General features: G+C 70.0%; 97 protein-coding genes and 1 pseudogene (2 of these 98 running past the window's edge). 50 read left to right on the top strand and 48 right to left on the bottom strand.

Annotation, left to right across the window (positions count from 1 at the left end):
• The 3 genes from AB8M46_RS26885 to AB8M46_RS26875 form a co-directional block, all read left to right on the top strand.
• Positions 1-83 carry the end of a hypothetical protein gene (locus tag AB8M46_RS26885; RefSeq protein WP_394362042.1) on the top strand. Its footprint begins 457 nt before the window's first position, so 83 of the gene's 540 nt are visible here — the last part of the coding sequence; the start codon falls outside the window, past its left edge; its stop codon occupies positions 81-83.
• A gap of 142 nt (positions 84-225) precedes the next feature.
• On the top strand, positions 226-849 hold the full coding sequence (locus AB8M46_RS26880) for a hypothetical protein (protein ID WP_037336916.1): 624 nt from the start codon (positions 226-228) through the stop codon (positions 847-849).
• 109 nt (positions 850-958) lie between these two features.
• Positions 959-1,390: an SRPBCC family protein gene (locus AB8M46_RS26875; protein WP_073842588.1), complete on the top strand. Its 432-nt coding sequence runs from the start codon at positions 959-961 to the stop codon at positions 1,388-1,390.
• A 155-nt stretch (positions 1,391-1,545) separates the two neighbouring features.
• On the opposite strand, the gene AB8M46_RS26870 is transcribed toward AB8M46_RS26875, so the two are convergent.
• The 16 genes from AB8M46_RS26870 to AB8M46_RS26795 form a co-directional block, all read right to left on the bottom strand.
• The gene (locus AB8M46_RS26870) at positions 1,546-2,583 is read right to left on the bottom strand and encodes a 3-deoxy-7-phosphoheptulonate synthase (protein ID WP_394362041.1); all 1,038 of its coding nucleotides are present in this window, start codon (positions 2,581-2,583) and stop codon (positions 1,546-1,548) included.
• Positions 2,570-3,976: a DHA2 family efflux MFS transporter permease subunit gene (locus AB8M46_RS26865; protein ID WP_394362040.1), complete on the bottom strand. Its 1,407-nt coding sequence runs from the start codon at positions 3,974-3,976 to the stop codon at positions 2,570-2,572. The genes AB8M46_RS26870 and AB8M46_RS26865 overlap by 14 nt, the downstream gene beginning before the upstream one ends.
• Entirely contained in the window at positions 3,973-13,878 is a 9,906-nt protein-coding gene (locus AB8M46_RS26860; protein WP_394362039.1) for an amino acid adenylation domain-containing protein, read from the bottom strand. The genes AB8M46_RS26865 and AB8M46_RS26860 overlap by 4 nt, the downstream gene beginning before the upstream one ends.
• Positions 13,872-14,648 (bottom strand): ABC transporter ATP-binding protein, encoded by a 777-nt coding sequence (locus tag AB8M46_RS26855; protein WP_037336902.1) that lies wholly within the window; start codon positions 14,646-14,648, stop codon positions 13,872-13,874. The genes AB8M46_RS26860 and AB8M46_RS26855 overlap by 7 nt, the downstream gene beginning before the upstream one ends.
• On the bottom strand, positions 14,645-15,625 hold the full coding sequence (locus AB8M46_RS26850) for a FecCD family ABC transporter permease (protein WP_394362152.1): 981 nt from the start codon (positions 15,623-15,625) through the stop codon (positions 14,645-14,647). Before AB8M46_RS26850 ends, AB8M46_RS26855 begins: the two co-directional genes overlap by 4 nt.
• Before the next feature lie 38 nt (positions 15,626-15,663).
• The gene (locus AB8M46_RS26845; protein ID WP_378424871.1) at positions 15,664-16,647 is read right to left on the bottom strand and encodes a FecCD family ABC transporter permease; all 984 of its coding nucleotides are present in this window, start codon (positions 16,645-16,647) and stop codon (positions 15,664-15,666) included.
• Positions 16,644-17,648, bottom strand: a complete 1,005-nt coding sequence (locus AB8M46_RS26840; RefSeq protein WP_037336897.1) for an ABC transporter substrate-binding protein — start codon at positions 17,646-17,648, stop codon at positions 16,644-16,646. Before AB8M46_RS26840 ends, AB8M46_RS26845 begins: the two co-directional genes overlap by 4 nt.
• Before the next feature lie 27 nt (positions 17,649-17,675).
• Complete coding sequence (locus AB8M46_RS26835; RefSeq protein WP_394362038.1) at positions 17,676-18,530, bottom strand: siderophore-interacting protein; 855 nt, start codon at positions 18,528-18,530, stop codon at positions 17,676-17,678.
• A complete protein-coding gene (locus tag AB8M46_RS26830) occupies positions 18,527-18,760 on the bottom strand; it encodes a phosphopantetheine-binding protein (RefSeq protein ID WP_394362037.1) in 234 nt (77 codons plus the stop codon). Before AB8M46_RS26830 ends, AB8M46_RS26835 begins: the two co-directional genes overlap by 4 nt.
• Positions 18,757-19,428 carry an isochorismatase family protein gene (locus AB8M46_RS26825; protein WP_394362036.1) on the bottom strand — a complete coding sequence of 224 codons (672 nt, stop codon included), beginning with the start codon at positions 19,426-19,428 and terminating at the stop codon, positions 18,757-18,759. The genes AB8M46_RS26830 and AB8M46_RS26825 overlap by 4 nt, the downstream gene beginning before the upstream one ends.
• The gene (locus tag AB8M46_RS26820) at positions 19,425-21,047 is read right to left on the bottom strand and encodes a (2,3-dihydroxybenzoyl)adenylate synthase (protein WP_394362035.1); all 1,623 of its coding nucleotides are present in this window, start codon (positions 21,045-21,047) and stop codon (positions 19,425-19,427) included. The genes AB8M46_RS26825 and AB8M46_RS26820 overlap by 4 nt, the downstream gene beginning before the upstream one ends.
• The gene (locus AB8M46_RS26815; RefSeq protein ID WP_394362034.1) at positions 21,044-22,237 is read right to left on the bottom strand and encodes an isochorismate synthase; all 1,194 of its coding nucleotides are present in this window, start codon (positions 22,235-22,237) and stop codon (positions 21,044-21,046) included. Before AB8M46_RS26815 ends, AB8M46_RS26820 begins: the two co-directional genes overlap by 4 nt.
• Before the next feature lie 129 nt (positions 22,238-22,366).
• On the bottom strand, positions 22,367-23,116 hold the full coding sequence (gene dhbA, locus AB8M46_RS26810; RefSeq protein ID WP_394362033.1) for a 2,3-dihydro-2,3-dihydroxybenzoate dehydrogenase: 750 nt from the start codon (positions 23,114-23,116) through the stop codon (positions 22,367-22,369).
• Positions 23,117-23,542: 426 nt separating this feature from the next.
• A complete protein-coding gene (locus AB8M46_RS26805; RefSeq protein ID WP_378424859.1) occupies positions 23,543-24,004 on the bottom strand; it encodes a GerMN domain-containing protein in 462 nt (153 codons plus the stop codon).
• Positions 24,001-25,407: an ATP-binding protein gene (locus AB8M46_RS26800; RefSeq protein WP_037336882.1), complete on the bottom strand. Its 1,407-nt coding sequence runs from the start codon at positions 25,405-25,407 to the stop codon at positions 24,001-24,003. The genes AB8M46_RS26805 and AB8M46_RS26800 overlap by 4 nt, the downstream gene beginning before the upstream one ends.
• A complete protein-coding gene (locus AB8M46_RS26795) occupies positions 25,404-26,138 on the bottom strand; it encodes a response regulator (protein ID WP_394362032.1) in 735 nt (244 codons plus the stop codon). The genes AB8M46_RS26800 and AB8M46_RS26795 overlap by 4 nt, the downstream gene beginning before the upstream one ends.
• A 154-nt stretch (positions 26,139-26,292) precedes the next feature.
• Between AB8M46_RS26795 and AB8M46_RS26790 the strand changes: the two genes are divergently transcribed.
• Positions 26,293-26,793, top strand: a complete 501-nt coding sequence (locus AB8M46_RS26790) for a D-alanyl-D-alanine carboxypeptidase (RefSeq protein ID WP_037339819.1) — start codon at positions 26,293-26,295, stop codon at positions 26,791-26,793.
• Here the strand turns inward: AB8M46_RS26790 and AB8M46_RS26785 are convergent.
• The gene (locus tag AB8M46_RS26785; protein ID WP_394362031.1) at positions 26,783-27,784 is read right to left on the bottom strand and encodes a saccharopine dehydrogenase family protein; all 1,002 of its coding nucleotides are present in this window, start codon (positions 27,782-27,784) and stop codon (positions 26,783-26,785) included. The two genes, AB8M46_RS26790 and AB8M46_RS26785, sit on opposite strands and share 11 nt — an antisense overlap.
• 99 nt (positions 27,785-27,883) lie before the next feature.
• Between AB8M46_RS26785 and AB8M46_RS26780 the strand changes: the two genes are divergently transcribed.
• Positions 27,884-28,816, top strand: coding sequence for a helix-turn-helix domain-containing protein (locus AB8M46_RS26780; protein WP_052120686.1), 933 nt, complete (start codon positions 27,884-27,886; stop codon positions 28,814-28,816).
• On the opposite strand, the gene AB8M46_RS26775 is transcribed toward AB8M46_RS26780, so the two are convergent.
• Genes AB8M46_RS26775 through AB8M46_RS26760 form a run of 4 tightly spaced genes read right to left on the bottom strand, consistent with a single transcriptional unit; the run spans position 28,797 to position 33,582 of the window.
• Positions 28,797-29,618, bottom strand: a complete 822-nt coding sequence (locus AB8M46_RS26775) for an SGNH/GDSL hydrolase family protein (RefSeq protein ID WP_394362030.1) — start codon at positions 29,616-29,618, stop codon at positions 28,797-28,799. The two genes, AB8M46_RS26780 and AB8M46_RS26775, sit on opposite strands and share 20 nt — an antisense overlap.
• A 10-nt stretch (positions 29,619-29,628) precedes the next feature.
• On the bottom strand, positions 29,629-30,885 hold the full coding sequence (locus tag AB8M46_RS26770) for a carboxyl transferase domain-containing protein (protein WP_394362029.1): 1,257 nt from the start codon (positions 30,883-30,885) through the stop codon (positions 29,629-29,631).
• On the bottom strand, positions 30,878-32,293 hold the full coding sequence (locus AB8M46_RS26765) for an acyl-CoA synthetase (protein WP_394362028.1): 1,416 nt from the start codon (positions 32,291-32,293) through the stop codon (positions 30,878-30,880). Before AB8M46_RS26765 ends, AB8M46_RS26770 begins: the two co-directional genes overlap by 8 nt.
• Positions 32,294-32,304: 11 nt before the next feature.
• Positions 32,305-33,582, bottom strand: coding sequence for an SLC13 family permease (locus tag AB8M46_RS26760; protein ID WP_394362027.1), 1,278 nt, complete (start codon positions 33,580-33,582; stop codon positions 32,305-32,307).
• A 145-nt stretch (positions 33,583-33,727) separates the two neighbouring features.
• Between AB8M46_RS26760 and AB8M46_RS26755 the strand changes: the two genes are divergently transcribed.
• Positions 33,728-34,432, top strand: a complete 705-nt coding sequence (locus AB8M46_RS26755) for a FadR/GntR family transcriptional regulator (protein WP_378424843.1) — start codon at positions 33,728-33,730, stop codon at positions 34,430-34,432.
• 300 nt (positions 34,433-34,732) lie between these two features.
• Here the strand turns inward: AB8M46_RS26755 and AB8M46_RS26750 are convergent, their stop codons facing one another.
• Positions 34,733-35,911 carry a PLP-dependent aminotransferase family protein gene (locus AB8M46_RS26750; RefSeq protein WP_394362026.1) on the bottom strand — a complete coding sequence of 393 codons (1,179 nt, stop codon included), beginning with the start codon at positions 35,909-35,911 and terminating at the stop codon, positions 34,733-34,735.
• Between the two features lie 111 nt (positions 35,912-36,022).
• On the opposite strand from AB8M46_RS26750, the gene AB8M46_RS26745 reads away from it, so the two are divergent.
• Positions 36,023-36,373, top strand: coding sequence for a hypothetical protein (locus AB8M46_RS26745; protein ID WP_073844509.1), 351 nt, complete (start codon positions 36,023-36,025; stop codon positions 36,371-36,373).
• Here the strand turns inward: AB8M46_RS26745 and AB8M46_RS26740 are convergent.
• Positions 36,370-37,593, bottom strand: coding sequence for an FAD-binding protein (locus AB8M46_RS26740; RefSeq protein WP_394362025.1), 1,224 nt, complete (start codon positions 37,591-37,593; stop codon positions 36,370-36,372). The two genes, AB8M46_RS26745 and AB8M46_RS26740, sit on opposite strands and share 4 nt — an antisense overlap.
• Before the next feature lie 71 nt (positions 37,594-37,664).
• On the opposite strand from AB8M46_RS26740, the gene AB8M46_RS26735 reads away from it, so the two are divergent.
• From AB8M46_RS26735 to AB8M46_RS26720, 4 genes are all read left to right on the top strand, one after another.
• Positions 37,665-38,903: an ArsB/NhaD family transporter gene (locus AB8M46_RS26735; protein WP_081975769.1), complete on the top strand. Its 1,239-nt coding sequence runs from the start codon at positions 37,665-37,667 to the stop codon at positions 38,901-38,903.
• Positions 38,904-38,915: 12 nt separating this feature from the next.
• The gene (locus AB8M46_RS26730; RefSeq protein WP_394362024.1) at positions 38,916-39,686 is read left to right on the top strand and encodes an IclR family transcriptional regulator; all 771 of its coding nucleotides are present in this window, start codon (positions 38,916-38,918) and stop codon (positions 39,684-39,686) included.
• 32 nt (positions 39,687-39,718) lie between these two features.
• Positions 39,719-40,894 (top strand): 4-hydroxybenzoate 3-monooxygenase, encoded by a 1,176-nt coding sequence (locus AB8M46_RS26725; RefSeq protein WP_394362023.1) that lies wholly within the window; start codon positions 39,719-39,721, stop codon positions 40,892-40,894.
• Between the two features lie 84 nt (positions 40,895-40,978).
• Positions 40,979-41,440, top strand: coding sequence for a hypothetical protein (locus tag AB8M46_RS26720; RefSeq protein WP_394362022.1), 462 nt, complete (start codon positions 40,979-40,981; stop codon positions 41,438-41,440).
• A 38-nt stretch (positions 41,441-41,478) separates the two neighbouring features.
• Here the strand turns inward: AB8M46_RS26720 and AB8M46_RS26715 are convergent, their stop codons facing one another.
• The gene (locus AB8M46_RS26715; protein ID WP_378424830.1) at positions 41,479-42,054 is read right to left on the bottom strand and encodes a TetR/AcrR family transcriptional regulator; all 576 of its coding nucleotides are present in this window, start codon (positions 42,052-42,054) and stop codon (positions 41,479-41,481) included.
• 105 nt (positions 42,055-42,159) lie between these two features.
• On the opposite strand from AB8M46_RS26715, the gene AB8M46_RS26710 reads away from it, so the two are divergent.
• Positions 42,160-42,669, top strand: coding sequence for a hypothetical protein (locus tag AB8M46_RS26710; RefSeq protein WP_378424828.1), 510 nt, complete (start codon positions 42,160-42,162; stop codon positions 42,667-42,669).
• Here the strand turns inward: AB8M46_RS26710 and AB8M46_RS26705 are convergent.
• The 3 genes from AB8M46_RS26705 to AB8M46_RS26695 form a co-directional block, all read right to left on the bottom strand.
• Complete coding sequence (locus AB8M46_RS26705; RefSeq protein ID WP_394362021.1) at positions 42,592-43,740, bottom strand: cytochrome P450; 1,149 nt, start codon at positions 43,738-43,740, stop codon at positions 42,592-42,594. The genes AB8M46_RS26710 and AB8M46_RS26705 overlap by 78 nt on opposite strands.
• Before the next feature lie 13 nt (positions 43,741-43,753).
• Complete coding sequence (locus AB8M46_RS26700; protein WP_394362020.1) at positions 43,754-44,404, bottom strand: helix-turn-helix domain-containing protein; 651 nt, start codon at positions 44,402-44,404, stop codon at positions 43,754-43,756.
• Between the two features lie 67 nt (positions 44,405-44,471).
• Positions 44,472-45,047 (bottom strand): TetR/AcrR family transcriptional regulator, encoded by a 576-nt coding sequence (locus AB8M46_RS26695; protein WP_394362019.1) that lies wholly within the window; start codon positions 45,045-45,047, stop codon positions 44,472-44,474.
• 79 nt (positions 45,048-45,126) lie between these two features.
• Here AB8M46_RS26695 and AB8M46_RS26690 point away from each other — a divergent pair, with 79 nt between their 5' ends.
• Entirely contained in the window at positions 45,127-46,023 is an 897-nt protein-coding gene (locus AB8M46_RS26690) for an SDR family NAD(P)-dependent oxidoreductase (protein WP_394362018.1), read from the top strand.
• Here the strand turns inward: AB8M46_RS26690 and AB8M46_RS26685 are convergent.
• Positions 46,013-47,401, bottom strand: coding sequence for a PepSY-associated TM helix domain-containing protein (locus AB8M46_RS26685; protein ID WP_394362017.1), 1,389 nt, complete (start codon positions 47,399-47,401; stop codon positions 46,013-46,015). The two genes, AB8M46_RS26690 and AB8M46_RS26685, sit on opposite strands and share 11 nt — an antisense overlap.
• A gap of 114 nt (positions 47,402-47,515) precedes the next feature.
• On the bottom strand, positions 47,516-48,061 hold the full coding sequence (locus AB8M46_RS26680; RefSeq protein ID WP_394362016.1) for a hypothetical protein: 546 nt from the start codon (positions 48,059-48,061) through the stop codon (positions 47,516-47,518).
• A 57-nt stretch (positions 48,062-48,118) separates the two neighbouring features.
• On the opposite strand from AB8M46_RS26680, the gene AB8M46_RS26675 reads away from it, so the two are divergent.
• The 6 genes from AB8M46_RS26675 to AB8M46_RS26650 all read left to right on the top strand — a co-directional run bounded on the left by AB8M46_RS26675 (position 48,119) and on the right by AB8M46_RS26650 (position 55,406).
• Positions 48,119-49,315, top strand: coding sequence for an MFS transporter (locus AB8M46_RS26675; RefSeq protein ID WP_394362015.1), 1,197 nt, complete (start codon positions 48,119-48,121; stop codon positions 49,313-49,315).
• Between the two features lie 32 nt (positions 49,316-49,347).
• On the top strand, positions 49,348-50,352 hold the full coding sequence (locus AB8M46_RS26670) for a LacI family DNA-binding transcriptional regulator (RefSeq protein ID WP_125737048.1): 1,005 nt from the start codon (positions 49,348-49,350) through the stop codon (positions 50,350-50,352).
• Between the two features lie 217 nt (positions 50,353-50,569).
• Positions 50,570-51,943 carry an ABC transporter substrate-binding protein gene (locus AB8M46_RS26665; protein ID WP_394362014.1) on the top strand — a complete coding sequence of 458 codons (1,374 nt, stop codon included), beginning with the start codon at positions 50,570-50,572 and terminating at the stop codon, positions 51,941-51,943.
• A complete protein-coding gene (locus tag AB8M46_RS26660; protein WP_394362013.1) occupies positions 51,921-52,895 on the top strand; it encodes a carbohydrate ABC transporter permease in 975 nt (324 codons plus the stop codon). The genes AB8M46_RS26665 and AB8M46_RS26660 overlap by 23 nt, the downstream gene beginning before the upstream one ends.
• Positions 52,892-53,761 carry a carbohydrate ABC transporter permease gene (locus AB8M46_RS26655; protein ID WP_037336837.1) on the top strand — a complete coding sequence of 290 codons (870 nt, stop codon included), beginning with the start codon at positions 52,892-52,894 and terminating at the stop codon, positions 53,759-53,761. Before AB8M46_RS26660 ends, AB8M46_RS26655 begins: the two co-directional genes overlap by 4 nt.
• Before the next feature lie 46 nt (positions 53,762-53,807).
• Positions 53,808-55,406, top strand: coding sequence for a glycoside hydrolase family 13 protein (locus AB8M46_RS26650; RefSeq protein ID WP_394362012.1), 1,599 nt, complete (start codon positions 53,808-53,810; stop codon positions 55,404-55,406).
• Here AB8M46_RS26650 and AB8M46_RS26645 read toward each other — a convergent pair whose 3' ends face one another.
• Entirely contained in the window at positions 55,407-56,957 is a 1,551-nt protein-coding gene (locus AB8M46_RS26645) for a BTAD domain-containing putative transcriptional regulator (protein ID WP_394362011.1), read from the bottom strand.
• Positions 56,958-57,096: 139 nt separating this feature from the next.
• Between AB8M46_RS26645 and AB8M46_RS26640 the strand changes: the two genes are divergently transcribed.
• On the top strand, positions 57,097-57,528 hold the full coding sequence (locus AB8M46_RS26640; RefSeq protein ID WP_037336829.1) for an organic hydroperoxide resistance protein: 432 nt from the start codon (positions 57,097-57,099) through the stop codon (positions 57,526-57,528).
• 62 nt (positions 57,529-57,590) lie between these two features.
• Here the strand turns inward: AB8M46_RS26640 and AB8M46_RS26635 are convergent, their stop codons facing one another.
• Positions 57,591-60,281, bottom strand: a complete 2,691-nt coding sequence (locus AB8M46_RS26635) for an AAA family ATPase (RefSeq protein ID WP_394362010.1) — start codon at positions 60,279-60,281, stop codon at positions 57,591-57,593.
• Between the two features lie 131 nt (positions 60,282-60,412).
• On the opposite strand from AB8M46_RS26635, the gene AB8M46_RS26630 reads away from it, so the two are divergent.
• The 4 genes from AB8M46_RS26630 to AB8M46_RS26615 all read left to right on the top strand — a co-directional run bounded on the left by AB8M46_RS26630 (position 60,413) and on the right by AB8M46_RS26615 (position 65,286).
• Positions 60,413-61,984: a tannase/feruloyl esterase family alpha/beta hydrolase gene (locus AB8M46_RS26630; RefSeq protein WP_394362009.1), complete on the top strand. Its 1,572-nt coding sequence runs from the start codon at positions 60,413-60,415 to the stop codon at positions 61,982-61,984.
• Between the two features lie 340 nt (positions 61,985-62,324).
• Positions 62,325-63,662 carry an alpha-lytic protease prodomain-containing protein gene (locus AB8M46_RS26625; protein ID WP_394362008.1) on the top strand — a complete coding sequence of 446 codons (1,338 nt, stop codon included), beginning with the start codon at positions 62,325-62,327 and terminating at the stop codon, positions 63,660-63,662.
• Positions 63,647-64,288, top strand: a complete 642-nt coding sequence (locus tag AB8M46_RS26620; protein ID WP_233629920.1) for a sigma-70 family RNA polymerase sigma factor — start codon at positions 63,647-63,649, stop codon at positions 64,286-64,288. The genes AB8M46_RS26625 and AB8M46_RS26620 overlap by 16 nt, the downstream gene beginning before the upstream one ends.
• Positions 64,285-65,286, top strand: coding sequence for a LysR family transcriptional regulator (locus AB8M46_RS26615; protein ID WP_037336820.1), 1,002 nt, complete (start codon positions 64,285-64,287; stop codon positions 65,284-65,286). The genes AB8M46_RS26620 and AB8M46_RS26615 overlap by 4 nt, the downstream gene beginning before the upstream one ends.
• Here AB8M46_RS26615 and AB8M46_RS26610 read toward each other — a convergent pair.
• Positions 65,283-65,519 (bottom strand): hypothetical protein, encoded by a 237-nt coding sequence (locus tag AB8M46_RS26610; RefSeq protein WP_037336818.1) that lies wholly within the window; start codon positions 65,517-65,519, stop codon positions 65,283-65,285. The genes AB8M46_RS26615 and AB8M46_RS26610 overlap by 4 nt on opposite strands.
• A gap of 158 nt (positions 65,520-65,677) precedes the next feature.
• On the opposite strand from AB8M46_RS26610, the gene AB8M46_RS26605 reads away from it, so the two are divergent.
• Together AB8M46_RS26605 and AB8M46_RS26600 are read left to right on the top strand one after the other, a co-directional pair.
• The gene (locus tag AB8M46_RS26605) at positions 65,678-66,142 is read left to right on the top strand and encodes a DUF6130 family protein (RefSeq protein ID WP_394362007.1); all 465 of its coding nucleotides are present in this window, start codon (positions 65,678-65,680) and stop codon (positions 66,140-66,142) included.
• Between the two features lie 39 nt (positions 66,143-66,181).
• Positions 66,182-67,273: an aldo/keto reductase gene (locus tag AB8M46_RS26600; protein WP_394362006.1), complete on the top strand. Its 1,092-nt coding sequence runs from the start codon at positions 66,182-66,184 to the stop codon at positions 67,271-67,273.
• A 516-nt stretch (positions 67,274-67,789) separates the two neighbouring features.
• Here AB8M46_RS26600 and AB8M46_RS26595 read toward each other — a convergent pair.
• Entirely contained in the window at positions 67,790-68,353 is a 564-nt protein-coding gene (locus AB8M46_RS26595) for an ABATE domain-containing protein (RefSeq protein WP_125737059.1), read from the bottom strand.
• Positions 68,354-68,430: 77 nt separating this feature from the next.
• Here AB8M46_RS26595 and AB8M46_RS26590 point away from each other — a divergent pair, with 77 nt between their 5' ends.
• A complete protein-coding gene (locus AB8M46_RS26590; protein WP_394362005.1) occupies positions 68,431-69,570 on the top strand; it encodes an epoxide hydrolase family protein in 1,140 nt (379 codons plus the stop codon).
• A 22-nt stretch (positions 69,571-69,592) separates the two neighbouring features.
• On the opposite strand, the gene AB8M46_RS26585 is transcribed toward AB8M46_RS26590, so the two are convergent.
• Positions 69,593-70,237: an alpha/beta fold hydrolase gene (locus tag AB8M46_RS26585; protein WP_394362004.1), complete on the bottom strand. Its 645-nt coding sequence runs from the start codon at positions 70,235-70,237 to the stop codon at positions 69,593-69,595.
• The gene (locus tag AB8M46_RS26580) at positions 70,237-71,244 is read right to left on the bottom strand and encodes a hydroxyacid dehydrogenase (protein WP_394362003.1); all 1,008 of its coding nucleotides are present in this window, start codon (positions 71,242-71,244) and stop codon (positions 70,237-70,239) included. The genes AB8M46_RS26585 and AB8M46_RS26580 overlap by 1 nt, the downstream gene beginning before the upstream one ends.
• Positions 71,245-71,426: 182 nt before the next feature.
• On the opposite strand from AB8M46_RS26580, the gene AB8M46_RS26575 reads away from it, so the two are divergent.
• The 9 genes and pseudogenes from AB8M46_RS26575 to AB8M46_RS26535 all read left to right on the top strand — a co-directional run bounded on the left by AB8M46_RS26575 (position 71,427) and on the right by AB8M46_RS26535 (position 81,192).
• Positions 71,427-72,755 carry a sugar ABC transporter substrate-binding protein gene (locus AB8M46_RS26575; RefSeq protein ID WP_350593207.1) on the top strand — a complete coding sequence of 443 codons (1,329 nt, stop codon included), beginning with the start codon at positions 71,427-71,429 and terminating at the stop codon, positions 72,753-72,755.
• Positions 72,752-73,708, top strand: coding sequence for a carbohydrate ABC transporter permease (locus AB8M46_RS26570; protein ID WP_394362002.1), 957 nt, complete (start codon positions 72,752-72,754; stop codon positions 73,706-73,708). Before AB8M46_RS26575 ends, AB8M46_RS26570 begins: the two co-directional genes overlap by 4 nt.
• Positions 73,705-74,571: a carbohydrate ABC transporter permease gene (locus AB8M46_RS26565; RefSeq protein WP_016333836.1), complete on the top strand. Its 867-nt coding sequence runs from the start codon at positions 73,705-73,707 to the stop codon at positions 74,569-74,571. Before AB8M46_RS26570 ends, AB8M46_RS26565 begins: the two co-directional genes overlap by 4 nt.
• Before the next feature lie 25 nt (positions 74,572-74,596).
• Positions 74,597-75,901, top strand: a pseudogene (locus AB8M46_RS26560) (alpha-L-fucosidase); the annotation flags it as partial.
• Between the two features lie 13 nt (positions 75,902-75,914).
• Positions 75,915-77,357: a chondroitinase-B domain-containing protein gene (locus tag AB8M46_RS26555; protein WP_394362001.1), complete on the top strand. Its 1,443-nt coding sequence runs from the start codon at positions 75,915-75,917 to the stop codon at positions 77,355-77,357.
• Positions 77,358-77,448: 91 nt separating this feature from the next.
• Complete coding sequence (locus AB8M46_RS26550) at positions 77,449-78,486, top strand: LacI family DNA-binding transcriptional regulator (RefSeq protein WP_037336796.1); 1,038 nt, start codon at positions 77,449-77,451, stop codon at positions 78,484-78,486.
• Positions 78,483-79,244, top strand: coding sequence for a sugar phosphate isomerase/epimerase family protein (locus AB8M46_RS26545; protein WP_394362000.1), 762 nt, complete (start codon positions 78,483-78,485; stop codon positions 79,242-79,244). The genes AB8M46_RS26550 and AB8M46_RS26545 overlap by 4 nt, the downstream gene beginning before the upstream one ends.
• Positions 79,241-79,873, top strand: coding sequence for a GDSL-type esterase/lipase family protein (locus AB8M46_RS26540; protein ID WP_037336794.1), 633 nt, complete (start codon positions 79,241-79,243; stop codon positions 79,871-79,873). Before AB8M46_RS26545 ends, AB8M46_RS26540 begins: the two co-directional genes overlap by 4 nt.
• 17 nt (positions 79,874-79,890) lie before the next feature.
• Positions 79,891-81,192 carry a protein kinase gene (locus AB8M46_RS26535; RefSeq protein WP_394361999.1) on the top strand — a complete coding sequence of 434 codons (1,302 nt, stop codon included), beginning with the start codon at positions 79,891-79,893 and terminating at the stop codon, positions 81,190-81,192.
• A gap of 69 nt (positions 81,193-81,261) precedes the next feature.
• Here the strand turns inward: AB8M46_RS26535 and AB8M46_RS26530 are convergent, their stop codons facing one another.
• The 3 genes from AB8M46_RS26530 to AB8M46_RS26520 form a co-directional block, all read right to left on the bottom strand.
• Positions 81,262-82,281 (bottom strand): LacI family DNA-binding transcriptional regulator, encoded by a 1,020-nt coding sequence (locus AB8M46_RS26530; RefSeq protein ID WP_394361998.1) that lies wholly within the window; start codon positions 82,279-82,281, stop codon positions 81,262-81,264.
• A complete protein-coding gene (locus tag AB8M46_RS26525; RefSeq protein ID WP_394361997.1) occupies positions 82,282-82,926 on the bottom strand; it encodes a flavodoxin family protein in 645 nt (214 codons plus the stop codon).
• A 76-nt stretch (positions 82,927-83,002) separates the two neighbouring features.
• Positions 83,003-83,707 carry an alpha/beta fold hydrolase gene (locus tag AB8M46_RS26520; protein ID WP_037336786.1) on the bottom strand — a complete coding sequence of 235 codons (705 nt, stop codon included), beginning with the start codon at positions 83,705-83,707 and terminating at the stop codon, positions 83,003-83,005.
• Positions 83,708-83,833: 126 nt separating this feature from the next.
• On the opposite strand from AB8M46_RS26520, the gene AB8M46_RS26515 reads away from it, so the two are divergent.
• The 5 genes from AB8M46_RS26515 to AB8M46_RS26495 all read left to right on the top strand — a co-directional run bounded on the left by AB8M46_RS26515 (position 83,834) and on the right by AB8M46_RS26495 (position 88,577).
• Positions 83,834-84,394: a TetR/AcrR family transcriptional regulator gene (locus AB8M46_RS26515; RefSeq protein WP_037336784.1), complete on the top strand. Its 561-nt coding sequence runs from the start codon at positions 83,834-83,836 to the stop codon at positions 84,392-84,394.
• An 80-nt stretch (positions 84,395-84,474) separates the two neighbouring features.
• Entirely contained in the window at positions 84,475-86,058 is a 1,584-nt protein-coding gene (locus AB8M46_RS26510; protein ID WP_394361996.1) for an AMP-binding protein, read from the top strand.
• 32 nt (positions 86,059-86,090) lie between these two features.
• Positions 86,091-86,855 carry a tyrosine-protein phosphatase gene (locus tag AB8M46_RS26505; RefSeq protein ID WP_394361995.1) on the top strand — a complete coding sequence of 255 codons (765 nt, stop codon included), beginning with the start codon at positions 86,091-86,093 and terminating at the stop codon, positions 86,853-86,855.
• 172 nt (positions 86,856-87,027) lie between these two features.
• Complete coding sequence (locus tag AB8M46_RS26500; protein ID WP_394361994.1) at positions 87,028-87,189, top strand: hypothetical protein; 162 nt, start codon at positions 87,028-87,030, stop codon at positions 87,187-87,189.
• 143 nt (positions 87,190-87,332) lie between these two features.
• Positions 87,333-88,577 (top strand): DUF222 domain-containing protein, encoded by a 1,245-nt coding sequence (locus tag AB8M46_RS26495; RefSeq protein ID WP_394361993.1) that lies wholly within the window; start codon positions 87,333-87,335, stop codon positions 88,575-88,577.
• 107 nt (positions 88,578-88,684) lie between these two features.
• On the opposite strand, the gene AB8M46_RS26490 is transcribed toward AB8M46_RS26495, so the two are convergent.
• Both AB8M46_RS26490 and AB8M46_RS26485 read right to left on the bottom strand, forming a co-directional pair.
• Positions 88,685-89,962: an MFS transporter gene (locus AB8M46_RS26490; RefSeq protein ID WP_394361992.1), complete on the bottom strand. Its 1,278-nt coding sequence runs from the start codon at positions 89,960-89,962 to the stop codon at positions 88,685-88,687.
• Positions 89,959-91,320 (bottom strand): M20 family metallopeptidase, encoded by a 1,362-nt coding sequence (locus AB8M46_RS26485; protein WP_394361991.1) that lies wholly within the window; start codon positions 91,318-91,320, stop codon positions 89,959-89,961. Before AB8M46_RS26485 ends, AB8M46_RS26490 begins: the two co-directional genes overlap by 4 nt.
• Positions 91,321-91,462: 142 nt before the next feature.
• Between AB8M46_RS26485 and AB8M46_RS26480 the strand changes: the two genes are divergently transcribed.
• Positions 91,463-92,386 (top strand): LysR family transcriptional regulator, encoded by a 924-nt coding sequence (locus AB8M46_RS26480; protein WP_394361990.1) that lies wholly within the window; start codon positions 91,463-91,465, stop codon positions 92,384-92,386.
• On the opposite strand, the gene AB8M46_RS26475 is transcribed toward AB8M46_RS26480, so the two are convergent.
• On the bottom strand, positions 92,361-93,944 hold the full coding sequence (locus AB8M46_RS26475; RefSeq protein ID WP_394361989.1) for an FAD-binding oxidoreductase: 1,584 nt from the start codon (positions 93,942-93,944) through the stop codon (positions 92,361-92,363). The two genes, AB8M46_RS26480 and AB8M46_RS26475, sit on opposite strands and share 26 nt — an antisense overlap.
• Before the next feature lie 471 nt (positions 93,945-94,415).
• Between AB8M46_RS26475 and AB8M46_RS26470 the strand changes: the two genes are divergently transcribed.
• The gene (locus AB8M46_RS26470; protein ID WP_394361988.1) at positions 94,416-94,937 is read left to right on the top strand and encodes a hypothetical protein; all 522 of its coding nucleotides are present in this window, start codon (positions 94,416-94,418) and stop codon (positions 94,935-94,937) included.
• A gap of 275 nt (positions 94,938-95,212) precedes the next feature.
• Positions 95,213-97,666, top strand: coding sequence for a LamG-like jellyroll fold domain-containing protein (locus AB8M46_RS26465; protein ID WP_394362151.1), 2,454 nt, complete (start codon positions 95,213-95,215; stop codon positions 97,664-97,666).
• A 22-nt stretch (positions 97,667-97,688) separates the two neighbouring features.
• Here the strand turns inward: AB8M46_RS26465 and AB8M46_RS26460 are convergent, their stop codons facing one another.
• On the bottom strand, positions 97,689-99,344 hold the full coding sequence (locus AB8M46_RS26460) for a DUF885 domain-containing protein (RefSeq protein ID WP_394361987.1): 1,656 nt from the start codon (positions 99,342-99,344) through the stop codon (positions 97,689-97,691).
• A gap of 152 nt (positions 99,345-99,496) precedes the next feature.
• On the opposite strand from AB8M46_RS26460, the gene AB8M46_RS26455 reads away from it, so the two are divergent.
• Positions 99,497-102,853, top strand: coding sequence for a DUF3376 domain-containing protein (locus AB8M46_RS26455; RefSeq protein ID WP_394361986.1), 3,357 nt, complete (start codon positions 99,497-99,499; stop codon positions 102,851-102,853).
• Between the two features lie 28 nt (positions 102,854-102,881).
• Positions 102,882-103,880 (top strand): enoyl-CoA hydratase/isomerase family protein, encoded by a 999-nt coding sequence (locus AB8M46_RS26450; RefSeq protein ID WP_394361985.1) that lies wholly within the window; start codon positions 102,882-102,884, stop codon positions 103,878-103,880.
• Here AB8M46_RS26450 and AB8M46_RS26445 read toward each other — a convergent pair.
• Together AB8M46_RS26445 and AB8M46_RS26440 are read right to left on the bottom strand one after the other, a co-directional pair.
• Positions 103,868-104,572 (bottom strand): hypothetical protein, encoded by a 705-nt coding sequence (locus tag AB8M46_RS26445; RefSeq protein WP_394361984.1) that lies wholly within the window; start codon positions 104,570-104,572, stop codon positions 103,868-103,870. The genes AB8M46_RS26450 and AB8M46_RS26445 overlap by 13 nt on opposite strands.
• Positions 104,565-107,561, bottom strand: a complete 2,997-nt coding sequence (locus tag AB8M46_RS26440) for a DEAD/DEAH box helicase (RefSeq protein WP_394361983.1) — start codon at positions 107,559-107,561, stop codon at positions 104,565-104,567. Before AB8M46_RS26440 ends, AB8M46_RS26445 begins: the two co-directional genes overlap by 8 nt.
• A gap of 86 nt (positions 107,562-107,647) precedes the next feature.
• Between AB8M46_RS26440 and AB8M46_RS26435 the strand changes: the two genes are divergently transcribed.
• Complete coding sequence (locus AB8M46_RS26435; protein ID WP_394361982.1) at positions 107,648-108,265, top strand: hypothetical protein; 618 nt, start codon at positions 107,648-107,650, stop codon at positions 108,263-108,265.
• Position 108,266: 1 nt separating this feature from the next.
• Here AB8M46_RS26435 and AB8M46_RS26430 read toward each other — a convergent pair whose 3' ends face one another.
• The gene (locus tag AB8M46_RS26430) at positions 108,267-108,695 is read right to left on the bottom strand and encodes a MarR family winged helix-turn-helix transcriptional regulator (protein WP_394361981.1); all 429 of its coding nucleotides are present in this window, start codon (positions 108,693-108,695) and stop codon (positions 108,267-108,269) included.
• Positions 108,696-108,765: 70 nt separating this feature from the next.
• Here AB8M46_RS26430 and AB8M46_RS26425 point away from each other — a divergent pair, with 70 nt between their 5' ends.
• Complete coding sequence (locus AB8M46_RS26425; protein WP_394361980.1) at positions 108,766-109,374, top strand: TIGR03086 family metal-binding protein; 609 nt, start codon at positions 108,766-108,768, stop codon at positions 109,372-109,374.
• Here AB8M46_RS26425 and AB8M46_RS26420 read toward each other — a convergent pair.
• Positions 109,356-110,228 (bottom strand): alpha/beta fold hydrolase, encoded by an 873-nt coding sequence (locus AB8M46_RS26420; RefSeq protein WP_394361979.1) that lies wholly within the window; start codon positions 110,226-110,228, stop codon positions 109,356-109,358. The two genes, AB8M46_RS26425 and AB8M46_RS26420, sit on opposite strands and share 19 nt — an antisense overlap.
• A gap of 89 nt (positions 110,229-110,317) precedes the next feature.
• On the opposite strand from AB8M46_RS26420, the gene AB8M46_RS26415 reads away from it, so the two are divergent.
• On the top strand, positions 110,318-110,923 hold the full coding sequence (locus AB8M46_RS26415) for a TetR/AcrR family transcriptional regulator (RefSeq protein ID WP_394361978.1): 606 nt from the start codon (positions 110,318-110,320) through the stop codon (positions 110,921-110,923).
• Here AB8M46_RS26415 and AB8M46_RS26410 read toward each other — a convergent pair.
• Positions 110,907-111,626, bottom strand: a complete 720-nt coding sequence (locus AB8M46_RS26410; RefSeq protein WP_350593242.1) for a TetR/AcrR family transcriptional regulator — start codon at positions 111,624-111,626, stop codon at positions 110,907-110,909. The two genes, AB8M46_RS26415 and AB8M46_RS26410, sit on opposite strands and share 17 nt — an antisense overlap.
• 82 nt (positions 111,627-111,708) lie before the next feature.
• Between AB8M46_RS26410 and AB8M46_RS26405 the strand changes: the two genes are divergently transcribed.
• Complete coding sequence (locus tag AB8M46_RS26405) at positions 111,709-113,175, top strand: carotenoid oxygenase family protein (protein WP_394361977.1); 1,467 nt, start codon at positions 111,709-111,711, stop codon at positions 113,173-113,175.
• A 43-nt stretch (positions 113,176-113,218) separates the two neighbouring features.
• On the opposite strand, the gene AB8M46_RS26400 is transcribed toward AB8M46_RS26405, so the two are convergent.
• On the bottom strand, positions 113,219-115,343 hold the 3' portion of the coding sequence (locus tag AB8M46_RS26400; RefSeq protein ID WP_394361976.1) for a hypothetical protein. 647 nt of this gene lie beyond the right edge of the window; only the last 2,125 of its 2,772 coding nucleotides appear in the window; its start codon lies beyond the right edge, outside the window — the gene reads right to left on this strand; it ends in the stop codon at positions 113,219-113,221.

The following is a 115,343-nucleotide window of genomic DNA, read 5'->3' as shown; positions in this document are numbered from 1 at the left end:
GCGTCAAGGACGGCGGCGAGGTCGGCGGCGTGATCTTCCGGGAAGGCGACTACCAGGACGACCCCATCACCTGGAAGAAGTGAAAGCACACCCATTAGGCCGATAAGCGTAACCGATTCGTGACCTGCTCTGGTGCGAATGGACCACACCGATGTACTCCCTCATCAACTACGGTGCGTGGCGAGAACGCCGGAGCAGGGTTCGGCGGGGAGTCCGAGGAGATCCATGAAGTTCGACCGTATCGCTCTGTCCGCCGCCGGCTGCGCCGCCGCGCTGCTGCTTTCCGCCTGTGGCGGTGAGGAAAAGGGCGCCAGCCCGGCCCCCGCCCCGTCGCCCGCGCCGACGTCGGCACCCGCGTCCTCGCCCGCGACCAGCGGCACCGTCCCGGTGTCGAACGCGGACGCCACCGCCCCCGGCACCGCGCTCAAGGTCGGCGAACGCGCCGTCGTCCCGTTCAAGTACGGCAACGACAAGAGCGGCACGATCGCGATCACCGTCAAGGCGATCGAACTCGGCCCGAAGGAAGACCTCGCCTCCTACGGCGAGAAGGCCAAGGGCATGACGCCGGTGTACATCCGGATGACGGTGGAGAACGTCGGCGGTACGGACCTCACCTACAGCACGGTGCGGATGCGCGCGGTCGGTCCGGACAACAAGAGCACCGGCGTGATCATCACCGGCGAGACCACCGCCTGCCAGTCCGAGTCGGCGAAGAAGGACTTCAAGACCGTCGGCGCGACCTACGAGACCTGTGAGCTCCAGGCCATCAGGGACGGCGGCGAGGTCGGCGGTGCCGAATTCAACGACGGCGACGGGTACAAGGACGACCCGATCATCTGGAAGAAGTAGCCCCGAACGCGCGTGAAGGCCCCCTTCCCTCGACTGAGCCGAGGGAAGGGGGCCTTCACGCGTTTCGCTGAGGCTGCGAGAGCCGGTTCTCCTGCGTAGCGTTGGCGTGATGGTCCACGTGCACCGGACGATCACCGTCCGCACCCCCGCCCAGACCGTCGTCGGCTATCTGCGGGACTTCGCGCACGCCGAGTCGTGGGATCCCGGCACCGTGTCCTGCACCCGCGCCGACACCGGCCCGATCGCCGTCGGCTCGCAATGGCACAACGTGTCCGAGTTCCGCGGCAAGAAGACGGAGCTGACCTATCGGCTCGACCGGCTGGAGCCGGACCGGATCGTCTTCGTCGGCAGCAACAAGACCGCGACGTCCACCGACGATCTGACGATCTCCGAAGCGGACGGCACGACGACCGTCAGCTACCACGCCACCATCGAGTTCCACGGCCTGGCGAAACTCGCGGACCCCTTCCTCAAACGGCAGTTCGAGAAGATGGGCGACGACCTGGTTCCGGCGATGAAGGCGACCCTCGAGGCGCTTTGACCCGTCACCCTTGCCGTAACTCGCGTGCTTGAAGCCGGAACACGCGTGTTTGGAGCCGGATCGCCTTCAATCACGCGAGTTCCGCCTTCAATCACGCGAGTTCCGCCTTCAATCACGCGTGATCGCCGTCCAAGCACGCGTGATCGCCGGAACGGCTAGGCGCGGGGCGAGCCGACGGGGCCGCTCAGGCGTCGTACGGCGTTCGCGCAGGCGAGGGACTCCAGAAGCGGAACCGTGCGTTCCCAGCCCAGGCAGGCGTCCGTGATGCTCAGGTCGGGCCGGGGCCGGGCGGAGCCGACGTCCTGCCTGCCGTCGGAGAGGTACGACTCGATCATCACGCCGGCCAGGGCGTCGTTGCCCGCCGAGATCTGGTCCGCCAGATCGGCGACGACGACGGGCTGCCGGTTGTGGTCCTTGCCGCTGTTGCCGTGCGAGGCGTCGACGACGAGCCGGTGCGGCAGGCCGGCGGCGGTCAGCGCGTCGAGGGCGTCCGCGACCGCGTGCGCGTGGTGATTGGGTTTCGGACCGCCGCGCAGGACGAGGTGCGCGTCGGGGTTTCCGGCGCTGCGCTGGATCCGCGGCCGTCCGTCGGCGGCGGCGCCCGGGAAGACGTGGGGCAGCGCGGCCGACCGGACGGCGGCCACGGCGGTGTCCAGCCGCCCGGACACGCAGTTCTTCATGCCCACCGGCATCGGCAGCCACGACGCCAGCTGCCGGTGCGGCTGGCTGGCGACGGTCCGCGCGCCGATCGCGCCCCAGCTGATGGTGTCCGCGAAGTACGGCGCCAGGAACGGATCGACGAACTCGTACGCCAGCGGCAGCCCGGTCGCGGCGGCATCGTCCAGGAACCGCCGTCCGATCCGGACCCCGGACGCGAGATCGCCTTTGCCGTCGAGGGTGGGATCGGGCACCAGGCCGGTCCAGCCCGCGATCGTCCGCGGTTTCTCCAGGTAGGCGCGCAGGACCACGACGAGGTCGTCGACGAACCGGCGCGACGCCTCCGCGAGCCGGTGTGCGTACTCGAGCGCCCCGTCGGTGTCATGCACCGAACACGGGCCCACGACGACGAGCAGCCGCGAATCGCGCCGCGCGAGGACGTCGGCGACGGTTTCACGGTGCCGGATGATCTCGTCCGGCACGACGCCGCTCGTGGCCACCTCGGCCGGGCTGGGCAGCTGGTCAAGCATCCGCATGACCTTTCTCCTTGTCGGGGGCGGCTTCCCCGGCCCGGGGCAGCCGCGTCGCACCGGCCACCGCCACGACGGCGAGGCCGAGAACACACCAGAACGCGTCGGCGAAGGCGGCGGCGACATCCGGGCCGCGCGCGGCGAGCCGGGCCTGCAGCACCACGGCCAGCACCGCGGTGCCGATCGAGCCACCGAGCGTGTTGAGCAGATTCAGCGCCCCGGCCGCCCGGGGCAGCCGGGCGGGTTCGACCCGGCGGTAGACGATCGTCATCACCGGCGCGCCGATCAGCGCCGCGCCGAAACCACGCAGCAGCAGGGAAACCACGATCACCCAGTCCGGGAGACCCAGGCCGAGCTGGGTGAACGGGGCGGTGCCGAGGGCGACCAGCCCGATCCCGCTGAGCACCAGGGTGCGCGGCGCGATCCGGTCGACGAGCCGGTTCACCAGTAGCGAACCGGCCGCCGCGCCGATGCCCTGGGGCACCAGCAGCAGGCCGGTGTCCCAAGTGGACAGTCCGGGACCGCGCTGGAGATAGAGCGGGAGCAGGAACATCGTGCCGAACACCGACGCGCCGAGCAGCACCAGCGCCAGCGCGGCCACCCCGAACGGCGGCTTCGTGAACAACCGCGGATCCAGCAGAGGCGCTTCGGCCCGCAGACCGTGCCTCACGAACGCCGCCAGCATCACGACGCCGAGCACGACGGCGATCCCGGCGACCACCGGTGTCCCCTGGTCGAACCAGGTGAGCCCGAAGACCAGGACGGCCAGCCCCGGCGAGAGCAGCAGCGCGCCCCGGAAGTCGAAACGCTCGCCCTTGCCCCCGGGTTCGCTCTCGGGAACCCAGCGCCGGGCCAGGAACACGGCGACCACGCCGATCGGGAGGTTGACGTAGAACAGCCACGGCCAGTCGGCGACCGCGAGGATCGCGCCGCTCGCCAGCGGGCCGAGCACCGGCGACAAGAGCGGCACGAGGCCGACGACGGCGATCACACGGCCGATGCGGTCCCGTCCGGCGGCCCGCGCCAGCAGCGCCTGGCCGGTCGGCGGGAGCAGACCGCCCGCGAGTCCTTGCAGGACACGGAACGCGACGAGCGCGGGCAGTGTCGTCGCCAGCGCGCACAGCAGGGACGCCAGCAGGAACACGACGACGGCGGTGAGCCAGACGCGACGGCCGCCGAACCGGTCGGCGAGCCAGCCGGACGCCGGCACGGCGGTGACCACGGCCAGCAGATACGCCGTCGTCACCCAGTGGACACCGGTGACCGGCGCACCGAACTCGTCGGCGAGGGTGTCGACGCCGACCGAGACGATCGTACTGTCCAAAGTGGCCATGAAGGTGCCGAGCACCAGCACGGCCGCCGTGCGCCACAGTGCGGCGTCGATCGGGCGCGCGGTCACCGCTCCCCCACGTAGCCGGCGGCGTCGCCGTCGAGCCAGGACGGCAGCTTCCGGAGATACCCGACCAGGTCGTCGGCGAGCGACCGGGCGTCGGCCTCCTTCGCGTACAGAACGCCCTCCCAGCCCTGCTCACCGGGAACGACCGTGACGCTCACCGGGTGATGCGTGCGTTCGCGGAACCTCGTCCCGGTGACGGTCAGGCCGGGCGCGGGTTCGCGCAGCTTCGTCGGATCCACCGGATAGTTCTCGAAGACGAGCAGGCTGTCGAACAGCCGCTCGCGCCCGGCCAGCGACGCGAGTTCCGGCAGTCCCATCCGGTGGTGCGCGGCCATCGCCTGCTGCCGCGCCTGCAGATCGGCCAACGCCTCGGCGACGGTTCCGGTGAACCGGGCCCGGACCGGGACACTGTTCGCCAGCAGGCCGATGATGTCCTCGACACCGTCCACATCGGACGTCCGGTTCGAGGTCATCACCCCGAAGCTGACGTCGGGACGTCCGGCGTGGGTCGCGAGCACGGCCGCCCACGCACCCTGCAGCAGAGTGTTGACGGTGAGCCCTCGTTCCGCGCCCAGCTTGGTCAGTTCCGCGACCAGCCGACCGTCCACAGTGAACAGAGCGGGATCGGCGGAGCCTCCGGTACGCGGTAGATGGTCGCCTTCGGGAAGGCCGTCGAGTTCCTTACGCCAGACCCGGACGTCGGCCGAGTGATCGGCCGCGGCGAGCAGGCGCGTGTACCGCGACGGTGGCACCGGCTCCGGCAACGGCTTCCCCGCGTACAGCGCGAACAGTTCGCCGAGGATGCGCGGCGCGGACCAGCCATCGGACAGCAGATGGTGACTGGTCAGCACGAGCGTCTGCATGCCGTGCCTCAGGACGGTGACCCGCCACAACGGGCCGCGCGCCAGGTCGAACGGCTCCGCCAGCTCCTCGTCCAACGCCGCGTCCACTTCGGACACTTCACGCACGCGGAAACCGGCCCGCGGCTCGGCGGGGATCACCTGGACCTCGTGCGACGGCGGGAACACCGCGCCCAGGTTCGGCTGCCGTCGCACCAGTGCGTCCGCCGCCGCCCGCAGCGCCTCGACGTCCAGGTCGCCGGACAGCGTGAACGCCGCCTGCACCCGATACGGGTCCTCTTCCGCCGCCCGGGATTCGCGCAGGATCACCTCCTGCAACGGGGTCAGCGGCATGATCTCGCCGGGCCCTGGGACGTCGGCGGCGAGAGCGTCCAGCTCACGCCGGAAATGCTCGCCCAGCACGACGATCTCGTCTTCGGTGAACAGCGCGGACGGCCACGTGAAGCGGACCCCGAGCGTGCCACCGTCGGGGACCATCGCGTTGACCGTCAGCGCGTACGGCAGCGGCATCTCCGCGCCGCCACCCGAACCGAGCGGATCCGCGTCCGGCGGGCGCTGCCACAGGGTCTCCTCGCTCGGCGGCGCGGGGAAGCGGCCGAGGTAGTTCCAGGCCACCTCCGGCCGCGGGCCGTCGACCTCGAGAATCCCGTGGCCGAGCCCGTCCCCCGCCGCGCGCAGGTGATCACGCACCGCGCGCAGCGCGTCCGGCACCGGTCCGGACGGCGGTGCGATCCGCGCCGGATGCACGGCGGTGAACCAGCCGGCGGTCTGCGCCAGGTCGACCGCGCCCGCGAAATCCGGGGTGTGTCCCGGACGTCCGTGGCTTTCGACGGCGACGAGCAGATCGGCGCCGGTCCCCCGCCAGGCGGCGACGGCTCGGGCGAGCGCGGTCAGCAGCACGGTGTCCGGTCCGGTGCGGTAGGCCGTCGGCAGCACGGTGAGCACGGCGTGGGTCGTGCCCGCGCCGACGTCGATCCGGTGGTGCCGCGCGGTCGCCGCGGTGTCGCGCACCGGTTCGAGCCTGGTCCGGCCGAGTGTGCTCACCGGCGCGGCGGCGACCCCCTGCCAATACCGCATTTCGTCCTCTCGATGCGGGGCGGCCGCGCGCAGCGACCGCGCCCAGCCCAGGAACGACTGGCCGCGCCGGTGCAGGGTGTTGCCGTGGAAGGCCTGTTCGACGTCGTCGAGCAGGACACGCCAGGTCACCGCGTCGGCGACCAGGTGATGCGCCACCAGCAGCAAGCGCCCGGGCCGGTCCCCGGCGTCCGCCAGCACCGCGCGCACCAGAGGTCCGGTGCGCGGGTCCATCCGCGCGACGATCTGCTCGACCTGGGCGTCCAGCGCAGCGCGAGGATCACCGGAGACGCGAACGGCGGTGAGCACGTCGGCACCGGTCACGGCACCGACGTCCGGGACGCGCAGCGCGTCCTCGACCAGATGCGCGCGCAGGACGTCGTGGCGGGCGAGAACGGCGTCGAGCACCGCGGTCCAGCGAGGGACGTCGTCCGCCGACGGCACGCAGATCTCGACCCACTGGCAGAACCCGTCGGCCGCCTTTCCCGCGCGCCGCAGCAGATCCCGCATGATCGGCGTGAGCGGGGCGTCACCGACCGCGGGGGCTTCCTCGGCCCGTTCGGGTTCTCCGCAGCGTGCGGCGATCCCGGCGACCGTGCCGCCTTCGAGGACGTCGCGCGCGGTCAGGTGCAGCCCTTCACGGCGGGCGCGGGAGACCACCCGCAGCGAGGCGATGCTGTCGCCGCCCGCGTCGAGGAACCCATCATCGAGGCCGACGTCGGAGCCGAGAAGTTCGCGGACCACCCGCAGCAGCACGGCTTCCGCCGGGGTCGCGGGTTCCCGGCCGCCGTCGGAGCGGGCTTCCGGCGCGGGCAGCGCGGCCCGGTCCAGTTTGCCGCTCGGGCCGAGCGGGAGCCGGTCCAGCGGCACGAACGCGGTCGGCACCATGTACGCGGGCAGCTCAGCGGCCAGGTATTCGCGCAGTGCGGCGGGATCGGGTTCGGCTCCGTCCACGGGGACGACGTAGGCGACCAGCCGGTCCTCTCGGACGATCACCGCGGCGGCGCGCACGTCGTCGTGCGCGGTCAGCGCGGTCTCGATCTCGCCGAGTTCGATCCGGAACCCGCGCAGTTTGACCTGGTGGTCGGCGCGGCCGAGGAAGACGATCTGCCCGTCCGGGCGCCAACGGACCAGGTCGCCCGTGCGGTACATCCGCTCCCCCGGCGGCCCGAACGGGTCGGCGACGAACCGTTCGGCGGTCAGCGCGGCCCGGCCGACGTAACCCTGCGCGAGCTTCGGCCCCGCCAGGTACAACTCGCCGGTGACGTTCGTACCGACCGGGAGCAGACCACCGTCCAGCACGTACGCGCGGACCTCCGGGTCCGGACGGCCGATCGGCAGCGGGCCGGGGTCGGCCGGGTCGTAGTGCCAGGTGACCGAGTTGATGGTGACCTCGGTCGGCCCGTAGGCGTTGAACAGCGCCCGCCGGTTTCCCCAGCGCCGCGCCAGTTCCGGGTCGAGCCGTTCGGCACCGACGACGAAGAACACGTCCGGGTCGACGGTCGCATCGTCGGGCATCGCGGATAGGAACGACGGCAGCAGGTTGAGCCCGGTGACGCGATGTTCTGCGGCGTAGGCGAGGAGATCGTCGCCGGAGACCCGCACCTCCTCCGGTGCGATCACCGACGTGCCGCCGGACAGCAACGGCAGCATGAACTGCCAGAACGCGACGTCGAAACTCGTCGAGGCGAAATGCAGATACCGCTCGGCGGTCCCGATCCCGACGATGTCCTCCTGCAACGCGATCAGGCTCGGCACGCCGCGATGCGGCACCGCCACGCCCTTGGGTTTGCCGGTGGTGCCCGAGGTGTAGATGACGTAGGCGATCGCGTCCGCGCACGAAGGCACCGCCGGATCCGAGTCCTCAATGGACAGTTCGGCCGGGTGGATCACCGGAAGACCTTCGACGTCCGAAGTGGACACGACGGCGGCGGGCCGGATGTCGCCCAGCATGTAGGCCAGCCGGTCGGCCGGGTAGTCCGGGTCCATCGGCACGTGCACCGCGCCGGCCTTGATCACGCCGAACAGCGCGACCACGAGGTCGACGTCGCGGCGCAACAGGACCGCGACCGGGTCCTGCGGTTTCACCCCGGCGTCGATCAAGGTGTTCGCGAGCCGGTTGGCGCGGCGGTCCAGTTCGGCGTAGGTCAGGCTCCGGTCGCGGCACACGACGGCCTCGGCGTCCGGCGTCTCCCGGACCCAGCGGCCGAACTCCTCCAGCATGCCGCCGCGTTCACGCTTCGGTTCCGGCCCTTCGCCGAGCCGCAGCATCGCGCGTTCTTCCTCGGCGTCGAGCGCGCGCAGCCGGGAGACCGGCCGCATCGGGTCGGCGACGATTTCGTGCAGCATCGCCCGCAGCCAGCGGCCGTAGGACTCGGCCTCCTCGCGGGTGAACGCCTGCGGCTGGTACCCGAGGCCGATCGTGAACTCGTCGCCGGGCAGCACGATCACCGTGAGCGGGTAATGCGTCGCGTCGGTGATATCGACGCCGACGAGGTCGAGGCCGGGTGCCAGCGTGGTGCGGGCGCGGCTGGAGAGCGGGAAGTTCTCCATCACCAGCATCGTGTCGAACAGGTCGCCGACGCCGGCCGCGCGCTGGATGTCCGGCAGCCCGGCGTGATGGTGATCGGTGAGCCGGACGCTTTCGGTGTGCACGCGTTCCAGCACGGCGGCCGCGGTGTCGGCGGCGTCGAACCGCACACGCACCGGGATCGTGCTGCCCAACTGACCGATCATGCGCTCGACGCCCGGGACGTCGGCCGGGCGGCCGGAGACCGGGCAGCCGAAGACCACGTCGCGACGGCCGGTCAGCCTGGCGAGCAGCACTCCCCAGGCGGTCTGGAACACCGTCGTCGGGGTGATGCCGCGTTCACGGGCGAAGGCGCGCAGCCGCTCGCTGAACTCGCCGCCCAGCTCCACGGTGACGCGTTCCGGACGCTCCACAGTGGACTCGACGCTCGCCGGGGCGAGCCGCGTTCCTTCGTCCAATCCGGACAGTGCCTCGCGCCACGCTTCCAGCGCGGCGTCCGGGTCGCGTTCGCCGAGCACCCGGTGGTACTCCGAACGCGGGGGCGCGACCGGGGCCGCCGGGCCGCCGTCGAGTTCGGCATAGGTGGCCAGGAGGGTACGGCCGACCAGCGGCATCGACCAGCCGTCGAGCAGCGCGTGGTGATTGGTGAGCACCAGGCGGTGCTCGTCCGGGCCGAGCGTCAGCAGCAGGAACCGGATCAACGGCGGGGCCGCCGGATCGAAGGGACGGTCGAGTTCGGTGCGGCATTCGACGTCGACCCGGTCCGGCGAGACATGCGCGAATCGCCAATCCAGCGTGACGTCGGCGGGTACCACCTGGACGACCTCGCCCGCGTCGGTGGTGTGCAGGTGGACGCGCAGCGCGGGATGCCGCCGCAGCACTTCCGCTGCGGCCTCGCGCATGCGGTCCGCGTCGAGCGCGCCGCTGAGCAGGGTGACGGCCTGGACCACGTAGACGTCGGTGTCTTCGGTGCCGCGCGCCAGGGTGTGGAACGAGAGCCCGGTCTGCAGCGGGGTCGCGGGCAGGACGTCCTCGACCCGGCCGAGGCGTTCGAGCGCGTCGATGTCTGCCTGGTCGAGGCCGACCAGCGGGAGATCCGACGGGGTGAGCCCACCGCCGTACGGACCGATCCGGGCGGCGTGCTCGGCCATCGCGTCCAGGGCGAGTGACCACGATTCTTGAAGCGCGGCAACACTTTCCTGGGACAGGACGGCACCGGCCGCGGTCCATTCGACGGCGAGTTGCGGACGGCCGTCCTCACGGACGAAACAGTTCAGCGCCAGCACCTGTTCCAGCGACTTGGCGTCCGGTTCGGTGACCGCGAACGGATCTTCCTCCGGCAGGCGCCAGCCGGTACCGGGCAGGGCCGCGAACCGGCCGAGGTAGTTCAGGACGACGTCCGGCGGCGGGACGGCGGCGAGTTCGTCCCGGGTGAGCGGGTCGAGGTACCGCAGGACCCCGAAGCCGACACCGTTGTCGGGAACCGCGCGTTTGGCCTCTTTGGCGGCCCGCAGCAGCTCTCCGGCCGCCGTCACGCCGGCGGGAACGCGCACGGGGTACTCGGCGGTGAACCAGCCGACGGTGCACGAAAGATCCAGGCCGTCATGATCGCGGCCGTGTCCTTCGAGCGACACGGTTTCGGCCTCGACCGGGGCACCGCGCCACGACCTCAGGGCGAGGACGAGCGCGGCGAGCAGGACGTCGTCCGGCCCGGCGCGATAGGCCGCGGGCAGCGCGGTGAGCACCGCTTCGGTCTGCTCCGGGGTGGCGAGGGTGACCGACCGCCGCGCGGTCGCGACCGTGTCGACACCGCGGTCGAGCGGACGGTGGCCGAGACGCGGACCGTCGAGCGCGCCACGCCAATGGTCGAGTTCGCCCCGCCGGGCACCGGAAGTGCCTTGCTCGGCAAGGAGAAGCGCGTGCCGCCGCCATGACGTCCCGACCGGGTCGAGTGGTTCACCGGCACAGGCCGCACGCAGATCCGGCAGCAGAATCCGCCATGAGACCCCGTCGACCGCCAGGTGGTGCAGCACGATGACGAGGTGATCCGGCAGCAACGCGGCCTTGAGCACCCCGGCCCGGAGGTCCAAGGACTCCGCGAGTCGCGCCGCGACCTCGGCCGGTTCGCCGGTCGTCTCGATGACCACGTCCGACGCCTTCACCGCCCCGCGTTCCCGGACCCGCATTTCGTCCTCTAAATGCAGGCGGAGGACGTCGTGGTGGTCCAGGAGCGTTTGCACGCCTTCGGTCAGCAGGCCGGGCGGAAGGTCCTCGTCGAGCCGGACGGCGGTCCACTGGGTGTAGCCGGCGATGGTCGTGACGTCCGGATGCGGATCGAGCAGCGCGCGGACGATCGGCGGCGCGGGCACCACGCCGACCGGCTCGTCCGGCGGGGCGGCCGGGGCGCCGATCTCCGCGCTCGCCGCCGCCAGCGCCTCGAAGCTGCGGCGGGCCAGCAGATCACGTGGACGCAGATCGAGACCGTGGGCGCGCAGCCTGCTGCTGACACTGATCGCGGTGATGCTGTCACCGCCCAGCGCGAAGAAGTCGTCGTCGACGGCGACCTCGTCGACACCGATCACCTCGGCGATGGTGGCGCACAACAGCCGTTCGCGGTCGGTGGCCGCGACGCGTCCGGCCGCCGCGCGCGGGGCGGGCAGCGCCGGACGATCGATCTTCCCGTTGGGGGTCAACGGAAGCGAGTCGAGAACGACGACCGCGGCGGGCACGAGGGGCTCCGGCACCCGCCCGGCGAGTTCCGCACGGACCTCGTCCGGCACGACCTCGCCGACGACGTAACCGACGAGCCTGGGCCCGCGCACCGCGGCGGCGGCCGCGCGCACGCCCGGAACGGCGGCCAGCGCGGCCTCGACCTCACCGAGTTCGACACGGTGACCGCGCACCTTCACCTGGCCGTCACGGCGACCCAGATACTCCAGCCCCCGGCCGGGCACCCAGCGGACGAGGTCGCCGGTGCGGTACATCCGGTCGCCGGGCGCGCCGAACGGATCGGCGACGAATCGTTCGGCGGTCGCGCCGGGACGCCCGAGATAGCCACGCGCCAGATGCGGTCCCGCCAGGTACAGCTCTCCCGGCGTTCCGGCGGGCGCGGGCCGCAACGCGGCGTCGAGCACCCGGACCGCCGTGCCCGGAACCGCGGTGCCGATGGTCGGTTCCCCGTCGTCCAGCCAGGATCCGGCACCGTCCACAGTGGCCTCGGTCGGGCCGTACATGTTGCGGGCGCGGACACCGGACTCGGCGACGCGCCGCCACAGCGCGGGCGGAGTCGCCTCGCCGCCGAGGACGAGCAGCGCGGGCGCGTCGGGGCCGTCGAGCAGTCCGGCGTCGACCAGCGGCGCCGCCATCGAGGGCGTGGTGTCGACGACGTCGATCCGGTCGCGGGCGAACGCGGCCAGCAGTTCGTCGGCGTCCCGCGCGACGTCGGTGCCGTAGACGTGGAGTTCGTGCCCGAACAGCAGCCACATCAGCTGGTCGAGCGCGGAGTCGAAGGCGAACGAGTAGGTGTGCGCGACGCGCAGCCGCCTGCCCGTGGCGCGTTCGGTCTCGGCGACCGTGGTCGCGCGGTGGTGGCGCAGTAACGTCGCGAGCCCGCCGACCCGGCCGAGGACGCCCTTGGGCCGTCCGGTCGAGCCGGACGTGAAGATGACGTACGCGAGATGCTCCGGATGGCGAGGAATCGCGAGCGGCGAAGAGTCTAGAGTGGACAGATCGGTTTCGCCGAGCAGGAGATGCGGCCCCGGCACGATTCCCGGGTCGTGGGCCACCGTGAGCACCGCCCCGGCTTCGGCGGCGAGTTCCCGCAGGCGTTCGACGGGATGCGCCAGGTCCAGCGGCAGGAAGGCGGCCCCTGCGTCGAGCACCGCCAGCAGGGCGACGACGAGATCCGCCGACCGCGGCAGGGCCAGCGCGACGACGTCGTCCGCCCCGACGCCACGAGCCCGCAACGCCCGGGCGAGGCGGTGGACCCGCGTGACGAGTTCGCCCGCGGTCAGCCGTTCGTCACCGAAGACCAGTGCGATGTGTCCGGGATCCAGCCGGTCGAGAAGTTCAGGTACGTCAAGGAGTTCGCTCTCCGGTGCGGGTGTCGACCACGCCGCCAGCACCGTGTCCCGCTCCCCCGCCGGGATCAGGTCCGCGCCCGCGACCGCCGGGCCGTCCGGCTCGGTCAGCGCGGTGATCAGGCAGCGCAACGCGGTCAGCTTGGCATCGACGGCGGCCTGGTCGTGTGTCCGCGCGTCGACCTCGAACCCGAGCAGCAGCCCGCCGTCCGAGGTCGGCAGCACCGACAGCCCCATGTCCTCCGGCGGCCCGCCCGCGACGTTGCGCATCGTGCCGTGCGAGCCCGCGAAGTCGAGCTTCAGGTCGAACGCCTTGAGGTTGATGCCGCGGCCGTGCAGCAGCGCTCCGGCGCCGGGCACGGCGAGATCCTGCGGCAGGTCTTCCCCGCGATAACGCTGGTGCGTGCGCATTTCCTTCAGCGCGCCCGCGACCCGCGCGGTCAGCTCGGCCGCCGAGTCCCCCGGGAGCACCGTGACCCGCAGCGGCAGCACGTTGACCGCCATCGCCGGAGTCCGCAGCGCCGCGCCCTCGCGGCACATCAACGGCATCGCGAACACGACGTCGGTCCAGCCGAGCACGCGGTGCAGGAACGCGGCGTAGCAGGCGATCAGCGCGTCACCCCACGTCGTCCCGGCGCGTTTGCCCAGTTCACGAAGCCGAGCGACGTCCGAAGCCGGCAGGACCGACCGGGCGGTGACAGTGTGCTCGGGCGGGCCGGACGCGCTGCCGACGTCGTCGAGATCCGGCAACGGCGTGAACCGCTCGCGCCAGTACTCACGGTCCTGGGCGAACCGTTCGCTCTCGCGGTAGGCGCGATCGGCCTCGACGAGGTCGGTGAACCGGGCGAACGTCGAAGCCGGGATGTCCTTGCCCTGCACCGAAGCGGTGTAGCGGGCCGCCGTCCGGCGGGCGAGCATCGCCGCGGTGTAGCCGTCGAACACCAGGTGGTGCCCGAGCTGGGTGAACCACACGTGCGAGCCGGACAGCCGCAGCACGAGATGGGCGAACAGGGGCCGGTCCACCATCCCGCGGCAGGCTTCGGCGACGCGGCGGCGTTCGTCGTCCACGCGCTCGTGCGCGGCGGCGACCGGATCGGCCTCACCGCGCAGATCGACGACCTCCGGCAGCGGCAGCGCGTCTTCCGACACGACCTGGCGCGGACCGTCCGGCGTCTCGAAGACCCGCAGCCGCAGGCTGTCCGCCTCTTCGGCGGTCGCCCGGATCGCTTCGGTCAGCGCGACGACGTCGACCGCCTTGTCGCCGACGATCTCGATGACGTCACCGACGACGTAGTAGGGCGAGTCGGGTTCGAGGCGCTGCGCGGTCCAGATCCCCAGCTGGGCGCCGGTCAGGTTCAGCATGAAGGCACCACCATCGGGGTTCCGGTCACCGGGTCGGGCACGACGACGCTGGGGAGATCGAAGACCTCCTTCATCAGCTCCGCGTCGACGATGTCGGACGGCGCGCCCTCGGCGACGATCCGGCCGTCCCGCAGGGCGACGAGGTGATCGGCGTACCGGCAGGCCTGGTTGATGTCGTGCAGGACGGCGATCACCGTGCGGCCCTCGTCGCGCAGGCGCGCCAGCAGGCTCAGCAACTGGTACTGGTGTGCGATGTCCAAAAAGGACGTCGGTTCGTCGAGCAGCAGATACGGCGTCTTCTGCGCCAGCACCAGCGCCACCCACACGCGCTGACGCTGCCCGCCCGAGAGCTCCTGCACCGGCCGGTCGGCCAGTCCCGCCACCCCGGCGGCGGTCATCGCGTCGAGCACCGCGCGTTCGTCCTCTTCGGACCAGGTGGCGAACAACGACTGGTGCGGGAACCGGCCGCGCGCGATCAACTGCCGGACACGGACGTCCTCCGGCGCGACCGGATCCTGCGGCAGGAACCCGAGCTCCCGCGCCAAACCCTTCCCGGGAAAGGAACCCACGTCCTTGCCGTCGAGCAGGACCTCGCCGTCCGACGGGCGCAGCAGCCGGACGAACGCGCGCAGCAGGGTGGACTTGCCGCACGCGTTCGGTCCGACGACGGCGGTGAACGCGCGGTCGGGCACGTCGAGGCTCAGCCGGGTCGACACGACCCGGTCGCCGTAGCGCAGGGTCAGGTCCCGAGCGGTCAAGCGGGCACTCATGTGCGCCGCACCTCCTTGGTGAGCAGCCAGATCAGGTAGCCGCCGCCGATCACGGTGCTGACCACACCGACCGGCAGCGATTCCGGCGCGAGCAACATCTGGGCGGCCAGGTCGGCACTGGTGAGCAGCACGGCGCCGGTGAGGGCGGCGGGCAGCAGGGCGATACCGGGCGTGCGGGCCAGCCGCCGTCCGATCTGCGGTGCGGCCAGCGCGATGAACGCGATCGGGCCCGCCACGGCGGTGACCGTGGCCGTGCAGCCGACCCCGATCAGCACCAGGACCAGCCGCAGCCGGTCCCAGCGGACCCCGGTGGTGACCGCCAGCGCACCGCCGAGCGCGGCCTGGTGCAGCGCCGGCGCCCTGGTGAACAGCACGACGAACAGCACCGCGAGGACCCCGAACGGGATGGCGACGTCGTCCCAGCCGACCCCGTTGAGGGAACCGGCGTTCCAGCCGACGGCCGCGATCGCGATCTCGAGTTCCGCGCGCAGCACGATCCACGAGTTGAACGCGGTCAGCATCGCGTTGATCGCGATGCCGATGACGATCAGCCGCAGCCCGGACAACCCGCCACCGAGCGACAACGCGTAGACGATGGCCGCCGTGATCACGCCGCCGAGCACCGAACCGATGGTCAGCTGCGTCGACGTCCCCGAGAGGACGGTGATCGCGAACAGCGCGCCGGTGTACGCACCGGCGTCGAGACCGATCACGTCCGGGCTGCCGAGCGGGTTGCGGGTGACGTTCTGGAAGATCGCGCCAGCCAGGCCGAGCCCGGCACCGAACACCAGCCCGGCCAGTACCCGGGGCAGCCGCCATTCGCGGATGACCACGCCCGGCCCGCCACCGGATCCGGTGAGCGCGGCGAACACGCGGGCGGGGCTCGCCCACGCGGCGCCGTAGCAGAGCCCGAGCAGCGTCAGGCCGGCGATGACCACCAGCATCGCCACGAGGAAGACGAGGGTGCGGCGTTCCATCCGGGCGGAGAACCGCCCGCGCCGCAGGACGAATGTGGTCACAGCGGCGCCGCCCCGTATTTGCGGACGGCCCAGATCAGCACCGGGCCGCCGAGGAACGCGGTCACGATCGCCACCGGCACCTCACCGGTCGGCAGCAGGACCCGGGAGCCGACGTCCGCGGCCAGCATCAGGACCGGGCCGAGCAGTGCGGCGAACGCGATCAGCCACGGAATCGACGCGCCGGCCACCCGCCGCGCCAGATGCGGCACGATCAGCCCGACGAACAGGATCGGCCCGGCCAGCGCGGTCGCCGCGCCCGCCATCAGCGTGATCAGCAGCAGGGTGACCGTCCGGACGCGCGCGACGTTCGCGCCGAGCGTATGCGCGACCGTCTCGCCGAGCGCGATGGCGTTCAGCTGGCGGCTCACCGCGAACGCGCCCAGCAGGGACAGGCCGATGACGATCAGCGGGATCGTGGTCGGCGCCTGTTCGCGACCGGCCAGTGAACCCACCGACCAGAACCGGTAGACGTCGAAGGTGTCCGGGAACAGCAGCCGCAGGCCGAGGGTGAGTCCCAGCAGCACGGCGCTCAGCGCTGTCCCGGCGAGCACGAGCCGCAGCGGCGACTTGCTGCCGACGGCGTACACCAGCGCCGAAGCGCCGACCGCGCCCAAGACCGCGAGCCCCAGTTCGGCGGGTGCCGACGCGGCGAGGCCGAACGAAGACCCGACCGCGATGGCGAACCCGGCCCCGGCGGTCACGCCGAGCACGCCGGGTTCGGCCAAAGCGTTGCGCGACAAGGCTTGCACGAGCACGCCGCCGACGGCGAGCGCCGCGCCGACCCCGATCGCCAGCACCGCCCTCGGCATCCGGATGTCCAGGACCACCGCCCGGTCACTCGGATTCCCCTCGCCCAGCAGGGCGCGCACGACCTCGCCGGGGGCGATGGCGTGCGCGCCGATGCCGACGCTCAGCACGGCGACCACGACGAGCCCGAGCAGTGCGGCGCCGAGCAGCGCGGACCGCCCGGTGGTGGTCACTTCTTCAGCAGCGGCGCGAACGCCTGGTCGACGGCGTCCAAAGTGGACGTCGCGGCCCGGTAGGTGGCGGCCTCGGTGAAGCGGAACGGGTAGACCTTGCCCGCCTTCACCGCGGGGAGTTCCTTCCACAGCGGCGAGTCGAGGACGTACTTGACCGGCGCGGGCACGGAGCCGTCGGCGGCGACCGAGTAGGTGATCGCGTCGGCCTGGGCGAACGCGGTCGGCAGTTCCTCGATCGACGGGTACTCGCTGACGTCCTTCGAGCCACCGCCCTTGACCTTGACCTGGCCGTAGTACGTGGCACCGATGTCCTGCGCGATGTTGGTGCCCCAGGAACCGTTGAACTCACGCTGGAAGTTGCCCTTGGCGACCTCGCCGTAGGCACCGACGTGGCCCAGCTTCAGCTGCGGCACCACGGCCTTGTACTTCTCGGCCAGCGCCTTGGCCTTGGTGTCGTACGCGGTCTTCAGCGCGTCGAACCCGGCGGCCGCACCGGCGGCGTCGGCCTGCTTGCGCGACAGCTCACGCCACATCGACGGAACCGACGGACCGATCGCCACGACCGGCGCGATCGCTTCGAGCCGCTTGATGTCGATGTCGGCGAGCACCGGCTTCGGCACGCCGATCACGATGAGATCCGGATCGGCCTGCGCGATCGCCTCGTAGTTCGTCTCCGACGCCGACTCGCCAGCGACCTTCGCCAGCTCGTCGTACTTCTTGCGCTCCTGCTCGTTGAACAGCGGGATCCCGCGCTTCCAGCTGGACACCCCGACCAGCGGCGCGCCCGCTTCGAGCAGGGCGGGCACGGCGTAGCCGGTGGCGATGACCCGCTTCGGCGAGACCGGGATGGTGATCTGGCCGTTGTCGGCGGCGAACACCCGGGTCTGACCGCCGTCGGCGGCCTTGCCGTCTTCGCCCGCGCCGCAGGCGGTGGCCGCGGTCACGACCGTCAAAGCGAGCGCGAGCGCTCCGGCGAGGCGTCGGGTTCTAGTGGTGCGCATGGATTTCCTCGGTTTTCTTGGTGGGGATCAGTGGTCGTGCTCGTCGTCGAAGTCCGCGACGCCGCGTTTCCAGTAGCCGGTCACGTCGTGGTCGTCCTTGCCGAGCCCGAGGTCGTTCTTGAGCCAGCGGCGCAGCGGTTTGATCTGCCCCGCTTCACCGGCGACCCAGGCGTAGAGCCGTTCCCCGGCCGGGACCTCGATCGTCTGGACCGCACGGGCGAGGACGTCGGACGCGCCGGGCGCCACGTCGCCTCGATGCAGCCAGTGCACCTCGACGTCTTCGGGCGCGGAGAGCTCGATCTCCTCGCTCGCGTCGGTGACCTCGATGAACGCCCAGCCCGCGGCGGTACGCGGCAGTTCTTCGAGCCAGCGCGCGATCGCGGGCAACGCGGTGACGTCACCGGCGAGCAGGTAGCGGTCGTAGGTGTGCGGCACGATCAGCCCGCCGGGCGGGCCGGCGACGTGCACCGGCGTGCCGGGCGTGACCTTCTCGGCCCAACCGGAGCCGAGCCCGCCTTCGTGCAGCGCCACGTCGAGGTCGAGTTCCCCGGAAGCCGGGTCGTACCGGCGGACCGTGTACTCGCGCGACGTCGGCGACGGCTTCGGCCAGCGCAGCATGTCGCCGTCCTGCACCGGGAGCCGCGGCTCGGGGTCCAGTTCGGGGAAGAGGATCTTCACGTGTTCGTCGGGCGAATGCGCCTCGAAACCCGCCGTTCCCGGACCGCCGAGCGTGACCCGGAGCAACCCGGAACCGATCATCTCGGTACGCACGACCTCCGCCCGCCGGATCCGGATCGGATACGGCACCTTCTCCGCGTGCTGTCCCGCACGGACCTCGGCGATGCGCTCCAGGTGCCGGTGGCGATGGTCGGCGCGGCTCACGTCGCGCTCCCGGTGAGGACCCGCGTCCAGTGTCCGAGGGTCGGCTGCTCGGCGAGGTCGGCGAATTCGAGCGTGTCGGCGCCCTCGGCGCGCCACTGCTCGACCAGGCCCATGATCCGCATCGAGTCGAGGCCGAGGTCGGTGAGGTCGGTCTCCGGCTTCAGCTCGGCCGGGTCGCAGCCGAGCAGTTCGGCGACGTCGGCGTGGATCTTCCGGACGGTCAAGCTCATCGCTGTGCTCCCGCGTGGATGGGGGCCAGCGCGGCGAGCGCGGCGGCCGTGGTGGTCAGTGCGCCGCAGCGCTGGGCGACGTACTCGCAGGCCTGGTCGTGGCGTTCGCGGGAGAAGTCCGCGACCGCGTCGCCGACCAGAAACGGCTGGATGTCGCGCATGAACGCCTCGACGGCGGTGGCCTGGCAGCCGATATGCGCGTAGACACCGGTGATCAGCAACTGGTCCCGGCCCGCTTCGGCGAGCTGTTCGGTGAACGTGCTGCGCTGGAACGCGCTGTAGCGCCACTTCGTCAGGACCTTGTCCCCCGGCTGCGGGGCGAGCTCGGCCACCACGTCGGCCGCGGCGGGATCGTCGTCGATGACCGCGCCGATCCCGTCGCCCCAGAACTCGGTGAGCAGGCCGCGGTCCTCGGCGGCCTGGTGACCGGGCTGCGCGGTATAGAACACCGGGACCCCCGCGGCGCGGGCGGCGTCGGCCAGCGCGGCGATGTTCGCGATCATCTCCGGGACCGGGGATCCCGTGTACGGCGCGAGGAAGTACCGCTGCGCGTCGTGGACCAGCAGCGCGGCACGGGCGGCGTCGGGTTTCCAGCCGACCCGTCCGGCGGGCAGCTCGGCCTCCGTCGGGAGGGCGTAGGGCTCGATCTTGGGCAGCGACACGTTCACTTCTCCTTCGCCAGGGCGGCCAGTGCCGCCCGCAGCTCGCGTTTGCTGGTCTTGCCGACGCCGGTCACCGGGAATTCCGGCACCACCTGGACCAGATCGGGCACCTTGAACGCCGCGACCCCGCGCTCGCGGACGAACCGGCGCAGCTCCGCCGCGGCGGGCTCGGCGCCGGCAGCCGGGACGACGTAGGCGCAGGTGCGCTCGCCCAGGTACGGGTCCGGCACCGCGACGACGGCGGCGTCGAGCACGCCGGGGTGGGCCATCAGGTGGTTCTCGACCTCTTCCGCGGCCACCTTCTCGCCACCGCGGTTGATCTGTTCCTTGGCCCGTCCGACCACTTCCAGATGCCCGGACGGATGCCGCCGCACGAGGTCACCGGTGCGGTAGAAACCGTCCTCGGTGAACGCGGTCTTGTTGTGCTCCTCGGCGCGGTAATAGCCGCGGATCGTGTACGGGCCGCGGGTCAGCAGCGCGCCGACCTCCCCCGGCGCGACGACGTCGTCCGAAGTGGACAGTGGATCGTCCGGGTTCACCACGCGGATCTCGTCGTCCGGCGAGATCGGCCTTCCCTGGGTCGCCAGGACGTACTCGTCGGGGTCGTCGAGCCGGGTGTAGCAGACCAGTCCCTCGGCCATGCCGAACACCTGCTGCAGACGGCACCCCAGCGCGGGCCCGATCTTCTCGGCCAGTTCACGGGCGCATTTCGCGCCACCGACCAGCAGGACGTCCAAAGAGGACAGATCGCGGGTGGTCCGCGCGGCCGCCTGCGCCCACGCGGCGGCGAGCGGCGGCACGAGCCCGGTGATCGTCACACCTTCGGCCTCGATGAGCCGGAACGCGGTGTCGGCGTCGGGACGCGGCGCGAACACCGTCGCCGCGCCCGCGTGCAGCGCGCCGAGCAGGCCGGGCGAGCTGAGCGGGAAGTTGTGCGCGACCGGCAACGCGGCCAGGTACACGCTTTCCGGGCGCAGGCCGCAGATCCGGGCGCTTTCCCGGACGCTGTAGAGGTAGTCGTCGTGCGTGCGCGGGATCAGCTTGGGCAATCCGGTGCTTCCACCGGACAACTGGAGGAACGCGACCCCGGCGGGATCGGGATCCGGCAGAGCGCGCGGAGTCGCCGCTTCGAGCACGGCGAATTCCTCCGTGCCGACGACGAAGACGTTACGCACCGAGGGGATCTCGGCGGCGACCGCACGGGCCATGTCCGCGTGGTCGAACCGTTCGTGTTCGCCCACGGTCAGGATCGCCGCGGCCTCGCTCTGCTCGGCGAAATGCCGCAGTTCGCTCGCGCGGTGCGCGGGCAGCGCGAACACCGGCAGCGCGCCGGCCCGCCACAGTCCGAACACGACGGACGCGAACTCCGGCACGTTCGGCAGTTGCACGACGACCCGGTCACCGGCCTGGATCCCGGCGCCGGCGAATCCGGCGGCGAGCCGGTGCGCGCGCTCGTCGAGTTCGGCGAACGTCCAGCGGGCGTTCTCGCCGATCACGGCGAGACGTTCGGCGTAGGCCTCGGCGAGGCTGGTCAGCAGCTTGCCGAAGGTCTGGCCGCGCCAGTATCCCGAAGCCCGGTAGCGCGCCGCGGTTTTCGGCGGCCAGGGCACGTGGTCGGCGGTCATTCCACTCCCTCCAGACCGAGGGCCCGCAGCATGGTGCCGAATTTCGCGCCGGTCTCGGCGAGTTCGGCCGCCGGATCGGAACCCGCCACCACTCCCGCACCGGCGAACAGCCGGACGGTCCGGTCCCGGACTTCGGCGCAGCGGATGGTGACGACCCATTCGCCGTCACCGTCCTGGTCGGTCCAGCCGACGAGACCCGCGTAATAGCCGCGATCCTCGGGTTCGAGCGCGGCGATGGTGTCGCGGGCGAGCGCGGTCGGGACGCCGCAGACCGCCGGTGTCGGATGCAGTGCCTCGGCCAGTCCGAGCGCGGACGAACCGGCGTCGCTCGCGTCGGCGAGCCGTCCGCTGATCTTGGTCGAGAGGTGCCACATCGTGGGCGTGCCGATCACTTCGGGTTCGGCCGGGACGTCGAGGTCGACACAGAACCGGCCCAGCACTTCAGCCACCTGGGCGGCGACGTGTGCGTGTTCGTCACGGTCCTTTTCGGACGTCAGCAGATCCTTGACGCGCCGGGAGTTCTCGGCGTCGTCGGCCACCCGCGGCCGTGATCCCGCCAGCGGGTTGGCCGTGACGACGCGACCGCGGCGGGAGACCAGGAGCTCCGGGCTCGCGCCGATCAGGGTGCGCGGCGCGGGATCCCCCGGCGCGCTGACGTCGACGGCGAAGGCGTGCGCGGCCGGGTCCGCGTGGACGAGGCGCGCCAGCAGCCGCGGCACGGCGACGGGGTCGCCACCGGTGACGTCGAGGCAGCGGGCCAGCACGATCTTGCGGAGGTCGCCGTCGCGGATCTCGTCCAGCGCCCTCGCCACGGCGGTGGTGTAGACCTCCGGCGCGGGCCGCGGCGACACCGTCCAGCTCCCACCGAGCGGGGCGACCGGACCACTCGCCTTCGGTGGTCCTGCCTTGCGTACCAGGGCGGGCACCACCAGACTGCTCGGCGCGTCGGGCCGGAATCCGATCGCGCCGGCGACGACGGGTTCGGTCACTCCCGCCACGAGAGCGGCGTCGAGGACTTCGGCGGCCGCGCGGGCACGCTTGCCGGGCGCCGCGTGGACCGGCGCGTACACGCCGTCGGCGAGCAGCGATCCTCGAGCGGACGAGTAGTAGAACGATCCGGGCAGGTACGCCGCCAGCAGATCGGCCGCCTGGTGGACCGGCCTTGGTCGGGCCGGTGCAGGTGAGGACACGACTGGATTCCCTTTCGCGAATACTACTGACCGAACAGGCGCCCGTGACACCCCAGTACGAAAGCGCCGACTTTCGGTTAGCCTAACCTAATCGTACGGACCCGAAAAGTCTTCGTTGCGTCATCGAGATCACGCGCGGAGCGTCGCGCCGCCGTCGACGTAGAGGTTCTGCATCGTGATGTGCCGCGCGCGATCGGAGGCCAAAAACAGGACGGCGTCGGCGATATCGGCGGGTTCCGCCATCCGGCCCAGTGGTATGCCGACCCGGTATTGCTCCGGATTTCCCGCGATGACACGGTCCGCGCCGTTCTCGTCCGTCCACAGTAGACGTTGCATGTCGGTGTCGGTCGAGCCGGGCGAGACGATGTTGCAGCGGATACCGGAACCGGCGAGTTCGAGCCCGAGGCAGCGGGTCAGCATGGTCGCCGCGGCCTTCGAAGCGGCGTACGCGGCCATCCCGCTGCGTGGGACTCCCGCCGCGTTCGACCCGACCGTCACCAGCACACCACTCCGGCGGGGCAGCATCCGGCGGGAAATCTCGCGGAGCACGGTGAAGACTCCGGTGGAGTTCACCGCGAAGGTCGCCGCCCAGTCCTCGTCGCTCGTGTCGCAGACGGACCCGGGCTTCAGCACACCCGCGACGGACGCCCCGATCCCGATCGGCCCGAGTTCGTTTTCGACCTCGCCGACCACCCGCGCGACGGCGGCGGGATCCCCGACGTCCGCGACGAACGAGGTCACCCCGTCCCGGGAAGCGCTTTCGACCAGGTCCACCGCCGCCACGATCGCGCCGGCCTCGGCGAGCCCGTCCACGACGGCGGCCCCGATCCCGCGCGCGCCTCCGGTGACGAGCGCGACCTTGCCCTCGATCCCCTCCACGCCACAACCACCCCACGTCCCGTTTGCTTAGCCTTGCCTAAGCTAGCGGCCGGAACCGGACAAAGCGAGGGACCGACACCGGTGATTCGGGCCACTCCTTCTTGGGGACTGGACGGCAAAAATGCCGTCGCACATGCGGTCCGTGTGTGCTTGGCCGCGTTCCGTGAAGTGCTGACGCAGCACCGGCACCGAGTTGGTCGGGGTGGTCGTGAGTGGCGATTCGTGTTCTAACCCGAATCGCCACTCACGACCACCTGTACCGAGACGGCGGCTTCGCGTGATTGGGCGGACGGCACGTGTGATCAGATGGACGACACGCTCGCGGCGAAGCTTTCGCCGTGAGTCGTCCGTCCAGACACGCGTGTCGTCCGTCTGATCACGTGTGCCGTCCATCCAGTCACACAAGACCGCCGCCACTCACGATTCCTAGCCAGGCAAGGGACAAGACAGCGGACCACGTACGGATCCCCCACCCTGCAACGTGATCTGCGCGCTTCCACCGAAAGAATCCCTGGCGGTGCACACGATCTGATCGACCGCCTTCGACGACAACCCGGCGACGCCGACCGACAAGGTCACCGTGACCCCGTTCGGCGCGGGTGTCTGGTCCAGCACCGCCGTGCCGGCCGGGACTTCCGTGGTGTACTGCCGTTCCCGCTCGCTCTCGTCCGGTCCGGCGGCGAGCAGGTCGACGGGACTCGCCGGGGGCAACTCCTCGGCGAGCGGGCGCAGCACCCGGATCGGTTGCCCACCGGACAAGAAGTAGAGCACCGCGGCGTTGGCCGGCCCCACCGGTGCGGGCGCTCCGGCGATCACGGCACTGGGCCGGACGCCGCAACCCGAGACCGTCGAGACGAGCAGAAGCGCCGCGAGCCAGGTCTTCCTCATGCCGTCCCTCCCCGCCGGGGCAAGCGCAGGGTGAACACCGCGCCGCCGTCGGTACCGTTGGCCGCGCTCAACATCCCGCCGTGCAGACGGGCGTTCTCCCAGGCGATCGCCAGCCCGAGTCCGCTGCCGCCGGACCTCGCCCTCGCCGAATCCGCCTTGTAGAACCGGTCGAACACGTGGGGCAGCACCTCGGGCGCCAGCCCGGGACCGCGATCCGAGACCTCCAGCGTGATCTGTTCCCCCGCTTCGGAAAGCCGGAGCGAGACGGGCTTTTCCCCGTGCCGCAACGCGTTCCCGACCAGATTCGCCACGATGACGTCCACCCGCCGGGGATCCCACTCGGCGAAGATCCCGGAGGGCAGCTCTCCCTCCACCTCGCCCGTCCAGCCCCGGATGCGCAGGCTCGCCGTGATCACCTCGGCGACGTCGACCTCCTCCGGGGCCAGTGCGGCGGCCCCCGCGTCGAAGCGGGAGACCTCGATGAGGTCGTTCACCAGCCGGGTCAGGTTGTGCGTCTCCTCGATGCTCATCTTCGCCGCGCGCCCGGCGTCCCCCGGCAGGCTCGACGCCTCCTGCTCCAGCACGTCCGCGACCGCGGTCATCGCGGCCAGCGGGGTGCGCAGTTCGTGCGAGACGTCGGCGACGAACCGCCGCGCGTCGGCTTCCATCCGTTCCAGCTCACCGACGTGGCGTTCCAGCGATTCGGCCGTCTCGTTGAACGTCCGCGCCACCCCGGCCAGTTCGTCCGAGCCGCGGACGCCGACCCGGGCCCGCAGGTCGCCCTCGCCCAGCCGCTTCGCCGCGTCACCCAGTTCCCGCACCGGCCGCAGGACCCCGCGGGCGGCCAGCAGCGCCAGCCCGACGGCGAAAACGAGCGCCAGCCCGCCGATCAGCCAGGCCCGGGTGGCGAGTTCGTCGATACTCGTCGCCTCCGGCACCATGCTGCGCGCGATGTAGGCCTCGATACCCGAATCCCGTTGCTGCCCACCGGGAAGCAGCACCGTGAACCTCGTGCCCACCACCAGCATCGGCGTGCCGCCGGCGTCGACCCGTTGCCAGGCGACGTTTCCGGCCCGGACCCGCTCGCGAAGCTCCGGCGAGATCAGCGACCGCATCTGCTGGTTCCCGCTCGCCCTGTCCTCGAACAGGACCAGGGAGCTCAGCTGACGATCGGACAGTTCGCCGCTGATCCGGCTCAGCGTCCCGTCACCCGGCGGCAGCGGGCCGAGCGGGAACAGCGCGGTGGCCTTGTCGACCAGCACGCGGGCGGTGGCGTCCTGAGCCTGCTGGAGGATCAAGGTCCGGGACTGGACGTAGCCGCCTCCGGCGACCGTCGCCGCGGTGATCACGACCAGCAGGCTGAACGCCAGGAGCAGCCGGGTACGCAGACCCCCAAGTTTCACAGCGGCCCGAACCGGTAGCCGAACCCGCGGACCGTCTGCACGTACACCGGCGCGGACGAGTCGTCCTCGATCTTCGCGCGCAGCCGCTGCACACAGGCGTCGACGACCCGGGAATCACCGAAATAGCCGTGCTCCCACACGCTTTCCAGCAGGTACTGGCGGCTGAGCACCCGGCCGGGGACCTGGGTGAGTTCGAGCAGCAGCCGCAGTTCGGTCGGGGCGAGGGCGAGCGGCTTGCCCGCCTTGGTCACCGTCAGCCCGGCACGGTCGATGCCGAGATCGCCGTGACGCTCGATCTCGACGGGCGCGGGCGCGGCGGCCGCCGGTTGCCCGGTGCGGCGCAGCACCGCGCGGATCCTGGCCTCCAGCACCTGGGCCCTGGCGGGTTTGACCACGTAGTCGTCCGCGCCGGCGGCGAGCCCGGCCACCACGTCGATGTCCTCGTTGCGCGCGGTGAGCATGATGATCGGCAGATCCCCCGCCGCGCGGATGCGGCGGCAGACCTCGAAGCCGTCGAGTCCGGGCAGCATGAGGTCCAGCACGACGATGTCCGGCGGCCGTGACGCGAGCCGGGCGAGGCCCTCCTCGCCGGTGGCCACCGCGTCGACCGCGTGGCCGCGTCCGCCCAGCGCCATGCTGAGCCCGTCACGCACGGCTTGGTCGTCCTCGATGAGCAGCACCCTGGGCATGCCGACGACTATCGCAGCGCCGGACGGAATCCGCTCGTCCATGACACGCCATGATGCCCGTCCCGTTTCCGCGGAACGTCCACGGAATGTCATCGTCACGTCACGACGTGATCCGTGCGGAACGGTGACATTTTCGTCGGCGTCCGCGCACTTCGCCGCGATCGGGTTCGGACAGGCGGCGGCGACCGTTGACGGCATGAAAGAACTCGTGCTCGCGGCGATCACCCGCGTCCTCGCGGTACTGCTGCTGATCCCCGCGTGGCTGGCCTCCCCCGGCCAGGCCCGCCGTCTCGCCTGCGGATGGGCGCTGTCGCTGCGCTTCCCCGCCGAGAACCTCGCCGGGCTCACCCCCGGAACGCTCGCCGCGTTCACCGACGCCAGAACCGAGGCGTTCTGGCGGCATCGCACACTCCTCGGCGTCACCTCGGGCCATCGCGACGCCGCCGAGCAGCATCGGCTGTTCCTCGCCGAGGCCGGGCGAAAGCGCGTCCTGCCACCGAAGGATTCCGCGCACGTCCGAGGCACCGCGCTGGACGTCCGGCCGCGCGAGGGCGCGCAGTGGTTGGAAGACCACGGCGCCCGCTTCGCCCTCTACCGGATCTACGACAACGAATGGTGGCATTTCGAGTACCGGCCCGGCGAGGCTCCGCCCGCGCGGTTGCCGCATCCGGGCTGGCAGGCCGGTGTCAGCCGGTGACGGTGATCCGTGGCGCCAGCGCCGCCAGGAACTCTGGCGCGTCGAAGATCTCGCCCGCCGACACGACCCCGGTCGCCTTGACCCGCCCGTCGAGCACCCGCTGCGCGGCCTCCACCACCAGCGGTGCCGTGATCGCGTAGATGTCCTGGCCCCGCGCGACGACCCGCCGTTCCTCGCCGCCGGATCGCACGACGACGTCGACCACGAACTCCTCGGCGGACGGGCCGTCCGCGGCGCGTGTCGGCGTCTGGGGCGCCACCACCTCGCGGGCCGCGTTCACGGTCATGTACGTGGTCACCTCGGGGATGTCGAGGTGACTCGGGACGGTGACGACGTCGGCCATCGTGAATTCGCCGAGCACGGCACGGGTCCCGAACGGCTCGGGGAAGTCCCAGTCCAGCTCCGGCAGCGCGTCCTCGCGGCGTTCGATGCGGCCGCCGGAGAACCGGATCCGCTTGCCGTCACGCCGTTCCCGCGAGACCTTGCCCGCCGCGCGGGTCCCCTCCGTCGGATGCCAGCTGCTCAGCGCGTACGCGATATGCGCTTCGTCCGCGGAAGTCCACTCACCCATCGCGGCGGTGACCATCAGATCGCCGAGCCCGCCGAAGAACGCCATCGCGGGGATCACCGTCGCTCCCCCGGCACGCTCACCGAAGTCCGCGAAGGTGTCCATGTTCGCTTCGAGTTCCGCGGCCACGTCCAGGTACGGGACGCCGGCCCGCAGCGCCGCTTCGATCACCGGTGCGGCGGTGTCGGCGAACGGCCCGGCCGCGTTGATCACCGTGTCCGCGCCCGCGAACGCGCGGTCGAGCGAAGCCGGGTCGTCGACCGAAGCCTGGCGGGTCTCGACGTCGGACCAGGGCAGGCCGCGCAGTTTGGCCTCGTCGCGCCCCACCGCGAGCACACCGAAGCCGCGCTCGCGCAATTCCGCCACCACGAACCGCCCGGTGTGCCCGTAGGCCCCGAACACCGCGACGTCGTACGTACCCATGATTTCTCCTGCCCTCGGTCGATCCACTGTGGACCATCCTGTCGGCGGAGCCCGCTGATCGACAGTGTCCGGAACGACATCATGCGTACACTTTCGGACATGAGTACGGTCGCCCTCGCCGCCACGGACGGCATGCTGCAGTTCGAGCTGTCCATCGCCCACGAGGTCTTCGACACGGGTCTGTACGAATTCGGGGTCTACGGCTCGGAGCCGGTGAAGGTCGGGCGTTTCCTGCTCGAACCGGATCACGGGCTCGATCGGCTCGCGCGCGCCGGCACCGTCATCGTCCCCGGCTGGGCCGACATCGACGTCGATCCGCCCGCGGACCTGGTCGAGGCCGTCCGTGCCGCCCACGAAGCGGGCGCGCGGGTCGCCTCCCTCTGCACGGGCGCGTTCGTCCTGGCGGCCGCCGGCCTGCTCGACGGCCGCCGCGCGACCACGCATTGGGCGCACACCGACGTCCTCGCCGCCCGGTATCCCTCGGTCGAGGTCGATCCGGACGTCCTGTACGTCGACAACGGCAGCGTGCTGACCTCGGCGGGCAAGGCCGCCGCGATGGACCTGTGCCTGCACCTGGTCCGTCGCGACCACGGCTCCGCGGTCGCGAACACCGTCGCCCGCCGCCTGGTCGTCCCGCCGCACCGCGCGGGCGGGCAGGCCCAGTTCGTCACCACCCCGGTGCCCGACCAGGACGACCATCCGCTCGGCGGGCTGCTCCCCTGGATCACCGAACGGCTGGACCTTCCGTTGACCGTCGAGGACCTCGCCCGGCAGGCCAACATGAGTTCCCGCAACCTGGCCCGGCATTTCCGGTCGGCGACCGGGACGACGCCGCTGCGCTGGCTGCTGACCCAGCGCATCCGCCGCGCGCAGGAACTCCTGGAGCGGACCGACGACAGCGTCGACCTGATCGCGGAAGCCACCGGGATGGGCACCGCCGCGACGTTGCGGCGGCACTTCAACCGGACGGTCGGTGTGCCGCCGGACAGCTACCGCCGCACCTTCCGCGCGGCTAGCGCAGCCGTGCCGTGATCAGGTCCGCGACGGCCGCCATCCCGGCCTCATTCGGGTGGTACGGCACACGGCCCGGCGCGGTCGTGTAGCGCTCCATCCACGGAACGGCGGCGCAGGCGTCGTGGTCGGCGCTGGCCGCGGCCGCCGGGACCAGGGTGGCCCGCTCGTCGCGCGCCGCCCGCCGGGTCGCCGCCGCCAGCCGGTCCGCGACCTCGCGTTCGAAGGCGAGCTGCTCCGGCGTGAGCGGAACGCCGTCGCACGCGGGCCTTTCGCCCGGGACGATCGTCAGGTAGTCGACGACCAGCACCCGTGCCCGCGGCGCGCGCCGATGGACCGCCGCGACGACGGCGCCGATCTTCTCGTGCACCGTGGTGAGCGCCGTGCGGACGGCGTTCCGGTCGACCTGGCCGCAGTTCGCACCGCCGGTGTTCTGGCAGCCGTAGGTGAACAGGCTCCCGACGTAGCCGACGTCGTTGCCGCCGATGGTGATCGTCACGAGCCGGGTGTCCCGGGTGACGGCCTCGATCTGCGGCGGCTGCCCGGACTGTCCGGCGGTGAGGATGTTCGCCGTCGTCGCGCCGCTGCAGGTGACATCGGTGAGGGCAAGACCGCGTCGCCCGGCGACGAGACTCGCGTAGTTCTTCGTCGAACGTCCGCACGCCGCCGGGGTTCCTGGCTGCTGCGGCGGGATTCCCGGCCCCGCCGCGAAGGAACTGCCCATCGCGACATAGCGGGCAGGCGCGTCCGCCTGCGCGGGCGGGGTGGCCAGAAGGGCGACCGAGGCCGCGGCGAGCACCGCGGCGGATATCCGCTTGAACATGTCGAACCCCTTATCTCGTAAAGGTGACCGGTTCCGATCCCGCGATGCCGTCGATGGCACCGAGGGCGAGCAGATCTTCGGGACGTGGCTTCAGCGCGTCGGCGAGGGCGGGGACGTCTTCTTGGCCCCGCTTGAGGATCCCGGCCGCCAGTTCCGGGGCGATGACGGAGAAACAGGCGTCCGGGGTGAGCCAGATCCGGTCCGCCGAACAGAAGGCGAGCGCGCCGCCCGATCCTCCCTCACCGATCACCAGGGTGGTGATCGGCACCTCGGCCGCCGCGATCGTGCCGAACAGCTCCGCGATCGCGTTCCCGGCGCCGCTGGCCTCCGCGGCCGGATCGGCGGCGGCGCCCGGGGTGTCGACGAGCGTCAGCACCGGCAGCCCCAGCCGGTCGGCGAGGCGGATCAGCCGGATCGCCGAGCGGAAACCGCCGGGGGTGGTCGCCGTCCCGGTCTGCGCCGCGAACGCGATCGCCCGTCCGTCCCGACTGCCGATCCCGCACACGGCGCCGTCGTCGATGCCGCCCCGGAGGGTGACGCGGGTGTCGAAGTAATCGTCGAGGTAAGCGGCCGCGCGTGGCCGGTCCGCCGACCGGGCGCGCTGGACGGCCTGCCAGCCGTCCGGCGCGGGGTCCAAGGCGCCGAGCGCGCGGGGCAGATCAGCCGGACGGTTGCGGGCACCACCGGTCAGTAGACCGAGCCAGACTTCCAGCCGCTCGGCGATCGCGTCCTCGGCCACCAGTTCGTCGACATATCCGGCCGCGTACTGGCTTTCCGCCGTATAAGCGGGATCGTCGGCGTACCGCGGCGGCCGGACCCGGCGTCCGGCGAAGCCCACCTGGGCGCCGGGCACGGCGAGCACGACATCGGCGTCGGCGCCGAGGGACGCCCACACGCCGCCGGTGGTGGGGTGTCGCGCGACGGTGATGTGCGGCAGTCCTTCTTGCCGCAACCGCGCGAGACCGCGGACGATCCGTTGCAGTTGCCGCAGTGCGGGAACGCCTTCCTGCATCCGCGTGCCGCCCGTGGACAGCAGCGAAACGACGGGCAGCCGGTATGCGCAGGCCTGATCGAGCGCCTCTTCGAGAAGCGTCCCGGTGCCGGTGCCGACCGAGCCGCCGAGGAAGCCGAACTCGAAGCGGATCGTCACGACCTCGTGTCCGCCGAATTTCGCGCGCGCCCAGACGACCGACTCGTCCGTGCCCGTGCGTTCCCTGGCACGGGCCAGGGAATCGGCGTAACCGTCCCAGCCCAGCGGGTCAGTCATGGAGCGCCCGCTTGAGGACCTTGCCCATCTCGTTGCGGGGCAACGCTTCCAGGTAACGCACCACCCGCGGCCGCTTGTGCGGTGACAGCAGTCCGGCGACGTGGTCGGCGAGTTCGGCAGCCGTCGGTTTGTCCGCGGCGGGGACGATCCAGGCCACGATGCGCTCGCCGAGGTCGTCGTCCGGCTCCCCGGTGACGGCCGCTTCGGCGACTCCCGGATGTTCCAGGAGCGCGTTCTCGATCTCGCCCGCGCCGATCTTGTAGCCGCCGCTCTTGATCAGGTCGGTCGCCCGCCGGCCGACGATGCGCACGTATCCGTCCGGATCGCGGATCGCCATGTCGCCGGTCTTGAACCAGCCGTCGTGCAGCGCGGCTTCCGTGGCGTCCGGCCGGTTCAGGTAGCCGAGGAACAGGTTCGGGCCGCGGACCTCGATCTCACCGACCGTCTCACCGTCGAGCGGTTCACCGGCGTCGTCGACCAGCCTCAGTTCGACACCGGGCACCGGCGGGCCGACCGCACCGGGCCGCCGGTCCCCCGTGGCGCGGACACCGCAGTTCATCAGTGTCTCGGTCATGCCATACCGTTCGACGACTCGCTGCCCGGTCGCGGCGGTGATCCGCTCGTGGTCGGTCGCGGGCAGGGCCGCCGAACCCGACACGAGCAGCCGCGCCGAGCCCACCCCGGCGGCCAGCGCGGGGTCGGCCTCGCAGTCGGCCGCCAGCCGGTGATACATCGTCGGGACACCGAAGAGCATCGTGCCTTGCCCGGCGAGTTCCTTCGCGGCGGCTTCGCTCGAGAACCGCCCGAGGTGGTGCAGCGAGCCGCCCCGCCGCAACGGGCCGACGACACCCAGGATCAGGCCGTGCACGTGGAAGAGCGGGAGGGCGTGCACGAGGACGTCGGCTTCGGTCCAGTCCCAGATCTCGGCGAGCGCGTCGAGATTCGACGCCACCGCGCGACGCGGGAGCAGGACGCCCTTCGGTGGGCCGGTGGTGCCCGACGTGTAGATGACGAACGCCGGAGCCTCCGGATCCGGTTCGACGCCCCGCCACGGCATGCCCGAGACGTCCAGCTCGACCGGAACCCGTTGCAGCGCCCCGAGTTCCGGCGGCAGCGCAACATCCGGCTCGGCGAGCACGAGATCCGGCGCGCTGTCGGCGATGATGTGCGCCAGTTCGCGTGATCCGGCCTTCGGGTTGATCGGCACCACCGGGACTTCGGCGGTCAGCGCGGCGACGATCGCGACACAGGTCCGCAGCGTCGGTGTCGCCCACACCGCGACCCGCGTGCGACCGGCGAGCCCGGCGGCGATCGGGCCCGCGACGGACGCGAGTTCGCCGTAGGTCAGGGATTCGTCACCGAAGCGCAGGGCGACGCGGTCGTTCCCGGCGGTCAGTCCGGACAGCATGGATCTCCTCCTCAGCCCCAGATGGGCACGACGAACACGAGCCAGGCGATCAGGGGCACGACGGCCACCACGAGCGCCCCGTAGACCAGAAGTTGTTTGAAGAACTTGTCGCGGTCGATGTCCTTCGCGTTGGCGAGGACGAGCGCGCCGTTGGTGGAGAAGGGACTGACGTCCACCATCGTCGCCGAGACCGCGAGGGCGGCGATCATGCCGACCGGCCCGATCGTGCCCTGCGCCAGGAACGGGACGGCGAGCGGGATCAGCGCGCCCATCAGCCCGACCGAAGACGCGAAGGCCGAGACGACACCGCCGATGTAGCACAGCAGGAGCGCCGCGAGCAGCGGGATCCCCACGGTGGTGACCGCGTTGCCGACGTAGTCGATGGTGCCGATCTCCTTCAGCACCGCCACGTAGGTCAGCACTCCGCAGATCAGCAGCACGGTCGGCCAGGTGATCTCGGAGACCGCGGAACGGCTTGTCTTGGGCCACGCGACGCTGAGCAGGACGGCGACGGTGATCGCGGTCAGCCCGGGGTCGAGATCGAACACCAGGGTGCCGACGACGAGCGCGATCAGCCCGGTCAGCGTCACGATCTTGGGGCCGTCCAAGGGAATGCGCTGTTCGTGCGGCAGCGGCTCCTCGTCGGTCCCGGCTCCGCCAGCGCCCGCCGTGACGAGCTGGCGGCGCCGCAGTTTGGTTCCGCCGAGGACGACGAAGAGGACGCCGGCGATGGCGAGGTTCATGCCCAAGCTGGCGAAGAACAGCACGACGGGGCTGCCGGCGATGTGGTTGCGTTCGACGATCCCGTTGACGATCGAGCCGTAGACGCTGATCGGCGAGAATCCGCCGCCCTGCGCGCCATGCACCACCATCGCGCCCATGAGCAGGGGGCTGATCTTGTAGCGGGCGGCGAAACCGAGCGCGATCGGTGCGACGATCGCGCAGGCCGCCGGGCTCACCGCGCCGATCGCGGTCAGCGCGCCGGTGACCACGAACATCACCCACGGGATGAGCGCGATCCGGCCGCCGACCAGCCGGACGGCCGCGGCCACCAGCCAATCGGTGGTGCCGTTGGCCCTCGCGATGGCGAACAGGTAGGTGACTCCCACCAGCACCACGAAGATGTCGCCGGGGAAACCGGCGAAGATGCCGTCGGTGTCCAGTCCACCGGCGAGGGTGCCGACGAGGAACGCGCCGGCGAAGGCCAGCGCTCCCATGTTGATCGAGCGGGTCGTGGCGAGCGCGAAGATCACCACGAGGACGAGGATCGAGATCAGCTGGGCGGACATGACCGTCCTCCTTGACGGCGGGAGCCCCCTGGCGAGTGGCCGAGTGGACTAGTGGCTGAGCCACTTTCCCTGCGAGTGGCTCACCCTGTCAAGGGATGAGTGGTAAATTGGCTGAGCCACTTGTCCAGTCAAGGGAGGGGACCGAGTGCCGGAGGCGTTGAGCCGGTTGAACCGGGCCAAGCTCTACGAGCAGGTCGTCGAGCGGATCAAGGCGCACGTCGAAGAGTCCGGCTTGCACGCGGGAGACAAGCTCCCCAGCGAACGCGATCTCGCCGAGCGGCTCGGGGTCAGCCGCGCGTCGATCAAGCAGGCGATCGTCGTGCTGGAAGTGCAAGGGCTGCTGGAGTCACGCCACGGCGGGGGCACCTACCTGCGCAACGATCACCTCGACGTCGAACCGGTCGACGAACTCGTCGCCCGTCGCAGCCGGCTTCCGGAAGTGCTCGAAGCCCGGGAGGCGATGGAGACCAAGCTGGCGGAACTGGCCGCGCTGCGGCGATCCGACGAGGATCTCGCCGCCATCGACGCGGCACTGGAGTTCATGAAGTCCGAGATCGAGGACGGCGGACACGGCGCCGAAGGCGACCGCCGGTTCCACGAAGCGATCACCGCGGCCGCGAACAACGCCCTCCTCGCCGAGTTCATGCGTTCGATCGACACGCAGATCGCGGAAAGCCGGAACGAGTCGCTGCGGCAGCCCGGCAGGCCGTGGCGTTCGCTGAGCCAGCACCAGAAGATCGCCGAGGCCATCCGGGCAGGCGCTCCGAAGGCGGCCGCGAACGCGATGCGGCAGCACGTCCAAACCGTCAGCAAGGTCCGCCTGCTGACCTGGGATCCGCAAGCCGACTAGGCGCGAGCAGCCCTTTCGCGGCGATCTCCCACCGTTCCACGCCGCCCGCAGCACGGTGACGGCCGAGCGGGTCGTGAGTGGCGTTTCGGGTTAGAACCCGAAACGCCACTCACGACACCCCTGTGCAGGGTTGGCCGTTTCGCGTGACTGGACGGACGACACGTGTGAGCCGATGGACGACTCACGTGACTGGTTGGACGACACGGCGAGTCGTCCCTCTGGACACGCGTGTCGTCCCGCTGATCACGCGTGTCGTCCATCCGCGCACTGCGGAAGGTACCGACCACCGGGACCCGGCGATCAAGGCGACAGGACCTTGCCCAACCGCCGCAACCCTTCGGCGATCGTCTCCGGCCCGTGTGAGGCGAACGACAGCCGCAACGCCGACCGGTCCGGCTCCCCCACCTGAAACGCCGAGCCCGGCACGTAAGCGACATCGTGACGCAACGCCTCGGGCAGCAGCCGGTCCGTGTCCGCACCACGGGGAAGGGTGACCCAGACGAACATCCCGCCGTCCGGGTCGGTCCAGGTCGTTCCGGGCGGGGTGATCGCGGGCAGTTCCGCCATCATCGCGTCCCGGCGCACGCGGTAGGTCGCGCACAGCCGCCGCACGTGCGCGTCGAGGTCCGCGGCGGCCAGATACTCGGCCGCGGCCGCCTGATCGATGGTCGAAGTGTGCAGATCGGTCGCCTGCTTGAGGATCGTGACGCGCCGCAGGAGGTCGCTCGGCGCACGGAACCAGCCCAGACGCATTCCCGGCGAAATTACCTTCGAGAAGGTGCCGAGGTAGATCGTGCGCCCGGCGAGTTCCGGGCGGGCCGACAGCGGTTCCTCGCGTTCGCCGCGATACCGGAGTTCGTGATACGGGTCGTCCTCGACGAGCCAGAACCCGTGGCGCGCGATCACTTCCGCGAGCGCACGCCGTCGCTCCGGGCTGACCGTGCGCCCGGACGGATTCGAGAACGTCGGGACGAGATACAGCAGCGAAGGCCGTTCCCTGGCGGCGATCTCGTCCAGCGCGACCGGGTCGATCCCTTCCTCGTCACCGGGAACGGGCACGATCCGCGCCTCGGCGAGCTGGAAGCATTGCAGCGCCGAGAGGTACACCGGCTCTTCCACCAGCACGGTGGCGCCGGGGTCGAGCAACGCGGTGCTCAGCAGTTGCAGCCCCTGCTGCGAACCCGTGGTGATCAGGAGATCGTCCACAGTGGTCGGAACTCCGCGACCGGACAGCCGCTCCGCGAGCAGCTCACGCAGCCGCGGATTCCCTTCGGTGGGCGAATACTGCAGGGCGCGCTGGGCGGGCCCGTCCGCGAGCGCCCGGTCGAAGGCGGCACGCAGGCCGTCCACATCGAACAGTTCCGGCGCGGGCACGCCGCCGGCGAACGAGATCACGCCCGGACGGGCGGTGAGCGCGAGCAGGTCGCGCACGGGAGAACTGGTGACGCCGTCCATACGACGGGCGAGGGGAAGAGACATGGAAGCTCCTCGGGAGAAACGTGCGACCCCAGTGCAGCAGCCGGGGATCTTCCCGTGCGAGCAGGCAACTACCGCCACGATAGCAGTTTCGCCTGCCCTAGGCTGTTGTTCGTGCCACTCGTGGAAATCACCTACGCGCCCCACCTTCCCGAAGCCAAACTGCGCGAACTCGGCTCGGTCCTGCCGCATCTCGTGTCCGTCGCGGTGGAATGCCCAGAGGAGCCCTACGACGGAGACCTTCAGCCAGGCGACGTGGAACTGCGCTTCCGCACCCCGGGACCGTTCGACCGCTTCGGACTCGACCTCCTCGTCGAGGTCCGGTCGAAGTGGTTCCCGAGCCGGGCGGACAACCGCCAGGAGCGGGTGGACCTGCTGCGCACCAGCATCGAGTCCGCGACCGGCATCGACGACGTCGGTGTGTATCTCGCGCTGCCCGTCGCGGCCTGGTCGCAGTCGGACTAGCCCTCCCCGAACACGTGCCGCCGGACGAACGGGCTCCGGAACTTGCCCTCCGGGTCCAGTTCGGTGGCCAGCGCCCGGAAATCGCCCAGCTTCGGGTAATCGGCCGCCCGGTGGAACAGCTTCCCCCAATGCGGCCGGACGTCGAACGGCGTCAGCCGGTCCTCCATGACGGGCAACAGCGCCCGGACCGCGTCCTCGTGCGGCAGCCAGGTGAAATGCAGCGCCACCCGGTCGCCGCCGTGGAACGGGCTGAGCCACAGCTCGTCTCCCGCGACCGTGCGGATCTCCGACGTGAGCAGCACGGGTGCCAGGCGGTCGCCGAGGGCGCGCATCGCCTCCATGGCCGCGACGGCGTGCCGGACGGGCACGAAGTACTCGGTCTGGAGTTCGTTCCCGATGCTGGGCGTGAAATCCAGGCGGAAATGCGGGATCCGTTCGTGCCACGGACCCGGTACCCCGAGCTGCCGCGTGCAGTTGTCCGCCGGGATGCCCGCCGCGTGCGCCGGATGCCGCGGCCCGTCCGCCGCCTTCGCCCCGAAGAAGTCCGCCCCCGGCCGCCCGGGTCCCTTGACCCAGACCTGGTCGACCTCGTCGCGGGCCCAATTCGTGAACAGGCTGACGCTGTAACCCGCGTCCTGGATCTCGTCGAAGTGCTCGTACACCGACTCCCAGGGCATGCCGTCGAAGACGTCCTGGCGGAGATCGAAGGACGGCACCAGATCGAGGGTCAGCCGCGTCACGACACCCAGCGCGCCGAGCGCGACCACGACCCCGTCGTGCCGGGAGTAAGTCTTCACCTCGCCGTCGGCGGTGACGAGCTCCAACCCGGACACGGCGGACGCCAGGCTCTGGTTACGCCGCCCGGAACCGTGGGTCGCCGTCGCGACAGTGCCCGCCACGGTGCAATGCGGCAGCGAAGCGAGGTTCGCCAGCGCGAAACCGGCCGCGTGCAACTGGACGGCGACGTCGCCGTAGCGGGCCGCCGCGGGCACCGTCACCGTCGCCGCTTCCGGGTCGAGGACAACCTCCGTGCCGAGCGCGGACAAGTCGAGCAAGACACCGCCAGGACAATCCGCGATGTCGTTGAAACAGTGCCGACTGCCGAGAGCCTTGACCGCGACCGCCAGGGCGACCGTTTCCCGAACCTCGTCGAGATCGCGCGGGCGAACGATCCGCTCCGCGGTGAAGGTCTGATTGCCCGCCCAGTTCGTCTCGCCCACCAGTCCCAGCCTAGATTGCCGAGGTCGGCTCGACACCGAGGAGGTTCACGCTGACCGGCATTCCCGGCGAGGTGTTGTCCATCGCGCTCCTGCTGATCGTCCTGGCCTTCGCGGTGATCCGGCCACGCGGCCTCCCGGAGGCGGTCGCCGCCGTCCCCGCAGCCGGGATCGTGCTGGTGGCGGGTGCGATTTCGTTCCCCGACGCGCTCGACGAGGTCACCAGGCTCGCGCCGGTCGTCGGCTTCCTCGCCGCGGTGCTCGTCCTGGCCAAACTGTGCGACGACGAAGGGCTGTTCCAAGCGGCGGGCACGCTCATGGCGCGGTTCAGCCGGGGGAAGCCGCGACGGCTGCTGCCCGCGGTGTTCGCGGTCGCGGCGGCGGTCACCGTGGTGCTCAGCCTGGACGCCACCGTCGTCCTGCTGACGCCCGTCGTGTTCGCCACCGCCGCGCGGATGGGCGCACGGGCCAAACCGCACGCCTACGCCTGCACGCATCTGGCGAACTCGGCCTCGTTGCTGCTGCCGGTGTCCAACCTGACCAACCTGCTCGCCGTCGCCGCGACCGGGATCTCGTTCCTGCGGTTCACCGCGCTGATGACCTTGCCCTGGCTCGCGGCGGTCCTCACCGAATACCTGGTGTTCCGCCGGTTCTTCGCCGCCGACCTGGCGGCCCGGCCCCGCGGCGGGAAGGTGGTCGCGGCCGGGAAGGTTCCCGCCTTCGTCCTGGTCGTGCTCGGGCTGACGCTGGCAGGTTTCGTGGTCACCTCCCTGATGGACGTCAGCCCCGCGTGGGCCGCGTTCGCCGGAGCCGCCGTCCTGGCCTGCCGCGCGCTCGCGCAGCGGCGGACCTCCCCCGCCGCGATCGTCCGCTCGGCGAGCATCCCCTTCGTCGCTTTCGTGCTGGCGCTGGCGATCGTGGTCCGTGCCGTGGTCGACAACGGACTGGACGAGGCACTCGGCCACCTGGTGCCGACATCGACCTCCTTCCTCGCCCTGCTCGGCGCCGCCGCGGTGGCGGCCGTCCTCGCCAACCTGATCAACAACCTGCCCGCGGTGCTCGTGCTGCTGCCACTGGCCACCGCGGGCGGGACACCGGTGGTGCTGGCCGTGCTGATCGGCGTCAACCTCGGCCCGAACCTCACCTACGTCGGCTCGCTGGCGACGTTGTTGTGGCGGAGGATCCTGCACCGGCACGACACCCGGCCCGATCTGGGCGAGTTCACGCGCCTCGGGCTGCTGACCGTTCCGGCGTCCATCGTGCTCGCCGTCGCCGGTCTGTGGCTCGGCCTCGCCTTGACTTCCACTCAGTGAGAAAATGAGCGCATGCCCGGCAATCTGTCCACGCCCGGCGCCGGTGTCGTCTCGCGGGCGTTCGCGCTGCTCGGCGCCTTCGACGTCGACCATCGCGAGCTGTCGCTCACCGAGCTCGCGAACCGCGCCGGCCTGCCGCTTCCCACCGCGCACCGGCTCGCGCGTGATCTCGTGGGCCTGGGCGCACTGGAGCGGCGCGAAGATCGGTACGCCGTCGGCAGGCGGCTGTGGAACCTCGGGCTGCTCGCGCCCGTGCAGTTCGAACTGCGGCAGGTCGCCGCTCCGTTCCTCCAGGATCTCTACGGCGCGACCGGGGCCACCGTGCACCTCGGCGAGCGGGACGGTGACCAGGTGCTCTACCTCGACCGGCTGTCCGGGAACGCGTCCGTACCGGTCGTCAGCCGAATCGGCGGACGGCTCCCTTTGCACGCCACCGGGGTCGGGAAGGTCCTGCTGGCCTGGGCGCCGGAGGACGTCCAGCGTCAGGTGCTCGCCTCGCTGACCCGCGTCACGCCGTACACCGTCACTCAACCCGGCCGACTGCGCGAACAGTTGCGACGCGTCCGCCGGGAGGGTTACGCGCAGACCGTCGAGGAGATGAGCCGGGGCGCCTGCTCGGTCGCCGTCCCGATCCGGCCCTCCGGTGGCGAGGTCGTCGCCGCGCTCGGCCTGGTCGTCCCGGATCTGAGCCGCGGCCGGGCAAGGTTGATCTCCGCGCTCCAGGTCGCGGCCGCCGGGATCGGCCGGAGCCTGCGGGTTTCACTGAGTGGAAGCGAACGCTAGGACTTCGGCCGCCACGCGACCAGACTCCGGTCATGCGTACCCCAGTCGCCATCGTCGGCGCCGGCCCGGCCGGACTCCTCCTGTCGCATCTGCTCGATCTGGCGGGGGTCGAATCGGTACTCGTGGAGACCCGCTCGCGCGAGTACGTCGAGGCGCGGATCCGGGCCGGCATCCTCGAACAGTCCACTGTGGACCTCCTTCGCGAGACCGGTCTCGGCGACCGGCTGGACCGGGAGGGCGACGAGCACCGCGGGATCTACCTGCAGTGGCCGGAGGAACGGCACCATCTCGATTTCGTGGACCTGGTCGGGCGAAGCGTCACCGTGTACGGCCAGACCGAAGTGACGAAGGACCTCGGCAAGGCGCGTGAGGCGGCCGGGCAACAGATCCACTACGAGGTCACCGACACCGCCGTGCACGACATCGAAACTGACCGGCCATACGTCACCTTCACCGACGCGGACGGCGTGCAGCGGCGGCTCGACGCCGACGTCGTCGTCGGCTGCGACGGCTCGTTCGGGCCTTGCCGCACCGCGATCCCCGACGCCGCGAAGCAGACTTGGGAGCGCACCTATCCCTACTCGTGGCTCGGTGTCCTCGCCGACGTGGCCCCGTCGACCGACGAGCTCATCTACGCGTGGCATCCCGACGGTTTCGCCATGCACTCGATGCGCTCGGCCACCGTCAGCAGGCTGTACCTGCAGGTGCCCAACGGCACCGACATCGGCGACTGGTCCGACGAGCGGATCTGGGCGGCGCTCGCCACCCGGCTCGGCCACGGCCAGCACGGCTGGAGCCTCACGCCCGGACCGATCACCGACAAAAGTGTGCTGCCCATGCGGAGTTTCGTGCAGCAGCCCATGCGGCACGGCCGTCTCTTCCTCGCCGGCGACGCCGCCCACATCGTGCCGCCCACCGGCGCCAAGGGCCTCAACCTCGCCGTCGCCGACGTCGCCCTCCTCGCCCCCGCGCTCGCCGCTTTGGTGCGGGACAAGGACTTCACGCTCGCCGACGCCTACTCCGACACCGCGCTGCGCCGCGTCTGGCGGTGTACGCATTTCTCGTGGTGGATGACGACGATGCTGCACCGTTCGGACGACCCGTTCGACGGGCAGTTGCAGCTTTCGCAGTTGCAGTGGCTGGCACGGAGCGAAGCGGGCCGCGCCGGGCTCGCGGAGAACTACGCGGGACTGCCCATCGGATTCTGACCACACGAGGCGTTGCCACCGCATAGGATCTCCCCGGCGTGGCCGGACGTCCCGATCTCCGGCGGAGAGCTGTGGAAGGCAGGCATGTCACCCTTAACGTTCGCGAGTATCGAGACCATCCCCCTGGTACTGCAACTCGCGGTCGGCCTACTCGGCCTGATCGTCTCGGTCAAAGGACGCGCCCGGGGAGTCTCCGGTCTGATGGTGGCCGCTTTCGCGGTCATGCTCGTCACGACGGTGTTGGCCATCGTGTGGCAGTTCCTGTCGTTGAGCGTGTCGGACTGGGTCGAGTCCGGCGGTCTGTCCGTCGACGGCATCCGCACGATCTACCTGGCGGTCGCCATCGTGTTCGACACCGCCTCGCTGCTCTCCTGGCTGCTGGTCGCGATCGCGGTCGTCAAGAGCGGCCGCCCTTCCCGGCAGCAGCAGGGCTTCGCGCCGCCGGCCAACTACCCGATGGCGCCCCAGCCGGGCTACCCGGTGGCGCAGCCGGGTCATGCCCCGCAGCCGCAGCCCAACCCTCAGGCACAGCAGCCGCCGAGCTGACGTTCACCCCGGTCACTCACCCGCGCCGTCGATGCCGCTCACGAGGTGACGTGAAGCCGCAGCAGGTCTTCGACTCCCTCGAGGAAGGTTTCGCAGACCGGCGCGGGGTCGGTCAGGCAGCCGGTGGCCATCGCGCCGTCCCGCAGCAGGACGAAGCGCCGGGCCGCGACCTCGGCCCGCGCGCTTCCCAAATGGGCCAGCACGCCGGTGATCACCCCCGCGAACCAGTGCCGGTGGGCGAGGACGGCCTTGTGCACGGGATGGGCCGGGTCCGGATACTCCGACGCGGCGTTGAGGAAGGCGCAGCCGCGGAAGCCGGGTGACCGGATGCCCTCCGTGATGTCGGCGGCGATCGCCCGCAGCGTGTCCGGCGCCGCAGCCCCCTGGGCGACGATGGCCTCGATCTGCCCACGGATCGCCTGATCGGCTTCCCGCAGGTAGTAGACGATCAGATCGTCCTTGCCCGGGAAATGCCGGTACAGGGTCGCGCGGGTCACCTTCGCTTCGGCCACGATCCGGTCGATGCCCACGGAGTGGATGCCCTCCGTGTAGAAGAGCCTCGTCGCCGTGGTGAGCAGCCTTGTGCGCGCTTCGGACGCTTGACCTTTAACCATTACGGCCATCTTACGGGATAGAACGTTCGGTCTTGACCGCACCGCACACCACTGACACAGTCCAGGTAGACCGAACGTTCTCCTCACCTATTCCAAGGAGCTCTCGTGAGCAGCCAAACCGCCACCCTCCGGCGCTTGTACTTCGTTCGTTTCGGCTTCGCCGTCGTGTGGGCGGGCCTGCTGTTCACGAGCGCGTCGAAGCTCGGCCCGCTCAGTGTCGCGCTGCTCGTGCTGTACCCGCTCTTCGACGTCGCCGCCGCCGTCATCGACCTTCGCTCGTCGAAGGACGCGCCAGGGCTGTACGTGAACATCGCGATCAGCGCGCTCGCCGGGATCGGCCTCGCGTTCGCCGCCGCGTCCGGCATCCCGGCGGTGCTGCGCGTCTGGGGTGCCTGGGCGATCGTGTCGGGCCTCGTCCAGCTCGCCGTCGGCCTCGGCCGCCGCGAACTGGGCGGCCAGTGGGCGATGATCGCCAGCGGCGCCATCTCCACCCTCGCCGGTACCGCCTTCGTCCTGCAAGCCGCGCAGCCGGACGCCTCATTGGTCAACCTGGCCGGGTACGCCGTGCTCGGCGGGATCTTCTTCCTCGTCTCGGCGATCCGCCTCGGCCGCTGACGCCAGAGAGACCTCCAGGACGTCGATGCCGACCGGGGTGCGGCGGGTGTCCAGGTCCGTGATCGACCAGGGACGGTCCAGCAGGGCCGCGAGGGCGATCCGGACCTGCATCCTGGCGAGATGGGCGCCCAGGCAGAAGTGGACACCGTGGCCGAAGGACAAGTGGGGGTTGGGCGTCCGGCCCGGGTCGAACGTGTGCGGGTCCGCGAAGACCGCGGGATCGCGGTTCGCCGCCGAGATCATCGCGACGACCCTCTGGCCCGGACGGAGTTCCCGGCCGCCGAGGACGGTCGGCCGGGTGACGAACCGGTCCGTCCCACCCGTGGGCGGTAGGTAGCGAAGGACCTCCTCGACGGCAGGCCGCAGGTCGGCGGGCTTCGGCCGGGACGCGAGGCAAAGAACGGCGTTCACGAGCAGGGTCTTGGTCGTTTCGTGGCCGTTGATCAGCAGCAACGCACAGAAATCGATCAGCTCGTCCTCGGTGAGATCCGACGCCAGCAGGGTCGCGATGACGCCGGTCGGACGCGCGAACTCTTCGCGGAAGTAGTCGCCCAGTTCGGAGATCGCCCCGTGGAAGGCGGCCTGACGCGACTCGTCCGCGGTGAACGTGCCGAAGAACGACGTGATCGCCTCGGTCCAGCGGACGAAATCCGGCCACCGCGACGGTCGCACGCCGAGCAGGCCCGCGATCGTGTGCACCGACAACGGGTAGGCCAGCTCCCCGATCAGGTCGAAATCCGCCCCGGCGGAGGCGAGCAGCGCGTCGACCCGCGCCGTGATCCCCGGTTCCAGTGACGCCACGGCCCGGGGTGTGAAGACCTGGCTGACGATCCGGCGCAGCGCGTGATGGCGGGGCGGATCCATCGCCTGGAGACCGCGCACCAACGGATTCGAGCCGTGCGGGACCGGCCCGGTGCTGTGGCGCAGCTCGTCGGACGAGAACACCGTGTGGTCGGTGAGCACCCTGTCCACTTCGGAATACCGGGTCACCACCCAGGCGCCGAACGACTCGGCGTACCGCACCGGGCCCACCTCTTGGGCGTGGAAAGCGAAGATCTCCTCGACGGACATACCCCGGAGGGTGCTATCCGTCCGCCGGCGCCGCTTGGAAGAAACGGACACACGACGCCCCGACCGCTCGCCGGAACTCCGCGAGCATGTGCGGCTGGTCGTAGAACCCGCTGCGGACGGCGATATCCGCCCAGTCCGGCGCCGGTGACGACCGCGCCAGCGCCATCGCCCGGTGCAACCGCACCACCCGTGCGTACGTCTTGGGGCTCAGCCCCACCGCCACCGAAAACCGGCGCCGCAGCTGTCGTTCGGACAGCCCGGCCGCGGCCGCGTGGTCGGACACCGGCGCCCCGGGCGTCTCGTGTACGGCTCGCAGCACCTGAGCGACCGCCCGGTCGGCCGGGCGGGCCGGTGCCCGCAAGGCCCGGAACGCGGCCTCGAGACCGGAACCGGGGAGCGGCATCCCGGCCAAGGGCACCTCGTCCGCGGCGATCCCCAGCACCGAGGCACATGTGCCCGGCCGTAACCGCACGCCCGTCAACGGCTCGGCCAGGCTCCCGGTCCTGGCCTCCGTTTCCGGGCCGGTCAACCACAGGGAACCGTCCGCGAACACCAGCAGGTCCACGTACGGCTGCGGCAACGCGGGCGGCAATTCCCCGCTGCGCCGCCAGATCCGGCCGACGCGGGGGCCCAGCTCGGCGGGCGGAGCGAAATCGCTGGTCACCACCTCATTCAACACCGGCCAGGACCGCGATCGGCACGGGGAAGGACGACCGGCTCGGCGTGGACGGTCAGAACCCCGGCCACCCCCGCCGCAAGAACACGAACGCGGCGTCCAGCGCGGCGGCGGGATCCGCCTCGACCCCGGCCAGGTCCGGGACCTCCAGGACATACCGCGCCAGCAGCCGCACGGAGAAATCGTCCTGCCCCGACGCTTCGGCGATGACCTTCGCGAGCGCGTCCTCACAGCCCGTCCACAGCGCCCTGGCGTAGGCGCGCAACGCCGGCGTGGCCACCACCAGATCCGCCACCCGCCGGGCCAGCGGATCGGGATCCGGGTCGAACGGGCCACGCGTCGCGAGGAAGTCCTGTAGCGCCTCAAGGATCGACGTGCCCTCGGCCCGGTCACGCACCGCGGCGGCCAAGGCCGCTTCGCGTTCGTGGCCGTGGCCGAGGACGAGCGCCTCCTTGCCGCCCGGGAAATGCGCGAACAGCGTGGAAACCGCCGTGTCCGCGGCATCGGCGATCTCCGCGACGGTGACGTTGTCGAAGCCCCGTTCCAGGAACAGGTCTCGCGCCGCCCGCGACAAGGCCTGGCGTGTCGCCGCCTTCTTGCGTTCACGCCTGCCCGGCTCGGTCGCTCCCATGCCTTCACCATACATCGAAGTCACTCCGAATTCGGAACGAGTGTATGTTCTGAACGACTTCGACTTTGAGGAGAGCGCCGTGAGCCACTGGGACGTCCACCACCTGCCACGTGCCGACGGCAAGACCTTCCTGGTCACCGGCGGCAACGCGGGGATCGGCTATTTCGTCGCCGAACAGCTCGCCGGCACCGGCGCCACTGTGCTCCTCGGCAGCCGCGACACCGCCAAGGCGGAAGCGGCGATGACGTCGATCCGTTCCCTGGTGCCGGACGCGAGTCTGGGGCACCTGCGGCTGGATCTCTCCGACCTCTCGTCCCTCAAGTCCTCAGTGGACACTCTGGGGATCGACCGGCTCGACGCCGTCGTCTGCAACGCGGGCGTGCTCCTGGAGAACCAGCCGAGGCGGGAGACGTCCGACGGCCTCGAACTGACCTTCGCCACCAACCATCTCGGGCATTTCGTGCTGGTACACCGGTTGATGCCCCTGCTCGAAGCGGCTGAGGCCGGCCGCGTCGTCACCACGGGCAGCTTCGTGGGCAAGTCCGCGGAACTCGACCTGGACGACCTCCAGAGCAAGCGGGATTACCAGCCGAAGCGCACGTATGCGCGCTCGAAGCTGGCGCAGATGCTGTTCGCCTTCGAGCTCGACCGGCGGCTGCGCGCGGCCGGGAGCACGGTCCTGAGCGTCGTCGACCATCCCGGCGGCGCGCTCGATTCCCTCACGCCGCCGAGACCGGTGCACCCCGAGGCCGACGGGCGGAAGTTCCCGGCCGGGCTTCTGTTGCAGGGCAAGGAAGCCGGTGCCTGGCCCGCGGTACGGGCGGTACTCGATCCTTCCGTGCGTGGCGGCGAGATGTTCGGCCCCCGCGTGTTCGGTCTCCGCGGTGAGCCGAGGCGGGAGCCGGTCCGCGGGAAGCTCGCCGACACCGCGCTCGCCGCCCGGTTGTGGGCGGCGAGCGCGGAACTCACACCGTGACGTCGGTCGAGTCCGGTGTGGACTTGCCGCGGGATCGCAAGCCCAGCAGCAGGTCTATCACGAGGAACGCGAGCAGGCTGATGCCGAGCAGCGGCACGAACCAGCCGATCGCGGCGGCCAGGACGAGGAGACCCACCGGCAACCAGGGCGGGGCCTTGCGCCATTGACCACGCGGGATGGGCCGTCCGAAGGTCAGTCCGGTGGCCCGGGTCGGCCTGCGCTGCCACCACATCCGGTAGCCGAGCACGACCAGCGTGACGAGGCCGGCGCCGAGCAGGAGCAGCACGATCTGGTTGGGCCAGCCGAACAGGACGCCCATATGCGCGTCGATCCCCCAGCGGGCGAGTTTCGCCATCAGCGGGTAGTCGGCGAAGCGCACCTCGCCCAGGATCTGCCCGGTGGTCCCGTCGACCGCGACGGCGTCGACCTGCGTCGGCCAGCCGCGCTCGATTTCTGCCACCTGCCAAGGAGCGCCGGGTTTCGCAGGCAGCCCGATCTCCACCGAGGCGGCGTCGATCCCGGCGGCGCGGGCGGAGGCCAGCATCGCGTCCACGCTCTCGGGCTTCGCGGGTGCCGGTGCGGCGGGGGCTTCGCCGTGCCCGGCGTGTCCGGCGTGTTCGTCACCTCCGGTCACCTTCAACGCCGGGGTCTCCCAGCCGAGGGATTCGCGCAACGCGGAGACGTTCTCCCCCGCGTACGCCGACCATGTCAGCCCTGTCGCGGAGAGGAACAACGCGCCGAGCAGCACCCACAGGCCGACGGATCCGTGACGGCGCACCGCCTTCCCGCGCGCGGACTCGGCCTTCTCGGCCTTGCGGGCACGGCGGCGGCTCATCCACAGCACGAGGCCGCCGAGCGCGACCGCCCACAGCCAGGACGCGGCGAGTTCGCTGTAGAGCCGTCCCGGCTCGCCGAGCAGCAGGTTGCGGTGCAACTGGTCGAGCGTGGTCCGGAACGGCAAGGCACCGCTCGAGCCGTACGCGACGAGGTCCCCGCGCACCTGCGCGGTGGCCGGGTCGACGAACACCGCGCGCCGTTCGGATTCGCCGAGTCCTTCCTCGGCGAACAGGACGCGAGTCGTGTCGCCCGGCTCGGGAGCGGGCCGGACGGCGACCAGGTCGCCGCCGGGGTGGGCCGCCTGCGCCGCCTTGACCTGTTCCGCGAGTGAAGCCTGGTTCAGCCCGACGGGAGCGCGGAGCTGATCGGAATAGATCCAGGACTCCATCTGCGGCGTCGCCGCGTAGAGAACGCCGCTGAGCGCGGCGATGAGGATGAACGGTCCGACGAGAACGCCGGCGTAGAAGTGGAAGCGGAGGAACAGCCCGCGCCAGCCGGTCGCGCGCGGCGGGCTCGTGGTCGATTCGATTCGCGTTGCCATGGGGGAACTCCTGAGGCGTCGATGGGGAGGCGTGCGCCTGCGCCGCGCGCCGGGATGGTCACGGCGCGCGTGCTGAGCCCTGCCGCGACACGGGTCTCGGCAGGATTTCGGGGATCAGGCGGACGTCACCGGCGGGCCGCGCCGCGAGAGCACGTCTCGCAGGAGCGCCTCGGTCGCGGGGAACTCCACCGCGAGCGGGACGTGGATCCGCAGCGGCGCGGTCGCCGGCCGCGGGGTCAACCGCCGGGGAAGGACCGAGGCGATGAGCGTCGTGAGCGCGTACACGACGTGCTCGGCGCCCGCGAGCACCATCGCGACCAGGAGGGTCGCGGCGGCGTGCCCGGCCGCCATGGACAGGCCGTTGCCCGGGGCTTCGGCGTGGTGGGCGTGCGATTGCCAAGTCAGGAAGGTCAGGCAGGCGTGCATCGCCAGCTGCCCGCCCGCCACCAGGCCGAGGATCGCGAGCGGACCGCGGCGGCGTCCCGCGAACGCGTACGCCACCCAGCTCAGCAGGGCGACGAGCAGCACGACGACACCGAGATCCGGAACGCGGCCGCTGGTCCCGACGTGGGCGCCGGTCGCCAAAGTGCCGGTCAGGACCCCCACGGCCCCGCCGCGGAGGCGCCTGGCCGGGCCTCGGGTCGGGGTCGGCGTGCGCACGGGAGGCAGAGTAGAGCGCGAACAGGCCCGTTGTCTCTCCTTGATATCGTCGGCCCGGTGCTCCGCAGCCTGTCGTTCCTCCGGCTCTGGACCGGGAACACCGCCTCCGGGCTGGCGACCTGGGCCCTGCCGTTCATCCTCGGACTGGCGGTACTGGAACGGTCGCTTTCGGCTGTCGACCTCGGCATCGTGCTCGCCGCGCGGACGGCGGGATTCCTCGTGGCGGTCCCGGTGGCGGGCGTTTTGGCCGACCGGCACTCCCGTCGCGGGGTCGTGCTCTGGGCGGGGCTGATCGCCGGTCTCGCCACTCCGCTGATCGCCACCGGGATGGGCCGGTCGGTCCTGCTGATGGCCACCGCGGCGGCCGTCGTCGGCGTCGGGCAGGGCGCGTGCCGCCCGGCGTTCCAGGCGCTGACGGCCGAGGTGATCGCCGAAGACCGGCGTCAGCAGGCCAACGCCGCGATGACCCTCGCCGTCCGGGTCACGACCTTGGTCGCGCCGGGGCTCACCGCTCTGCTCTCCCAGTTCGCCTCGACGTCGGCCCTGGTGATCGGGACCGGAGTGCTGTGGCTGGGCGCGGCACTGATCCCGCCGCGAGGCACGTTCACGCCCGCTCCGGCCGCCGCCCGGACCCGCTTCTTCGGCGAGTTCGCCGACGGTCTCCGTGAAGCCCGCCGCCATCCGTGGTTCCTGGCCGGGCTCGGCGCGCTGACCGCCGTCGTCGCGACCGGCTATTCCGCCACGGGTGTGGTGCTGCCGCTGGTCAGCCGTGACCGCTACGACAGCGAAACGGTGCTGGCCGCCGGGCTCACCGCGTACACGCTCGGCGCGCTCGCGGGCGCCGTCGTCATCGCGCGCTGGCGTCCGAAGCGGCAAGGCTGGACGGCGCTGGCGGGGCTCGGCTGCTACGGCTTCGCGCCGCTGAGCCTGCTGTTCCCGGTGCACCCCACCTTCGTCATCGCCGCCTACGCCGTCGCGGGTCTGGGCATCGAACTGTTCAACGTCCCCTGGTTCACCGCGACCCAGCGGGAGGTCGAACCGGCGAAGCTCGCCCGGGTGTCCTCTTTGGACTTCCTGTTCTCCTACGGCCTCGCGCCCGCCGGGCTCGCGCTCATCGCGCCCGCGATCGACCGGTTCGGGGCGGCGCAGGTACTGGCGGCGTGCGCGGTCGTCTGCTTCGCCGCTCCGGCGGCCGCCGCCCTCGTTCCCTCCTCGCGTGACTTCCGGGCAACCGCACCGATCAAGAGTGTCTAGTTCTTGCGCTCGCTTGCGGTAATGTTTCAGCCATGACGCGTCGTCTTGCCGAAGTCGCCCGCAAGGTCGGGGTCAGTGAAGCCACGGTCAGCCGGGTGCTCAACGGCCGGTCCGGGGTCTCCGCGAGTACCCGGGCCGCCGTCCTCACCGCGCTGGACGTGATGGGCTACGAGCGGCCGACCCAGCTGCGCGGGGATCGCGCCCGCCTGGTCGGACTGGTCCTTCCCGAACTGCAGAACCCCATCTTCCCCGCGCTCGCCGAGATCATGGGCAACGCGCTGGCCCAGCAGGGTTTCACCCCGGTGCTGTGCACCCGCACCGCGGGGGGCGTCTCCGAAGCGGAGTACGTCGAACTGCTGTTGCAGCAGCAGGTCTCCGGGGTCGTGTTCGCCGGCGGGCTCTACGCCCAGGCCGACGCGGTGCATTCCCACTACCACCATCTCGCCGAGCGCCGCCTGCCGACGGTGCTGATCAACGCCGCCGTCGACCACCTCGGGCTGCCGCAGATCTCGTGCGACGACGCGGTCGCCGTCGAACAGGTCGTCGGGCATCTGAGCTCGCTCGGGCACGAGAAGATCGGCCTCGTCCTCGGTCCGAACGACCACGTCCCGTCCCAGCGCAAACTCGAGGCCTTCCGCGCCTACGCGGCGAAACTCGGCCTCCCAGTCCTGGACGAACTCGTCGAACACGGCATGTTCTCCATCGAAGGCGGGCACGCGGCCGCGGCCCGGCTGTACCCGCGCGGCGCGACCGCCGTCCTGTGCGCGAGCGACCTCCTGGCACTGGGCGCGATCCGCGCGGCCCGGCGGCAGGGGCTGTCCGTGCCCGAGGACGTCTCGGTGGTCGGTTACGACGATTCCGCGCTGATGAACTGCACCGATCCGCCGCTCACCACCACCCGGCAGCCGATCGAGGCGATGGGCCGCGCCGTGGTGGAACTGCTGGTCAAACGCATAAACGGCGGCGAGGTGGCGGCCGAAGAACTGCTGTTCGCGCCCGAACTCGTCGTCCGGGGCTCGACCGCGCGCCGCGTTTAGCCGACTAATTGCGAGGCCGCGGAGCCTCAACTACGTGAAGGCCCCCTTCCCTCGGCTCAGTCGAGGGAAGGGGGCCTTCACGTACTTGGGGCACCCCCCGACCGCGACTGTCGCAAAGTTGCAAGTTCTCATCCAGTTATTGCGTTGATCCAGGGCTTCACTTTAGAGTGACCGCAATCACGTGACAGCCGTCGCGATCCCGAGATGAGGCTTGAAGATGAGCAGCACTTGGTCCCCTGCCGTGCGCCGCCGGATGTTCTGCCTGCTCCTTGCGGGCGGACTCACCTTCGGGGCGGCCGCCTGCGGTTCCGGCTCCGGGGAAAGCACCGGGGGCAAGGTCAAGATCACCGTGACCGGGCAACCTCCGACCAGCCAGCCGTTCGAACGCGGCGTGTTCGACGCCGACGTCAAGGAGTTCGAGGAGAGCCACCCGGACATCGACATCGAGCCGCACGAAGGGTTCATGGACCCGAAGACGTTCTCCGCCAAACTCGCCGGCGGGCAGCTCGAAGACGTCTACTACGTCTACTTCACCGACCCGGCGCAGATCATCGCGCGCCGCCAGGCGGCCGACATCACCGAAGCGGCCAAGGGCCTGAAGAACTTCGGCGACATCAAACCGGAATTACTGGACAACTTCCGGGATGCCGACGGCAAGCTCTACGGCCTCCCGACGATGAACTACAGCATGGGCCTGCTCTACAGCCGCCCGCTGTTCCAGAAGGCCGGGCTCGACCCGAACAAACCACCGCAGACCTGGGACGAGGTCCGCGCGGCCGCGAAGAAGATCGCCGCACTGGGCAACGGCACCGTCGGATACGCCGACTACAGCAAGAACAACCAGGGCGGCTGGCATCTGACCGGCTGGCTCTACTCCATGGGCAGCGAGGTCGCCCGCAAGGACGGCGACAAATGGGTCGCCGCCTTCAACAACGAGAAGGCCAAGGCCGCCCTGAACCAGTTGCGCGCCATGCGCTGGGAAGACGACACCATGGGCAGCAAGCAGTTGCTCGAAGCCCAGGACGTCCAGCGCATGATGGGCGCCGGCCAGCTCGGCATGTACATGGCCGCCCCGGACAACGTCCCGGTGCTGGTCAAGCAGTTCAACGGCAAGTACGAGGACTACGGCGTCGCGGGGATGCCGGGTGGGCAGGGCACGCTGCTCGGCGGCGAGGGCTACATGATCAACCCCAAGGCCTCGCCCGAGAAGATCAAGGCCGGCTTGGAATGGGTCCGCTGGAAGTACCTCAACCCGGAGCGTTTCGAAAAGCACGTCCAGCAGTACGTCGACGGCAAGCAGCCGGTCGGGCTGCCCGCCGAGCCGACCCCGGACGTCTGGCAGGGCGCCGTGCGTGATCAGCAGCTCGCGGTGAAAGCCAAGCACGCCAACGTTCCCGCCGAGAACTACCAGTCCTATGTGGACGCGAGTTCGCGGATCAAGGGCAGCATCGAACCGCCGAACGCGCAGCAGGTTTACGCCATCCTCGACAGTGTGATGCAGGCGGTGCTCACCGATCGGAACGCGGATGTCGCTCAGCAGCTGTCGTCGGCGGAGTCGAAGGTCAACAGTGTCCTCGCCCAGGTCAAGTAGCGTCCTCGACTGGCCCGCGACAACGTCGTCGCGGGCCGGTCGGCCGGTCGCCTCGGCGGCCGGACGCCGCCGGAACCGGATGCGCCGCAAGCTCAAGGAGAACGTCACCGCGTACGGCCTGCTGTGCGCCGCGCTCGTGGTTTTCACCCTGTTCTCGTGGTATCCGATCGTGCGCGGGGTGCTGCTGAGCTTCCAGCAGGTCGACTTCGTCAACCCGCCGACGTGGGTGGGCTTCGACAACTTCACCCGCCTGTTCGAAGACCCGCTGTTCGGCATCGCCTGGCGCAACACCCTGTTGTTCACCGGGCTCGCGCTGGTCTTCGGGTTCGTGGTCCCGTTCCTGACCGCGGTGCTGCTCAACGAACTGCGGCACGCCAAGGCGTTCTTCCGGCTCGCGGTCTACCTGCCGGTGATGCTGCCGCCGGTGGTCACCGCCCTGATGTGGAAGTGGTTCTACGACCCGGGCGCCGGCCTGTTCAACTCCGCGCTCGGCGCCGTCGGCCTGCCCGGCGGCCAATGGCTGGACTCGAGCGACACGTCGATGCTGTCGCTGGTGTTCGTGTCGACATGGGCGAACATGGGCAGCACCACGCTGATCTATCTCGCCGCGCTCGGCACCATCCCCGGCGAACTCTACGAAGCCGCGGAACTGGACGGCGCGGGGCTGTGGAAACGCCTGATCCACGTCACCCTGCCGCAGACGAGGTTCGTCCTGTTGGTGCTCCTGCTGCTGCAGGTGGTCGCGACCATGCAGGTGTTCACCGAGCCGTACGTGATGACCGGCGGCGGACCGGACGACTCCACCGTGACCGTGCTCCTGCTGCTGTACCGCTATGCCTTCGTCTACAACGACTTCGGCTCGGCCAGCGCGTTGAGCCTCCTGCTGTTCGTCGCGCTCGGGGTGTTCTCCGCGTTGTACGTGCGCCTGACCCGGAAGGCGGATGAGTCGTGAGGACGCTCGTCTCCCCCAGCACGCTTCGCAGCCCCGGCGGCAAGATCGGGTACGCCGTGATCTTCGCCTGCACGCTGCTCCTGTTCGTCATCGCGTTCCTGTTCCCGCTGTACTGGGCGGTGACCGGCGCGATGAAGTCACCGCAGGAGCTCGCGCAGACCCCGGCGACGTTCATCCCGAACGAGTGGCATCCGGAGACCTTCGCCGACGCGTGGGACCAGCTCAGTCTCGGCAAGTACTTCCTCAACACCGTGATCGTCGCCGGCGGCGCCTGGCTGGCCCAGCTGGCCATCGACGTCCCCGCGGCGTTCGCGTTGTCGAAGCTGCGGCCGAAATTCGGCAACGTCGTGCTCGGGCTGATGCTCGCGACGTTGATGCTCCCCGCCGCGGCCCTGCTCGTGCCGACCTACGTGACGATCACCGACCTGCCGCTGCTGGACCTCAACCTGATCAACTCGCCGGCGGCGGTCTGGCTCCCCGCCGCCGCGAACGCGTTCAACATCTATCTGCTGAAACGGTTCTTCGACCAGATCCCCGATGAGCTGATCGAGGCCGCGCGGCTCGACGGCGCCGGACCGGTGCGCACGCTGTGGCGCATCATCCTGCCGATCTCCCGGCCGATCCTGGCCGTGGTCTCGATCCTCGCGGTGGTGGCCGCGTGGAAGGATTTCATCTGGCCGCTGCTGGTGTTCCCGGACACCGAAAAGCAGACGCTGTCGGTGATGCTGCAGCGCGTGGCCATCGACATGCCGCTGAACGTGCTCGTCGCGGGCATGGTCCTGGCCAGCCTGCCGATGGTGGCGCTGTTCCTGGCGTTCCAGCGGCATATCCTCGCCGGGCTCACCGCCGGCAGTCTCAAAGGCTGACTCTCGCCGCATTCGGGGTTTCCACCAACGATTGGGAGGGCATTTCGTGACCGCATCAGGGCAGTCCGCCGGATGGTGGCGGAGCGCGGCGATCTATCAGGTCTACCTCCGCAGTTTCGCGGACGGGAACGGTGACGGCGTCGGCGATCTCGCCGGTGTCCGCGCGCGGCTGGACTACCTGGCCGAACTGGGGATCGACGCGATCTGGTTCACCCCGTGGTATCCGTCGCCGATGGACGACGGCGGCTACGACGTCGCCGACTTCCGGGAGATCGACCCGCTTTTCGGCACCCTCGCCGAGGCGGAGGAACTCATCGCCGCGGCCCATGCCAAGGGGATCCGCGTGATCATCGACATCGTGCCGAACCACTGTTCCGACGAGCACCGCTGGTTCGCCGAAGCACTCGCCGCCGAGCCCGGATCGCCGGAGCGGCAACGGTTCTGGTTCCGGCCGGGCCGCGGACCGGACGGCTCGGAGCCGCCGAACAACTGGAAGTCGCGCTTCGGCGGCTCCGCCTGGACACGGGTCCCGGACGGCGAGTGGTACCTGCATCTGTACAGCTCGCGCCAGCCCGATTTCAACTGGGACAACCAGGAGATCCGCGCCGATTTCGAGGACGTGCTGCGGTTCTGGTTCGATCGCGGGGTCGACGGGTTCCGCATCGACGTCGCCGACGGGCTGGTGAAGGACCCACGGCTGCCCGACGTCGACCCGGGCGACGAGACGCCGTTCTCCGATCAGGAGGGGCTGCACGAGATCTACCGGTCGTGGCGCAAGATCGCCGACAGCTACCCGGGCGACCGGGTCCTGGTCGGCGAGATGTGGCTGCCGGACATGTCCCGGGCCGCGCGATATCTGCGCCGCGACGAACTGCACGCGGCGTTCAACTTCGATTTCCTGGTGTGCCCGTGGGATTTCGCCCGGTTCAGAGATGTCATCGGGCGGACGCTGGCGGCGCACGAGGAGGTCGGCGCGCCCGCGGCGTGGGTGCTGTCGAACCACGACGTCACCCGGCACGTGACCCGGTACGGCCGCGAGGGCGACACCGGTTTCGCGTTCGCGGACCGGCTGCACGGCACCCCCGTGGACCGCGAGCTCGGGACCCGCCGGGCACGGGCGGCGGCGTTGCTGACCATGGCGCTACCCGGTGGTCTCTATGTCTACCAAGGGGAAGAGCTCGGCCTGTGGGAGATCGAGGACATCCCGGGCGAACTCCGGCAGGATCCGGTGTTCGCCCGGACCAATGGCGCCGATCCCGGCCGTGACGGTTGCCGCGTCCCGCTTCCCTGGTCCGGTGACGCGCCGCCGTTCGGTTTCGGCAGCGGCGGGACGTGGCTGCCCCAGCCTGAGGAATGGCGTTCCCGCACGGCGGAGGCGCAGGCGGCCGAACCGGCGTCGATGCTCCGGCTCTACCGCTCCGGTCTGCGCCTACGGGACGAACTTCCCGCGCTCGGCCCCGGTGAACTGGAATGGCTGGAGCTGGGCGACGGCGTGCTCGCGTTCACCCGGGAGCCTGGCTTCACCTTCGTGCTGAACTTCTCGGACAAGCCCGTGCCGCTGCCGTCGCATCGCGACGTACTCCTGGTCAGTGGCCCGGTCGACGGAGAACTCCCGACGGACACGGCGGTGTGGCTGCTCACCTGATCACCGGCCGGTCGTGACCCGGCTGATCCGGCCGCGTATCCGTGCGCGGCCGGCCGGGTCACGCCACCGGAGGTGCCTGTCGAGCACCTCGCGGAGCACACCGCCGAGGACGAGGCCGTGGGTGGCGGTCTCGACACAGGGGTGGTCGCGGAGCCAGTCGAACAGCTCCGAAGACCGTCCTCCCGGTAGCACCGACCGGAGGAGGTCTTCGGTGGTGTGCTCCGCTTGCGCGCACACGTACAGCGCCCAGCGATGCGCCTCCGTCGGCAGATCACCGGCCAGATGGGCGTACACGGTGTCCACCACGTAGCGTGCCGCGTCCGCTCGCGGTGATCTGCTGACTTCGGCGGCCAGGGAGAGCGCGAACGGGTTGCCCGCGGCGAAGCCCATAATGGACTTCCCAAGTTCCGGCTCGACGCCGCGCGCTTCGAGCAGCGCCGCGGACTCGTTGTCACTCAAGGGTTCGAGCCGCCGGATCGTGATCCGTCCCGACCACACCGGATCGACCAGCAGGGTGGCGTCCGGGCCGGTCCGGTCCGCGATCACGACCGTGACGTCTCCGGGCAGGCGTCGCAGGACCGCCGCCGGATCGTCGAGCCCGTCGAAGAGCCGCACGGGTCTGCCCATGGCCGCCGCGTCTCCGGCGAACTTCCGGAGCAGGGTCGATTTCCCGATTCCGGGAGCACCGGTGAGGAACAGCACCCCACCTCTCGCGAGCAGCCGCCGGAATTCCGCGCGTTCGCGTTCACGTCCGACGAACAGCGGGTCCGGTTCACGGAGTGCGGGCGTCTGCTCGTCCTCGGCGCGAAGCACTTTCTCGTGCAGTGCCCGGAGTTTCGGTCCCGGACGGACGCCGAGTTCCGCGTCGAACAGGTCATGGATCGCCCGATAGAGCTCCAGCGCTTCGGCGCGACGCCCGCCCCGATGGAGGGCCAGGAGATAGATCTCGTACAGCGGTTCTTCGAGCCGATTGCGCTCGATCAGGGCGGGCACTTCGGCCATCACCTCGTCGTGTTCCCCGAGTTCGAGGCGCAGCCGAAGCAGTTCCTGGGTGGCTGTCAGCTTCAGCCGTTCCAGGCGTGAACGCTCGTGTTCCGCCGCTTCGCCGGGGACGCCGGCCAGCGCCGTTCCGGTCCACAGCCCGAGCGCCCGCTCCAGCAGTTTCGCCGCCGTCTCCGCGGTGTGCGCCTGGCGTGCGCTCTCGATCAGCCCGGCGAACTCGACCGCGTCCACCTCGAAGCGATCCGGATCCAGCCGGTAGCCACCGGATCGCGAAACGATCGCCGAACCCAGCCCCTGCAAGGAGAGCAGCCGCCGGAGCCGGGAGATGTAGGTCCGGATGACGGCCTCGCCGGTCGCGGGCGCCCGCTCGCCCCAGAGCCCGTCGATCAGCTCACCGGTCCGGACGAAACTGCCCGCGTTGGCCAGCAGCAGCGTCAGCACCGCCTGCTGCTGGGGCGAGCCGAGGTCCAGCCGGGTGCCGCCACTGGTGAATCCCGGCGGGCCGAGCACGGTGAAGCGGTACCGGACTTCCTGCGGCAGAGGGGACATGAGCGGAAAGGTAGGCGGGTCCCGACCGCGGCGGCGACCGTCGGACGACGTCACCGGCGTACGTCGTCCACCGATGACGTACAGGAATGACGTCATCCGACGGTCGCCGAGGTCAGGGCCGGATTCCTACGGTTGCGGCATGTCTGAAACCACGTACACCGCCGTCGCCACTTCGACCGCGGAAGGCCGCAACGGCGGCCGCGCGACCTCCGACGACGGCGTGCTCGACGTCGGCCTCGCCGTCCCGAAGGCTTTCGGCGGCTCCGGCGACGGCACGAACCCCGAGCAGCTGTTCGCCGCGGGCTGGGCGTCCTGCTTCGTCGGCGCCGTCCGCCGTGTCGCGGGCGTCAAGAAGGTGAAGCTGGAAGACCTCGCGGTCGTCGCCGAGGTGACGCTGCACCACGACACCGACGCGGGCGAGTTCCACCTGAGCGCCGCGCTGCACCTGGAGGCCACCGGTATCGACCAGGCCACCGCCGACGAACTGGTCCAGGGCGCGCACCAGGTGTGCCCGTACTCCAAGGCGACGCGCGGGAACGTCGAGGTCACGCTGGACGCCACCGTCGCGTGAGCCGCGGCCCCCGGATGTCATGAAAGGGCCGTTCAGGACGTTTTTCGTCCTGAACGGCCCTTTCATGACACGACGCCCTTGAGCTCCGCCCGCGAACTCACCCCGAGCTTCGGGAAGATCCGGTGCAGATGCGTGCCGACCGTCCGGTGCGACAGGTAGAGCCGCTGCCCGATCTCCCGGTTCGTCAGGCCTTCGGCGGCCAATTGCACGATGCTCAGCTCGTGCGGCGTCAGCTTCTCCCGCGCGTCGGGGCCGCGGTTGGGACTCGACTCCCCCGCGCTCCGCAGTTCACGGCGCGCCCGCTCGGCCCACGCGGTCATGCCAAGCGCGTCGAACGTCTCCCGCGCGGTGCGCAGATGCGCCCGCGAGTCCACCGCCCGTCGTTGCCGCCGCAGCCATTCGCCGTACGCCAGATGCAGCCGCCCGCGTTCGGCCGGCCAGCCGTCGAGCTCCGCCCCCAGCGCGGTTTCGAACAGTTCGTCGCTCGGTTCGAGCACGGCGCGGGCGTACCGCAGGCCGATGTGCAAAGCGGGCGCGGGAGTCGTCACGGCGAGCCCCTCCATTTCCGCAACGATCTCCCGCAGGGCCTCGACCTGCCCCGCCCGGACCGCGACCTCGGCGAGTTCCGCGACGAAATAGACACGCAGCGCCAGCTGGAACGCGGGATCGGCGGGGTCGAAGAGACGCCGCAGATCGGCGAACGCGTCGTCGAAGCGGCCTTCGCTCGACGCGGCGATCCCCCTGGCGAGTCGCACGGTCGCCAGTACCGGACGGGCACCGGCGGCGAGCGCGGTCCGTTCGGCCTCGTCGGCCAGCGTCTTGGCCTGTTTGTGCTCACCCCGCAGCGCGGCGATCTCGGCCTGGACCGCGGTGGCGAACCCGTACATGAACGGCTGCCCGGTCTCCTTGGCGAATTTGGCCGCCTCCGCCGCGGCGGGCACCGCCCCGGCGAGGTCGCCGAGCCGGACCCGGCTCCACGCCTGGACGGCCAAGGCGCGGGGCAGCAACCCGAGCCTGCCTTGCGCCCGCAGCCCCGGAGCCGCGGCCGCGGAGAACCGCGCGGCCAGATCGACCGCGCCGACCTGCAACGACGCGCTGCCGAGAAAGCGGTCGACCTCGGGATCGGCACCGGTGGCGGCGGCGAGTCCGCGCAGCTCGCCGAGCACGGCTTCGGCCCGGTCGAACGGAGCCACGTACGCGGCGACGGCGACCAGCCTCGGATCCGAGTTCTCCACCGGGAGACGGTCCGCGACGGCCAGCAGCGTCCGCCGCGTTTCCGCACCGGGTTCCGCCCAGAAACACCGCATGGCGGCACCCCACAGCACGCGCATCGCCGGATCCGGATGGCCGTCCTCCGCGACCGACTCGGCCAGCCGCGCCAGCTCCGCGATCCGTGAGAGGTCCTCGCGGGCGCCGTCCTCGAATCCGCTGAGCAGCCAGCTCGCCGTCGCCCGTTGCCGTGCCGTGAGCTCTCCGGCGCGTGCGTCCCGGACGAGCCGTTCCGCCGTCTCCCGACCGCCGGATTCGACGGCCAGTTCGGCCGCGCGCAGCAACCGGTCGGCCCGGCGCTCCGGATCGAGGCTCAGCGACGCCGCGTGCTCCAACGCGGCGACGGCGCCCGTCACACCACCGCGATGCCGCGCGCGCTCGGCGGCGTTGTCCAGTTCCCGTGCCACGTTCTCGTCGGCGCCGGTCGCGGCCGCCGCCCGGTGCCATGCGGCGCGATCCGGCTGTCCGCGGAAGATGTCGGCGAGACTCAAGTGCGCGCGTCGTCGTTCCTCGCTCGGCACCGAGGCGGGAATGGCCGAACGCATCAGCGGATGCCGGAACGACATCGTCCTGGCTTCGAGGTCGATCAGCCGGGCTTCCGCGGCGGCTTCCAGCGCCGAGGGCTCGACGTCCTCACCCAGCAGCGTCGACGCCGCCGCGAGGGTGTCGGTGAGCGAGCCGGTTTCGTTGAGCGCGGCGACCAGCAAGGTCGTGCGGGCCGGTTCCGCCAGGGCGGTGAACCTGCCCGCGAACGTGCGCTCGAGCCGCTCGGTCAGGGGCAGCACGGGATCCGAGGTGTCGGTGACGGCCGACGGCAGCTCGGTCAGGGCCAGCGGATTTCCGTCGGCTTCGGCGAGGATCCGGGAGCGGACCGGCGAGGGGATCCCGGGGGCGACGGAGTCGAGCAGTTCGGCCGCCACCTCTTCTGGGAGGCGCGATAAGTCCATTGAGGACAGTCCCGCGTCGCGCAGCGGCGACGGCTCCCCGTCCCGCAGGGTCGCGATCAGGACGATCGGTTCCGTCTCGATCCGCCGAGCCACGAACGCGAGCACGTCGGCGCTCTCGCGGTCCATCCAGTGGACGTCTTCGGCGACGATCAGCAACGGTTTGGCCGCCGCCTCCTCCGAAAGCAGCGTCAGCGCGGCGAGCCCGACCAGGTACGCGTTCGGCTCCGCCCCTTCGGCCAGCCCGAGTGCCGCCCACAGCGCGGAACGTTGCGGAGCGGGCAGCAGGTCGGCGCCCGCCCGGACCGGGTGGAGCAGCTGATGCAGCGCGGCGTACGCGAAGTTCCGTTCGGCCTCGACGCCGGTCGCGCGCAGAACCCGCAGGCCCCCGAGCGTCGCCGCGGCCACGACCTCCGCGACGAGAGCGGACTTCCCGACGCCCGGTTCGCCCTGGATGAGCACGCCGCCGCAGCCCGCGGCGGGACCGTCGACGAGTTCGGTCAGGTCCTTCAGCTCGGCTTCCCGTCCGAAAAGCGGCATGGTGCGGCATTCCTCCCGTCGGCCTTGGGCGGCCGCCCGTCCGACGATACCCAAACGGTCCGGTTAGGACCGGCGGCGTCCACAGGATGTAGACGGCGTGTCAACACCATCGGCCTAGCTTCGGGAAAGTGATGAGACGCAAGAAGTTGTTCCTGGCGGCGGCACCGCTGGCCGCCCTGCTGCCGCTGGTGCTGACCTCGGTCACCCAGACGGCGCCCGCCCAGGCGGCGGCGACGTCGTGCGCGGCGGTCCCCGTCGCGGCGCCGGACGGGGCGCGGATCGAGTCCGTCCAGGCGACGCAGAAGCCCGGCGGGACCGTCACGTTCCCTCCGACCCCGTTCACGGCGCCCGCCACGATCACCGATGTGCCCGCGTACTGCGAAATCACCGTCACCCTGACCCACGGCACGGCGGGTGATCACGTCAAGGTCGCCGTCACGCTGCCTCAGACGGGGTGGACCGGCAGGCTTCAGGCGGTCGGCGGCAGCGCGTACACCGCCGGTGACTTCGGCGCCCCGCTCGTCCAAGCGGTCAAGGACGGCTTCAGCGGCGTGACGACGGACGCCGGCGTCCCCCTGACCTTCCTCGACACGTCCTGGGCGCTCACCTCCCGCGGCGAGATCAACAGGCCTCTCGTGACGAACTTCGCGACCCGGTCCGTGCACGAGGCCGCCCTCGTCGGGAAGGACGTGACGCAGAAGTTCTACCAGCGGGAAGTCGCCTACTCGTACTGGAACGGCTGCTCGACCGGCGGCCGTCAGGGCTATTCCGAAGCGCAGCGGTATCCGGGCGACTTCGACGGTGTCCTGGCCAACGCGCCCGCCGTGCACTGGGCCGAGTTCGCGGTCGCGACGCTCTGGCCGCGAGTCGTGCAGAACCAGGAGAAGACCTACCCCGCGACCTGCGTCTTCACCGCCTTCCAGCAGGCCGCGATCAAGGCCTGCGACGGCCGGGACGGGGTCACGAACGGCGTCGTCGACCGACCGGACGAATGCGGTTACGATCCTCGGTCCCTCATCGGCACGAAGGTGCTCTGCGGCGACAAGGAGGTCACCGTCACCGCGGCGGACGCCGAGGTCGTGCGCAAGATCTGGGCCGGGCCGACCGACGAGCACGGACGACCGCTCTGGGCAGGTCTGCCCAAGGGAGCGGATTTCGGCCCGGTGACGACGGCTCCGGGCTTCCCGGTCGCGGTGGGCTGGGTGCAGACGTTCCTGAAGAAGCAGCCCGGGTTCGACACCGAGAAGCTCACCTATCGCCAGTTCGCCGACCTGTTCCGCCAGTCGGTGCGGGAATACGACGACGTCATCGGGACCTCCGACCCGGATCTGTCGGACTTCCGCCGGGCGGGCGGCAAGCTGATCACCTTCGTCGGGACCGACGACCAGTTGATCCCGCCGGGTGGCACGCTGCGGTACCGCCACGAGGTGGAGCGCGAACTGGGCGGCTCGAAGCGGGTGAACGACTTCTACCGGCTGTTCCTCGCGCCGGGTGTCGCGCATTGCGGCGGCGGCGCGGGCGCCACGCCGACGAACGCGCTGGGCGCGCTCGTCGACTGGGTCGAACACGGCAAGGCACCGGCGACACTGCCCGCGGCGAACGCCGGCAAGACCCGCGATCTCTGCCCGTATCCGCAGGTTTCGCGGTACCGCGGCCACGGTGATCCCGCGGTGGCGTCGAGCTACCGCTGCACCGTCCGCTGAGGTCCGCCGGACCCGTGCCCGTCGTGCCGGCGCCCCCTCCGGCACGACGGGCACTTCCTCACTCTGTGAGAACTCTTTGCCTTACCCCTCAAAAGTACGGTATTGACGACAGTGGACACCGCGACGGCGCATCGCCCGCGGCTGTGCACCATTTCTTCCGGATACGGCGAAATCGTTGTACCGCAACGGAATCAGCTGCCGGATCGGCACGGAATCTCGCCATATCGCCCCACGTCACAGTCGGGCGATATGACCCAAATGGTATGTACCAGTCGAGTGATACGCCTCGTACGGTCGGGAACGAATCCCCTCCCCCGCCCGTTTCGAGGAAAGCGTTGAAATGAACAGAAAGATCTTAGCCGCGACCGCCGCGGCCATAACCGGGGCAGGCTTGGTCACCGCCATCGCCCTGACCCCCAGCGCGAGCGCCGGTCAACAAGCCACCGCCGGCGACCAGGCCCAGTCCGAAATGCTGGCCGCGATGTCCCGCGACCTGAAGATCAGCCCCGAGCAGGCCAAGCTCCGGCTCGCGAGCGAGCAGCGTGCCGCGGTCGCCGACAACACGCTGAAGAAGCAGCTCGGCACGTCGTACGCCGGATCGTGGCTGGACTCCACCGGGACGACGCTCACCGTGGCCGTCACCGACGCCGCCCAGGCCGACCTGGTGCGCGCCGCGGGCGCGACGCCGAAAACGGTCGCTCGCAGCGCCGCCGACCTCGACGCCGCGAAACTGCGGCTGGACGCGAAGTCCACCAAGGCACCGAAGACCGTGCCCGGCTGGTACGCCGACGTCACCACCAACTCGATCGTCGTGCTCGCCAACGCCGGTGGCGAGGCCGCCGCGAAGTCGTGGGCCGCCGAGTCCGGTGTTCCGTCCGATGTGGTCCGGATCGAGGCCAGCGCCGAGAAGCCGCGCGCACTGATCGACATCATCGGCGGCAACGCCTACACCTTCGGCTCGGGCCGCTGCTCCATCGGCTTCCCGGTCGAGGGCGGCTTCGTCACCGCCGGGCACTGTGGCACCACCGGCACCCGCACCTCGAACCCGAGCGGGACCGTCGCGGGCTCCAGCTTCCCCGGCAACGACTACGCCTGGGTCCGCGCCGACGCCGGCAACACCCCGCGCGCGCTGGTGAACCGCTACCCGGGCACCGTGCCGGTGGCGGGTTCGACCGAGGCCGCGGTCAACTCCTCGGTCTGCCGTTCCGGTTCCACCACGGGCTGGCACTGCGGCACCATCCTGCAGAAGAACACTTCGGTCACCTACCCCGAGGGCACCATCACCGGCCTGACCCGGACCAACGTCTGCGCCGAGCCCGGCGACTCCGGCGGTTCGTGGATCACCGGCGACCAGGCGCAGGGCGTCACCTCCGGTGGCTCCGGCAACTGCACCTCCGGCGGCACCATCTACTTCCAGCCGATCTCGGAGATCCTGAGCGTCTACAACCTGCGGCTGATGGTCACCGGCAACCCGCCGTCCAGCACCACCACCACGCCCACCACCCCCACCAGCCCGACGACGTCGAACCCGCCGGGCGGCACCTGGGCGCCGTACACGTACTACGGCTCCGGCGCGACCGCCAGCTACGGCGGCAGCAACTACCGGGTCATCCAGCCGCACACCTCCATGCCCGGCTGGGAACCGCCGAACGTGCCCGCGCTTTGGGAACTCGCCTGACCTGGACCGCCCCCGGCGACCCGACCTCGCCGGGGGCGGCTCCTCCCCTTGACGACGACGCGCGGGCGGCGGATCTCGAATCCCTCGTCCCTCGCGCCCGCCGCGGTGACCCCGCGGCGACGAACGAGCTCATGAGCATCGTCCAGCCGGTGGTCGCGGACTACTGCCGGAGCAGGATGGACGGAACGGACGCGCGGGAGATCGCCGCGGAGGACGTCGCGCAGGAGACCTGCCTCGCCGTGCTCACCGCGCTGCCCACCGCGAAGACGACCGGCGGCTCCTTCCTCGCCGCCGTGCTCGGGATCGCCGCCCGGAAGGTCGCCGCTGCCTTCCGGCGGCGCGCCCGGGACCGATCGGAACCCACACCCGATCCGCCAGAACGCGCGACACCCGAGACCGACGAACCCGAGCGGCTGGCCATCGCCGCCGACGGCCACGACCGGTTGAGGCGGCTGATGAGCACCCTGCCCGGTATCCAGCAGGAGATCCTCCGATTGCGGATCACGGTCGGGATGACGTCGCCCGAAACGGGGGCGGTGCTCCGGGTGAGCCCCGGTCTGGTCCGGGTCAACCAGCATCGCGCCCTGCACAAACTCCGCACGATCATCAGCGAGGACGACCTGTGATCAGCCCCCTCATCGGTCCCGGGGACGGCCATACCTGGCCGGTGGAAGTCGACGTCCGGCATCTGCGTCTCCTCGACGCGATCGCGTCGGCGGGCAGCATCGCGAAGGCCGCGACCGCGCTCGGGCTCTCCCAGCCCGCGCTGAGCGCGCAGTTGCACCGGGTCGAGAGGGCGCTGGAACGGACGGTGTTCGAACGCGACCGGCACGGCGTGCGGCCCACCGCGCTGGGCGAGGTGCTGCTGAACCACGCGCGGCGCGTACTGGCCGCGGCGGACGACCTCGAACTGGCGATCCGCCGGTTCCACACCGCGCCGTCGGAAGAGCTGCTCCGGATCGGCGCACTCCCGACGGTCTTCGCCGAGACGTTGAGCGGTGTGGTCGCAGCGGCCGCACCCGGCCGTCCGGTCGAGTTGCTCGCGATGACCGGGCGGACCGCGTTGTTCTCCGCCCTTCTCGACGGCACCGTGGAACTGGCGCTGTACGTGGACCACCCCGGGCAGGAGATCGTCCCGCCCGAAGGCGTCCACATGCTTCCCGTCGGGACGGAGCCGGTGTTCCTGATCGTGTCGCCGGACCATCCCGTCGCCGGCCGCGGCGAGGTGTCGTTGGCGGAACTCGACGGCTCGGCCTGGCTCACCGCGGCGGGTGGGGACGACGAGTTCCACGATCACCTGACCGATCAGTGCGCCCGGGCCGGGCTCGGCGCGATCACCGTGCGGAAGCTGGAACCGACGGTGCTGCGGCAGGCCCTCCGGCGTGATCCCCGCGCGGTGGCGCCCGCCCAGTCCCTCGATTCCGGCGCCACGATGCCCGGCCCGGTGGTGGCGCTGCGGGGTGTGCCGCTGAGGACGCGGCATATCCTGCTGTGGCGCGACGGTTCACCGGTCGACGTCCCGGCTGTCCGAAGTGGACTGGTGCACGCGATCACCGAGCTGGCCGCGATCCGGCACCGCCTTCCCGAGTGGGCCGCGGCCAATCCCGGCTGGCTCGGAACCTAGCGCTGGATGCAGTCCAGGCCGAGCCCGAACGTCGTGAGCACGTACTGGCAGATGTGCGTCGCATGCGCTTCGTCCGTTTCCAGGCAACCCACGGGGACGCCCAGCAGGTCGACCGCGCACGACGCGTAGAACTGGTTCGGGCTGCCCGGCACCGGGTCCGCGGCGGCGGGCGAGGCGATGACGGCGGCCGAGAACGTGACCGCGGCCGCCACAGCGGCGATTCGAGACTTCATCGTTCTCTCCTTTTCTTCCCCTGGCGGGTCGATGTCCCGCGTATTCCCCGGATCCGGCCGGTTCACCTGCCGATCACCGGAAAGTGTCACGGGTGACGTACACCGATGACGTCGTCCGACGGGCGCCGCCGCACCCAGGACGGTCCTAACTTGAGTTCATGCCCGCCTTGGGGAAACTCGCCCTCGCCGCCGCCGTCCTGCTCACCGCCGCATGCGGCGCTCCCCCGCCGGCACCCGCACCTCCTGGCGCGGCCGCCGGGTGGTCGCCAGCTCCCGTCGTGCCACTGCCGTCGCAACCGCCGCCTTCGCTGGTCGTGGACGCGCCCTTGCCCGAACAACTGGCGATGGGGCTGGTCGTGCTGCGGTACCGGGCGGAAAACCTCCGGATCGCCCCGGTCTACGGCCCGGCCGCGCTGGACGTTTCGCCGCGGATCGGCCATATCCACGTGACCGTCGACGACGCCGCGTGGCACTGGGCGGACGGCAGCGGAGAACCGCTGATCATCCAGTCACTGCCGGCGGGACCGCACAAGGTGTGGATCGGTCTCGCCGATCCGACGCACAAGATCCTCGACGAGAAGACGGTGAACTTCGTCGTTCCCGTCCACAGTGGACACCATTGAGGTCCGCCTTCACCCGCCTCTGAAATCCTGGAGTTCCTCATGGCACTGGATCAGTACTACCTGCTCGGCCGCTCCGGACTGCGCGTCAGCCGGATCGCGCTCGGCACGATGAACTTCGGCACCGGCGGTTTCCATGCCGCATACGGAAAAACCGAGGACGAGGTCCGCCCGATCTTCCGCAAGTATCTCGACGCGGGCGGGAACTTCGTCGATACCGCGGATTTCTACACGGCGGGCGAAAGCGAGACCATCCTCGGCCGCCTCATCGCCGAGGCGAAGGTGCGCGACCGGGTCGTGCTCACCACCAAGTACACCAACAGTCTCGACCCCGGCGACCCGAACGCCGGCGGTAACGGCCGCAAACATCTGATCCGGGCGCTCGAAGCGTCGTTGCGACGGCTGGGCACCGACCACGTCGACCTGTTCCTGCTGCACACCTGGGACCGCGTCACTCCGGTCGAAGAGGTGATGCGTACTTTCGACGACCTGGTGCGCGCCGGAAAGATCCGCTACGCCGGGCTTTCCGACGTGCCCGCTTGGTATGCCGCCCGAGCGCAGAGCTTCGCCGAGGCGAACGCGCTGACCCCGGTCGTCAACCTCCAGCTGCCCTACTCGCTCGTGGAGCGGACCATCGAGACGGAACACGTGCCGATGGGGCGGCATCTCGGGCTCGGCGTCACCGCGTGGAGTCCGCTGGCGGGCGGATTCCTCACCGGCAAGTACCGGCCGACCGGCGAGACACCTTCCGGCGAAGGCAGGCTGAGCGATCCGGGAAACGCCGGGAAGTCGTGGACGGACCGGGACTGGGCGTTGCTGAAGCCGCTGGAGAAGGTCGCGGACGAACTCGGTGTCACGATGGCGCAGGTCGCGATCAACTGGGTCGCGACCCAGCCGGGCGTCGCGGCCGCGATCGTCGGGGCGAGCAGTGCGGAGCAACTGGGCAAGAGCATGGCGGCGCTGGACTTCGAACTGCCGCCGGATCTGCGGGCGCTCCTCGACGAGGCGAGTGCCGTTCCGCCGGAGTCGGTGTACCGGATGTTCACGGCCGAGTACCAGAATTGGGTGGTGTCACCTGGGGTGAAGGTCGGGGACAAGCCGGTGGGGTACGCGCCTGGGGTGCGGAACTGGTGAGGCGTTGCCGGTTTGCGGCTACGGGCTTGGCGTCATGCGATGAGTCCGTAGCCGTTTTCCGGCGACGGGCTGGAGGGGCCGACCCGTCGCCGTTTTCCGGCAACGCACCGGCCGGCCGTGTCGCGGACCGCCCTTGGAGAACCATCGCCAGGTTCCGTCGCCGTTTACCGACAACAGACCTGGAGGGGCAAGCCTCACAGACAACCCCACACCATCACCACGGTAAGAACGACTACCGTTTCACGGCAGCGCGTCGCGGGCCGCCAAACAGGATTGCCAACTCCCTGAACCTGTCGCCGTTTACCGGCAACGCACCGGCTGGTCGTGTCACGGACTGCTCAGCGACAACGCCGCCGGCCAGAACCCATCGCCGTTTTCCGGCAACCGTCCAAAACCTCCAGCCACAAGCCAGCCCCAAGTGAGCCCGTCGCCGTTTCCCGGCAACCGGCCAGACCAGTCAACTCGCGAAACCAACCCACACGAACCCGTTCCCGGCGACCAGCCCCCAGGGCCCACTCAAGAACCCCCAGATTTCTTCCGCTGATTAGCCTGAAACCGCGCCTTCTTCTGCCGATTCCCGCACGTGTTCATGTCGCACCACCGACGCGTGCGGCTCTGACTGGTGTCGAAGAAGGCAGCCAGACAAGTCGGTGACGCGCACAAGGCCATCTTCCCGTCCCGTTCGCCCGAGATGATGCTGATCGCGTCGGCGGCGATCACACTCAGGGCGTCCTCCACATCGGCAACCCGCCATCGCCGTTCCCCGTCGGGCGTCAGGACGGCCGCGGCCCGCCCCTGGACACTGCGGTCGTTGATGACCTGGACGGCGGCGGCGGGCAGGGCTTCCCGAGTCGCGGTCGCGGTCGCGGCGGCGTGAATCGCTTCCCTCAGCTCCCGGGCGAGGTCGAGCTGGGCCGCGGAGCAGGACTCCACGGCCAGGCCGCTCACGGCCAGCCAGTCCATTAACCGCTGCGGAGTGGGAATGCGCTCCACGGCCTCACCACGACGCTCCGTCAGAGTCGCCGTGAAGCTGGTCGCCAGCACGCTGCCGAGGCGGAAGTCGGGAAAGCCGGAACGCATGGAACCACCTTAGCCGGTTGCGACCAACCAGGGCGAACTGTTAGAACCGTCTTAGCCGGTTCCAACGAGGAGGTCTCATGACCAGCGAAGTGCAAGCCTTCGAAGCCCACGCGACCGACGCCGACCTCGACGATCTGCGTGCGCGACTGGCCGCGGCGCGGCTACCGGAAGCCGAGACGGTCCCCCGCTGGGGGCAGGGCGTTCCGCTCGCCGACCTGATCGAGGTCGTGGACTACTGGCGCACCGAGTACGACTGGCGCTGGTTCGAAAAGCGCCTCGACCGGATCGGCCAGTTCCGCACGACCATCGACGGCCTGGGGATCCACTTCCTGCACCGCCGGTCCACCCGCGCGGATGCCACTCCCCTGGTCATGACGCACGGCTGGCCGGGCAGCATCGCCGAGTTCGTCGATGTGGTGGACGAACTGGCGGAGCCGGCGGACCCCGGCACACCGGCGTTCCACGTCGTGGTCCCGTCGCTGCCGGGCTTCGGCTACAGCGACAAACCGGCCACCACCGGCTGGGGAACCGAAAAGATCGCGGCCGCCTGGGTCGAACTGATGGGCAGGCTCGGCTACGACAGGTTCGCGGCCCACGGCGGCGACTGGGGCGGCAACATCACCACGGTCCTCGGCGGCAGATTCCCGGACCACGTTCTCGGCATCCACACGACGTTCGCGGAGGGACCGCCCGGGCTGACGACGGAGGGACTGACCCCGGCCGAGCGCAAGTGGACCGAAGAAACCCGCCACTTCTGGCATCACCGCGCCGCCTACGCCAAGCAGCAGGCGACCCGCCCGCAGACCATCGGCTACTCGCTCGTCGACTCACCGGTGGGCCTGCTCGCCTGGATCCTGGACAAGTTCGCCGAATGGTCGGACACCGAGGACAGCCCGTTCGAGACGATCTCCCGGGACCGCGTCCTCGACGACGTCACCCTGTACTGGCTGACCCGGACCGGTGCGTCAGCGGCCCGCATCTACTACGAAAGCCACAACTCGCTCGATCCCGGACTCCGCGTCGACGTCCCGGCGGCGATCACCGTCTACCCCCGCGACATCGAGAAGTACCCGCGCCCCTGGGCGCAGGAGCGGTATCGGCGGATCGTCCGCTGGAGGTCACCCGAAGCCGGTGGGCATTTCCCGTCGCTGGAGGTTCCCGGGTACTTCGTCAAGGATCTGCAGGAGGGTCTCGCGACCGTGCGGCAAGCGGTATAGGTCGTTATACAAAACGGGACCGCTAGCCCGCGCCGAGGAACTTCCCCGCCACCGCCGCGAACTCCTCCGGCCTGCTGCCGTGCACCCGATGCCCCGCGTCCTCGATGATCGCCAGGCGGCAGTCCGGGATCAGCCCGCACATCCGTTCCAGCGGCTCACGGCCGACATGGCTGGACGGCCCGCCGCTGATCAGCAGGGTCGGCGCCGTGATCGCGCCGAGCCGCTCCCACCACCCGGGGTCGGGCGTGCGGAGTTCGGCCATGATCGGATCGATCAGCCGCCAGTCGAACGGCAACGGCTCGGACGGTTCCTGCGCGGGAGCCAACGGCTCCAGAGCCTCCAGCGGAGGCGGCGGGCTGTCCTCGACGACCAGCCGCCGCACGCGCCCGGGCAGCCTCTGGGCGAGCAGCACGGCGACCCGGCCGCCCATCGAATGGCCGACCAGGTCCGCTTCGTCCCCGAGGAGCTCGGCGACGCCGTCAGCCATCGCGTCGAGCGAGTAGTCCTCGACATGCGCGCTGTCGCCGTGCCCCGGCAGGTCGACGGCCACGACACGACGAGCCAGGCGACCGGCGAAATCGTCCCAAGTGCCCGCTTTGCTCCCCAAGGCGTGCAGCAGGACGACGGGCACCCCACCGGACGGGCCGGTCTCCCGGAAGGCGAGCATCAGGCCCGCAGATGCGCCCGGTCCGGCGCGACGGCGTGCCGCAGCGGCTCCCCGAGCACGAATCGCCGCAGCTCACCGGCCACGAGTTCGCCCATCCGGGCACGCTCGGCGCCCAGCGCGCCGGCCAGATGCGGGGTGAGCACCACGTTCGGCAACGTGTACAGCGGCGAGTCCGGCTCCGGCGGTTCGGGCCAGGTGACGTCGAGGATCGCGGTGAGATCGGGACGTTCGGCCAGCACCGGGACGACCGACGGCTCGTCGACGACGGCGCCGCGGGCGGTGTTGATCAGGGTCGCGCCGATGCCCATCCTGGCCACCAGCTCACCGTCGACCAGCCCTTCGGTCTCCGGGAGCAGCGGCGCGTGCAGGCTCACCACGGGACACGTGGCGAACAGTTCCTCCAGGCCCACCAGCCGCACGCCGAGGCTTTCGGCGGTCGCCGGGTCGACGACGGGGTCACTCGCGAGCACTTCCACGTCGAAACCGCGCAAATGCGACGCGACGAGAGCACCGATCTCACCGAGGCCGAGCAGGCCGACGCGGGACCGGTAGGCGCCCGCGACCCGCGGATCCGGCGGATAGGCGCGCCGCTCCCGGATCTCGCGGGAGATGCGGTGCACCTGCTTGAGTCCTAAGAGGACCTGGGCCAGGGTGAACTCGGCGACCGGGACGGCGTTCGCGGCCGCGGCGGACACGATCGGCAGCTCGCGCGCCCAGAACTCGGGCGTGGTCAGCGGCCGGACCGAGCCGGCCGCGACGAGCACGGCCCGCAGGTCCCGCGCGTGTCCCAAAAGGACGGAGTCCAGGACCGGGGCACCCCAGCCGGACAGCAGGATTTCGACGCCTTCCAGTGCCGACGGGTCCTCCGCCAGCCGCTCTCGGGTGAGCGGCTCACGCAGGTCCACCAGCGTTTCGATCTCCTTCAGCACGGCCTCGGGGTATACGTCGCCGCGGCGGCGTTCCTCCATCACGAGAAGTGCCGTCGGCCGGTGTTGCTGCTCGGTCATCCCTACCTCCGGCGGCGACCATACATCGGATGCCTGAGCCGGTCCACGCACGGCGAGTCCCGCGCAGAGGCAAACACGGGCGATTGAAATTCGTAATGATCGGACCATTGACCGGAGACCGGGAAAGCGCTTACCGTCCCCTCCGAGGTAGACAGCGTGGTCCACAGTGAACAGGAGAAGCGATGCGGAAATCGCGGTGGATCGGCGTGGGACTCACTGTCTCAGCGCTGGTCCTTTCGGGCTGCTCGGCAGGCCCCGCCGGAACGAACGTCGCGCAGGACACCAAGGCGCCGTTGGAACTGTGGACCCGGACGACCCCCGGCGGCCCCGGTGAACAGGCCACCAAGCGGCTCGCGGAGGCCTTCGAGAAGGCCACTGGATTCAAGGTGCAGGTCACCGCGATCTTCGACGACTTCGAGACGAAGCTCGCCCAGCGCGCCGCCCAGCGCGACCTGCCGGACATCGTGATGAACGACGTCACCCAGGTCGGCACGCTCAAGAGCCAGGGTCTCGTGCGTGAGATCGAACAGGGCAAGATCAAGCACGCGTCGGAGCTCACCGAGCAGGCGCTGAAGTCCAACCAGACCCCGGACGGCAAGCTGTACGGCCTCCCCTACAGCGCGCAGGCTTCGGCGCTGCTGATCCGCAAGGACTGGCGCGAGAAGCTCGGCAAGGGCGTCCCGCAGAGCTGGGCCGAACTGGCGGACCTCGCCAAGGCCTTCACCACCGGCGACCCCGACGGCAACGGGAAGAACGACACCGCGGGACTGAACGCGACGCTGTCGACCAAGCGGGGCTACGCCTCCTGGTACTTCTCGAACTTCCTGTGGGCCGCGGGCGGCGACTTCATCACCGAAACCGGTGGCGGCAAGTACAAGCCGGCGATGAGCACGCCCGAATCCGTGGCCGCGGTGCAGTGGTTCCGCGACCTCGGCTGCAAGGAGAACGTGATCCAGCCCGGTTCGGTCACCATGCCGACCCCGGCGACCAACGAGACCTTCGAAGCGGGCAAGGCCGGGATGTACGTCGTCGGCCCGTACCTGCTGCCGCGCTTCGACAAGTCGCTCGGCAAGGACAAGTACGAGGTCGTCCCGATGCCGAAGGGCGCCAAGAACGCCGACGTCCTCGCCGAGGGCCTGTCGATCTTCATGATGGCCGGTTCGCCGAACCAGGCGGGCCAGGACGCGTTCGGTGACTTCGCCATCTCGGCCGACGGCCAGAAGATCGGTATGGAAGGCGAATCGGCCTTCATCGTGCAGCTCCCGGTGAACAAGAACGTCGACATCACCCAGGTCCGCTCCGACCCGCGGTGGAAGACCTACGCCGAGATCTACGCGAAGTCCGGCCACTACGCGCCGTCCATCCCGAACTGGACGCCGGTCCGCCAGGACACCGCCGACACGATCAGCGCGCTCGTCGCCGACTGCAAGCTCGATCTCAAGGCGGAACTGTCCAAACTCGACACCAAGCTCACCGCGACCTTGCAGCAACAGGGGATCAGCGCCTCATGACCGTAGATCACGCCAAGCCGGCGGCCGTCGGCGCGGACCGTCCCGCCGTGAAGCGGACGCCCGCGCCGAAGGCCCGCAGGCGCAGCGACCGCGACGGGAAGTGGTGGACGCCGTGGCTGTTCCTGGCCCCCGCCCTCATCCTGTTCGTGTACTTCAAGTTCATCCCGATGATCACCGCGGTGACGATGTCCTTCCAGGACGTCCAGCCGTACCTGGGCAACCAGTGGGTCGGCGGGCAGAACTACAGCACCGTCCTCGGTGACGAGGCGTTCCACTCCGCGATCTGGCACACCGTCGTGATCGCGGTCGGGCAGACCGCGGGGTCGATGATCATCGGCCTCGCGCTCGCCCTGCTGATGGAGGGCCAGAGCAAACGGCTGAAGTTCCTGCGGTCGGCGGCCTTCCTCCCGGTGGTCGTGCCGATCGCGGTGGTCGCCGAGCTCTGGCGGATCATGTACCACCCGACCGAAGACGGGATGCTGAACTCCATCCTCGGCCTGATCGGCCTGGGCCCGTCGGGATTCATCAACGATCCCGATTCGTCGATGATCTCGGTGATCATCACCGGGATCTGGCGCGGCGCCCCGTACGACATGATGATCTTCCTCGCCGGTTTGGCCGGTATCGACCGCGGCCTCTACGAAGCGGCCACTGTGGACGGTGCCTCGCGCTGGCGCAAGATCGTCCACGTGACGCTGCCGGGCCTGCGGTCGGTGTTCTCGATCCTGTTCGTCCTCGCGGCGATCCGCGGCCTGCGCGTGTTCACCGAGGTGTTCCTGCTGACCAACGGCGGGCCGAACGGCTCGACCGAGGTGGCGATGACCCTGATCTACAAACTCGGCCTGGAACAGAACCGGCTGGGCGTCGGTGCGGCGGGCGCGGTCCTGCTGTTCCTCGCGACGCTCGTGCTCACCCTGTTCGTCCAGGTGCTCCGACGGAGGCGAGACGCATGACCGCGGCCAACGATTCGGCGCTCGGCCTCGACGCCGTCAAATCACCGGGCGGACGGATCCTGAAGTTCGTCCTGTACGCCCTGCTGCTCCTGGTGTTCGCCGGGCCGCTGCTGGCGCTGCTGGTCAGCGCGTTCAACGACGTCTCCGACCCGACGGCGCTGAGTGTCATCCCGTCGAGCCCCACCCTGGAGAACTTCGGCATCGCGTTCGACCAGGGCGTCGGGATGTACCTGCTCAACTCGTTCCTGGTGGTCGGCTTCGGTCTCCTGCTGCAGGTCGTCGTCTCGGTGCTGGCCGGCTACGCGTTGGCACGCAAGAAGTTCCGGTTCATGACCTTCGTGCTGGTCGCGATCCTGGCGACGCTGATGCTGCCGGAGGAGATCCTCGCGATCCCCCTCTCGCTGATCCTCTCGGATCTGCCCGTGGTGCACCTCAATCTGATCGGCAGCCTCGCCGGGATGATCGTGCCGCTGGGCGCGTGGGCGTTCTCGATCCTGGTGATGACCGAGTTCATGAAGGACGTCCCCCGCGAACTCGAAGAGGCCGCGCGGATCGACGGCGCCGGTGATCTGCGGATCTTCGCGCAGATCATCCTTCCGATGTGCAAGCCCGCGCTCGGCGTGATCGGCGTCTTCGGCTTCACCATGATCTGGGACCAGTACCTGCTGCCGTTGCTGGTGTCGACCGACGCATCGACCTACACCCTGCCGCTGGCCCTGCGGACACTGCGGATCGACCCGACCGTCACCCCCGGCGTGATCATGGCGGCGTCGCTGCTGGCGCTGCTCCCTTCGGTCGCCGCGTTCCTGTTCTTCCAGCGTTCGTTCGTCCGCGGCCTCGCCTCGGGCGCGCTCAAGGGCTGACCCACCATCTGCAAGGAGCGATCCTGAAGTGAGTTCCACCGCCTGGTTCACCCACGACCGGTTCGGGATGTTCGTCCACTGGGGACTGTATTCGCTGGCCGCCCGGCACGAATGGGTGCAGAACCACGAGAAGCTGACCGACGAGCAGTACCGGGTCTACTTCGACCACTTCGAGCCGGACAAGTACGACCCGCGGTCCTGGGCACGGGCCGCGAAGGCCGCGGGCATGACCTACGTCGTGCTGACCACCAAGCACCACGACGGTTTCTGCCTGTGGGACAGCGACCTCACCGACTTCAAGGTGACGAACACGCCGTACGGCAAGGATCTGCTCGGCCCGTTCGTCGACGCGTGCCGCGAGGAAGGCCTGAAGGTCGGCTTCTACCACTCGCTGATCGACTGGCACCACCCGGCTTTCCCCGTCGACGGCACCCATCCCCGCCGTGACGACGCGGAGTACATCGCGGCGCACCAGTACGCCGACATCGCCGAGTACCAGCTCTATCTCCACGGTCAGGTGCGCGAACTGCTCACCCGCTTCGGCACGATCGACTACCTGTTCTTCGACTTCTCCTACAAGGGCCGCAAGGAATGGTGGGGCGGCAAGGGACCGGACGACTGGGACTCCCCCGGCCTGCTCGCGCTGGTCCGCGAACTGCAGCCCGGCATCCTGGTCAACGACCGCACCGGGATCCCCGGCGACTTCATCACCCCGGAGCAGTACCAGCCGTCCGGCCCGATGACCCGCGACGGTGTCCCCGTGGTGTGGGAGGCGTGCCAGACGCTGAACGGCAGCTGGGGTTACGACCGCGACAACCTGGACTACAAGAGCCCCGAGCTGCTCATCCGGATGCTGGTCGACGGCGTGTCCAAGGACGGCAACCTGCTGCTCAACGTCGGCCCGAACGGCCGGGGCGAGATCGACCCCCGTGCGCACGAGGTGCTCGCCGAGATCGGCCGCTGGATGGACCGGCACGAACGCTCCGTCCGCGGCTGCGGTCCCTCGGAGTTCACCGCGCCCGCCGACGGCCGCTACACCCAGCGCGGCGACCGGCTGTACCTGCACCTGTTCAGCTGGCCGATGAACCACGTCCACCTGCCCGGGCTCGCCGGGCGGGTCCGTTACGCCCAATTGCTCGACGACGCCTCGGAAATCCGGCAAGTGCACACAGATCCCGGGCAGACCGCGCAGAACACCCAGATGGGCGGGCAGCCGGAAGGCACGCTCACCCTGAAACTCCCCATCCGGAAACCGGACACCCCGGTCCCAGTGATCGAACTGTTCCTGAACACGGAAAGCCCCGCCGCCGAAACCCTCCCCACCGATTGAGCACGGAGGCATCATGGATCGCAGAAGGTTCCTCAGCGGCGCCACCCTCGGCGCCGCGCTGATCACCGTCCCCTGGGTCACCGCGGGCACGGCGTCGGCCAAGCCGAAGGGGCTGTGCGCCCTGAACGTCAGTTCGCTGACCGAACTGCAGAAGGCGATCAACCAGGCGGGCCCCGGTGCCGTCATCACCGTGAACAACGGCACCTACACCGTGCCCACCGGCTCGCCGATCAGCATCAAGGGCAGGCGCGGCACGAAGGACCAGCCGATCACCATCGTCGCCCAGACCGGCGGCGGGGTGACGATGAACGGCGAGCAGAGCTTCGTCTTCGACGACTCCACCGGCGTCACGATCAGCGGGTTCAACTTCCGGCAGAGCACCACACTGGAGGTCCCGGCGAACTGTTCGCGGATCCGCCTGACCCGCAACGACTTCCAGCTGGCCGACATCACCGGCCTGGACTGGGTGATGATCCGCGCCGACTACAGCAAGGTCGACCGCAACCACTTCCACCACAAGACGACGCTCGGCGTCATGCTCTGCATCGAGGGCGCGGACGACGACAAGATGGCGACCGGCGTCCACGTCCTGCGGAACTACTTCTCCGACCACACCTTCGCCGGCGACAACGGCGGCGAGCCGATCCGGCTCGGCCTCAGCCCGCGCGCGCTGAGCACCGCCGGCGCCACGGTGGAGTACAACCTGTTCGAACGCGCGAACGGCGACCCGGAGGCCATCTCGGTCAAGTCGTCGGGCAACTTCATCCGCAACAACACCATCCGGAACAGCCTGGGCGGCATCGTGCTGCGCCACGGGAACAAGACCGTCGTCGAATCCAACTTCATCCTCGGCGGCAAGGAAGGCATCCGGATCTACGGCAACGACCACAAGATCGTCAACAACTACATCGCCGGACTGTCCAGCAACGCGCTGGTCGTCGGCAGCGGCACCGTCCGGGACCACTTCCCGGGCGAGTCCAAGGAATCGCGGCGCGGCAACGACGCGGCGGACCGCGTGCTCATCGCGCACAACACGCTGCTGAACAACAGCAGCACGCTTTCCGGCGAGACCAAGCGGACGATCGAACCGCGCGACTGCACGATCTCCGACAACCTCTTCGTCGGCAGCAACGGCGACCTGGTCGCGATGAGCACCACGGGCAACTTCACCTGGTCCGGCAACATCCTCTGGGGTTCGGGCGGCGACGGCAACATTCCGGCGGGCACCTTCCGCCGGGTCGACCCGAAGCTCGTGCAGGGCACCGACGGCGTCTCGCGGCTCGCCGCGGGCAGCCCGGCGATCGACGCGGCGACCCTCTCGACCGCGCCGGTCACGCTGGACATCGACGGTCAGGCCCGCGGCAGCCTGCGTGACGTCGGCGCCGACGAGTACTCGACGGCCGCCATCGCCAACCGGCCGCTCACCACCGCGGACGTCGGCCCCGGCGCCCCGTAGCGAGGCGGTCGCCACCAGAGCCGGGCTCACGCCGGCGTCAGCCCACGCCGGCGTGAGCCCCACCGCACCACCGCACGACCGAGGAGGAACCATGGCGCAGCGTGCCGCGGGTTCGGCCACCCTGGCCGACGTCGCCCGCGAGGCCGGAGTGTCGCTCGCGACGGCGTCGAGGGCGCTCAACGGCGGGACCAGACAGGTCAGCGGCACCCTGCGCGAATCGGTGCTGCGGGCCGCGGAACGCCTGCAGTACACGGCGAACGTGCCCGCGCAGGCGATGGCCCGCGGCCGGGGCAACGTCGTCGGACTGCTGGTGCACGACATCGTCGACCCGTACTTCTCCTCGATCGCGTCCGGCGTGATGCGCGTGGCCGCCCGGCACGGGCTGACGGTCACCATCGCGAGCACGGAGAACCATCCGGAGAAGGAACTCGAGTACGTCACGACGCTGCGCGGGCAGCGGGCGCGGGCGGTCATCCTCGCCGGGTCGCGCAACGAAGACAGTGCCCTGCAACGGAATCTGACCAAGGAGCTCAAGGCCTTCGAGGCCGCCGACGGCCAGGTCGTGGTGATCGGGCAGCGGAAACTGCCGTTCGACACCGTCATGCTGGAGAACCGCGCGGGAGCGGCGGATCTGGCCGAACGACTCGCCCTGCTCGGGCACCGCGACTTCCTCGTCCTCGCCGGGCCGTCCGGCCTGCTGACCTCGCGGGACCGGGTGCTGGGTTTCCGTGACGGCCTCGCCCGGCAAGGCGTCCCCTTGCCCGAGAACCACGTGCTGCGTGCGGAATTCACCCGCGACGGCGGCTACGCGGCGATGGTGCGGGCGATCGAGAACGGCTTCCGCGGCTGCGTGTTCGCGGTCAACGACGTGATGGCCGTCGGCGCGATGGCCGCCTGCCGCGACCGTGGGCTGCAGGTGCCCGCCCAGATCGCGATCGCCGGATTCGACGACATTATTACGTTGCGGGACATAAGGCCTTCGCTGTCCACTGTGCGCGTGCCGATCGAGCGCATGGGCGAACAGGCCCTCGACTTCATCCTCGACCACCGCGCGGACGGTCCCCGCGTCAAGCCGATCACCGGCGAGGTCGTGCTGCGGGAAAGCACTCAACCGTTGGAGGGAAAATGATCCGCCCGGGACTGTGTTCGGTGACGCTGCGACGGCTGGACGCCGACGAGGTCGCCCGTCGCGCCGAGAAGGCGGGGCTCCAGGTGATCGAATGGGGTGCCGACGTCCATGTGCGCCCCGGTGACGACTGGGCGGCCGAGCGCGCGTTCGAGGCCATGGCACGGCACGGGCTGACCTGCGACTCCTACGGTTCTTACTTCCGCGCGACCCCGATGGAGGCCGGGAAGTTCGGCGAGATCGCCGCCACCGCGGTCCGGCTCGGTGCCTCGCGGATCCGGGTGTGGGCGGGGAAGGCGGGCTCCGAGGACGTCGACTCCTACGAGCGCGAGCAGATCGTCGCCGGGCTCCGCGAGGCCGCCGACGTCGCGAACGAGCACGGTCTCGAAGTCGCGCTGGAGTTCCACGGCGGGACACTGACCGACACCGCCGAATCGACCGTGCGGCTGCTCGAAGAGGTGGGCCGCGACAATCTCGGCACCTATTGGCAACCGCCGCAGGATCTGCCGGACGAGCAGGCGGTGGCGGGGCTGGAACTGGTGCTCGACCAGGTCCGCGCGGTGCACGTGTTCTCGTGGTGGCCCAGCAACGAGCGGCATCCGCTGACCTTCCGGACGGAGCTCTGGACACGGGCGTTCGGCCTGCTCGCCAAGGCGGGACGGCCGCTCGACGCGTTGCTGGAATTCGTCCCGGACAACGATCCGGACCTGATCCCCGGCGAGGCCGACTCGCTGCGGAAGCTGATCGAGGCGGGCGCGTGAGGTTCACCGAGGCCGACCGCCTGCTGTTCGCCGGCGACTCCATCACCGATTCCAGCCGCGACCGCACCGATCCGGCGTCGCTCGGCAAGGGCTACGTGCGGCAGATCGCGGACCTCCTCGGCGACGGGCCGGAAGTGCTCAACCGCGGGATCAACGGCAACCGGATCTACGATCTCGAAGCCCGGTGGACCACCGACGTCCTCGCCGCGCGTCCCACGGTGCTGACGGTGAAGATCGGCATCAACGACACCTGGCGGACGTTCGACCGCGGCCTGCCGAGCCCGATCGAGAAGTTCCGCGCCGCCTACTCCCGGCTGCTGGCCGGCGCGCGGCAGCACCTCCCGGCCGAGTTGTACGTGATCACACCGTTCCTGCTGCCGGTGGAGCCGGAACAACAGGAGTGGGTCGCCGATCTGGCGCCCCGTATCGAAACCGCGATCGACGTGGCGACCGAATTCGGCGCGCGGCTGATCCGCGCGGACCTGTTCATGCCGCGGGCGGCCGCCGAACACGGGGCGGCGACGCTGGCCCCGGACGGCGTCCACCCCAGCCCGCTGGGACATCGCCTGCTCGCCGAAGCCTGGCTCGCGGCCGCCGGGGCGCCGGTCCAGGAGGCACAGCTCCCCTAGCGGATACAGTTGCGTCCGTGAACCGGGATGCCGTCATTGCCGGACGTTACCGGCTGGAACGCGAGGTCGGCCGGGGCTCGATGGGCGTGGTGTGGCGGGCGCGGGACGAGCGGCTCGACCGCACGGTGGCGCTCAAGCAGATGCGGCCGGACACCTCGCCGGACGGCGCGCCGTTCCGGTCGATCGTGCGCGCGATGCGGGAGGCCAGGGTCGCCGCACGGCTCAAGCATCCGCACGCCGTCACCGTGTACGACGTCGTGGAACAGGACGGAACGCCGTTCCTGGTCATGGAATACCTGCCGTCGCGGCCGCTGACGGACCTCCTCGCGGACGGCGGCCCGCTCCCCGCCGGCCGGGTGGCGGAACTCGGCGCGCGGATCGCCTCGGCACTGGCCGCCGCGCACGAGGACGGGATCCTGCACCGCGACGTCACGCCCAACAACATCCTGATCACCGGCGACGGGGATGCGAAGATCGCCGATTTCGGCCTGTCCCACGCCACCGGCGAAGGGACCATGACCGGCGGCGGGCTCGTCGTCGGCACTCCCGCGTACCTCTCCCCCGAGGTCGCCGACGGTGAAGAGCCCGGCTATCCGTCGGACGTGTTCTCACTCGGCTCGACGCTCTACACCGTGCTGGAGGGCGCGCCGCCGTTCGGCACCGACGCCAACCAGATCGCGCTCCTCAAACGGGTCGCCCGCGGCGAGATCGTCGCCCCGCGTACCACCGGCCCGCTCACGGACGTCCTGCTGCGCATGCTCCGGCGCGATCCCGCGGAGCGGCCGGACATGGCCGAGGCCGAACGAATGCTCACCGCCGTCGCCGACGGCCGTCCGGCGATCCTGGCAGGCACCAAACGGCTTCCCGCGCCCACCCGCCGATCGCGTTTGCCGCTCGCCGTCGCGGGCGGTGTCGTGGTGGCGGGTGGTGTCCTGGCGGGGATCCTGCTGTTCGACGGCGACGCACCCGACGCCGTCGCCCCGGTGGCGGCGCCGTCCCCGCCGGCCGCGAAACCGGTGTGCGAAGCGCGTTACGAGATCGCCAATCGCTGGCCCGGCGGTTCGGAGATCCGCGTGTCGGTGCGCAACGCCCAGGACACCCGGCTCACCGGCTGGGAGGTCAGCTGGACCCTGCCGCCCGGCACCCGCATCGCCAATCTGTGGAACGGTTCCCTGGCGCAGGACGGCGACCGCGTGCGAGTGTCCGAAGTGGACTGGAACGCGGTACTGCCCGCCGGCGGGACAACGACGTTCGGCTTCATCGCGACCACCGAGGACGACGGCGGGGACACGCCGGTCGCGGTGTGCCGGAGCTCCTGAGCATGCGTTTAGTCCTCTGAATGCGGTAGTTGCCCGTGCAAGGACCGCATTCAGAGGACTAAACGCATGCTAGCGGGTGGTGGATTCCCGCGCGTTGAGCCGCACCGGAACCTCGATCCGGTGCGGCTCGCCGTCCGGGGCCGCGCCCTCGACGAGGTCCATCAACGCTGTGGCCGCGCGACCGCCCACCTCACGCGGATGCACGAACATCCCGGTCACCCGCGGCGAAACGAGCCGGAGCGAACCGCTGTCGACCGCGCTGCAGATCCCGAGCTCGCCGGGGACCGCGAGCCGTCGGCGGCGGGCCTCGTGCAGCACCCCGAGGGCGAGGTTCTCCGACGTCGTGAAGACGGCGTCCGGACCGATCCGCCGGTCGAGCAGCCTGCCCAACGCCTCCGCCGTTCCTTCGGTGGTCGGCGGCTCGTCGATCTCGGCAACCACCGGCTCCCGCCCCCGGTCCCGCATCCAGCCGGTGTAGCCCGCCACCAGATCCGCCGCGTACGACCGGCGGGTGTCGGTGGTGATCATCGCCGGCCGCTCGTAACCGTTGTCCGCCAAGTGATCCAGCATCAGCCGGGCGGCCGCGACCAGGTCGTTGTCGACGACGACCGGCACCGGGCACGGCGCCGCCATCGGCCGTCCGACGGTCACCAGTGGGCGGTCACGGCACCAGCCGGACGCGAAGAAGGGCTCGTCCCCGCGGGGATCCACCAGGATCGCGCCGTCGACGGCGAAGGCGTTCAGCCGGTCGAGGTCGGCGTCCGTCGGAGCCAAAAGCAAGCCGTACGACCGTTTCGACGCGGCTTCGGCCGCCCCGTTGAGCACTTCGAGGAAGTAATCCGAATTGGGCACGAGCGCGCAGGCACTGCTCGCGTCGACCGAGTTCGCGAGCTGGATCGCCAGGGTGCGGCTGCGCCGGGTGACCAGCTGCTGCGCGTGCACACTCGCCTGGTAGCCGAGGTCGGCCGCCGCCCGCGCGACGCGCTGCCGGGTCTGCTCGGAGATCCGCCCCTGCCCGCTGAGCACGTGGGACACGGTGGTGATCGAGACCCCCGCGGCGGCGGCGACGTCACGGATGGTCGGCGACACTCAGGCCTCCACGGGCGGTCCCCAGACGCGGTTCGGCCGGTCGGTGTCCAGCCGATAGTCGGTGACGTGGGCGTCGCCCAGCCTACGGCCGAGGTCCTCCGCCGCCGCCAACGGCCGGGCGGGATCGCGTTCCACCTCGCCCCGGCTGTTGCCGACGCCGACCACGATCCCGGCGAGGTCCTGGCGCAGGTACCGGGTGAGTTCCTGGAACTGGGCCTCGAGGCCGAGCGTCGCGCCGCGATAGCTCTCCTCGCAGGAGATCAGCACCGCGGCGCGTTTGCCCATCAACCCCGGCACGACGTCGGCGGTATGCGGCGAACTGCCGGAGGTGTAACAGAAAAGCCGGTCGAAGAAGGACTTGAGCCGCCCGGTCATGCCATACCAGTGCAGCGGGGTCGCGTAGACGATCGCGTCCGCCGGGAGCACGCGATCGAACAGCAGGCGCTCGTAACCGTCCCCGATGCCGCAGGACCGGTCGCTCAGCCGGCAGTCGCGGCAGTCCCCCAGCGGCGACTCGACGGAATCGGAGAGCCGGGCGAAGTCGACCGTGTGCCCGGCCTCCTCCGCTCCTTTGCGCAAAGCCTGCGCCAGCGCCCAGGAGTTGCCTTCACGACGCGGGCTCGAATCGAGCACCAAGACCTTCACGTGGTTCTCCCCGGAGAGATTGCAAAAACGCTTTTGCAGTCTCTCCGGGGAGGTTTCACCTGTCAAGCGACCGAGGTCAGGCGACCTTGGCGGCGGCCGCGAGGACGACTTCCGCCACGACGTCCGGCCGCGAGACCGAGACGGCGTGCGAAGCGTCGACCCTGGTGACCTCCGAACCGGCACGGTCGGACATGAACTCCTGCGCGGCGGCGGGGATCGCGTGGTCCTGCTCCGCGATCAGGGCCCACGACGGCAGGTTCTTCCACGCCGGCTCGCCGTCGAACGGGGTGCCGAGCGCGCGCTCGGTGACCGGACGCTGGGTGACCGCCATGACGTCGGCGGTCTCCGCGGGGACGTCGGCCGCGAACACGTCCGAGAAGTTCTCGGGCTTGATCGACAGCTCACCCTGGGCGGCCAGGACGTTCGTGGTGTCCGGGCCGAGCTTGCCGCCCTCGAACCGGCCAGACAGCTCGAACACGCTCTCCCCCGCCTCCGGCTGGAAGGCGGCGATGTAGACGAGCGCCTTGACGTTCGGCGCGGTGGTGGCCGCGCGGCTGATCACGACGCCGCCGTAGGAGTGCCCGGCCAGCACCACGGGGCCGTCCACTCCGTTGACGACGTCGGCGACATAGGCCGCGTCGGACTCGATCCCGCGCAGCGGGTTCGCCGCCGCCAGCACGCGATAGCCCTGCTCACGCAGCTTCGGGACGACGCCGTTCCAGCTGGACGAGTCGGCGAAAGCACCGTGGACCAGGACGATGGTGGGCTTCTGGTTGCTCATTGCTGCTCCTTCAGAGCCAGGGAGAATGATCGGTCTTTCTGCCTCAACCATGCTGCCCCCGGATGCCTTCCGCAACGTGACGAAGGCGACCTGGAGGAATGACCGTTCTTTCTCTAGAGTTGAAAGATGCCGACTGTCGACCGGGACGTACACCCGAAGATCCGGCTGCTCGAGACAGCGTCGCGGCTCTTCTACGCCGAGGGCATCCATGCCGTCGGCGTGGAGCGCCTGGTCTCCGAAGCGGCCGTGACCAGGGCGACGTTCTACCGCCACTACCCCACCAAGGACGACCTCGTCGCCGCCTACCTGAGCACCACGAGCGAACGGATCCGCGCGGGTGTCGGCGCGGCGACGCGAGGGAAGCCCGCCCGCGAAGCACTGCTCGCCGCACTGGGCATCGTCGGCGACCGGACACTCGACGACGACTTCCGCGGTTGCCAGTTCCTCAACGCCGCCGCCGAATACCCCGATCCGGCACACCAGGTGCGGCAGGTCATCGACGACCACCGGAACTGGTTCTTCGGCGTGCTTCGCGACCTGGCGCGCGACGCGGGTCATGCCGACCCCGACCACGCCGCCCGCACCCTCGTCCTCCTCCGCGACGGCGCGCTTCACGGCGGGAACCTCGACGACCCCGAGACCGTGCGGGCCACCCTGGCGCGGGCCGTGGCCGACGTCGTGGACTGAGCTTCATCGCGTCTTCTCGACGGTCGTAACAAGTGCTACCTTCGCGGGAGGGGGCACGGCCGGACCGAGGAGCGGCGACGATGAGGCTTTCTCCCAGCGCGCATGTCGACCCGTTCTGCCGCGACCGGCTGCCTCCCGCCGATCAGTGGCCGGAGTTCGTCTTCGACCTGCCGGAACTCCGTTATCCCGACCGGCTGAACGCCGCGACCACACTGCTCGACGACACCGTCGCTCAGCTCGGCCCGAGCCGACCCTGTCTGCTCTCCCCCACTGAAACGTGGACATACGGCGAAGTCCTGGCCCGCGCCAACCGTGTCGCCCACGTCCTGGTCACCGAATTCGGTGTGGTCCCCGGCGATCGCGTACTGCTGCGGGGCACCAACACGCCGTGGCTCGCGACGGTGTGGCTCGCCGTGCTCAAGGCGGGCGCGGTGGCCGTCACGACCATGCCGATGCTGCGGCGGACCGAACTCGACAAGATCGTCGCCCGCGCGAAGCCCGCGCTCGCCGTCTGCGACGAGCGCCTCTTGGACGAACTCCCGCCCGACCTGCCCGTCGTGGCGTACGGAACGGAACTCGCCGCCCGTGCGGAACCGCATCCGGCGACGTTCGCCGACGTCCCGACCGCGGCCGACGACGTCGCCCTGCTGGCCTTCACCTCCGGCACGACGGGCTCCCCGAAGGCGACGATGCATTTCCATCGCGATCTACTCGCGATCGCCGACACGTTCTCGCGGCACGTCGTACGCCCGACGTCCGACGATCTCTTCTGTGGCACACCACCGTTGGCGTTCACCTTCGGCCTCGGCGGCCTGCTGGTCTTTCCCTTGCGAGCCGGGGCGGCGACGTTGCTCGTCGAACGCGCCACTCCGGCGGAACTCGCCGCCATCGTCGCCGAGAAGAGGGTCACGGTCCTCTTCACCGCTCCGACCGCGTACCGCGCGATTCTGAACACCGGCGACGGCTGGCTGCTGACCGGAGTGCGGCGAGCCGTCTCCGCGGGCGAATCCCTTCCCGCTCCCGTGGCCGAGCAGTACCGGGAGATCGTCGGGCGGCCGCTCATCGACGGGCTCGGCAGCACGGAAATGCTGCACGTGTTCATCTCCGCCGCCGACGACGACGCCCGTCCTGGCGCGACCGGCAAGGTCGTACCCGGCTACCAGGCGGCCGTTCTCGACATCGACGGTTCGCCCGTACCCGACGGCACGCCCGGATTCCTGGCGGTGCGCGGCCCCACCGGCTGCCGCTACCTCGAAGACCCGCGCCAGCGGGACTACGTCCGTGACGGCTGGAACTTCACCGGCGACACCTACGTGCGCGACGCCGACGGCTACTTCCGGTTCGTCGCGCGCAGCGACGACATGATCATCTCGTCGGGCTACAACATCGCCGCCCCGGAGGTCGAAAAGGTCCTGCTGGCCCATCCGGACGTGGACGAATGCGCCGTGATCGGCACACCGGACCCGGATCGCGGTTCGGTCGTCACGGCGTTCGTCGTCCCTCGGCCCGGTATCGAGCCGGGCGTCGATCTGGTCCGAGCCCTGCAAGACCACGCGAAGGCGACCGCAGCGCCGTACAAGTATCCGCGGCGCGTGCGGTTCATCGAGGAGTTGCCGCGCAATGCGAGCGGGAAGCTTCAGCGATATCTGTTGCGGGAATTGTGACCGGCTCTCACGCGATGAACACGAGCAGAGCAGTGACCTGGGAAGGCTTCTACAACACCAGGGATCTCGGCGGCTTGCCGACCAGGTCGGGCCATGCGACTCGTTACGGCGCCTTCTTCAGGGCGGCCGATCTTCGTTTCGTCACCGACGAGGGTTGGTCGCAGGCACGACAATCCGGTCTCCGGACCATCGTCGACCTGCGCAACGCCGATGAGATCCGGCCGGCGACGACAAAGTCCCCGACAGTGCTGGCGGGCTCCGCGCAATTCGCCGCCGCAGGTGTGACCACACCGAACGGCTTCGACCGCGTCGAGGTACCCCTCGACGACATCGAGGACACCGAGTTCTGGCAGCACATCAACAAGGAACGACTCAACGGCAGCCCGCTCTACTACCGCCTCTTCCTCGAACGGAAAGCCAGCCGGTGCGCGGCCGTCATCACCGCGCTCGCCCGGTGCGGACCCCGCGGTGTCCTGTTCCACTGTGGAGCGGGCCGAGACCGCACCGGCCTGATCACCCTCCTGTTGCTGGCGCTGGCCGACGTCCGACCGGAGGCCATCGCAACGGACTACGACCTCTCCACCGAGGCCGTGAAACCCCTCTTCGCCATGATGGGCGTCGAGGACCAAGGACCGATCATCCAGTCCGTCCTCACCGACCGCGGCACCACGACTCAAGCCGCCATCCTGAGCACTCTCGAGGGCTTTGACGTCGAGCGATATCTCCTCGCCGGCGGTGTCAGCGACACCGACCTCGACGGTATCCGCGAGAGACTTTTGAAATCACGTTACGACTAATTGTGACAACAGGCACCAGGTGGCATGGGGTTCGTGTTGCGACCTGGCGATCGTTCCGATCGACAGATGATGGTCGGCATCAAAAACAGGTGACAGTTGGCGTGAAACTCCGATGTGCCGCGCTCCGCTGAACGCTGACCGATGACTGTGACCGTGAGCGTCAGGTGGCCAGGTGAACGTCATCTGCCCACTGGGGCCAGAGGTGTTCGGATCTGGCCTGGATTGGTCGATCACCGCAGGCTTCTCGGACGAGCAGACGATCAAGATCCTGCGGCGGTTGCAACGAACGATCGGCCGCGCGCTCTACGACGCACGACATCGTCTCGATGCTTGAGCGTCCTTGTGGTAGTGACTGTGCCAATTATCTCTTGTAGATGACAAAAATCACCTGTCGCCACACTAATCCACAAATTAGAACGATTTTCGAGAATCTATTTCATATTCGCACACTTGTTCGATATACGGTATTCTCGTGGGGTGTCCGGACAACGCATCCTCGAACCGCCGCAGGAGTTGTGGCGTGCCGGTGCGCGGGAGCTCGCGCATGGTGTGGTGGAGCGGTTGTCGGTGGCGCGGCAGGCGTTGGCGGAGGTCGGGCAGTTCCTGGTCGAGATCGAATCCCGCGGTCCGATGGAGTTGTTCGGGCACGGTTCGACCGCCGGCTGGTTCGCTGAGACCGCGCGGATCAGCCCGAACGAGGCCCGTGACACCGTGGCCCGTGCGCTGGCTGTGAATGAGAGCCGGAACCTCGACGGCACTCCCGCCCCGGCGTCCGCCCCCATCGCCGGAGCCGCCGCCGCGGAAGGCGACCTCGGACATCAGCAACTCGACCCGATCCTCGCCGTGCTGAAGAAAATCCCCGCCGAGGTCTCAGCCGACGACCAGACCGGCGCCGAACAGATCCTGGTCACCCTGGCCCGCCACGCCGGACCGCAAGAGATCGCCAACGTCGGCGCCGACCTCTTGGCCCATCTCGACCCCGACGGGAACGAACCCAAAGACGAAGATTTGAAACCACCCTCACGCGAGGTGCACCTACACAAACGTGATGATGGGTGGTGGCGGCTCAACGGCCTCCTCGACCCGGAGTTCGGGGCTCGCGCCAACGCTTTGTTCGAAACCTGGGGGCAGCGAAGACCTGTCGACGAGGACGGCAACCGCGACCCCCGCACTCCAGGCGAACGCAACGGCGACGCACTCTTCGACGCCATCCACTACGCGATGACCAACGACAAAGCCCCCACCCTCTCCGGAGACCGCACCACCGTCGTCGTCACCATCCCGCTCGAAACCCTGACCTCCGGGCTCGGCGCGGCCTGCGTCGACGGAGTCGCGCAGATCACCGCCCGGCATGCCCGGATGCTGGCCTGCGACGCCAAAATCATCCCCGCCCTCCTCGGCAGCGAAAGCGAACCCCTCGACATCGGACGCGCCGCCCGCAGCGTCACCCCCGCCCAACGACGCGCCTCGAACCTCCGAGACCACGGATGCGCGTTCCCCGGCTGCCGACGAAGACCCAAACACTGCGAAGCCCACCACATACTCCCATGGGGACAGCTCGGCGACACCGACCTCAACAACCTCTGCCTACTCTGCCGCTACCACCACATGGTCATCCACGGCCAATCCGGCTGGAAAGTCCACATCACCAACGGACGACCCGAATTCATCCCACCACAGTACTTGGACCCGCTACAAACACCCCGCCGTAACCACCGCTGAACCCGAGGGAGCCCGCCGACCACATGGCGACGGGCCCCTCGGCATGCCTGGGCACGGCACCCGGTTACGCCTGAAGAATGCGAACCCCGAACAGGACCGACCACCATTCATTGGATCCCGCGCCGCCGATTCGCCGCGACCAGCGCGACAATACTGAGCGAAGCGGTCGCCAAAAGGTAACAGCCGGGCGAAACCGGCGATCCAGTAGCAGCGATCATCGCGGTCGCGATGGTCGGCGTGAATCCGCCGAAGATCCCGACGGTGGCGTTGTAGGCGAACGAAAGCCCCGTCGCCCTGGTGTGGGCCGGGAAGACGTCGGCCATCACCGAAGGAAGCGCGCCGAAGTAGGTGGCCTTCAGCAGTCCCAGGATCGTCATCGTCACCGTGAGGGTCAGGAACGACGGCGAGGTGGTGACCCACAGGTAGAGCGGCACCACGCCGGCCCCGATCACCGCCGCGGCCCCGATCATGATCCTGATGCGGCCGTGCCGGTCGGTGAGCAGTCCGACGATCGGCGTCACGAAGGTCAGGATGGCCGCGGTGATCATCAGGGCGACGAACGACAGCGAGTCGTCGAGGCCGAGGTTCTTGATCGCGAACGTCGGCAGCGACTGCAGGATGAAGTTCAGCGAGGTCGAGACGACCAGCGTTCCCCCGGCGATCAGCAGGCCGCCCCAGTGGAACCGGAACAGTGTCCGAACCGGCGTCGACGTCGGCTGTTTCTCTTGGGTGGCTTCGGGTTCGTCGACGTGACGCCGGATGTAGTAGCCGACCGGGCCGACGAGCAGCCCGAAGACGAACGGGATCCGCCAGCCCCACGACGTCATCGCGTCGGCACTGAGCGAGGCGGTCAGCCCGGCGGCGAACCCGGCGGACATCAGCGTCGCGAAACCCTGGCTGGCGAACTGGAAGCTGCCGAGGAAACCCTTGCGGCGATCGTCCTGTTCGATCAGGAACGACGTGGCCGCCCCGAATTCCCCACCCGCGGCGAATCCCTGGATCAGCCGCGCGACGATGACACCGACCGGCGCGAGGAAACCGATCGTCGCGTAACCCGGCATCACCGCGAGCAAGAACGTCCCGATGACCATCAGCCAGATGGTCAATACCAGCGCCTTCTTACGGCCGAACCGGTCGGCGTAGGCGCCGAGCACCAGCCCGCCGAGCGGACGCACGAGGAACGTGATGCCGAAGACGGCGTACGCCTGGACGAGCTGGACGGCGGCGTTCCCACCAGGGAAGAACGTCTTGCCGATGTAGGCCGCCATCAGCGCATACACGCCGAGGTCGAACCATTCGAGCGCGTTGCCGATGGTCGCCGCGGCGATCGCACGCCGCGTCGACGACGGCGTACGGGGCTTGGCCACCGTCTGGTCGGCAGTCATGCCTCCTCCCCGCGCCGTCCGAGTGCGTGGAACAGGGCAGTGGCGAGGACGAGCCCTTCCCGGGCGATCGGCGCGAGCAGGTGTTCGTCGGGCGCGTGCTGCAGGCACCCGGGATAGGAATGCGGCAGCCACAACGTCGGGAGGCCGAGCAGGTCGGTGAACACATGGTTCGGCAATCCCCCGCCGAAGCTTGGCAGGATCGCCGTCCGCTGCCCGGAAACCTCGTCGAGCACGCTCTTCGCCCAGCCGACCCACGGGTCGTCGACAGGGGTGCGGCTGGCGACGAAGCTGCCCTCCGCGGTGACGTCGACCATCGAAAACCCCTTCGCGGCAAGATGTTTCGTGATCGCCTCGCCCACGCCGTCGACGTCGGTCCCCGCGACGTAGCGCAGTTGCAGCATCGCCCGGGCGCGGCCAGGGATGGCGTTGACCGGACGGTCGATGTCGGCCGCGCCGAGCGAAAGGACTTCGAGCGTGTTCCAGCCGTACAGCCGCTCGGCCGCGGTCAGGCCGGTGTCGCCCCAGCCGTCGTCCAACGCCGGATCGCCCGGCTTGTTACCGATCTCGAGGTCGGCGAGCGCGGCACGGACGCTGTCGGGGAGCTCGGGCGGCAGGAGTTCCGGCACTTGGACGCGGCCGTGCCCGTCGACGAGAGAGGCGATCGCCCCGGCGAGGGTGGTAGCCGGATTACGCAGAACACCGCCCCAGTTCCCCGAATGATAGGCGTCGGGCCGGAGATCGACATCGAGCGCGATCCGGACGCTGCCCCGCGCGCCGAGGAACAGCGTCGGCGTCGCCGCGTCCAGGCGCGGACCGTCGGACGCGATGAGGACGTCGGCGCTCAGCGCCTCCCGGTGCGCCTCGACGAACTCGTCGAGCCCGGGCGAGCCGATCTCCTCCCCGGTCTCGAACAGGAACTTCAGGTTGAAACCGAGCGAGCCCGTTTCGGCGAGGAGGAGCCTGAGCGCGGTCAGATTGACCAGGTGCTGTCCCTTGTTGTCCGCCGAACCGCGGCCGTACCAGCGCTCGCCGTCGGCGGTCAGCGTCCACGGGTCCCGGCCCTCGCTCCACCGGCCCTCGTGCCCGTCAACGACGTCGGCGTGGCCGTAGCACAGGAGGGTCGGCAGCTCCGGGTGCTCGATACGGGTGCCGATCAGGAACGGGCCGCCGTCCGGGTCGGGGTTCGGGTACGTCTCCACGGAGCAGCCGAGCGCGGTCAGCGCCGGGGTGAGCACCTCGTCCAGGTATGCCTTGATGGCAACGCGACCGCTCGGATGGTCGCTCACCGTCGGATATCGGACTAGCTCGGCGAGCTCGGCGAAGAACGCGCCGGAGTCGACGTGCTCGTGGGCTTTCATGACCAGTTCCGCTGGGATCACCGCGTCGTCTCCCGATTCGCTCGTCGAGTGTCGCAGTGGAGCGTAAGTCGGTTTGCGTACCCTGATCATTGCCGTTTACCGTGCTCCGCGTTCTCATTGCGGCAAACCTGCGGAGCCCCTGATGCGACTACTGCCGATCGCGCTGACGTACTTCCTCGAAGTCGCCCGCACCGGTTCGGTGTCCGAGGCGGCGACCGAACTGACCGTGGCCCCCTCGGCCATCAGCCGCCAGATCGCCAAACTCGAAGCCGGCATCGGGGTGCCGTTGTTCGTCCGGCATCCGCGGGGCATGGTGCCGACCGAGGCCGGGACCCGGCTGCTGGACCACGTCCGGCGCAGCGAGGCCGAATCCGCCGTTCTCGTCGACGAACTCCGCACCGGCCGCGGGCTGCACGCCCGATCCCTGACGGTCGCCTGCTCCGAAGGGTTCGCACGCCGCGTGGTGCCGCAGGCCATCGCCGCGTTCCGGCACGACCACGACGTCTCGTTCCACATCGACGTCGTGACCAGGGACGAGGCGACGCGCCGCGTCCTCGAAGGCGCGGCGGACGTCGCCGTCACGTTCGCGACCGGGCCTCAGCACGGCGTGCGCGTCGAGAGCGCCGTCGTGGTCCCGGTGTACGCGATCGTCCCGCTCGATCATCCGCTGACCAGCCGTGACGCCGTCGGGCTCGCGGAACTGTGCGAGCATCCGCTCGCGCTGCCGGCGCCGGGGCAGAGCCTGCGCGACCTGTTCGACATCGCCGCGCGGATCGAGAACCTCACTGCGCATCCGGTGCTGGAGTGCAACGAACTGAGCCCGAAGTACGAGTTCGTCCGCTGTGGCGGCGGGATCGCCCTGGTCGGCGGGCTGGGTGACATCGAGCGGGACGCGGCCACCGAAGGGGTCGCCTACGTGCTGCTCGACAACGCCGTGTTCCGCAAACGCGAAGCCCAGGTGCAGACCATGGCGGGGCGGACGTTGTCCTTGGCGGCCATGCGGTTCACCACGCTGCTGACGTCGTTCGTCCGAGCTCCGGTCAGCCGATCAGCACCCCGGGATTGAGGATTCCCGCCGGGTCGAGCGCCGTTTTGGCGGCGGTGATCGCGGCGGCGAAGGGGCCGGGACGCTGCCGGTCGTACCAGGGCCGGTGATCGCGGCCGACGGCGTGGTGATGGGTGATCGTGCCGCCGTGGCCCGCGATCGCCTCGGAGACGGCGGTCTTGATCTCGTCCCACTGGGCGACCGTGCTCCCCCAGCGCCCGGCGGCGTAGATCCCGTAGTAGGGCGCGGGGCCGTCGGGGTACACATGGCTGAAACGGCAGGTGACGACGCCCGCGCCGCCGCACACCTCGTCGATCGCGGCGCGGGCCGCCGAGGTGATCGCGTCGTGGAACTCCGGGAAGCCGTCCCACGTGCACGCGGTTTCGAAGGTCTCGACGATCAGCGAGCGGCGGGCCAGCGCGTCGCGTTGATAGGGCATCCGCAAGAAGGACGACCGCCACGCCGACGCGCTGTCCTGACCGGCGGAATCCTTGCCGCGCCTGGCTTTCACGACACCGCCGTGGCCCGCGGTCAGTTCGAGCGCGCGGTCGAGCCAGGTGTCGACCGGGTGATCGGCGGATTCGAACGCGACCAGCAGGAGGCCGCCGCCCACACTCGCGCCCGCGTTGATGAACGCCTCCGCCGGGTCGAGCAGGCGGCAGTTCGACGGGTACAGCCCGGACTGCGCGATCGCGCGGGTGGCGGCGACGGCGTCTTCCTGCCGTTCGAAGGCGACGGACGCGGTCACCTGCCAGACCGGCCGGTCCTGCAGCCGCATCCAGGCTTCGGTGATCACGCCGAGCGTCCCCTCGGAGCCGAGGAACATCCGGTCCGGCGAGGGGCCGGCGCCCGAGCCAGGCACGCGCCGCGATTCGCTGATCCCGGCGGGTGCGACGACGCGCAGCGATTCGGTGAGATCGTCGATATGCGTGGCGAGGGTGGCGAAATGCCCGCCCGCGCGCGTGGCGAGCCAGCCGCCGAGCGTCGAATGGGCGAACGACTGCGGGAAATGCCGCAGGCTCAGCCCCAGCGGGCGAAGCCGGTCTTCCAGCGCGGGCCCGAAGATCCCGGCCTGGATCCGCGCCGCGCGGCTGACCGTGTCCACTTCGAGCACCTCGCCGAGACCGGCCAGATCCATCGAAACCGCGGGGCCGTCGAACCGCGGTTCGACCCCGCCGACCACGGAACTGCCGCCACCGTAAGGAATCAGCGGGATCCCGGAGGCCGTGCACCAGTCCAGGAGGTCGACGACGTCCTGTTCCGTGCGCGGGCGGGCGACCAGATCCGGGACGTGGTCGAGCCGTCCGAGCAGATTGCGGACGACGTCGCGGAACGCCTTGCCGCGCGCGTGGGACAGCCGGTCGACCGCCCCGTCATCGCACAACGCGGCGAGCGTCGCGGGCGGCCGGATCCTCGGCGCCGGGAGGTCGAGATCCGCGGGGTCCGGTGGCGCGTGGTCGGTGAAGTCGTGGCCGGGCAGCACACCCGAGGTGCGGGCGACCAGCGCGTCGGACTCTTCCTTGGACAGTTCGCCGTCGGTGGTGCCCCAGCCCCACCACGAACGCTCCTCGGCTGGCATCGTCGCCTCCGTTCGATCTGACTCTCTAGTAAGTTACTCATCAGTCAGTTAGCGTGTCAACGCATGGAGCACCGCACCGCCGGGCTGCTGCGGAAAGCCGCCCCCGTTCTGGTCGACCGGATCCTGCCCCGGCTGGATCACCGCATCGAGGGATCACGGCGCCCGTTCAGCCGCCCTGGACTCCTGCGCCCGCACGTGGATTCACGGACCTGGGCGTGGACGCACTACGGCGTCTTCGTGCCGCCGCGCCGGGACACCATCTCACCGCGCCTACGACACCCGGACGGACTGCCGGTTCGCCGCCGACGGGTCACGTCTGACCTGGGGCGAGGATCTGGTCATCGAGGCGGACCATCCGGAGTACCGGCTGCGCGCGGATTACGGCGGCTTCGGCGCGGATCTCGCGATCACCACGACGGGGGCCGGGTATTTCGAGTGGGTGGACTGCGAAGACCGCTAACGTGCGTCTTCGTGACGGCCGCCCCCAAAACACTCCCCCTGATCTACGTCGACGTCGATGGCCCGCTCATCCCGTTCGGTCTCGACCCGTCCCACTACCGGTCGTTCGCACCGTCGCCCCGAAACGACGAGAACCCGCTCCTCGGCCGGCTTGACCCTTCGCACGGGTCGAGACTGCGAGCCCTTCCCGGCGAACTCGTCTGGGCCACGACCTGGCTGCATGACGCCAACGACTCGCTCTCGCCCAGGCTCGGCCTGCCCAGCCTGCCGGTCGTGGACTGGCCGGAGCCCTCCGACAGCGACGAGTTCGACGCCCGTATCGGCCTGCACTGGAAGACCCGCCCCCTCCTGGAGCACGCCCAGGGTCGCCCGTTCGCCTGGATCGACGACGAGATTTCCGACGTCGATCGCGACTGGGTGTCCGGCCTGCACACCGCGCCGGCGCTGCTGTACCGCGTCGATCCCCAGCGGGGCCTGACCGGCGACGACTACCGCGAACTCGGCGCGTGGCTGCGGGAATCCCGCCGCACCTGACACACCGGACAGCTCTTCCGCCCACGACCGATTCGACGCCTTCGACGCTTTACAACGTTGTATCAACGATGTAAAAACATCCTGACGGCCAGCCGTGGCCCGGCTCACACCGGTTCCCACCGGCCACGGGGTCGTGGTTTCACGCCTGCACAGGTCCAGCGGGAGGCGTACCTCCGCCGAGGCGGCCGCCCCCGGAGAAGGGTGTCGAGCAGATGTTGCCAACGTTGTCACCACAACGCCCCCGGAGACGCTTCCGGAAATCCCTGACCGCCGCGGTGGTCGCCCTCACCGCCCTGGCGTCGACGCCGGGGGCCGCGACGGCCGCGGAGAGCGGCTGGAAGATGGGCAAGCCACGCCTGACCACCCCGTGGACGAACCAGGTCTCGCCCACCAACGCGTTGCCCGAGTACCCGCGGCCGCAACTGGTGCGCGAGAACTGGCAGAACCTCAACGGGGTCTGGGAGTTCGCCGGCGCCGCACCCGGTGAGGTCCCGCCCTTCGGCGAGAAGCTCGCCGAGAAGATCCTGGTCCCCTACCCCACCGAATCGGCGCTGTCCGGGATCCAGCGGCACGAGGACTTCATGTGGTACCGGCGCACGTTCACCGTGCCCCGGAACTGGAACGTCGGCAAGGACAACACCCTCCGGATCAACTTCGGCGCGGTCGACTACAAGGCGAAGGTCTACGTCAACGGCAAGGAGGTCGCCGCGCACCAGGGTGGCTACGGCGCGTTCTCCGCGGACGTCACCTCGGCGCTGAAACCCCAGGGAGAGCAGGAGATCATCGTCGGCGTCGAGGATCGCACCGACGCGACCTGGCAGCCCGTCGGCAAACAGCGCCGGGTCCCCGACCGCGGGATCTTCTACGAAGGCGCGTCGGGGATCTGGCAGACGGTGTGGATGGAACCGGTCGCGGCCAAGCACGTCGGCACGCTGGGCATGGTCCCCGATCTCAAATCCTCCACGCTCAAGCTCACCGTCGACACCGGTGGCAACTCCGGGCTGACCGTCGAGGCCGTGGTCCGCGACGGCCGGAAGGTGGTCAGCCGCAGCAAGGCGGCCGCGGCCGGCACGATCTCGCTGCCGGTGCCCCAGGCGAAACTCTGGTCGCCGGACTCGCCGTTCCTCTACGACCTCGACGTCGAGCTGAAGGACGGCCGCCGCACCGTGGACAAGGTGTCGTCCTACTTCGGCATGCGTGAATTCGGCACCGCGAAGGGCGCCGACGGCAAACTCCGGTTCACCCTCAACGGCAAGATCCTCTTCCTCCAGTCCACTTTGGACCAGGGTTACTGGCCGGACGGCATCTACACCGCGCCGACCGACCAGGCGCTGCGCTTCGATCTCGAACAGCACAAGGTCCTCGGCTTCAACACGGTCCGCAAGCACATCAAGACCGAACCCGACCGCTGGTACCACCACGCCGACAAACTCGGCCTGCTCGTCTGGCAGGACATGCCGTCGATGCGCACGGGCGGCCGCCCGCCGGTCGACGCCCAGCTCCAGTTCAAGGCCGAACTGAAGGAATTGGTCGACCAGAAGAAGAACTGGACCTCGATCGTCGGCTATGTGCCGTTCAACGAGGGCTGGGCGGAGTGGTCGCGCGAGGAGACCGGACAGGTCGCCGAGAGCGTCAAGGCCCAGGACCCGACCCGGCTGGTCAACGCGCACAGCGGGGTCAACTGCTGCGATTCGCTCGGTGACTCGGGCAAGGGCGACGTCCTCGACTGGCACTCCTACCCCGGCCCCGCGAAGCCGATGCCCGACGCCAAGCGGATCTCGATCGACGGTGAGCACGGCGGCTACGGTCTCGAAGTCCAGGACCACATGTGGTTCGGCGAAGGCCACGCGTACGAGATGGTGAAGGACCAGGCGACCCTGAACAGCCGCTACGTCCAGAATCAGCGTGACGTGCTCGCGTCCGCGCAGAGTTGCGGTATCAGCGGCTCGATCTACACGCAGATCACCGACGTCGAGCACGAGGTCAACGGCTTCTTCACCTACGACAGGCAGGTGAAGAAGATGGACTTCGCGCAGGTGCGCGCGGTCAACCAGGCGATCATCCGCAACGCCGACGGCAGCGGTTCGGGCGCTCCCGATCCCGGCCCCGGCACTCCGGGGATCGACGGCGTGCACGCCTACAAGTTCGACGAGGGCACCGGTTCCAGTGCCAAGGACTCGGTCGGCAGTGCACACGCCACGCTGACCAACGCGCAGTGGGCGGGCGGCGTCGAAGGTGGCGCGCTGGCCTTCGCGGGCAACGGGCAGGCCGACACCGGGGCGAACCTCGTCAATACGGCGGGCAGTTATTCGGTTTCGGCATGGGCGAAGCTGGACCAGGCGAGCGGCGCGTTCCAGACCGTCGTCAGCCAGGACACCGGTCGCGACAGCGCGTTCTTCCTGCAGTACTCCGGGCAGGACCAGCGGTGGGCGATGAGCTTCGTCGGCCTCCGCGCCCTGTCGCCGGAGAAGCCGGAAGTCGGCCGCTGGTACCACCTGACCGGGGTTCGCGACGCCAAGGCAGGCACGTTGTCGCTGTACGTCGACGGCACGAAGGTCGCCTCGCAGAACGCCTGCTCGGCCGCCCCGAGCACCGGGCACACGGTGATCGGCCGCGGCCAGTACGGCGGTCAGCAGGTCGACTTCCTGCGTGGCGCGGTGGACGACGTCCGGCTCTACGACCGGCCGCTGTCCGACGCCGAGGTCGTGACGCTCGCGAAGCGCGGCTGAGCCCGAGCACGCGGCGCCGGGGTCACTCCCGGCGCCGCGTGCCCGTCACCCATTCCCGCACGATGTCGCCGAGCACGGGCAGCGGCACCTGCCCGTTCCTCAGGACGACGTCGTGGAAGTCGCGGATGTCGAACGCCTCCCCCAGCTGTTCCTCGGCGAAGGCACGCAACCGCTGGATCTCCAGCCTGCCCGTCATGTACGACAGCGCCTGACCGGGCCATTCGATGTAGCGGTCGGTCTCCGATCGCACTTCGACGTCACTGAGCACGCAATGGTCCGCGAGGTAGTCCACGCATCGCTGCCTGCTCCAGCCCAGCGCGTGCAGTCCGGTGTCGACGACGAGCCGCGCGGCGCGCAAGGAATCCTCGGCGACCATGCCGAGCCGCATCACGTTGTCGGAGTACAGCCCCATCTCGTCGGCGAGCCGTTCGGTGTAGAGCGCCCAGCCCTCGTCGAACGCCGAGAGCGGGACGAGCCTGCGCAGCCGCGGCACGTCCTCCAGCTCGTAGGACACCCCTGCCTGGAAATGGTGCCCTGGAACGGCTTCGTGGAAGGCGACCGACTCGGCGATGAACCGGAACCGCTCGGTCACCCGGTAGGTGTTGGTGGAGTAGACGCCGGGACGGCTGCCGTCCGCCGACGGCGGCATGTAGTACGCCTGCGCGGCGGAGGGCCCGTCGGCTTCCGGCACGGCACGCACGACGCATTCGGCCGACGGTATCCGCCGGAACCAGCCGGGCGCGGCGGCCGCGGCCCGCGCGACCGCTTCCGTCGCGGTCGTGATCATCTCGTCCGCGTCCCGCCAGCGCAGCGACGGATCGGTGCGCATCCGCCGCCGGACCGCGACGGGGTCGTCCTCACCGAACACGGCCGCGCCGAGCCGCCGGTACTCCTCGTCCAGTGCCCGGCCGAGTGCGAGACCGGTCTCGTGCAGTTCCTTCGGTGAGATCCCGGTGGTGGTGTGCGTCTTGACCAGGCCGGCGTAACTCTCCTTGCCGCCGTCCAGCCAGCAGAGACCCGGCCGGTCGTCGGGGCGGCCGTGTCCGGCGATCTCCCGGGCGAGCATCTCGCGGTAGGCGACGAGCGCCGGCCGCACCCGCTCGGCGAACAGCCGCTCCCGGCGCGCGACGCGGTCGCCGGTCAGCGGCGGGACGAGCAACGGGTGGCGTTCGGCGGCCAGGGTCCGGTCGAGATAGTCGATGGCGTTGCGCACCGCGCGTTCCACCGGGGTCCGGCCGGCCGCGATCCCGGCACGATGGCGTTCGGCCAGTGCCGCGAAGAACTCCGGGAACGCCGCCAGCCTGGTCAGATAGTCCTCCTCCGCCTGCTCCCCGGACGGCTGCAACTGCGGAAGCCAGGCCAGCACCCCGACCCCCTCGGCCACCATCGGATCGGCGAGGACGAATTCCGTCAACCGCGAATCCAGCCTGGTCAGGAGCGATTCCGCGTGATGGGCGATGACTCCGAGGGTGATCCGGTCCGGATCGGTGGACCGGGCGGCGAGCCCGGCGATCCGGGCGGCCCGCTCCCGCAGCCGGTCGTCCCCCGCCTTCGAAACGTCCCGCAATTCGTGGTCGTGGCCGGGGACGTTGTCGAACGTCGCCATCAAAGGAAGTTCGGTCGCGAGGACGTCGAGGAGTTCGTCGGCCAATTCCGCCGCGGTGGGCTCATCGCTCATGACCGATGACTACCAGATCGGGCCCTTCGTTCGCTCGCAGATATTAGCGATCGCAAAGCAGATCAGCTTCGAATGCGTCACGACCACTCATCGTTTACGCATTCCGGTAACCCCTGTTCCGGAATCGCCGACCTCTTCGCAGGGAGGCAGCGATGACCATCATGAATTCTTCCGCACGTCCGCACGATCTCCGCCTCGCGCTCTGCATGCGTGGTGGTGTCAGCCTCGCCGTATGGATGGGCGGCGCGTGCCGCGAAATCACCGCGCTCCGGTCCGCCGACGGTTCCCAGGATTCGCCGGAAGCGGTGACGGCACGGGATATCACGCAGCGCGCCATTTACCGGAAGATCCTCACCGTCGCCGGATACGAGCACGTCGATGTCGATGTCATCGCCGGGACCAGCGCGGGCGGGCTCAACGGCGCGCTGCTCGCCAGTCATCTCGTCTACGGAATGCGTTTCGACGACGGAATCCGGGACATCTGGCTCAAATTGGGCGATCTCGAGTTGCTCACCCGGCACCCCGGGCACGGAATCCCGCCTTCTCTGCTCGACGGCGACGGCGGCTTCTACGCGAAGCTCGCGGAACAGGTGAAACAATTGCTCGACACCTCGTCGTGCAATCCCTTGCGCACCGATGCCTCCCCTCGTCTCGTCCGCCTCATCCTCACCGCCACGAGGCTGTTCCCGCGCAATGAATACCTGCGCCCTTCCGTCGGACAGGCCCTGCTCGCGAGCTGGTCTCAGGCTCACCTCGCCTTTCGCCATTACCGGACCGAATGCGGGGTCGCCCACCCGATCTTCAGCGATTTCCCCGCCGGTTCGACGGCACATCTCGACCGGCTCGCCTACGCCGCGCGGACCACATCGTCGTTCCCCGGGGCTTTCGAACCGGCGAGGCTGACGGTGACCGGTCCCGAGATCGTCGACGACAAGCCGTGGCTCGACGCCGTCGGCACGTGCAGCGAGACCGGTGTCCCGGACGTGGGCGGCACCCAGGCGCAGTTGATGGACGGCGGTGTGCTCGACAACATCCCGCTCTCCTGGGCGATCCGCGCGGTCGCCGGCGCGCCCGCGCAGGCACCCGTCGATCGCTGGTTGCTCTATCTGCAGCCGGTGCCGCCGACGCCGGCCAAACTCCCCGCCAACAGCAAGGAACAGGGCTCGCTCGCTCGGCTGGCACGGGTGGTCAAAGCCTTGGTCCGCACCAAGATGAACAGCGAGTCCCTGTTGGACGACGCGGCCGAGCTCAGTGACGCCTGGACGTCCGCGCAACGGCTGCACGGTACCGCCGGCGGCCTTCCCGGGGACCCCAGCCTGCGAAATCTCCCCGGCGCGAAGGCGCGCAGGAAACTGATGCCGCGCTATGCCGAGGCCGTTGCCTCCGTGGAGGCCGACCGGCTGGCGAGACTGGTCGACGACCCGATCTCGTTGACCGGTCCCGATCCACTTCCGATCCCCGACAGCCGCACGTTCACCTCCGGCCAGGCCGCCGCTCCGATCCTCGAACTCCTGCGGGGCCCCGCCGTTCCCGATCTCGTCTGTGTGCCCGGAGCGAAGAAGCTCACCGTCTCGTGGTTCCGTTCCCTGCTGGCGCCCGCCCGCGCCGTCGCACTGGTCCTGGACTGGGTCCAGGCCATCGAAGCCGGGCAAACCCTGAACAAGAAACAGAAGGCGGCGCTCAGTTCGATCCGCGACAAGCTCTACGAGACCCGCTTCGCCTGCGAAGTCCTCCTTGCCTGCCGCGATCGGTTGCTCCTCCGCGGTGGCTCACCGGATTTCGAAGTCCTTCCCTGGGTCATGGCGGCCTGCCGCCGTCTCGCCTGCTTCATCGAGACCTCGGGCGGACTCCGGTCCGGAGAGAACTGGTGCTGCGCCATCGCCGACGTCGCCGAACACGCCGTCCACGCGGATCTGCTCCCCGTCGCGCCGGACTTCCCGGAACCGTTCCTCACCCCGATCTGGCGCCGGGTCGGAAAACTGGCCAGGGAACTCGTCTCCGCACTGGGTAAACGCGCGAAGGCGCCGGGGTTCACCGCGCTCTACGAGGCGGCACGTATCGACCTGAAGTCGACGCTCGACGTCTTCGCCGTGGCCGAACTCCTGATCGGCCCCCTCCGCCCCGATCCGCTCTCCGAGCCGAGCCGGATCCGCGTGCACGCCATGTCCGCGGTCGCGAAGAGCCCCCTGGAACCGATCCTGCTGGCCGAGCCACCGGCCGACGACATCCAGCGGGTCGAGCGCAAGCTCAGCGGGAACCAGCTGATGAACTTCGCCAGTTTCCTGTCCTCGCGCTGGCGGCTCAACGACTGGACCTGGGGCCGCCTCGACGCGGCCTGTTCGCTGGTCGACGTCGTCGCCAGGAGCGAGCGTCTCCAGGCGAGGAAGGACACCGAGCTCGTCGAGTGGCTCCGGGATCTCTACGCCGAGCATTACGTCCACGTCTTCGGCAAGACTTCGGACGACCTCGACGCACGTCCCGAACTGGCGGGGCTCATCGGACCTTGGGAAGCACTCGGCGTGACCCCGGCGAACGTCCGGCACAGGCTCCCGATCCTGCTCACCACCTGGCTGCACTGGAACATCCTGCAACAGGAGATCCCGCTGCTCACCGGCCTCGCCGAATTGCGGCACAACGGCGACATCCCGCCCACCGGCACGCAGCTCAAGGAAGCGACCGGGACCTCCGTCGCCCGGCTCTCGGACAAGGCCCAGGTTCTCGGCAAGGTGGGCGCCGAAACGGTGCGCGTGCTCTTCAAACGCCCCCATCTCCGAAGAGCGGGCCTGCGCCTCGGCCTGGTCACCTGGCGGGCGATCCAGCCCGCGGGAAGGAGCAAGGGCGCCAAACTGGGACGGACGCTGTTCGCGGTGACCAAGCCCATGGTCGTGCCGCCTCTGCTGATCGGCTTCCTCGCTCCCTTGTGGAGTGTCGTCGCCGCGTTGCTCGCGTGGGGCGCGGTGTCGGTCGGCACGAACGAGTGGTTCAGCCCGCCGGGTCACCTTTTCCTGGCGATCGGGATCGGCTTCGCGGGCGGGTACTTCTGCTGGCACTACCTGCCGGACAAGGGCGGAGCGACCCCGTTCCGCCGCGTGGTCGCGTTCGCGGTGGGCGCGTTGCTCTACCTGCTCGGCGTGGGCCTGCTCCTGCGAAGAACCGCACTGCCGTGGGAATTCGATCCCTGGGAGCGTGCCGCCTACGTCGGCGGGTTGAGCGCGCTGAGCGTTCTCGTCTCGTTGTGGGGCGTCACCGCCGTCGGCATCCGGAGCGGGCGCGGACGCCGTCTCACCTTCGTCGGGCTCACCGTGCTCTTCCCCGCGCTCGTCGCCGCGTCGCTGACCGCGCTGGCCTCCGTGCTGCTCTGGCCGGGAGAACCACTCACCGGCTGGGCGGCCACCGGCATCCTCTACTTCACCATCGCGTGGGAGACGGTCATGCTGACCAGGTACTTCCCCGACCCGCCGCTCGCGCCGTCGAATTCGGCTGAGGCGTACACCACAACCACGACATAGTAGGACTTCCTACTTTTAGGGTGGCTTGGTGAATGACGTCCAGTTCCTCGTCGAGAGCGGGATCGGCCGGATCACGCTGAACCGGCCGCGTGCGCTGAACTCGCTGAACCACGGCATGGTCCTCGCCATGCTCGACCACCTCGAAACGTGGCGCGCCGACCCGGGCGTCCGTGCCGTGCTGATCGACGGCGCGGGCGATCGCGGGCTCTGCGCCGGCGGCGACATCCGCGCCATCTACGAGGACGCGCGCGCCGGCGGTACCGCGTCGTTGCCGTTCTGGGCCGACGAATACCGCCTCAACCTCCTGATCTCGCGCTACCCCAAGCCGTATCTCGCCCTCATGGACGGATTGGTGATGGGCGGCGGTGTCGGCGTCTCCGCGCACGGCAGCCACCGGATCGTCACCGAGCGCTCGCGCGTCGGCATGCCCGAGACCGGTATCGGTTTCGTCCCGGACGTCGGCGGCACGTATCTGCTGTCCCGGACTCCCGGCGAACTCGGGACGCATATCGCGCTCACCGCCGGGGCGGTCTCCGGGGCCGACGCGATCCACTGTGGACTCGCCGACCACTTCGTGTCCAGCGAACGGATCCCGGACCTGCTCGACGCACTCACGTCGCGTCCCACGGACGACGCACTGGCGCTGATCGCCGAACCGGCGCCGCCGAGTGCGCTGGCCGCGGACGCCGCCTGGATCGACCACTGCTATGCGGCGGACACCGTCGAAGAGATCCTGACCCGGCTCCACGCCGCGGGTGACGCGGCGGCCACCGCCGCCAAGGAGATCGAGGCGAAGTCGCCGACCGCGCTGAAGGTGACCCTGCGGGCACTCCGGTCGGCGGCGGCGATGCCCGATCTGGAAACCGTGCTGGCGCAGGAATACCGGATCTCCGCCCACGCCCTCTCGTCCGCCGAGTTCGCCGAAGGCATCCGGGCGCAGATCATCGACAAGGACCGCGCGCCGAAGTGGTCACCCGCCACTCTGTCCGAAGTGGACGACAGGATCGTCGACGCCTACTTCTCCTGACCGGTGATCGCCCGGTAGAGCGGCCGCAGCAGGGCGGTGACCGAGGTTCCGTCCACCGTGGCCTTGAGCGGAGGGACCTCGTCGAGCAGTCCCAGCGGATCCCCGACTGGCGGGCGTCGCCGGTTCGTGACGTCCCCGGCCGGGCCCCAGCCGAAGAAGTCGTCCATCACCTCGTCGAGCCCGGGTGTCCCGTCTTCCGCGGCCGGGCCCGTCACGCGCGCGCCCGCCTGCCGTCCGATCTCTTCGAGCAGCGCCGCGCGGTCGCGCCCGCGGAGCGTGAAGATCGAGAACGGGTCCGCGTCCGCCTCGAGGGCGATCAGTCCCGCGACGAGGTGATCGCACGGGACGCGGGTACCGGGACACGTGCAGTCCAGCGACAGTTCCCACGCCGCCTCGGGGAACAACGGCACCTGCTCGGCGGCGAAGAAGCGATCGATGCCGTCCGGTACCCGTCCGTCGAGCAGGGCGGTCCTCGTGGGCTCGTCCGCGACGACGGCGGCGACGACCGCCGTCCACACCTGTTTGCCGAACGCCGGCAGGCCGATACGGACCTCGTAGAACCGTTGCCGGGTCACTCGTACCCTGGCGACGGCGGCTCCCGGCCCCAGCGTGAGCGTATCGACCGTGCAGGGCGGAACCAGTCCTTTGTGGACGCCCAGTTCGTCGAGTGCCCGGCGGAATCCGTCAGTCATCGGCCGCCTCCCGGCCGAGCGTGAAGACCTCGCGCAGCGAATCGGTGGACAGCTCGGTGAGCCAGTCCTCCCCGTCGGTGACGACGAGATCGGCCAACGCCTCCTTCTTGGTGATGACGTCGTCGATCCGTTCCTCGATGGTCCCGGGGCAGACGAACTTCCGCACCTGGACGCTGCGCCGCTGGCCGATGCGGAAAGCGCGGTCGGTGGCCTGCTCCTCGACCGCCGGATTCCACCACCGGTCGAGATGCAGGACGTGGGTGGCGGCGGTGAGGGTCAGCCCCGCTCCCCCGGTCTTCAGCGACGCGAGCAGGATCGACGGTCCCTCGCCCGACTGGAAGTGCTCGACGATCGAATCGCGGCGCCGCTGGGACAACCCGCCGTGCAGGAAGGCGATCTTCACGTTCAGCCGGTGCGACAGATGCGGCACGAGCAGGTGGCCGAACTCGGCGAACTGGGTGAAGCACAGCGCGCGGTCGCCCGAATCCAGGATCTCCGCCAGGAGTTCTTCGAGCCGGTTCACCTTGCCGGAGCGGTGCCCGATCGGCGAGCCGTCGTGCAGCAGATGCGCGGGATGGTTGCAGATCTGCTTGAGCTTGGTGATCGCGGCGAGGATGTTGCCGCGCCGTTTGACCCCGGCGCTGTCGGCGATCTTCGTCATCATCTCGTCGACGGTCGCGCGGTACAGCGTCACCTGTTCGCGGGTGAGGCGGTATTCCTGCAGGATCTCGATCTTCTCGGGCAGGTCCGCGAGTACGGTGGGGTCGGTTTTGAGGCGCCGCAACAGGAACGGCCTGGTCAGGCGGCGCAGCTCGGTGGCGGCGGCGAGGTCGCCCCGGCGTTCGATCGGCACCTCGAACCGCTCCCGGAACTCTTGCCTGCCACCGAGGACGCCCGGGTTGAGCAGATCCGAAAGCGACCACAGGTCGGCGAGCCGGTTCTCCACCGGCGTCCCGGTCAGGGCGACCCGGTGCCCGACGGGGATCCGGCGCAAGGCCTGCGCGGGTCCGGTGTTCTGGTTCTTGACCGCCTGCGCCTCGTCGAGCACGAGCCGGTGCCAGCGGATGGCCGCGAGTTCGTCGGCGTCGCGGGCGGCGGTCGAGTAGGTGGTGACGACGAGATCCACGCCCTCGGTCCGCACGCGGCCGCGGTCGGCGCCGTGATGGAGGTGGACACGCAACTCCGGGGCGAATTTGGCGGCTTCCCGTTGCCACGTCCCGAGCAGCGACATCGGACAGACCAGCAGTGTCGGCCGCTTGCCGTCCTGCGCTCTCTCGATCGCTTCGAGGGCGAGCAGCTGGACGGTCTTGCCCAGCCCCATGTCGTCGGCGAGGCAGGCCCCGAGCCCGATCGACGTCATGAACGAAAGCCAGGCGACACCGCGGCTCTGATAGGGCCGCAGCGTCGCCACGAAGGTCGGCGGCGGCTCGACCGGTTCGATGGTGCGCTGGACCCGGCCGGCCAGGAAATCGTCGATCCAGCCGTCGGTGGTGACTTCGGTGACCGGGAGCGGCGCTTCGAAACCGCCGTGGAGCAGGGCGAGGAGGTCCGCCGGAGTGGGCAGCGGCGGCTTCTCGCGGTCCGGATCGCGACGGAGGTACTCGAGGCCCGCGCGCAGCAGCTCGGGGTCCACGCTCACCCACCGGCCGCGCAGCCGCACCAACGACGACTTCGCGGCGGCGAGCCCGGCGAGTTCCTCGTCGGTCAGCGCGTCCTCCCCGACGGCGAGCGCCCAGCGGTAGGAGGCGAGCTGGTGCCGCCCGAGCCGGTGCACGGCGGCCTGGTCGACGGGCGCGCCGCGGACGGACAGCTTGAGCGCGAGCTTCCGCCTGCCGCCCCAGCTCGCCGGGAGCTGGACGTCGAATCCGGCCGCGACCAGCTGTTCCGCGCCACCGTCGAGAAACTCCACGGTTTCGGCGACGGTCAGGTCGTAGACGCCCGGCTTCTCCGCCTCGACCGCGGGCCCGAGCAGCGGCAGTACCCCGGCGGCACGCTCCAGCTCGGCGGTGAAGAGACCTTCGGGGTCGGTGAACTTCGCGCCCGCCTTGCCGGACCAGACGTCCTCGGCCGGGAGCAGGAGACTGGGGTCGGCCGCGGAGCGCAGCAGGAAACGCAGCTGCCACTTGGTCCCGTCGCCGGTCTGGTCGTCCGGATCGTCGGCCGGGCCGTGCAGCGTCGGAACCTCGTCGAGCCGGACGCAGACGGTGCCCTCGGTGAGGTCCGTGTCGCCGATCGCGTCCCAGGCGGCGATGCCCTCGGCGACGATCCCCATCCGCCCCGGCGACTGGCCGACCCGGTCGTCGGCACTTTTGAGCGCGTGGAGCCACGACCCGAACGGGCCTTCGCGCCCATCGCTTTCCGTCGCATGTCCGGCGGCCGCGAGCCGGTCGCGGACCGCCGCGTCGACCAGGGTGTGCAGCGCGTCGGTGACGAGCGCCGCCGGATCCGGACCGGGATGTTCGGCCCGGCCCACCGGAGGGGTGGCCGCGATCAGCGCGCGGACCGCGACCGCGTCACCGCCCCGGCCCACCGGCCGCCAGCGCGCCCGCGCCACGATCTCGTTCCGCACGAGCGTCGGCAGCACGCGGCCGCGGCGGACCAGGTCGTCCGCCAGCCGGACGACGGCGCGGAGATGGCGGACCGACGTGCCGTAACTGACCGTCTCGGCCAGATCGTCCAGCTCCGAGGGGTCGATCAGGAGGGCTGGCACCGACCAGGGTTCCAGCGTCGGTTCCGGCTGCGTACGGCCGCGGGCACCCAGTTCGGGCGAGGCGATCGGGCCGCCGCGACGCGACGGCAGCAGCAGCACGGCCGTCGCGGGCTTGCCGGGATGCAGGGCGGTCAGATCCGCGACCGAGGCGGCGAACGGATGCGGCCGGGCCGCGCTCGACGGCCGCATCGACGTCGTGGCCGGGCGGTCGCCGTGTTCACCCCACAGCACGATCCCGCGGCCACGGGACCACAGGCCGTGCACGACGAGTGGCGACATGTTCCCCCTCTCCGCGCCTCTGGTCCCTCCAGCATGCCCGGCACCGATCAGCGGCCGGTCAGCGAGTCGCCGATAGGATCCCTTCGATGGAGGCAGCCGACGTTCTCGACGCGATCGATCCGCGCGAGGCACTGACCGTTCTCGGCCCTTCCAAGGCCAAGAACCGAGGCGGGCAGGCCGGGGAAACCGGGACGGCCTGGCCGGAACCGATGCTTCGCGCACGAGCCGGGATCTTGGCGAAGTCCAAGGTCGAAAACGGCGGTTTGCGGCCCGCGTGGCTGCGCTACAGCGGGAACTTCTACCGGAACGTCGGCGGCGCGCTGGGCGAGGCCGCCGAGAACGGGCGGACGCTGATCCTCAGCGGCGGCTACGGGATCCTGCGCGCCGACGAGCCGATCTCCTACTACGACCGGAAGCTGCGGCTCAGCGACTGGCCGGCGGGAGTGCTCGAAGACGCCGTGCTGGGGGAAGCGCGCCGGATCGGCGCGACGCAAGCGGTCACGTTCGTGTCCGCCAGCGCCGACTACGCGAAACTGGCCCGGCGGATCCCTTGGGACATCGAGGCCTTGCTGGTGACGATCGAGTTCCACGGTGGCGGCGCGCAGGTCGAGGTGCCACGGCGGCTGGCGCAGGCTTTCAGCGCGTGGTGGCGCCGGTCGCCGTCGGACTATCCGGCGGGCATGGTCGTGGAGGAACTGGGCTGACTCACGGCCACTGCGCCTCGGAAAGCACGCGCGCGGCCTTGAGGAACGCCTTGCGGTCGGCGGCCGGCAGTTGGCCGAGCAACCGTTCCTCCTGCTCCTGAATCCGGGCTTGGGCCGAGCGCCGCGACGCGCGGCCCGCCTCGGTGATCCCGAGCAGCCGGACCCGGCGGTCCTTCGGATCCGGCTCGCGGGTGATCAATCCGTCCTCCTGGAGGGTGTCCAGGGTGCCGATGATCCGGGTCTTGTCCGCGCCGATCGCCTTGGCGAGCGCGGCCTGCGTGCGGACGGGCCCGTCGTCGAGGGCGCTCAGCACCACGTAGCCCCACATGGTCAACCCGTGCTCGGCCAGCACCGGCGTCTCGGCGTTCATCAGCCGTCGCATCAGCCCGCCGAGCATCGCCGCGAGATCCGGCCTCCCCTGCTCCGCCATGCGCAGACCATACCGACCGAAGTCCGGGAACCGGTTGACGAACTCGTATGCATGTGTAGATGATATGCACATGCCTATCGATGAACTCCGCCTGCTCGACGCCGTCGTGACCCGGGCCAGCCTCGACCTCGTCACCAAGATCACCCCCGCGGACCTGGCCAAACCGACCCCGTGCAGCGCCTGGACCCTGCACGGACTGCTGGCGCACATGGCCACCCAGCACCACGGCTTCGCCGCCGCGGCCGAAGGCGAGAGCAACCTCGACCATTGGCGGCTGCTCCCCCTGGGCGACGACCCCGTCGGCACCTACCGCGCCTCGGTGAACCGGGTACTGAACGCCTTCGTCCCCCACGACCTCGCCGAGCGGAAATTCGCCCTTCCCGAGTTCTCCACCGAAGTCACCTTCACCGCGGAGCAGGCTCTCGGCTTCCATTTCGTGGACTACCTGGTGCATTCGTGGGATGTGGCCAAGACCCTCGGCTTGCCGCTCACGTTCGAGCGCGAGGTCCTCGACGCCGGACTGCGGTTCGCCGAGGCGATCCCGAACGGGAAGAACCGGACCACGCCGGGCGCGGCGTTCGCACCGGCCGTCGAGGCGACGGGACAGTCCGATCTGGACACGATCGTCGCCCTACTGGGCCGTTCCCCGTCGTGGCCGGATCAGGTGGCCGCGGCGTGACGCGCGGCCTCGAGGATCCGGGCGGTGACGAGGTCGGGCTTCTCCAGCGACAACCCATGAGTGGTCTTGGGTACGACCTCGACCTCGATATGCGGGTTCAGTGACGCGAGCCGGGTCGCCACCGCGCAAGCGTCGTGGATGACGCTGCGTTCGCCGACGACGATCCGGGTGGGCACGTCGATCGCCGCCAGCTCGGCGTCGCTGAACTGGTGCATCTCAGGGAGCTGCTGCTTGTACTTGAGCGCGGCGAAGAGCAGCGGCCGCACGGTGTGCCGCACGTCCGGATCCCCCGACGCCACCAGCCGCAGGAGCCACCTGGGCAGGAACCAGAGGAAGATCTCGCGCAGGCTCCACCAGATGAAGCTCCGGCCGATCACGCCGAACCCCGCCGCTTCGATGGCGACGACACCCGCGATCCGGGCGGTGGACCGCGTCGCGAGGTTCAGCGCCAGCCAGCCGCCTCGCGAAACACCGGCGAGATAGACCTTTTCGTGGCCTGTTTCCGCGAGAACGCCTTCGACGACCTCGGCGAGCCAGTCCGCGCAGTCTTCCGCGGACTCGATCGGTGCGGTCTGGATCGACCGCCCGGGCTCGCCGAGGGAGTCGACGGCGTAGACCCGGTGCCGGACGGCGAGTTCGGCGATATGCGGATACCAGGACAGCGACGTGCCCATCCCGCCGGAAAGCAGCACGATCGGCGGACCGTCCGCCGGCCCGCACCCACGGACCCGCGTCGGGCCGAATCTCGTTTCGATGTCCAGCTCCACGGCGGGAACCGGCCACTTCCGCAGAATTTCGTCGTAGACGGCGAAGAAGCGCTCTTCGGCCTTCTTGTCGGTGAACTCCCCCAGCATCGGACCTCCTCCGAGTTTTATGGTGCACTTGCACCATAACAGCGAGTGGCCATTCCAGCCACCCCTCACCGGCATGGCAGAGTGACCGCGTGCCGAAACGTGTGGACCACCAAGAGCGCAGGCGCGAGATCGCGGAGGCGCTCTTCCGGATCGCCGCCGCCCAAGGCCTGCAGGCGGTCACGCTGCGTGCGGTGGCCGCGGAGGCGGGTATCTCGATGAACCTGGTCCAGTACTACTTCCCGACCAAGGAGGAGATGCTGCGCTTCTCCTGGCAGCGGATCGTCGAGCTGACCGCGGAGCACGCCGGGAAGACCATCGGCGAGGCGATGAAGACCGGTGACGAGCGCACCATCGTGCGCGCCTACCTGACCGCGGTGCTGCCGGACGGCGACCGCGCCCGCATGCTTTCCGCCGTCCAGATCGCGTATTTCGCCGTCGACGTCACGCGCGGGAGCCAGGACCCCGACCAGGAACCGCTTCTGCCCCACCTGGTCCACGCGATCACCGAACTGCTCCGGGCGGCCCAGGAGAAAGGCGACGTTCCCGCGCGCCTCGACCCCCGGCTCGAGGCGGACTCCCTCGCGACGATGTCCGCCGGCCTCGTCACGGCGATCATGGTCGACGCCTACACGCCCGAGCGCGCGGCGGAGATCGTCGACTACCGGCTGGACGGGGTGTTCAGCGGCGCTCGATGAGCGCCTCGATGCCGTCCAGGATGCGACTGAGACCGAACTCGATGTCCGCTTCCTCGATGCCTTCTTCGCCGTACGCCTCACCGGAAATCACGGCGGCGACTCGCCGATAGCCTCGCGCTTCGAGGCGCGGCCCCAGAAACGAGCCCAGAGCCCGGACCTGTTCAGGAGGGCTCGCGTTCACGTCCCGGAGCAACGACGCGGTACTGCGAACCCATCCGTCGACCAGTACGGCGCAACCCGTGACGTCCTGGGCGTTCAGCCCTGAATCCGCCATCCCCTCAAGGAAGTTTTCCAGCCACCCCAAGAGATTCGGCGTACTGGGCGCACTCCGCACGGGCAGGTCGATCAGCCACGGATGACGGCGGCAACGTTCGAGGAGCGCGCGGGCCCAGGCGGTGACCGCGACGCGCCAATCGCCGGACGGCGGTTCCGGCGGCGGCCCCCAGGCCGCTTCGGCCACGAGAACGAGCAGTTCCTCTTTGGAGCTCAGGTATCGGTAAAGCGCGTTCGCGGTGACGCCGAGGCGTTTGGCGATCGACGGCATGGACAGCGCCGCATAGCCCTCCGCGTCGGCCTGCGCGATGGCCGCGTCGACGATCTGCTCGAGGCTGTATCCCGGTTTCGGCCCGCGCCGGGGCGCCGGGGCGTGCCCCCAGGCCAGCGCCGTACCCGGCGGCAGCAACTCGATCTCGACGTCGTCCATCGGGGCATTGTTGCATTCAAAACCGGTAAAGGCATACACTGTTCATGACATACACAGTTTCACACGACTTGGGGGCTCGACCATGACCGAACCGACCAGACGGAACGTGCTCCGCGGGGCGGCCGCGCTCGCCATCGGTGGAGCCGCCGCGAGCTTCGGCAGCAGCGGATCCGCTTCCGCCGCGCAAGCTCCGGCGAAACCCCGCTACCCATTCCTCGAAGGCGCGTTCGCGCCGGTCACGGAGGAGGTGACCGCGTTCGGCCTGCCGGTCACCGGCCGCATTCCGAGCGATCTTTGCGGGCGGTACCTGCGCACCGGGCCGAACGTCCTCGGTCTCGAGGATCCGCGCGCCCACCACTGGATGCTGGGTGAGGGCATGGTGCACGGCGTCCGGCTGCGCGACGGGAAGGCCGAGTGGTACCGCAACCGCTGGGTCCGCTCGTCCGGGGTCGCGGCGAAGCTCGGCGAGCGGTACCCGTGGCCGGTGCCCGCCGAGGACTTCGCGCCGAACACGCACGTGATGGCCCATCACGGCCGCATCCTCGCCCTCCAGGAATCGGGCGCCCCGCCGTACGAACTCGACGGCGAGCTGAACACGTTGGGGCCGTTCGATTTCGGCGGTTCTTTGGAGGGTTCCTACACCGCCCACACCAAGTTCGACGCGCGCGCCGACGAGTTGCACGCGGTGACCTATCACCCGACCTGGGACCACGTGCGGCATCTGATGGTCGACCGGACCGGCCGCGTGGTGCGGACCACCCGCATCCCGGTCACCGACAGCCCGATGATGCACGATTTCGGGCTCACCGAGAACTACGTGGTCGTCTTCGACGTACCGGTCACCTTCGATCCGCAGCCGGGCAAGGTCGTGCCCTACAAGTGGAACTCGGATCACCCGGCCAGGGTCGGGGTGATGAAACGCGACGGCGGCCCGGTCCGCTGGTTCGGGGTGGATCCGGTGTTCTACTCGCATACGCTCAACGCCTACGAGCAGGGCTCCACGGTGGTGGTCGACCTGACCACGATGCCCGCTCCGTTCGAGGTGGCAGGCAAGCAGGGCTTCGGCGGCCCGTCGGCGTCGGGTCCGCCGGTGCTGGAGCGCTGGACGATCGATCTCGCCCAGGGGCGGGTCCGGCGCCGCGTTCTCGACGACCGGCCACAGGAGTTCCCGCGGGTCAACGAAAGCCTGGTGTCACGACGGCACCGGTATGGCTACTCGGCCTCTCCCGGCGAATTGTTCGACGTCTACTTGGACAAGCCGTCCGGCTCCTTCGGCAACGCGCTGATCAAGCACGACCTGCGGAGCGGGCGCTCCGAGGTGCACCGTTTCGGCCGGGGTGCCGACGCGAGCGAAGCGGTGTTCGTGCCGTCCTCCCGCGGCAAGGCCGAAGACGACGGCTACGCCCTCGCGTACGTCAACAATCCCGACCGCAACGCGTCGGACCTGGTGATCCTCGCGGCCCAGGACTTCACCGCGAAACCCTTGGCGCGTATCCACCTGCCGAGGCCGGTGCCGCTGGGCTTCCACGGAAGCTGGGTCGCCGACTGACCGACCGGGCTGTCGCCGGAAACCCCGGCGACAGCCCCTCGGGTCACACTCCGGTGAGCACCTCCTCCAACGCGGCGGCGGAGTCCGGATACCGCTCGAGCAACGCCAGACCGGTGGATGCGGTGCTCCCCCACGGCTCGTCGCAGCCCAGCAGGCCCGCCACCGCGTCACACGCCGCCGGATGCGCCGCCAGCAACGCGAGGCCGCCGCCCCCGGTCTTCCTCGTCACCGCGGCCGGTTCCGGCTGGTCCTTCCAGGGCGGAACCCATTCGTCGAGCGCCGCGAGCCGTCCCGGGAAGAGGCGGCCGGCTTCCCTCACGAGCAGCGGCACCAGCTCGGCGCCCCGGGACCGCAGCGTGGTGATCAACGTCGGCAACCACGGCAACAGCAACCGGTCCGGCAGCTCGGCGAAAGCGTTCGACACTGCCTCGACCACGAAGTCGGCCAGCCCGGGCGCCGGCTCCAACGCGTGCACGAACCCGCTCAGGTATCGCGGATAAGCGGGCAGCACCATCGGGTTCGCCAGCAGTTCGGCGCATCGCTCCCTCAGTTCCGCGCGGGAGAGACGACCGAGCTGCACCTGCGCGGCCCACAGCAACGCCACCTTCGACGGCTCCTGCGGATGCGATCCGACGATCGCGAGCTCCAGCTGCGTGCGGTCGCACCCCAGCGACAAGGCGAGCGACTCCATGCTGAACAGGAAGCCCAGCATCGCGGCGACCTGCTCGACACCGGCTTCCTCGTCGGCGAAGGCCGCCGGGAGCAGGGTGCAGTAGTGCGCGTACCCCGTCCTGACGAACTCCTCGATCCACCGAGGCAGCACCGGCTCACTGGTCCGGTAGTGCGCCAGCAGCCTCCGCACCCGTCGCAACACTTCCGGAGCGCCGTCGACGGTGCGTTCGGTGGCCAGCACCTCCAGGGCGCGCGTCCCCAGCTCCCCCGCGAGCCGTGCGCTGCGAAGGTAGAGCGTCGCGTCTTCGACCGTTCCGAGCACCTTCGCGGCGGTGGCCTGCGGATGGTAGGCAGCGCGCCGAAGCCGTTGCTCCAGCACCTGCTCGACACTGACCCCTTCGTAGCCTAGCTCGATGAGGGCCCGCTGATGGGTGCCCAGCGCCAGATCCCACGACTCCTGGATCGGCCGCTCGCCGAGCCGCCGCTCGCCCATGATCGGCCTCGCCGCACCGCGTGGCATCAGGTAGCGCAGCATCCACAGGAGATCGGAGCAGGGCTCCAGCTCCGGCCTCGACGCTATGTCGAGCAGCGCCCGCTGCACACCTCGTTGCTGCAGCTTGAGGTTCAGCGGCTCCAGCCTGTCGTGCACGTCGCGCGCCAAGGGTGGCAACGCGTCGTACCCGACCTGGCCGATCCGGTCGCCACCCATCATGATCTCGACGAGGCGGCGCACGTCGCGCCTGCCGGGCACGACGTCCTTCTCGATGCAGGTGACCGCCGCGTCCTGGAAGTCGTACGGCGTCGGCTTGGCCCGGTCACGCATACCCGCCAGCAGGATCGAGGTCTCGAAGACCGCGATGGCGTCGGCCGTCGAGGACAGGTACCCGTTCCGGCGCGCCGCCCGCACGATCTCGACCGACCAGCCCAGCAGCTCGGCTTCGTCCAGCCGGTCGAGCACCGGAGGTCGTTGCAGGAAGCCGGAAAGCTGGTCAGATGGGTCCACTGCCACCGGATCCGGCGTCGGCGCGGGCAGCTCCGCGGCCTTCTTCCGCTTCGGCCCGCCCACCTGCCCTTCCAGCTGGAACTGCTTCACCTTGGTGCGCTTGAGGTTCTTGGCCCACTCGGTCGCCGCGATCGACACCGATCCCCCGGCCAGCCCGAACTGCGCCTCGATCGAGGCGTGGCTCGACGGGATCAGCCCGTACTGCCAGGTGCTCTCACTACGCGGGCTGATCACGAACCCGTCCGTACCTTCGACGCCGAACTCCGCGACCCGGCTGGCCGCGTGGAAGGCGCCGCAGACGTAAAGGCACTCCGCCGGATCCGCTCCCGACGCGGCGAGGTGCTCGCGCATGCGGGTCCACATGTAGCGCTCGCGGTCCTCGTCGACCCGAACGTGCCGGGTGTCCCCCGGCGCGAGACGGCGGAACAGGCTGCCGATCAGGAACATGACCTGGCGATAGGTGTCGTGGTCGCTGTCGCCGAGCGGCAGCTCG

The organism is Amycolatopsis sp. SB7-3, from assembly GCF_041021335.1.
GTDB lineage: Bacteria > Actinomycetota > Actinomycetes > Mycobacteriales > Pseudonocardiaceae > Amycolatopsis > Amycolatopsis japonica.
The sequence above is the reverse complement of the archived record's forward strand: the minus strand, read 5'-3'. Positions and strand labels throughout refer to the sequence as shown.

Bases quoted from the DNA above. Each gene is read 5' to 3' on its own strand.
- AB8M46_RS26445 (WP_394361984.1), bottom strand. From the start codon at position 104,572: ATGACTGACGGATTCCGCCGGGCACTCGACGAACTGGGCGTCCACAAA.
- AB8M46_RS26850 (WP_394362152.1), bottom strand. From the start codon at position 15,625: ATGGAACGCCGCACCCTCGTCTTCCTCGTGGCGATGCTGGTGGTCATC.
- AB8M46_RS26880 (WP_037336916.1), top strand. From the start codon at position 226: ATGAAGTTCGACCGTATCGCTCTGTCCGCCGCCGGCTGCGCCGCCGCG.
- AB8M46_RS26410 (WP_350593242.1), bottom strand. From the start codon at position 111,626: ATGGACGACGTCGAGATCGAGTTGCTGCCGCCGGGTACGGCGCTGGCC.
- AB8M46_RS26455 (WP_394361986.1), top strand. From the start codon at position 99,497: ATGACCATCATGAATTCTTCCGCACGTCCGCACGATCTCCGCCTCGCG.
- AB8M46_RS26725 (WP_394362023.1), top strand. From the start codon at position 39,719: ATGCGTACCCCAGTCGCCATCGTCGGCGCCGGCCCGGCCGGACTCCTC.
- AB8M46_RS26860 (WP_394362039.1), bottom strand. From the start codon at position 13,878: ATGCTGAACCTGACCGGCGCCCAGCTGGGGATCTGGACCGCGCAGCGC.
- AB8M46_RS26685 (WP_394362017.1), bottom strand. From the start codon at position 47,401: ATGGCAACGCGAATCGAATCGACCACGAGCCCGCCGCGCGCGACCGGC.
- AB8M46_RS26420 (WP_394361979.1), bottom strand. From the start codon at position 110,228: ATGCTGGGGGAGTTCACCGACAAGAAGGCCGAAGAGCGCTTCTTCGCC.
- AB8M46_RS26830 (WP_394362037.1), bottom strand. From the start codon at position 18,760: ATGAGCTTGACCGTCCGGAAGATCCACGCCGACGTCGCCGAACTGCTC.
- AB8M46_RS26575 (WP_350593207.1), top strand. From the start codon at position 71,427: ATGCGGAAATCGCGGTGGATCGGCGTGGGACTCACTGTCTCAGCGCTG.
- AB8M46_RS26460 (WP_394361987.1), bottom strand. From the start codon at position 99,344: ATGAGCGATGAGCCCACCGCGGCGGAATTGGCCGACGAACTCCTCGAC.
- AB8M46_RS26770 (WP_394362029.1), bottom strand. From the start codon at position 30,885: ATGACTGACCCGCTGGGCTGGGACGGTTACGCCGATTCCCTGGCCCGT.
- AB8M46_RS26485 (WP_394361991.1), bottom strand. From the start codon at position 91,320: ATGAAAGCCCACGAGCACGTCGACTCCGGCGCGTTCTTCGCCGAGCTC.
- AB8M46_RS26595 (WP_125737059.1), bottom strand. From the start codon at position 68,353: ATGCGTTCCGGCTTTCCCGACTTCCGCCTCGGCAGCGTGCTGGCGACC.
- AB8M46_RS26580 (WP_394362003.1), bottom strand. From the start codon at position 71,244: ATGACCGAGCAGCAACACCGGCCGACGGCACTTCTCGTGATGGAGGAA.
- AB8M46_RS26785 (WP_394362031.1), bottom strand. From the start codon at position 27,784: ATGGGTACGTACGACGTCGCGGTGTTCGGGGCCTACGGGCACACCGGG.
- AB8M46_RS26730 (WP_394362024.1), top strand. From the start codon at position 38,916: ATGCCCGGCAATCTGTCCACGCCCGGCGCCGGTGTCGTCTCGCGGGCG.
- AB8M46_RS26715 (WP_378424830.1), bottom strand. From the start codon at position 42,054: ATGGTTAAAGGTCAAGCGTCCGAAGCGCGCACAAGGCTGCTCACCACG.
- AB8M46_RS26635 (WP_394362010.1), bottom strand. From the start codon at position 60,281: ATGCCGCTTTTCGGACGGGAAGCCGAGCTGAAGGACCTGACCGAACTC.
- AB8M46_RS26555 (WP_394362001.1), top strand. From the start codon at position 75,915: ATGGATCGCAGAAGGTTCCTCAGCGGCGCCACCCTCGGCGCCGCGCTG.
- AB8M46_RS26720 (WP_394362022.1), top strand. From the start codon at position 40,979: ATGTCACCCTTAACGTTCGCGAGTATCGAGACCATCCCCCTGGTACTG.
- AB8M46_RS26780 (WP_052120686.1), top strand. From the start codon at position 27,884: ATGAGTACGGTCGCCCTCGCCGCCACGGACGGCATGCTGCAGTTCGAG.
- AB8M46_RS26640 (WP_037336829.1), top strand. From the start codon at position 57,097: ATGTCTGAAACCACGTACACCGCCGTCGCCACTTCGACCGCGGAAGGC.
- AB8M46_RS26520 (WP_037336786.1), bottom strand. From the start codon at position 83,707: ATGAGCAACCAGAAGCCCACCATCGTCCTGGTCCACGGTGCTTTCGCC.
- AB8M46_RS26670 (WP_125737048.1), top strand. From the start codon at position 49,348: ATGACGCGTCGTCTTGCCGAAGTCGCCCGCAAGGTCGGGGTCAGTGAA.
- AB8M46_RS26515 (WP_037336784.1), top strand. From the start codon at position 83,834: ATGCCGACTGTCGACCGGGACGTACACCCGAAGATCCGGCTGCTCGAG.
- AB8M46_RS26490 (WP_394361992.1), bottom strand. From the start codon at position 89,962: ATGACTGCCGACCAGACGGTGGCCAAGCCCCGTACGCCGTCGTCGACG.
- AB8M46_RS26550 (WP_037336796.1), top strand. From the start codon at position 77,449: ATGGCGCAGCGTGCCGCGGGTTCGGCCACCCTGGCCGACGTCGCCCGC.
- AB8M46_RS26855 (WP_037336902.1), bottom strand. From the start codon at position 14,648: ATGAGTGCCCGCTTGACCGCTCGGGACCTGACCCTGCGCTACGGCGAC.
- AB8M46_RS26605 (WP_394362007.1), top strand. From the start codon at position 65,678: ATGCCCGCCTTGGGGAAACTCGCCCTCGCCGCCGCCGTCCTGCTCACC.
- AB8M46_RS26610 (WP_037336818.1), bottom strand. From the start codon at position 65,519: ATGAAGTCTCGAATCGCCGCTGTGGCGGCCGCGGTCACGTTCTCGGCC.
- AB8M46_RS26475 (WP_394361989.1), bottom strand. From the start codon at position 93,944: ATGCCAGCCGAGGAGCGTTCGTGGTGGGGCTGGGGCACCACCGACGGC.
- AB8M46_RS26565 (WP_016333836.1), top strand. From the start codon at position 73,705: ATGACCGCGGCCAACGATTCGGCGCTCGGCCTCGACGCCGTCAAATCA.
- AB8M46_RS26510 (WP_394361996.1), top strand. From the start codon at position 84,475: ATGAGGCTTTCTCCCAGCGCGCATGTCGACCCGTTCTGCCGCGACCGG.
- AB8M46_RS26430 (WP_394361981.1), bottom strand. From the start codon at position 108,695: ATGGCGGAGCAGGGGAGGCCGGATCTCGCGGCGATGCTCGGCGGGCTG.
- AB8M46_RS26805 (WP_378424859.1), bottom strand. From the start codon at position 24,004: ATGAGGAAGACCTGGCTCGCGGCGCTTCTGCTCGTCTCGACGGTCTCG.
- AB8M46_RS26875 (WP_073842588.1), top strand. From the start codon at position 959: ATGGTCCACGTGCACCGGACGATCACCGTCCGCACCCCCGCCCAGACC.
- AB8M46_RS26760 (WP_394362027.1), bottom strand. From the start codon at position 33,582: ATGTCCGCCCAGCTGATCTCGATCCTCGTCCTCGTGGTGATCTTCGCG.
- AB8M46_RS26870 (WP_394362041.1), bottom strand. From the start codon at position 2,583: ATGCGGATGCTTGACCAGCTGCCCAGCCCGGCCGAGGTGGCCACGAGC.
- AB8M46_RS26695 (WP_394362019.1), bottom strand. From the start codon at position 45,047: ATGGGAGCGACCGAGCCGGGCAGGCGTGAACGCAAGAAGGCGGCGACA.
- AB8M46_RS26705 (WP_394362021.1), bottom strand. From the start codon at position 43,740: ATGTCCGTCGAGGAGATCTTCGCTTTCCACGCCCAAGAGGTGGGCCCG.
- AB8M46_RS26840 (WP_037336897.1), bottom strand. From the start codon at position 17,648: ATGCGCACCACTAGAACCCGACGCCTCGCCGGAGCGCTCGCGCTCGCT.
- AB8M46_RS26630 (WP_394362009.1), top strand. From the start codon at position 60,413: ATGAGACGCAAGAAGTTGTTCCTGGCGGCGGCACCGCTGGCCGCCCTG.
- AB8M46_RS26775 (WP_394362030.1), bottom strand. From the start codon at position 29,618: ATGTTCAAGCGGATATCCGCCGCGGTGCTCGCCGCGGCCTCGGTCGCC.
- AB8M46_RS26435 (WP_394361982.1), top strand. From the start codon at position 107,648: ATGGAGGCAGCCGACGTTCTCGACGCGATCGATCCGCGCGAGGCACTG.
- AB8M46_RS26750 (WP_394362026.1), bottom strand. From the start codon at position 35,911: ATGTCTCTTCCCCTCGCCCGTCGTATGGACGGCGTCACCAGTTCTCCC.
- AB8M46_RS26440 (WP_394361983.1), bottom strand. From the start codon at position 107,561: ATGTCGCCACTCGTCGTGCACGGCCTGTGGTCCCGTGGCCGCGGGATC.
- AB8M46_RS26545 (WP_394362000.1), top strand. From the start codon at position 78,483: ATGATCCGCCCGGGACTGTGTTCGGTGACGCTGCGACGGCTGGACGCC.
- AB8M46_RS26765 (WP_394362028.1), bottom strand. From the start codon at position 32,293: ATGCTGTCCGGACTGACCGCCGGGAACGACCGCGTCGCCCTGCGCTTC.
- AB8M46_RS26405 (WP_394361977.1), top strand. From the start codon at position 111,709: ATGACCGAACCGACCAGACGGAACGTGCTCCGCGGGGCGGCCGCGCTC.
- AB8M46_RS26625 (WP_394362008.1), top strand. From the start codon at position 62,325: ATGAACAGAAAGATCTTAGCCGCGACCGCCGCGGCCATAACCGGGGCA.
- AB8M46_RS26425 (WP_394361980.1), top strand. From the start codon at position 108,766: ATGCCTATCGATGAACTCCGCCTGCTCGACGCCGTCGTGACCCGGGCC.
- AB8M46_RS26480 (WP_394361990.1), top strand. From the start codon at position 91,463: ATGCGACTACTGCCGATCGCGCTGACGTACTTCCTCGAAGTCGCCCGC.
- AB8M46_RS26590 (WP_394362005.1), top strand. From the start codon at position 68,431: ATGACCAGCGAAGTGCAAGCCTTCGAAGCCCACGCGACCGACGCCGAC.
- AB8M46_RS26645 (WP_394362011.1), bottom strand. From the start codon at position 56,957: ATGTCCCCTCTGCCGCAGGAAGTCCGGTACCGCTTCACCGTGCTCGGC.
- AB8M46_RS26820 (WP_394362035.1), bottom strand. From the start codon at position 21,047: ATGACCGCCGACCACGTGCCCTGGCCGCCGAAAACCGCGGCGCGCTAC.
- AB8M46_RS26570 (WP_394362002.1), top strand. From the start codon at position 72,752: ATGACCGTAGATCACGCCAAGCCGGCGGCCGTCGGCGCGGACCGTCCC.
- AB8M46_RS26790 (WP_037339819.1), top strand. From the start codon at position 26,293: ATGAAAGAACTCGTGCTCGCGGCGATCACCCGCGTCCTCGCGGTACTG.
- AB8M46_RS26665 (WP_394362014.1), top strand. From the start codon at position 50,570: ATGAGCAGCACTTGGTCCCCTGCCGTGCGCCGCCGGATGTTCTGCCTG.
- AB8M46_RS26795 (WP_394362032.1), bottom strand. From the start codon at position 26,138: ATGGACGAGCGGATTCCGTCCGGCGCTGCGATAGTCGTCGGCATGCCC.
- AB8M46_RS26585 (WP_394362004.1), bottom strand. From the start codon at position 70,237: ATGCTCGCCTTCCGGGAGACCGGCCCGTCCGGTGGGGTGCCCGTCGTC.
- AB8M46_RS26600 (WP_394362006.1), top strand. From the start codon at position 66,182: ATGGCACTGGATCAGTACTACCTGCTCGGCCGCTCCGGACTGCGCGTC.